88 protein-coding genes and 6 tRNA genes (1 of these 94 cut by a window edge) are annotated in these 88,753 nt (G+C 72.6%); 47 read left to right on the forward strand and 47 right to left on the reverse strand.

The features are described 5' to 3' along the window. A protein-coding gene (locus tag ACIBBA_RS05860) for a BTAD domain-containing putative transcriptional regulator (protein WP_396694160.1) crosses the window boundary here: on the forward strand, positions 1–1,202 show its final stretch. Its footprint begins 2,134 nt before the window's first position; only the last 1,202 of its 3,336 coding nucleotides appear in the window; its start codon lies beyond the left edge, outside the window; the stop codon is at positions 1,200–1,202. Between the two features lie 45 nt (positions 1,203–1,247). On the opposite strand, the gene ileS is transcribed toward ACIBBA_RS05860, so the two are convergent. After that, positions 1,248–4,370, reverse strand: a complete 3,123-nt coding sequence (gene ileS / locus ACIBBA_RS05865; protein ID WP_396694162.1) for an isoleucine--tRNA ligase — start codon at positions 4,368–4,370, stop codon at positions 1,248–1,250. A gap of 363 nt (positions 4,371–4,733) precedes the next feature. Here ileS and ACIBBA_RS05870 point away from each other — a divergent pair, with 363 nt between their 5' ends. The 3 genes from ACIBBA_RS05870 to ACIBBA_RS05880 all read left to right on the forward strand — a co-directional run bounded on the left by ACIBBA_RS05870 (position 4,734) and on the right by ACIBBA_RS05880 (position 6,680). Beyond that, a complete protein-coding gene (locus ACIBBA_RS05870) occupies positions 4,734–5,342 on the forward strand; it encodes an ArsR/SmtB family transcription factor (protein WP_396694164.1) in 609 nt (202 codons plus the stop codon). 1 nt (position 5,343) lies between these two features. Beyond that, positions 5,344–5,796, forward strand: coding sequence for a DUF6069 family protein (locus tag ACIBBA_RS05875; RefSeq protein WP_396694166.1), 453 nt, complete (start codon positions 5,344–5,346; stop codon positions 5,794–5,796). 125 nt (positions 5,797–5,921) lie between these two features. Then, positions 5,922–6,680 carry an SRPBCC domain-containing protein gene (locus ACIBBA_RS05880; protein WP_396694168.1) on the forward strand — a complete coding sequence of 253 codons (759 nt, stop codon included), beginning with the start codon at positions 5,922–5,924 and terminating at the stop codon, positions 6,678–6,680. A gap of 80 nt (positions 6,681–6,760) precedes the next feature. Here ACIBBA_RS05880 and ACIBBA_RS05885 read toward each other — a convergent pair whose 3' ends face one another. Further along, on the reverse strand, positions 6,761–7,693 hold the full coding sequence (locus ACIBBA_RS05885; protein ID WP_396694170.1) for a GlxA family transcriptional regulator: 933 nt from the start codon (positions 7,691–7,693) through the stop codon (positions 6,761–6,763). A gap of 81 nt (positions 7,694–7,774) precedes the next feature. On the opposite strand from ACIBBA_RS05885, the gene ACIBBA_RS05890 reads away from it, so the two are divergent. Further along, positions 7,775–8,185: a DUF6010 family protein gene (locus ACIBBA_RS05890; protein WP_396694172.1), complete on the forward strand. Its 411-nt coding sequence runs from the start codon at positions 7,775–7,777 to the stop codon at positions 8,183–8,185. 12 nt (positions 8,186–8,197) lie between these two features. Here the strand turns inward: ACIBBA_RS05890 and ACIBBA_RS05895 are convergent, their stop codons facing one another. From ACIBBA_RS05895 to ACIBBA_RS05915, 5 genes are all read right to left on the reverse strand, one after another. Beyond that, positions 8,198–8,872 (reverse strand): response regulator, encoded by a 675-nt coding sequence (locus ACIBBA_RS05895; protein ID WP_396694174.1) that lies wholly within the window; start codon positions 8,870–8,872, stop codon positions 8,198–8,200. Continuing rightward, entirely contained in the window at positions 8,860–10,152 is a 1,293-nt protein-coding gene (locus ACIBBA_RS05900) for a sensor domain-containing protein (protein WP_396694176.1), read from the reverse strand. Before ACIBBA_RS05900 ends, ACIBBA_RS05895 begins: the two co-directional genes overlap by 13 nt. Before the next feature lie 157 nt (positions 10,153–10,309). Then, positions 10,310–11,491 carry a low temperature requirement protein A gene (locus tag ACIBBA_RS05905; protein WP_396694178.1) on the reverse strand — a complete coding sequence of 394 codons (1,182 nt, stop codon included), beginning with the start codon at positions 11,489–11,491 and terminating at the stop codon, positions 10,310–10,312. Between the two features lie 198 nt (positions 11,492–11,689). Continuing rightward, positions 11,690–12,244, reverse strand: a complete 555-nt coding sequence (locus ACIBBA_RS05910) for a DUF5994 family protein (RefSeq protein ID WP_396694180.1) — start codon at positions 12,242–12,244, stop codon at positions 11,690–11,692. A 3-nt stretch (positions 12,245–12,247) separates the two neighbouring features. Beyond that, a complete protein-coding gene (locus tag ACIBBA_RS05915) occupies positions 12,248–12,553 on the reverse strand; it encodes a LapA family protein (RefSeq protein WP_357047837.1) in 306 nt (101 codons plus the stop codon). A 735-nt stretch (positions 12,554–13,288) separates the two neighbouring features. On the opposite strand from ACIBBA_RS05915, the gene ACIBBA_RS05920 reads away from it, so the two are divergent. The 6 genes from ACIBBA_RS05920 (at position 13,289) to ACIBBA_RS05945 (ending at position 19,287) form a co-directional block, all read left to right on the forward strand. Then, positions 13,289–13,462 carry a hypothetical protein gene (locus tag ACIBBA_RS05920; RefSeq protein ID WP_396694182.1) on the forward strand — a complete coding sequence of 58 codons (174 nt, stop codon included), beginning with the start codon at positions 13,289–13,291 and terminating at the stop codon, positions 13,460–13,462. Continuing rightward, positions 13,459–14,481, forward strand: a complete 1,023-nt coding sequence (locus tag ACIBBA_RS05925; RefSeq protein ID WP_396694184.1) for a glycosyltransferase family 4 protein — start codon at positions 13,459–13,461, stop codon at positions 14,479–14,481. The genes ACIBBA_RS05920 and ACIBBA_RS05925 overlap by 4 nt, the downstream gene beginning before the upstream one ends. Before the next feature lie 154 nt (positions 14,482–14,635). Next, positions 14,636–15,772: a glycosyltransferase gene (locus ACIBBA_RS05930; RefSeq protein WP_350867696.1), complete on the forward strand. Its 1,137-nt coding sequence runs from the start codon at positions 14,636–14,638 to the stop codon at positions 15,770–15,772. Continuing rightward, entirely contained in the window at positions 15,769–16,821 is a 1,053-nt protein-coding gene (locus ACIBBA_RS05935) for a glycosyltransferase (protein WP_350867694.1), read from the forward strand. The genes ACIBBA_RS05930 and ACIBBA_RS05935 overlap by 4 nt, the downstream gene beginning before the upstream one ends. Further along, a complete protein-coding gene (locus ACIBBA_RS05940; protein ID WP_396694185.1) occupies positions 16,818–18,311 on the forward strand; it encodes a glycoside hydrolase family 130 protein in 1,494 nt (497 codons plus the stop codon). The genes ACIBBA_RS05935 and ACIBBA_RS05940 overlap by 4 nt, the downstream gene beginning before the upstream one ends. A gap of 256 nt (positions 18,312–18,567) precedes the next feature. Then, a complete protein-coding gene (locus ACIBBA_RS05945; protein WP_396694332.1) occupies positions 18,568–19,287 on the forward strand; it encodes a SigB/SigF/SigG family RNA polymerase sigma factor in 720 nt (239 codons plus the stop codon). 69 nt (positions 19,288–19,356) lie between these two features. Here ACIBBA_RS05945 and ACIBBA_RS05950 read toward each other — a convergent pair whose 3' ends face one another. The 3 genes from ACIBBA_RS05950 to ACIBBA_RS05960 form a co-directional block, all read right to left on the reverse strand. Next, on the reverse strand, positions 19,357–19,857 hold the full coding sequence (locus tag ACIBBA_RS05950) for a DUF1772 domain-containing protein (protein ID WP_396694187.1): 501 nt from the start codon (positions 19,855–19,857) through the stop codon (positions 19,357–19,359). 217 nt (positions 19,858–20,074) lie between these two features. Then, a complete protein-coding gene (locus ACIBBA_RS05955) occupies positions 20,075–20,662 on the reverse strand; it encodes a hemerythrin domain-containing protein (protein WP_396694189.1) in 588 nt (195 codons plus the stop codon). Further along, complete coding sequence (locus ACIBBA_RS05960; RefSeq protein ID WP_396694191.1) at positions 20,655–21,872, reverse strand: hypothetical protein; 1,218 nt, start codon at positions 21,870–21,872, stop codon at positions 20,655–20,657. Before ACIBBA_RS05960 ends, ACIBBA_RS05955 begins: the two co-directional genes overlap by 8 nt. Before the next feature lie 385 nt (positions 21,873–22,257). Between ACIBBA_RS05960 and ACIBBA_RS05965 the strand changes: the two genes are divergently transcribed. Together ACIBBA_RS05965 and ACIBBA_RS05970 are read left to right on the forward strand one after the other, a co-directional pair. Further along, entirely contained in the window at positions 22,258–22,572 is a 315-nt protein-coding gene (locus tag ACIBBA_RS05965) for a hypothetical protein (RefSeq protein WP_396694193.1), read from the forward strand. Between the two features lie 187 nt (positions 22,573–22,759). Beyond that, a tRNA-Arg gene (locus tag ACIBBA_RS05970) sits at positions 22,760–22,832 on the forward strand. Positions 22,833–23,002: 170 nt separating this feature from the next. On the opposite strand, the gene ACIBBA_RS05975 is transcribed toward ACIBBA_RS05970, so the two are convergent. After that, complete coding sequence (locus ACIBBA_RS05975; RefSeq protein ID WP_396694195.1) at positions 23,003–23,716, reverse strand: VOC family protein; 714 nt, start codon at positions 23,714–23,716, stop codon at positions 23,003–23,005. 104 nt (positions 23,717–23,820) lie between these two features. Between ACIBBA_RS05975 and ACIBBA_RS05980 the strand changes: the two genes are divergently transcribed. Together ACIBBA_RS05980 and ACIBBA_RS05985 are read left to right on the forward strand one after the other, a co-directional pair. Continuing rightward, on the forward strand, positions 23,821–24,762 hold the full coding sequence (locus ACIBBA_RS05980; protein ID WP_396694197.1) for an ATP-binding cassette domain-containing protein: 942 nt from the start codon (positions 23,821–23,823) through the stop codon (positions 24,760–24,762). Continuing rightward, a complete protein-coding gene (locus ACIBBA_RS05985; RefSeq protein WP_396694199.1) occupies positions 24,759–25,520 on the forward strand; it encodes an ABC transporter permease in 762 nt (253 codons plus the stop codon). Before ACIBBA_RS05980 ends, ACIBBA_RS05985 begins: the two co-directional genes overlap by 4 nt. Here ACIBBA_RS05985 and ACIBBA_RS05990 read toward each other — a convergent pair. Next, the gene (locus ACIBBA_RS05990) at positions 25,504–28,647 is read right to left on the reverse strand and encodes a BTAD domain-containing putative transcriptional regulator (protein ID WP_396694201.1); all 3,144 of its coding nucleotides are present in this window, start codon (positions 28,645–28,647) and stop codon (positions 25,504–25,506) included. The genes ACIBBA_RS05985 and ACIBBA_RS05990 overlap by 17 nt on opposite strands. A gap of 54 nt (positions 28,648–28,701) precedes the next feature. Then, positions 28,702–28,986 carry a hypothetical protein gene (locus tag ACIBBA_RS05995; RefSeq protein ID WP_396694203.1) on the reverse strand — a complete coding sequence of 95 codons (285 nt, stop codon included), beginning with the start codon at positions 28,984–28,986 and terminating at the stop codon, positions 28,702–28,704. Positions 28,987–29,144: 158 nt separating this feature from the next. Between ACIBBA_RS05995 and ACIBBA_RS06000 the strand changes: the two genes are divergently transcribed. The 6 genes from ACIBBA_RS06000 (at position 29,145) to ACIBBA_RS06025 (ending at position 29,973) form a co-directional block, all read left to right on the forward strand. Then, on the forward strand, positions 29,145–29,276 hold the full coding sequence (locus tag ACIBBA_RS06000) for a hypothetical protein (RefSeq protein ID WP_396694205.1): 132 nt from the start codon (positions 29,145–29,147) through the stop codon (positions 29,274–29,276). A gap of 68 nt (positions 29,277–29,344) precedes the next feature. Continuing rightward, a tRNA-Trp gene (locus ACIBBA_RS06005) sits at positions 29,345–29,417 on the forward strand. A 107-nt stretch (positions 29,418–29,524) separates the two neighbouring features. Next, positions 29,525–29,599: transfer RNA gene (locus ACIBBA_RS06010), tRNA-Pro, on the forward strand. A 55-nt stretch (positions 29,600–29,654) separates the two neighbouring features. Next, positions 29,655–29,728, forward strand: a tRNA-Gln gene (locus ACIBBA_RS06015). Between the two features lie 83 nt (positions 29,729–29,811). Continuing rightward, positions 29,812–29,884, forward strand: a tRNA-Arg gene (locus ACIBBA_RS06020). Between the two features lie 22 nt (positions 29,885–29,906). After that, positions 29,907–29,973, forward strand: a tRNA-Cys gene (locus tag ACIBBA_RS06025). Positions 29,974–30,105: 132 nt separating this feature from the next. Here ACIBBA_RS06025 and ACIBBA_RS06030 read toward each other — a convergent pair. The 4 genes from ACIBBA_RS06030 to ACIBBA_RS06045 form a co-directional block, all read right to left on the reverse strand. Next, positions 30,106–30,639 (reverse strand): hypothetical protein, encoded by a 534-nt coding sequence (locus tag ACIBBA_RS06030; RefSeq protein ID WP_396694207.1) that lies wholly within the window; start codon positions 30,637–30,639, stop codon positions 30,106–30,108. A 150-nt stretch (positions 30,640–30,789) separates the two neighbouring features. Beyond that, positions 30,790–31,254, reverse strand: a complete 465-nt coding sequence (locus ACIBBA_RS06035; RefSeq protein ID WP_396694209.1) for a hypothetical protein — start codon at positions 31,252–31,254, stop codon at positions 30,790–30,792. Positions 31,255–31,434: 180 nt separating this feature from the next. Further along, complete coding sequence (locus ACIBBA_RS06040) at positions 31,435–32,097, reverse strand: class I SAM-dependent DNA methyltransferase (RefSeq protein ID WP_396694211.1); 663 nt, start codon at positions 32,095–32,097, stop codon at positions 31,435–31,437. Between the two features lie 175 nt (positions 32,098–32,272). Continuing rightward, the gene (locus ACIBBA_RS06045; protein ID WP_396694213.1) at positions 32,273–33,121 is read right to left on the reverse strand and encodes an SDR family oxidoreductase; all 849 of its coding nucleotides are present in this window, start codon (positions 33,119–33,121) and stop codon (positions 32,273–32,275) included. A 116-nt stretch (positions 33,122–33,237) separates the two neighbouring features. On the opposite strand from ACIBBA_RS06045, the gene ACIBBA_RS06050 reads away from it, so the two are divergent. After that, positions 33,238–33,597, forward strand: coding sequence for a winged helix-turn-helix transcriptional regulator (locus ACIBBA_RS06050; protein ID WP_396694215.1), 360 nt, complete (start codon positions 33,238–33,240; stop codon positions 33,595–33,597). Positions 33,598–33,784: 187 nt separating this feature from the next. After that, positions 33,785–34,666 carry a trypsin-like serine protease gene (locus ACIBBA_RS06055; RefSeq protein ID WP_396694217.1) on the forward strand — a complete coding sequence of 294 codons (882 nt, stop codon included), beginning with the start codon at positions 33,785–33,787 and terminating at the stop codon, positions 34,664–34,666. A 49-nt stretch (positions 34,667–34,715) separates the two neighbouring features. Here the strand turns inward: ACIBBA_RS06055 and ACIBBA_RS06060 are convergent, their stop codons facing one another. After that, positions 34,716–35,318: an ATP-dependent Clp protease proteolytic subunit gene (locus ACIBBA_RS06060; protein ID WP_350867660.1), complete on the reverse strand. Its 603-nt coding sequence runs from the start codon at positions 35,316–35,318 to the stop codon at positions 34,716–34,718. Positions 35,319–35,452: 134 nt separating this feature from the next. Continuing rightward, the gene (locus ACIBBA_RS06065) at positions 35,453–35,947 is read right to left on the reverse strand and encodes a helix-turn-helix domain-containing protein (RefSeq protein ID WP_396694220.1); all 495 of its coding nucleotides are present in this window, start codon (positions 35,945–35,947) and stop codon (positions 35,453–35,455) included. Between the two features lie 276 nt (positions 35,948–36,223). Here ACIBBA_RS06065 and ACIBBA_RS06070 point away from each other — a divergent pair, with 276 nt between their 5' ends. Next, positions 36,224–37,237 carry a potassium channel family protein gene (locus ACIBBA_RS06070; RefSeq protein ID WP_396694222.1) on the forward strand — a complete coding sequence of 338 codons (1,014 nt, stop codon included), beginning with the start codon at positions 36,224–36,226 and terminating at the stop codon, positions 37,235–37,237. Positions 37,238–37,279: 42 nt separating this feature from the next. Here ACIBBA_RS06070 and ACIBBA_RS06075 read toward each other — a convergent pair whose 3' ends face one another. Next, complete coding sequence (locus ACIBBA_RS06075) at positions 37,280–37,768, reverse strand: MarR family winged helix-turn-helix transcriptional regulator (RefSeq protein WP_396694224.1); 489 nt, start codon at positions 37,766–37,768, stop codon at positions 37,280–37,282. Between the two features lie 85 nt (positions 37,769–37,853). Here ACIBBA_RS06075 and ACIBBA_RS06080 point away from each other — a divergent pair, with 85 nt between their 5' ends. Then, positions 37,854–38,501 (forward strand): FMN-dependent NADH-azoreductase, encoded by a 648-nt coding sequence (locus ACIBBA_RS06080; RefSeq protein WP_396694226.1) that lies wholly within the window; start codon positions 37,854–37,856, stop codon positions 38,499–38,501. 79 nt (positions 38,502–38,580) lie between these two features. On the opposite strand, the gene ACIBBA_RS06085 is transcribed toward ACIBBA_RS06080, so the two are convergent. The 3 genes from ACIBBA_RS06085 to ACIBBA_RS06095 form a co-directional block, all read right to left on the reverse strand. After that, on the reverse strand, positions 38,581–39,615 hold the full coding sequence (locus tag ACIBBA_RS06085; protein WP_350867650.1) for a 2-oxoacid:ferredoxin oxidoreductase subunit beta: 1,035 nt from the start codon (positions 39,613–39,615) through the stop codon (positions 38,581–38,583). After that, positions 39,608–41,455, reverse strand: coding sequence for a 2-oxoacid:acceptor oxidoreductase subunit alpha (locus ACIBBA_RS06090; RefSeq protein ID WP_396694228.1), 1,848 nt, complete (start codon positions 41,453–41,455; stop codon positions 39,608–39,610). Before ACIBBA_RS06090 ends, ACIBBA_RS06085 begins: the two co-directional genes overlap by 8 nt. Positions 41,456–41,771: 316 nt before the next feature. Beyond that, on the reverse strand, positions 41,772–43,205 hold the full coding sequence (locus ACIBBA_RS06095; RefSeq protein ID WP_396694230.1) for a hypothetical protein: 1,434 nt from the start codon (positions 43,203–43,205) through the stop codon (positions 41,772–41,774). Between the two features lie 130 nt (positions 43,206–43,335). On the opposite strand from ACIBBA_RS06095, the gene ndhC reads away from it, so the two are divergent. Then, positions 43,336–43,713, forward strand: a complete 378-nt coding sequence (ndhC, locus tag ACIBBA_RS06100; protein ID WP_357047906.1) for an NADH-quinone oxidoreductase subunit A — start codon at positions 43,336–43,338, stop codon at positions 43,711–43,713. A gap of 105 nt (positions 43,714–43,818) precedes the next feature. Here the strand turns inward: ndhC and folP are convergent, their stop codons facing one another. Then, complete coding sequence (gene folP, locus ACIBBA_RS06105; protein ID WP_396694233.1) at positions 43,819–44,688, reverse strand: dihydropteroate synthase; 870 nt, start codon at positions 44,686–44,688, stop codon at positions 43,819–43,821. Between the two features lie 150 nt (positions 44,689–44,838). On the opposite strand from folP, the gene ACIBBA_RS06110 reads away from it, so the two are divergent. Together ACIBBA_RS06110 and ACIBBA_RS06115 are read left to right on the forward strand one after the other, a co-directional pair. After that, positions 44,839–45,384, forward strand: a complete 546-nt coding sequence (locus ACIBBA_RS06110; protein ID WP_350867641.1) for a DivIVA domain-containing protein — start codon at positions 44,839–44,841, stop codon at positions 45,382–45,384. Next, positions 45,381–45,878 (forward strand): SRPBCC family protein, encoded by a 498-nt coding sequence (locus tag ACIBBA_RS06115; protein ID WP_396694235.1) that lies wholly within the window; start codon positions 45,381–45,383, stop codon positions 45,876–45,878. Before ACIBBA_RS06110 ends, ACIBBA_RS06115 begins: the two co-directional genes overlap by 4 nt. 28 nt (positions 45,879–45,906) lie before the next feature. Here ACIBBA_RS06115 and ACIBBA_RS06120 read toward each other — a convergent pair whose 3' ends face one another. Further along, entirely contained in the window at positions 45,907–46,806 is a 900-nt protein-coding gene (locus tag ACIBBA_RS06120; RefSeq protein ID WP_396694237.1) for a sterol desaturase family protein, read from the reverse strand. Positions 46,807–46,951: 145 nt separating this feature from the next. Here ACIBBA_RS06120 and ACIBBA_RS06125 point away from each other — a divergent pair, with 145 nt between their 5' ends. Then, positions 46,952–47,533 (forward strand): DNA-3-methyladenine glycosylase I, encoded by a 582-nt coding sequence (locus tag ACIBBA_RS06125; protein WP_396694239.1) that lies wholly within the window; start codon positions 46,952–46,954, stop codon positions 47,531–47,533. A 13-nt stretch (positions 47,534–47,546) separates the two neighbouring features. Further along, entirely contained in the window at positions 47,547–48,167 is a 621-nt protein-coding gene (locus ACIBBA_RS06130) for a hypothetical protein (RefSeq protein WP_396694241.1), read from the forward strand. 34 nt (positions 48,168–48,201) lie between these two features. Here the strand turns inward: ACIBBA_RS06130 and ACIBBA_RS06135 are convergent, their stop codons facing one another. Next, positions 48,202–48,993 carry an enoyl-CoA hydratase-related protein gene (locus ACIBBA_RS06135; protein WP_396694243.1) on the reverse strand — a complete coding sequence of 264 codons (792 nt, stop codon included), beginning with the start codon at positions 48,991–48,993 and terminating at the stop codon, positions 48,202–48,204. 4 nt (positions 48,994–48,997) lie between these two features. Then, on the reverse strand, positions 48,998–49,816 hold the full coding sequence (locus ACIBBA_RS06140; protein ID WP_350867631.1) for a PaaX family transcriptional regulator C-terminal domain-containing protein: 819 nt from the start codon (positions 49,814–49,816) through the stop codon (positions 48,998–49,000). A 190-nt stretch (positions 49,817–50,006) separates the two neighbouring features. On the opposite strand from ACIBBA_RS06140, the gene ACIBBA_RS06145 reads away from it, so the two are divergent. Then, the gene (locus ACIBBA_RS06145) at positions 50,007–50,174 is read left to right on the forward strand and encodes a DUF3117 domain-containing protein (RefSeq protein WP_007455245.1); all 168 of its coding nucleotides are present in this window, start codon (positions 50,007–50,009) and stop codon (positions 50,172–50,174) included. Between the two features lie 149 nt (positions 50,175–50,323). Further along, on the forward strand, positions 50,324–51,796 hold the full coding sequence (locus ACIBBA_RS06150; RefSeq protein ID WP_396694246.1) for a leucyl aminopeptidase family protein: 1,473 nt from the start codon (positions 50,324–50,326) through the stop codon (positions 51,794–51,796). Positions 51,797–51,847: 51 nt separating this feature from the next. On the opposite strand, the gene ACIBBA_RS06155 is transcribed toward ACIBBA_RS06150, so the two are convergent. Beyond that, positions 51,848–52,420, reverse strand: a complete 573-nt coding sequence (locus ACIBBA_RS06155; RefSeq protein WP_350867627.1) for an O-methyltransferase — start codon at positions 52,418–52,420, stop codon at positions 51,848–51,850. Between the two features lie 318 nt (positions 52,421–52,738). On the opposite strand from ACIBBA_RS06155, the gene ACIBBA_RS06160 reads away from it, so the two are divergent. Continuing rightward, positions 52,739–54,058 carry a S1C family serine protease gene (locus ACIBBA_RS06160; protein WP_396694248.1) on the forward strand — a complete coding sequence of 440 codons (1,320 nt, stop codon included), beginning with the start codon at positions 52,739–52,741 and terminating at the stop codon, positions 54,056–54,058. Positions 54,059–54,134: 76 nt separating this feature from the next. Then, positions 54,135–54,557, forward strand: coding sequence for a preprotein translocase subunit TatB (locus ACIBBA_RS06165; protein WP_350867625.1), 423 nt, complete (start codon positions 54,135–54,137; stop codon positions 54,555–54,557). Positions 54,558–54,743: 186 nt separating this feature from the next. Here the strand turns inward: ACIBBA_RS06165 and ACIBBA_RS06170 are convergent, their stop codons facing one another. From ACIBBA_RS06170 to ACIBBA_RS06180, 3 genes are all read right to left on the reverse strand, one after another. Next, positions 54,744–55,892, reverse strand: a complete 1,149-nt coding sequence (locus tag ACIBBA_RS06170; protein WP_396694250.1) for an Mrp/NBP35 family ATP-binding protein — start codon at positions 55,890–55,892, stop codon at positions 54,744–54,746. A 191-nt stretch (positions 55,893–56,083) separates the two neighbouring features. Next, on the reverse strand, positions 56,084–56,713 hold the full coding sequence (locus ACIBBA_RS06175) for a DUF1003 domain-containing protein (RefSeq protein ID WP_357047942.1): 630 nt from the start codon (positions 56,711–56,713) through the stop codon (positions 56,084–56,086). Further along, positions 56,706–57,992, reverse strand: a complete 1,287-nt coding sequence (locus tag ACIBBA_RS06180) for a magnesium transporter MgtE N-terminal domain-containing protein (RefSeq protein ID WP_396694253.1) — start codon at positions 57,990–57,992, stop codon at positions 56,706–56,708. Before ACIBBA_RS06180 ends, ACIBBA_RS06175 begins: the two co-directional genes overlap by 8 nt. 33 nt (positions 57,993–58,025) lie before the next feature. On the opposite strand from ACIBBA_RS06180, the gene ACIBBA_RS06185 reads away from it, so the two are divergent. Beyond that, a complete protein-coding gene (locus ACIBBA_RS06185; RefSeq protein WP_396694255.1) occupies positions 58,026–58,895 on the forward strand; it encodes a PhzF family phenazine biosynthesis protein in 870 nt (289 codons plus the stop codon). Positions 58,896–58,953: 58 nt separating this feature from the next. Beyond that, positions 58,954–59,466 (forward strand): hypothetical protein, encoded by a 513-nt coding sequence (locus tag ACIBBA_RS06190; RefSeq protein WP_396694257.1) that lies wholly within the window; start codon positions 58,954–58,956, stop codon positions 59,464–59,466. Between the two features lie 41 nt (positions 59,467–59,507). Here ACIBBA_RS06190 and ACIBBA_RS06195 read toward each other — a convergent pair whose 3' ends face one another. After that, complete coding sequence (locus ACIBBA_RS06195) at positions 59,508–60,260, reverse strand: HAD family hydrolase (RefSeq protein ID WP_396694259.1); 753 nt, start codon at positions 60,258–60,260, stop codon at positions 59,508–59,510. Positions 60,261–60,399: 139 nt separating this feature from the next. Here ACIBBA_RS06195 and ACIBBA_RS06200 point away from each other — a divergent pair, with 139 nt between their 5' ends. After that, entirely contained in the window at positions 60,400–61,320 is a 921-nt protein-coding gene (locus ACIBBA_RS06200) for a DMT family transporter (RefSeq protein WP_396694334.1), read from the forward strand. A gap of 168 nt (positions 61,321–61,488) precedes the next feature. Continuing rightward, entirely contained in the window at positions 61,489–63,681 is a 2,193-nt protein-coding gene (locus ACIBBA_RS06205; RefSeq protein WP_396694261.1) for an APC family permease, read from the forward strand. A gap of 21 nt (positions 63,682–63,702) precedes the next feature. Here ACIBBA_RS06205 and ACIBBA_RS06210 read toward each other — a convergent pair whose 3' ends face one another. Next, positions 63,703–64,419 (reverse strand): GNAT family N-acetyltransferase, encoded by a 717-nt coding sequence (locus tag ACIBBA_RS06210; RefSeq protein WP_396694263.1) that lies wholly within the window; start codon positions 64,417–64,419, stop codon positions 63,703–63,705. A gap of 49 nt (positions 64,420–64,468) precedes the next feature. Further along, entirely contained in the window at positions 64,469–65,293 is an 825-nt protein-coding gene (locus ACIBBA_RS06215; protein ID WP_396694336.1) for an SDR family NAD(P)-dependent oxidoreductase, read from the reverse strand. Positions 65,294–65,432: 139 nt separating this feature from the next. Between ACIBBA_RS06215 and ACIBBA_RS06220 the strand changes: the two genes are divergently transcribed. Beyond that, on the forward strand, positions 65,433–66,389 hold the full coding sequence (locus tag ACIBBA_RS06220) for an HpcH/HpaI aldolase/citrate lyase family protein (protein WP_396694265.1): 957 nt from the start codon (positions 65,433–65,435) through the stop codon (positions 66,387–66,389). Between the two features lie 25 nt (positions 66,390–66,414). Here the strand turns inward: ACIBBA_RS06220 and ACIBBA_RS06225 are convergent, their stop codons facing one another. After that, positions 66,415–66,918, reverse strand: coding sequence for a DUF4190 domain-containing protein (locus ACIBBA_RS06225; protein ID WP_396694267.1), 504 nt, complete (start codon positions 66,916–66,918; stop codon positions 66,415–66,417). A 185-nt stretch (positions 66,919–67,103) separates the two neighbouring features. On the opposite strand from ACIBBA_RS06225, the gene ACIBBA_RS06230 reads away from it, so the two are divergent. Then, entirely contained in the window at positions 67,104–67,940 is an 837-nt protein-coding gene (locus ACIBBA_RS06230) for an SDR family NAD(P)-dependent oxidoreductase (protein ID WP_396694338.1), read from the forward strand. An 11-nt stretch (positions 67,941–67,951) separates the two neighbouring features. Here the strand turns inward: ACIBBA_RS06230 and ACIBBA_RS06235 are convergent, their stop codons facing one another. Next, positions 67,952–68,518: a DUF4190 domain-containing protein gene (locus ACIBBA_RS06235; protein WP_396694269.1), complete on the reverse strand. Its 567-nt coding sequence runs from the start codon at positions 68,516–68,518 to the stop codon at positions 67,952–67,954. Positions 68,519–68,697: 179 nt separating this feature from the next. On the opposite strand from ACIBBA_RS06235, the gene ACIBBA_RS06240 reads away from it, so the two are divergent. Beyond that, the gene (locus ACIBBA_RS06240; RefSeq protein ID WP_396694271.1) at positions 68,698–69,894 is read left to right on the forward strand and encodes an acyl-CoA dehydrogenase family protein; all 1,197 of its coding nucleotides are present in this window, start codon (positions 68,698–68,700) and stop codon (positions 69,892–69,894) included. 57 nt (positions 69,895–69,951) lie between these two features. Here the strand turns inward: ACIBBA_RS06240 and ACIBBA_RS06245 are convergent, their stop codons facing one another. Beyond that, positions 69,952–70,359 (reverse strand): CoA-binding protein, encoded by a 408-nt coding sequence (locus ACIBBA_RS06245; RefSeq protein WP_396694273.1) that lies wholly within the window; start codon positions 70,357–70,359, stop codon positions 69,952–69,954. A gap of 98 nt (positions 70,360–70,457) precedes the next feature. Next, positions 70,458–72,578, reverse strand: a complete 2,121-nt coding sequence (locus ACIBBA_RS06250; protein ID WP_396694275.1) for an intein-containing Rv2578c family radical SAM protein — start codon at positions 72,576–72,578, stop codon at positions 70,458–70,460. A gap of 104 nt (positions 72,579–72,682) precedes the next feature. On the opposite strand from ACIBBA_RS06250, the gene ACIBBA_RS06255 reads away from it, so the two are divergent. Next, complete coding sequence (locus ACIBBA_RS06255; RefSeq protein ID WP_396694277.1) at positions 72,683–73,063, forward strand: thiol-disulfide oxidoreductase DCC family protein; 381 nt, start codon at positions 72,683–72,685, stop codon at positions 73,061–73,063. A 13-nt stretch (positions 73,064–73,076) separates the two neighbouring features. Here the strand turns inward: ACIBBA_RS06255 and ACIBBA_RS06260 are convergent, their stop codons facing one another. The 6 genes from ACIBBA_RS06260 to ACIBBA_RS06285 all read right to left on the reverse strand — a co-directional run bounded on the left by ACIBBA_RS06260 (position 73,077) and on the right by ACIBBA_RS06285 (position 80,568). Next, a complete protein-coding gene (locus tag ACIBBA_RS06260) occupies positions 73,077–73,772 on the reverse strand; it encodes a cellulose binding domain-containing protein (protein ID WP_396694279.1) in 696 nt (231 codons plus the stop codon). A 105-nt stretch (positions 73,773–73,877) separates the two neighbouring features. Further along, complete coding sequence (locus ACIBBA_RS06265) at positions 73,878–74,258, reverse strand: DUF742 domain-containing protein (RefSeq protein ID WP_357048090.1); 381 nt, start codon at positions 74,256–74,258, stop codon at positions 73,878–73,880. After that, positions 74,236–74,682, reverse strand: a complete 447-nt coding sequence (locus ACIBBA_RS06270) for a roadblock/LC7 domain-containing protein (protein WP_350867592.1) — start codon at positions 74,680–74,682, stop codon at positions 74,236–74,238. The genes ACIBBA_RS06265 and ACIBBA_RS06270 overlap by 23 nt, the downstream gene beginning before the upstream one ends. Next, on the reverse strand, positions 74,679–76,721 hold the full coding sequence (locus ACIBBA_RS06275; protein ID WP_396694282.1) for a nitrate- and nitrite sensing domain-containing protein: 2,043 nt from the start codon (positions 76,719–76,721) through the stop codon (positions 74,679–74,681). The genes ACIBBA_RS06270 and ACIBBA_RS06275 overlap by 4 nt, the downstream gene beginning before the upstream one ends. Then, entirely contained in the window at positions 76,718–79,285 is a 2,568-nt protein-coding gene (locus ACIBBA_RS06280) for a LuxR C-terminal-related transcriptional regulator (RefSeq protein WP_396694284.1), read from the reverse strand. Before ACIBBA_RS06280 ends, ACIBBA_RS06275 begins: the two co-directional genes overlap by 4 nt. A gap of 5 nt (positions 79,286–79,290) precedes the next feature. Further along, a complete protein-coding gene (locus ACIBBA_RS06285) occupies positions 79,291–80,568 on the reverse strand; it encodes an Hsp70 family protein (RefSeq protein WP_396694286.1) in 1,278 nt (425 codons plus the stop codon). Between the two features lie 306 nt (positions 80,569–80,874). Between ACIBBA_RS06285 and ACIBBA_RS06290 the strand changes: the two genes are divergently transcribed. The 3 genes from ACIBBA_RS06290 to ACIBBA_RS06300 all read left to right on the forward strand — a co-directional run bounded on the left by ACIBBA_RS06290 (position 80,875) and on the right by ACIBBA_RS06300 (position 85,212). Continuing rightward, positions 80,875–81,768, forward strand: a complete 894-nt coding sequence (locus ACIBBA_RS06290; protein ID WP_396694288.1) for an IniB N-terminal domain-containing protein — start codon at positions 80,875–80,877, stop codon at positions 81,766–81,768. Positions 81,769–81,889: 121 nt separating this feature from the next. After that, a complete protein-coding gene (locus ACIBBA_RS06295; RefSeq protein WP_396694340.1) occupies positions 81,890–83,746 on the forward strand; it encodes a dynamin family protein in 1,857 nt (618 codons plus the stop codon). Continuing rightward, a complete protein-coding gene (locus tag ACIBBA_RS06300) occupies positions 83,743–85,212 on the forward strand; it encodes a GTP-binding protein (RefSeq protein ID WP_396694290.1) in 1,470 nt (489 codons plus the stop codon). The genes ACIBBA_RS06295 and ACIBBA_RS06300 overlap by 4 nt, the downstream gene beginning before the upstream one ends. Here ACIBBA_RS06300 and ACIBBA_RS06305 read toward each other — a convergent pair. From ACIBBA_RS06305 to trxA, 3 genes are all read right to left on the reverse strand, one after another. Then, complete coding sequence (locus ACIBBA_RS06305; RefSeq protein WP_396694292.1) at positions 85,123–86,037, reverse strand: MFS transporter permease; 915 nt, start codon at positions 86,035–86,037, stop codon at positions 85,123–85,125. The genes ACIBBA_RS06300 and ACIBBA_RS06305 overlap by 90 nt on opposite strands. Continuing rightward, entirely contained in the window at positions 86,034–86,474 is a 441-nt protein-coding gene (locus ACIBBA_RS06310; RefSeq protein WP_357048115.1) for a hypothetical protein, read from the reverse strand. The genes ACIBBA_RS06305 and ACIBBA_RS06310 overlap by 4 nt, the downstream gene beginning before the upstream one ends. 143 nt (positions 86,475–86,617) lie before the next feature. Next, positions 86,618–86,980 carry a thioredoxin gene (trxA, locus tag ACIBBA_RS06315; protein WP_350867576.1) on the reverse strand — a complete coding sequence of 121 codons (363 nt, stop codon included), beginning with the start codon at positions 86,978–86,980 and terminating at the stop codon, positions 86,618–86,620. A 552-nt stretch (positions 86,981–87,532) separates the two neighbouring features. Between trxA and ACIBBA_RS06320 the strand changes: the two genes are divergently transcribed. Next, complete coding sequence (locus ACIBBA_RS06320; protein ID WP_357048121.1) at positions 87,533–88,048, forward strand: MaoC family dehydratase; 516 nt, start codon at positions 87,533–87,535, stop codon at positions 88,046–88,048. An 83-nt stretch (positions 88,049–88,131) separates the two neighbouring features. Beyond that, entirely contained in the window at positions 88,132–88,662 is a 531-nt protein-coding gene (locus tag ACIBBA_RS06325) for a hypothetical protein (RefSeq protein ID WP_396694294.1), read from the forward strand. Positions 88,663–88,753 lie beyond the last annotated feature (91 nt).

Genomic DNA, 88,753 nt, shown 5'->3' on the forward strand with positions numbered 1-88,753 from the left:
GCGGTGACGTCCGGGCCAGGCTGACGGCGGTGATGGGGCTCGGCCGGGCGCTCGCCGTCACCGGGCACCTGGACCGCACCCGTCGCTATCGGGAGGAGGGAATCGACGCGGCCGAGCGGCTCGACGATCCGGCGCTCCTCGCGACCGTGCTCACCGCCTTCGACGTGCCGGCGATCTGGCCCCGCAACGACGACGAGGCGCTCTCCGGCCGCATCGTCCGGGCGGCCGAGCACGCGCTGACCGCGGTCGGCGAGGACGGCGCGGAGCTACGCAGCCGCCTGTTGAGCACGACGGCGCTGGAGTTGCGCGGCACCCGTACCGACCGGGGACGCCGCGCGGCGGTGGAGGCGGAGGCCCTGGCCCGGCGGCTGGGTGATCCGGCCCTGCTGGCGTTCGCCCTCAACGCCCGGTTCATGCACAGCTTCCCGCGCAGCGGACTCGCGGCCGAGCGCGCCCGGCTCGGGGCGGAGCTGGTCGACCTGGCCGCCGGGCACGAGCTGGTGACGTTCGAGGTGCTCGGGCATCTCGTGCTGATGCAGGCGCACGGGGCGCTCGCCGACCTCGGCGCCGCGGACGCCCACGCGGTCGCCGCCGATCGGCTCGCCGAGCGGCACGACCTGCCGCTGGTGGGCGTCTTCACCGGTTGGTACGCGGCCCTGCGTCTCGCCCTCGCCGGGCGATCGGCCGAGGCGGATGTCGCCTACCGGCGGGCGCACGCGCGCATGCCGGCCGGCGGGATGCCCGGCATGGAGCAGGGCCTGCTGCCGTTCGCCCTGCTGTCGCTGCGGCTCGCCGACACGCCGCCGACGGCGGTGCCGGAGGTCTCCGACGAAGAGGACTGGGGGCCGCACGCGCCGTGGGTCCGCCCGCTGACCCTGGCCGCCGCCGGCCACCGCGACGAGACGGTCGCCGCGCTGCGCGCTCTTCCGGAGTCACCGTACGACCTGCTCCGGGAGGCCCGCGCCTGCCTCATCGCCCGCGCCGCGCTCGCCGCCGGTGACCGGACCGCCATGGCGTACGCGTACGCCGAGCTGCTGCCCGCGGCCGGCGAGCTGGCCGGGGCGGGCAGCGGGGTGCTCAGCCTCGGCCCGGTGGCCCGGTACCTGGCCGACCTCGCCGCCGCGCTCGGTCGGGACGACGAGGCCGCCGCCCATCAGCGGTCGGCGCGGGCGGTCGCGGCGCGGGTCCGGGCGGCGGATTGACCTGTTCGCCGCCCCGGGCCGTGGTGGCCCGGGGCGGCACCGGAGTCAGGCCTTCCGGAGCCAGAAGGTCAGGCCGAGCGACTCGTCGGTGAACGGCTGGGCGTCCGGCCAGGACGCTTCGCCCTCCGCGCAGTCGGTCGCCAGCACCTCGTCGGTCACCAGGTCACGGTGCTCGGTGAGGGCGAGCGCGGTCTCCTCCCGCTCCGTCCGGTAGCGCAGCTCGATCCGGTCGGTCACCTCCAGGCCGCTGCTCTTGCGCGCCTCCTGGATCTGCCGGATCGCGTCCCGGGCCACCCCGGCCCGGCGCAGCTCCGGAGTCAGGTGCAGGTCCAGCGCCAGGGTCGCGCCCGCGTCGCTGGCCACCGCCCAGCCCTCCCGCGGCGTCTCCACCACGACCACCTCGTCCGGGCCGAGCGTCACCGGCTCGCCGTCGAGGAGGACCGTGGCCGAGCCGGTGTCGCGCAGCGAGTCCCGCAGCGCGGCGGCGTCGGCGGCCGCGATCGCCTTGGCCACCTGCTGCACCCCCTTGCCGAAGCGCTTGCCGAGGGTACGGAAGTTGGCCTTGGCGGTGGTGTCCACCAGCGAACCGCCCCCGCCGCCCACCGGCTCGACCGAGCCGACGTTCAGCTCGGCGGCGATCTCGGCCAGCAGCTCCGGCGACAGCTCCTCGAACCCGTTGGCGGAGGCCAGCGCTCGGGACAGCGGCTGGCGGACCTTCATCCCGGAGTCGGCCCGGGCGGCCCGGCCCAGCTCGACCAGCCGTCGGGCGAGCGCCATCTGCCGGGACAGGGCCGGGTCGATCAGCGACTCGTCGACCTCCGGGTACGCGGCCAGGTGCACCGACTCCGGCAGCGTCGGGGCGACCGGCACGACCATGTCCTGCCAGACCCGCTCGGTGACGAACGGGGTGAGCGGCGCCAGCAGCAGGGTGACGGTGGTCAGTGCCTCGTGCAGGGTGGCGAGCGCCGCGCGGTCGCCCCGCCAGAAGCGCCGCCGGCTGCGCCGGACGTACCAGTTCGACAGGTCGTCGATGAAGGTGGCGAGCAGCCGTCCCGCCTGGTGCGTGTCGAACGCGGCCATCGCGGCGTCGACCTGCTGGACCAGCGTGTTCAGCTCGGAGAGCACCCACCGGTCCAGCACCGGCCGGTCCGCCGGCGCCGGGTCGGCGGCCGACGGGGTCCAGTTGGCGGTACGGCCGTAGAGGGACTGGAAGGCGGCCGTGTTCCAGTAGGTCAGCAGGATCTTGCGGACCACCTCCTGGAGCGCGGTGTGCCCGACTCGTCGCGCCGACCAGGGCGAGCCGACGGCGGCCATGAACCAGCGCACCGCGTCCGCGCCGTGCTGGTCCATCAGCGGGATCGGTTCCAGGATGTTGCCCAGGTGCTTGGACATCTTGCGGCCGTCCTCGGCCAGGATGTGGCCGAGGCAGACCACGTTCTCGTACGACGACTTGTCGAAGACCAGCGTGCCGATGGCCATCAGCGTGTAGAACCAGCCGCGCGTCTGGTCGATGGCTTCGGAGATGAACTGGGCCGGGTAGCGCTCGGCGAAGAGCTCGGCGTTGCGGTGCGGGTAGCCGAACTGCGCGAACGGCATGGAGCCCGAGTCGTACCAGGCGTCGATGACGTCGGGCACCCGGCGGGCGGTCTGACCACAGTGGCAGCCGAAGGTGACGTCGTCGATGAACGGCCGGTGCGGGTCGAGGTTGCTCAGGTCGGAGCCGGTCAGCTCGCCCAGCTCCGCCAGCGAGCCGACGCAGGTCAGGTGCTCGTTCGCGCAGCGCCAGATGGGCAGGGGGGTGCCCCAGTAGCGACGGCGGGACAGCGCCCAGTCGACGTTGTTGTTGAGCCAGTCGCCGTAGCGGCCGTACTTGACCGTCGCGGGGTGCCAGGTGGTGCGCTCGTTCTCGCGCAGCAGCGCGTCCCGGACGGCGGTGGTCCGCACGTACCAGGACGGCTGGGCGTAGTAGATCAGCGCGGTGTGGCAGCGCCAGCAGTGCGGGTAGCTGTGCTCGTACGGCTGGTTGCGGAAGAGCAAGCCCCGCGCCTGCAGATCCTCGATCAGCGGCCGGTCGGCCTCCTTGAAGAAGAGCCCGCCGACCAGCGGTACCTCCGGGGAGAACCGGCCGTTGGACTGCACCGGGTTCACCATCGGCAGGCCGTACGCCCGGCTGTTGGCCAGGTCGTCCGCGCCGAAGGCGGGCGCCTGGTGGACCAGCCCGGTGCCGCTGTCCGTGGTCACGTACGACGCGAGGATCACGATGTGCGCGTCGGGGACCTCGACCAGGTCGAAGGGCGCCCGGTAGGTCCACCGCTCGAGTTCCTTGCCCGTGAACGACTCGCCGGTCAGCTCCCACCCGTCGCCGAGCGCGTACGCCAGCAGCGGCTCGGCCACCACGAGCTGCTCGTTGCCGTCGGTGGCCACCACGTACCGCACGTCGGGGTGCACCGCGACCGCGACGTTCGACGGCAGGGTCCACGGGGTGGTGGTCCAGACCAGCAGCGCGGCCCGGTCGGCCAGCGGGCCGGAGGTGAGCGGGAAGCGGACGAAGACCGACGGGTCGACGACCGTCTCGTAGCCCTGGGCGACCTCGTGGTCGGAGAGGCCGGTCTCGTCGCGCGGGCACCACGGCGCGACTCGGAAGTCCTCGACCAGCAGGCCCTTGTCGAAGATCTGCTTCAACGACCACCAGACGGACTCGATGTACTCCGGGTCCATGGTCCGGTAGGCGTCGTCCATGTCGACCCAGTAGCCCATGCGCTCGGTGAGCTCGGCGAACGCGTCGGTGTGCCGGGTGACCGATTCGCGGCAGCGGGCGTTGAACTCCGCGATGCCGAACTTCTCGATGTCCTGCTTGCCGGAGAAGCCGAGCTCACGCTCGACGGCCAGCTCCACGGGGAGACCGTGGCAGTCCCAGCCGGCCTTGCGGGCGACGTGGAACCCCTTCATGGTCTTGTAGCGCGGGAAGACGTCCTTGAACACCCGGGCCTCGATGTGGTGGGCGCCGGGCATGCCGTTGGCGGTCGGCGGTCCCTCGTAGAAGACCCACTGCGGGCGGCCCTCGGACTGCTCGAGGCTGCGCGCGAAGATGCTGTTGGCGTGCCAGAAGTGCAGGACCTCGTGATCGAGCTCGGGCAGATCGACCTGGGTCGGTACGCTGCGGTACATCGTTCCTCCGTCGGCGCGTGTGGTGAAGCTCCGCCGGAGGGACGAGGCCGTGGGCCCCGCGGTACCACCCTCCTTGGCCGATAACGGCCCTCTCGTTCAGGTGTGGTCGGGTCTACTCGGCCTGGCGGCCTTTCTTCCGACGGCTCCGGGGTGATCTTCCCGCCACGCACACCCCCGGGCTTCCACCATCTCCGGGTCGCTTCTGGCTGCGTGCGGCGGTACTCGTCCCCATCTGCGCCTTCCGCACGCATCCTATCCCAGCCGATCTGAGCACGACCACGGCGTTATGGAGGGGCGATCTCGGGAGCCACCGACAACTTATTTTGTCTTGACAAAAAAATCTGTCGGTGGGAGAGTTAAGCCATGTTCGACATCGCAGTGATCGAGAACCCGGCGGCGGCCGAGGCGTCGCTGGACCCGATGCGGGCCCGGCTGCTGGCCGAGCTCGCCGAACCGGCCTCGGCGACGACGCTTGCCGCCCGCGTCGGCCTGCCGCGGCAGAAGGTCAACTACCACCTCCGGGCGCTCGAGCAGCACGGCCTGATCGAGCTGGTCGAGGAGCGTCGCAAGGGCAACGTCACCGAGCGGGTCATGCGCGCCACCGCGGCGTCCTACGTGATCTCGCCCGCGGCCCTGGCCGCCGTGCGACCCAACCCCACGCCGGCCCCGGACCGGCTCTCCGCGCGGTGGCTGCTCGCGATCGCGGCCCGCCTCGTGCAGGACGTCGGCACGCTGATCACCGGCGCCGACCGGGCGAAGAAGCGGGTGGCGACCTTCGCCCTCGACGGCACCGTCCGGTTCGCCTCGGCGAGCGACCGGGCCGCGTTCGCCGAGGAGCTGGCCGCCGCGGTCACCGCCCTGGTCGGCAAATACCACGACGAGAACGCCCCCGGCGGTCGTGAGCACCGCGTGGTGCTCGCCCTGCACCCCACCGTCAATCCCACCACCGGCACCGAATCCGAGGAGTCCTGACATGTCCGCCATGACCAGCCCGACCACTGTCCGGACCATCGGCACCGCCGACGCCACCACCCGGCGCCGCCGCCAGCGCGCCCTGGGCGTGGGCGTCGCGGTGGCCGCGAACAGCCTGCTCTACCTGGTCGCCCGTACGGCCGGCACGGACTTCACCCTCACCGACCCGGGGGCGACCCGGCCGCACCCGCTGATCCTGCCGGAGATCGCGGTCTTCAGCCTGGTCTTCGCGCTGCTCGGCTGGGGTTCTCTCGCGCTGATCGAGCGGTTCTCCCGGCACGCCCGGGTGATCTGGAGCGTGCTCGCCGGTGTGGTGCTGCTGGCCTCCTTCCTCCCGGTCTTCATCGAACAGGCCACAACAGACACCCGGGTCATGCTCTGCGTACTGCACGTCGTGGTGGCCGCAGCGCTGTTGCCGATGCTCCGTCAGCCGGCCGGTGCCGCCGCCCGCTGACCCGCGTTCGACCGGACACGCCCACTGCATGTACCTCTCGCCGGCGTCGCTACGCGCGCCGCCAGCGACCGAACCGACCCGACGACGACTCGTGAACGACCGAACATTGACGAAGGGCTCAGATCATGGGACACCACTTCCAGCTCCACAAGGACATCGCGCTGGCCGCCACCCCCGAGCAGGTGTGGGAGGCGATCGCCACCGGACCTGGCATCGACTCCTGGTTCATGGGTCGCAGTCAGGTGGAGCCGCGCGAGGGCGGGCGGACCAGCCTGACCATGGCCGGCCACGTCGACGAGGCGACGGTCGCCGCCTGGGAGCCCGGGAAGCGGTTCGCGTACCGCACCGAGCCCGGGCCGGACGGCAGCTTCATGGCCATCGAATACCTCATCGAGGGCCGTGAGCAGGGCGGCACGGTGCTGCGGCTGGTCCAGAGCGGCGTGCTCGGCGACAACTGGGAGACCGAGTACGAGGCGATGCAGACCGGCTGGGACATGTACCTGGGCAGCCTGGCCGCCTACCTCGCCCACTTCCCCGGCCGGGCCGGCACCCCGGTCACCGCCTTCCGTCCGGAGGCCGGCCGCCCGGAGCAGGTGTGGGCGGCGGTGGCCGACGCCTTCGGCATCGCCGGCCCGATCACCGAGGGCGCCAAGGCCCGGCTCACGATCGACGGCCTGCCGCCGATCGAGGGGGTCGTCGATGTCGCCGGCCTCCCGACCTACGTCGGAGTCCGCACCGACGACGCGCTCTACCGGTTCCTGCACTCGGGCGCCGACCGGGGCAACGTCCTGGTGCTCGGCCACCACATCTTCACCGCCGACGCGGACTCGTCCCGGACCGAGCAGGCCTGGCAGAACTGGGTGAACACGCTTCCGATCGGCTGAAGGGTCGAGCCCCGGCCCGCACCGGAGAGCGACCGTGTCCCGCCACCACGGCGCGAGCGGTCGCTCTCCGGTCTGCGACGTCAGCCGCCGCGGTACGCGCCGCGGTACGTGCGCGGGCTGACCCCGACGACCTGCCGGAAGCACTCGCGGAAGGCGGTCGGCGAGGTGAACCCGACCAACTCGCCGACCCGCTCGACCGGCGTGCCGGTCTCTTCCAGAAGTTGCTGGGCCCGGCGGACCCGCTGCCGGCTGAGCCACTGCATCGGGGTCGCGCCGGTCTGCTGGCGGAAGTGGCGGCTGAGCGACCGGGTGCTCATCGAGGCTCGGGCGGCGAGTTCGGCCAGCGTCAGCGGGGCGTGCAGGTTGTCGGTCAACCAGGTGAGCAGTGGCTGCAGCGAGGTGCCGTCCGGCGCGGGCGGTTCGTGGCTGATGAACTGCGCCTGGCCGCCGGCCCGTTCCAGCGGCATGACGCAGCTGCGCGCCGTCGCGGCGGCCACCGAGACGCCGTGGTCGCGGCGCACGATGTGCAGACAGAGGTCGAGCCCCGCGGCCGCGCCGGCCGAGGTCAGCACCGACCCCTCGTCGACGAAGAGCACGTCCGGATCGATGGCCACCCGGGGATGGCGGCGGGCCAGCTCGGTGGCGGCGGCCCAGTGCGTCGTGGCGCGCCGCCCGTCGAGCAGCCCGGCGTCTGCCAGGACGAACGCCCCGGTGCAGATCGACACCAGCCGCCCGCGGGTGGCGCGAAGCGTGTCGATGACGACCCGCGGCACCGGTTGGTCGAGATCGGCGAGCCCCGGGACGACGACCGTGTCCGCCCCGGTCACCGCGCTCAACCCGTCCCGCGCCCGGATGCTGATCGGCCCACACGACACCTCGTCGGCGGCCGCGCACACCGACACCTGGTACGCCGGGCGGCCGTCGGCCGACCGGGCGCGACCGAAAACCTCCAACGGTACGGAGAGGTCGAAGGGCACGACGCCGTCGTAGGCGAGGATCGCGACACGATGCACCCGCACAGTGTGGCGCGATCCCGTCGATGACGGTCCAGCCAGCCACTGCCAGCCGGTCTGCGCCGCACCTAGGTTCGGCGCATGGCTGTTCTCGTCGCGGTGCTCATCGGTGTCCTGTACGTCTGCCTGAACTCGCTGATCCCCGAGCCGCAGCGGCGCAGGGTCAACGCCGTCATGGTGGGCGGGGCAGGGGCGGCGTACCTCAGCGGCGGCGGTCTCGGGGCCTGGGAGCTGGCGTTCACCGCGGTGCTGACCTACGTCGCGTACCGCGGGTTGGAGTCGTGGACGTTCATCGGGATCGGCTGGCTGCTGCACACCGCCTGGGACCTCGCCCACCACCTCAGCGGCGACCCGATCCTTCCGTTCGCGTCCGGGTCGTCGTTCGGCTGCATGATCTGCGATCCGGTCATCGCCCTCTGGTGCCTGACCGGCGGCCACTCGGTGACCGACGCGCTGCGGGCCCGGTTCGCCCGCGCCCGGTCCACCGGCTGACGGGCTCGCCGGTCACGGGTCGACGGAGGTCGGCTGGGTGCGCAGGTAGGTGAGCACCGCCAGCACCCGGCGATTGGTGTCGTCGCTGGGCAGCAGGCCGAGCTTCATCAGGATGTTGCCCACGTGCTTGTTGATCGCCGCCTCGGTGATGTGCAACGCCGCGGCGATCGACGCGTTCGAGCGGCCCTCCGCGACCAGCGCCAGCACCTCCCGCTCCCGGGCGGAGAGGGCGGCCAGCGGGTCGCGCGGCCGGTGCAGCAGCCGTCGTACCACGTCGGGATCGATGACCGTGCCACCGTCCACGACGGTACGGAGGTGCCCGACGAACTCGGTCACCTCGGCGACCCGATCCTTGAGCAGGTAGCCGACCCGCCGACCGTCCCCGCTGCCCAGCAGCGCGGCGGCGTACTCCGCCTGCACGTGCTGGCTGAGCACCACCACCGCGAGTTCCGGCCGCTCGGCGCGGAGGGCGACCGCGGCCCGCAGGCCGTCGTCGCTGCCGTCCGGCGGCATCCGGATGTCGGTCACCACGAGGTCGGGCTGGTGCGTTCGGACCGCGTCCCGCAGCGCCGGCACCGAGCCGACGGCGGCGAGCACGTCGAAGTCGAATCGTCGCAGGAGGCTGACCAGGCCCTCGCGCAGCAGGACTTCGTCCTCGGCGAGCACGACCCGGGTCACGGGCGGCACGGCAGCTCCACCCGCACCAGGGTAGGCCCGCCGGGCGGGCTGGCGAGCAGCAGTCGCCCGCCGGCCGCGGCCACCCGGTCGGCGAGACCGGTCAGGCCGGTGCCGCGGGCCGGGTCGGCGCCGCCGCGGCCGTCGTCGGAGACCTCCACCACGAGCTGCCCGCCGGGCAGGGTGAGCCGTACCTCGGCCCGGGTCGCCTCGGCGTGCCGGGCCACGTTGCCGAGGCACTCGGACACCACGTAGTAGGCGGTGGTCTCGACGATCTCGGGCAGCGGCCGGTCCAGGTCGGCGTGCACGGTGACCGGGATGGTGGCCTCGTCGGCCAGTTCCCGGACCGCGCCGGCCAGGCCGAGGTCGGTGAGGCTCTGCGGGCGGATGCCGTGCACGATCTGTCGGAGCAGCCCCATCAGGCCCTTGGCCTGGTCGTGCGCCACGGCGAGCGGCCGGGCGGCGGGGGAGTCCTCGGGTACGTCCAGCCGGGCCAGGCCGAGTTGCAGGGTGAGGCTGGTCAGCCGGGGCTGCGCGCCGTCGTGCACGTCACGCTCGATGCGCCGGCGCTCGGCCTCGTACGCGTCGACCAGCCGGGCCCGCGACCGGGTGACCTCGCGCAGCTCCGACGCGTCGACGGGCCAGCCCAGCAGCCATCGCGCCACGGCGGCCTGCGCGGCGGCGAGAACTCCCAGCGCGTACCAGAGCACCGGCAGCAGCAGGACGCCCACGATCGCGTACGGAACGGCTTCGCCCGGTGAGTCGACGGTGCTCCACACCACGATGACGTTGTCCGCGTCACCGGCCAGCCACGGGCTGGCGATCAGCGTGACGTCGAGCAGCGCGAGCAGGGCGACCACCCAGTACGCCAGCGGCACCACGCTGCCGAGCCAGGCCGCGTACGCGACCTCACGCCACGCGTTGGCCGTGGTGTAGCGGGCGCGCAGACCCCGCCAGCGCCGCTCGGGCAGCGGGCGGGGGTCGACCAGGCCGAGTCGCCACCGCTCGACGGCGGCGACCGCGACGCTCACGATCGGGGCCAGCGCGACCAGGGCCAGCCCGCCGGCGAGCAGGAACAGGGCGAGCGGCAGGGAGATCGGGCGGTCGTGCTGGCGTACCGCGTTGAGGGCCGCCACCAGGGGTGCGCCGACCACGAGTAGCCCGAGGGAGAGCAGACCGGCGATCGGGACGGTGGTCACCAGGTAGGCCAACGTCCGCCACGGCCAACTGGAGATCAGGTAGCCGCGGCGGCGTAGCGCCTCGGCCAGGTGCGGAGGCTGAGCCGATGTCATGGCATCGACGCTAATCGGGGCTGGACCTGCGACCCAGCCGGCTGGATCCACTTCGTGGGTAGCGCCAGCCCCACCCGGATGCGGGGCGTGCCCGGCCCGCGGTAACCGGCCTCGCCGGCCCATTGCCCACCCTGAGCAGACGCCCGCCGGCCGCCAGCTACATGGAGGGCGCCGGTGGCTCGGGTGGGTTTCCGTAGGCACGGATGCCGTCTGCGACGGCGACTCCCGCCAGTACGAGGGTGGCGGTGATGCCGGCGACCAGCGAGGGCACCAGCACCAGGGCGGGCGCCGCGACGACCAGCACGAACAGTGCGACCAGGCGGGACGGCGACACGCGGCTGAACACCTCGTATTCGAATCGGGCTCGTCCGGCCAGGAACAGCGCGGGTCCGCCGAGAATGATGCCGGCCAACCAGGGCGTGGTGTGCTCGGAGGGATGGGCGATGACAATCTCGAAACCGGCGGCGGCGGCGACCACGCCGGCCACCATGAGCAGGTGGGTGTAGGGGGCGGACCGGACGAATCCGCCCGGGTCCCGGGAGGACTCGATGGCCGCCTTCAGCAGGGCCCCGGCGCGGTGGACGTAGATCTGCCACAACAGCACGGTGGCGAGGAACGCGACCACGAGCGCCGCGGTGCTGCCGGCCGTCACGTCGGCATCGGCGTAGGTGAGGGTGGTGACGAGGACGAGATCGCCGAGGGCGAGAGTGAAGAACTGCTGGTAACGCTCCGCCAGATGGTCGGCCGCCACCCGGTACTGGGACATGGGTATCCGACCGAGTTTCGGCGTGGGGTACCGGAGCCAGGCCGACCCGTAGTCGACCGCGAGCGCGGCGGCCCACAGCAGACCGCGCGCCAGACCCGTCACCATGCCGCCGGCGAGCCACGGTACGGCGGAGACCACGAACCAGAAGATGAACCTGCTGGCATGTAGTTGCGCCATGCGGCCGTGCAGCGCGGCGGCGAGGAAGATGCCGCGTCCCACGTGGATCGCCACGTATGCGCCCGCGAAGACCAGGGCGCGGTCGGCGAAGGCTCCGGGCAGCGAGCCGGCCATCAGGATGGTCCCGATCATGACCCAGAGCGTCATGATGAAGATCGGAGGCCGCTGCGCGTGGTAGAAGTCGGTCGCCAACGCGGTGATGGACCAGACCCACCAGATCGCCATCAGCAGCACCACGGCCTGGAAGACCCCGACCCAGTCGAGACTCCGGGCCAGGGTTCGTGACGTCAGGGCGAGTGCGGCGACGAACACGAGATCGAGGAACAGTTCCAGCAGGGTTGCCCGCTGGGGTCCCTCACCCTCACGCGTCAGCCCTACTGCTTGGTCGGTCGTCATCGGTTGCCCGCCTACTGACTCCAGGGTCTTGAGGGCATCGAGGAGCGGCCTGCGAAGGAAAGCCGGGCGAGTCTGGTGCTCCCAGGATGGCCATGACGAATATTAATGGAGTAATGGGGCATTCGGCCGAAAAGGCGTGGTTTATCCAAGAAATGGCCCTGGTCATCCCTTTGACGTTTCCTCTGCCGGCCGTCCCGGTTACTCGCGCATGGGGCTGACCCGAGAATCCCGGCCCCTGACTCCGTTGCCACCGCCCTCGTTGTCCCACTCCGCGTACGAATCTGTGCTGGCCGTCGACGCCCGGGCGGGTACCACCCGGACGGCGGCCAGGATGTCGGGCGCGCGCCTGAGGTTGGCCGGGTCGGCGGCGATCGCCATCGCCCGCTCCGCTGCCGCCGCCGGGGTGCTGGGCGGTACCACGAGCAGGTCGATCTGGGTGTCCCGGTCGGTGGTGGCGACCAGCACGGCGGGGTCGAGGGAGTCGAACCAGCCGAACCGGACCACGTCCGACCCGACGGTCAACCGGCGGAATCGGTCGTCCCAGGTGCGGAGGTTGAGCACGACGTTCCGGATCCGGCCATGGCGTTCGGTCAGTGCGACGAGCAGGCCGGGGAGTTCGGCGGCCGGATCCCAGGAGCGCGGCCACCACCCGCCGTCGAGCACCGTCCGTCCCCGAGCGGTGGCGAGTACGAGCCGAGGTGCGATGGGCGTCGAAGCGGGAATCATGGCGTCCGGGTGCCGGGTGACGGACACGGCTCAGCCTTCCTGGTGGGACAGCGGCGAGGCCGGGGGGAGCCCGGTCGTTGGCGGGGAGGTCGGTTCGGGCTCGTAAGGCCCCGCCGCCCGCTTCGCGGGACGGCGGTGGCGCATCCTCAGCTGGACGATCCGGGCCGTGCCGGGGAGGGCGACGAGCAGGACCCCGGCGACCGCGGCCAGTAGCAGCGCCACACCGATCGGCAGGGCGACGTGGGCGCCGAGGAACGTCACCTCGGCGCGCTGCCCGTTCTGCAGCACGAAGATCAGCAGCAGCAGGAGCACGACGGCGAACACCACGGCGACCACCCACAGATCCCCGATTCGCGAGCGCTTCAGCGCGGGTCGAAGGGGAGCCGGGCGAGCGTCGGCGGGACCGTCGTGTCCGTTGACGGTGGAGAGTCGGACGTTCCTGTTTCGGGGTGCGGTCATCACGAACCGCCGCCTTCCGATGGGTGCCCGGCGTACCTGGCTGCCGGCGTGGGCCAGCGCGGGCGGGGGTGAAGGCGGGCCGGCGACGGACCGTCGCGGCCCGGCGTGCAGGCGCGGGGGAGGTGCCGGCCGTCGGCGCGACGGGAAGTCGGCGACCTGGCCGATGGATGTACGGCGGTGGGTGACGCGGTGACCCCGATCGGTGCGGTGCGTCCGCCGGCAGCGGAGCGTCAGTCACCAGGGGTCCCGAGCGACAATGCCAGCGTACGCCTCCGCTGCGGATACCGCTGTGCAGGCAGTTTCCGGGTGGCCACTGCATGCGGTGATGGTGCAGATCCACGCTGTGCGGCGTACGGTGGGCATGTCGCCCGGGCCCGCGGTGGCCGCCAGGTGCCGCCGCCACCAGCCCGCAGGGGCGTTCAACGACCGTCATCCCATCGCCACAGCATGATCGTCGTGCTGGCTGATCGCCGACCAGGCTCCGGCCACTGGATCCACCGGTCACGGCACGTCCAGGTTCGCCCCGACGGCGGGTGATGGGATCCGACCGGCGCGTCCACACCCCCGTCCGTGAGCGTGACCGTTCCGGACGGCTTCACTAGGGAGCACCCGATGAGGATCGCCAGGCACAGGATCGCCACCGCCCTTCGCGAACGGGGCCAGCAGGCCAGGGCCGACTGGGTCGAGCGGGAACTGCCGGAGCAGGTGGACCCGGCCAAGCACGCCGGGCTGCTCGCCACCCTGCGTCTCGACCTGGCCGACCTCGCCGACGCGCCATCCCCGTGAAAGTGGCGCTGCTCGGACCGGTCGCCTGGCGGACACCCCCGTACCACTACGGCCCCTGGGAACAGGTGACGGGCCTGCTCGCCGAAGGGCTGGTCGCTCGCGGCGTGGACGTGACACTCTTCGCGACGCTCGACTCCGCCACCTCCGCCACCCTCGACGGTGTCTGCCCCCGGGGGTACGCCGACGACCCCGCCATGGACGGCCGGGTGTGGGAGGCCATGCATGTCTCCCACGCGTTGACCCGCGCCGGGGACTTCGACCTGGTGCACAACCACCTCGACTGGTTGCCGCTGGCCTTCGCCGAACACTGCCCCGCGCCGCTGCTCACCACCGTGCACGGCTTCTCCGGCGCGGGGATCCTCCCCGCCTACGCTCGGGCCCGCTCGTCCTACGTGTCGATCTCTGACGCCGACCGGGCCCCGGGGCTGGACTACGTCGCCACGGTGCACCACGGCGTCGACCTCACCGGGCTGCCGTTCACCAGCGATGCCGGCCCCGGGCTGGCCGCGTTCGGCCGGATCCACCCCGACAAAGGCACTCACACCGCCATCGAGATCGCCCGCCTCACCGGCCGGCCGCTCACCATCTGCGGCATCGTCCAGGACGAGCGGTACTTCGCCGAACAGGTGGCCCCGCACATCGACGGCGACCAGGTCACCTTCCTCGGGTCGGTGGGCCCCCGACGGCGCGCGGAGGTCCTGGGCGCCAGCACCGCCCTGCTGCACCCGATCGCCTTCGACGAGCCGTTCGGGCTGTCGGTGGTGGAGTCGATGGCGTGCGGCACACCGGTCGTCGCCTTTGCCCGCGGGTCCATGCCGGAGGTGGTCGACGACGGGGTGACGGGATATCTCGTGCACACCGTCGAGCAGGCCGTCGACGCCGTCACTCGGGTCACCGGCCTCGACCGGAGCGGCTGCCGGGAACGGGCCCGGCAGCGCTTCGGCGCGGACCGGATGGTCGGCGACTACCTCGCCGTCTACGACGAACTCACCCGCCGGTCGCGACGCGGGACCCGCTGACCGCCCGAGGAAGCATGCCCGACGAGGGCCCGCAGCCGCGGTGACCCAGCCTCGAACCCGTTCCGCCGGCGACACACGCTCGCCGGCGTACGCCGAATCGCGTGAGGCCGCCCCCGTACCCGGTGGCGTCCGACAACCGGAGGGCACGACACCCATGCTCAGCTACGGTTTCCTCAGCACCCACCCACCGACCCGGTGCGGACTGGCCACTTTCAACTCCGCACTGGCCACTCACCTGACCGCCGACGGTACGCCCGGTGGCGTCGTGCGAGTCACCGACGGAAGCGACGACCAGCGGCCCCGCCCCGGCGTCGTGCACACCTGGTCGGCGCGCGCCCCGGCCGGCTGGCGGGATGCCGCCGCCGCGCTGAACGCCTTCGACGTGGCCATCGTCCAGCACGAGTACGGCATCTACCCCGGTGCCGACGGCCAGGACGTCCTGCCGTTGCTGCGCCGGCTCGCCGTGCCCAGCATCGTCGTCCTGCACACCGTGCTCCGGCAGCCCTCCGCCCGGCAGAAGTCCCTGCTGGAGCAGATCGTCGCCGCTGCCGGCGCGGTCGTCACGATGACTGACACGGCCCGCGACCGGCTGATCGTCGGCTACGCCGTGAACCCGGGCAAGGTCACGGTCATCCCGCACGGCGCGGCCGAGCACACCGGCGTGCCGGCTGACCGCCGTACCCGCCCGCACCTGTTGACCTGGGGTCTGCTCGGCCCCGGCAAGGGGATCGAGTGGTCGATGCGGGCCCTCGCGCGGTTGCAGGACCTCGACCCGACACCCACCTACACCGTCGCGGGCCGGACCCACCCCAGGGTGATCGAGCAACACGGCGAGGCGTACCGGGCGGGTCTGCACCAGCTCGGCGCCCAGCTGGGCGTGGCGCACGCCGTGGACTACCAGAACGTCTACCACGACGAGCATGAGCTCGGCGCGTTGATCCGCTCCGCCGACGTGGTCGTGCTGCCCTACGACTCCCGGGAGCAGGTCACCTCCGGCGTGCTCATCGAAGCGGTGGCCGCCGGGGTGCCCGTCGTGGCCACGGCGTTCCCACACGCCGTCGAGCTACTCACCGGCGGCCCTGGTCTGGTCGTACCCCATCAGGATCCGGCGGCGCTGGCCGCGGCGATCCGGCGGATCCTGACCGAACCGGGCCTGGCCGTCCGGCTGGCCGGCCGGATCCGGCCGCTGGCCGAGCAGCTGCGGTGGCCGACGGTGGCCGCCCGCTACGGCACTCTCGCCGAGCGGCTCATCGCCGCCCGCCCGCCCGCGGTCAGTGTGGCGTCGGCGTGACCGCGACCACCGGCCGCCCGGCCGCACCGTTCGGCGCTCGCGGGCTCGCCGTTCCCGCACCCAGCTTCACGCACCTGACCCGGTTGAGCGACGACACCGGCCTCTTCGAACACGCCCGGCACGCCATCGCCCGCCGCGAGCACGGCTACTGCACCGACGACGTCGCCCGCGGCCTGGTCGTCACCAGCCGCGAGCGGGAGCCGACCGAGGCGGTGCTCCGACTCGCGGAGCGCTACCTCGCCTTCCTGACCCACGCGCAGGATGCCGGCGGCGCCTTCCACAACCGGCTCGGTCACGACCGGCGCTGGACCGACGAGCCCGGGGTCGGTGACTGGTGGGGTCGGGCGCTGTGGGGGCTGGGCACCGCCGCCGCCCGCAGTCCCGCCGGCTGGATCCGGGAGGAGGCGCTGGTCGCCTTCAGCAGGGGTGCCACGCGGCGCTCCCGGGCACCGCACGCTATGGCGTTCGCCGGGCTCGGCGCCGCCGAGGTGCTGCGCCGCCACCCAGGGCATGCCGCCGCGGCCGCGCTGCTGGCGGACGCGGCCGGCACGGTCGGCGGACCCGGATCGGACCCGCGGTGGCCCTGGCCCCGGCAGCAGCTGACCTACGCCAACGCGGCCCTCGCCGAGGTGGTCATCACCGCCAGCCAGCTGCGCCACGGCGGCCCGCCGCTCGACGACGGGCTGCGAATGCTGGCCTGGCTGCGGGACGTCCAACTCCGCGACGGACGGCTGTCGGTGATACCCGCCGGTGGGTGGCGGCGCGGCGCGGAGCGACTGCGCCACGACCAACAGCCGATCGAGGTCGCCGCCTTCGCCGACGCCTGCGCCACGGCCGCCGCGGTCACCGGAGACCGGGACTGGGACACCGGGGTACACCAGGCGGTCGGGTGGTTCCTCGGCGACAACGACGTCGGCACGTCGATGTGGGATCCGGAGACTGGCGGCGGCTACGACGGGCTGACCGCGCACGGACCCAACCTCAACCAGGGCGCCGAATCCACCCTCGCGCTGATCTCCACTCTGCAGCACGCGGCGCGGTGGTCGTGACCGGACCACCGGCCCTCCGGCAGGCGCTCACCCTCACCCCTGATCCACGCCGGGTCATCGTCAAGCTCTTCGTCCCTGGTGAGGACGCCGCCCTGGTACGCACTCGTGCCGGGGCACTGATAGATCGCGTGGCGCACCTCGACGACGAGGAAGCCGCCCGGCTGCTGCGGGACACCATCGACCGCTTCGGCGGTCGGCACCGGGACCTGGACCGCACCTTCCACCACCACTACGACCTCGTCCGTCACCGGGTCGCCCGAGCCCGGGACCTTTCACCCACCACCCGGCAGCTGGTCGGCGCCTACTTCAGCCACGAGTACGCGGTCGAGGCCGCGGCGCTGTGCAACCCGTCGACGGTGGCCCATCCCGACCAGAGCGCCCTCGGCGCCGGGCAGTTGCGCGTCGCGGTCAGCCTGCGCCAGATCGGCGAGGGTCACCTGTCGTCCATCGGGTTCGCCACCGCAGTCCTCGGACCCGGGCGAAGGATCACCGTCGCCGACCGGTCCGGCCCCTTGGTCGTGGGACAGCGGGTCGGCGTACGGCACCGGCGGGACCTGCTCGCCGCCGGCTTGGCCGAGGGCGACTGCGACAACGAGGTCACCGCCACCGTGCTGGACGCCCTGCCCGAACGGTACGACGAGGCCACCTTCGAGCGGGTGCTCGGCGACCTGCCGCCGGATCTGCTCTCCCGCAGCACCGGGTTGCGCACGCTCGAACAACTGCGCCGTACCAACGCCGGCAGCTACGCCACGAGCTTCCCCGCCGACACCGCACTGCATCAGCGGGTGCTCTGGCCGGCAACACCGGCGGAGAGCAACGGCATGGAGGACGCGCGGTTCGTCCGGTTCACCGACGATTCCGGACCGGTGTACCGGGCCACCTACACCGCGTACGACGGCCGGAACATCGCCACCCGCGGGCTGGCCAGCGCCGACCTGCGGCGCTTCGAGATAACTCCGATGCGCGGGCCGGGCGTACGCAACAAAGGCGTTGCGCTCTTTCCCCGCCCCGTCGGCGGCCGTCACCTGGCTCTCTGCCGCGCAGACGGCGAAACCATCGGTCTGACCTGCCTGGACGGTGCGAGCCGGTGGCAGCCCCCGGTGTCGCTGCACGCTCCGCGCGACAGTTGGGAGCTGATCCAGGTCGGCAACTGCGGATCCCCCATCGAGACCGACGCGGGCTGGCTCGTGCTCACCCATGGTGTCGGCCCGATGCGTCGGTACGCCATCGGCGCGCTCCTGCTCGACCTGCATCGACCGGAGCAGGTCATCGCCGAGCTCCCCGGCGCTCTGCTGTCGCCCGACGAGACCGACCGGGACGGGTACGTGCCCAACGTCGTCTACTCCTGTGGTGGGCTCGTGCACGACGGTGAGCTGTGGCTGCCGTACGGGGCCAGCGACGCCCGGGTCGGTTTCGCCACCGTTCCCGTCGCCGCGCTCATCGCGGCGATGGCGGAATCCGCACCGCCGTCCGCCCGCCCGGGCCGATGATCTTCCACCACTCGGCCCTAAGCCGTTCACGACGGGATGGTCGCGATGACCTGCGCCGTATCAGCCTTTCGGCTAGCTATCTGGTGGCCGTTGGTCTAGTGTCTGGTCCAACGATCGGTGCAGCAGCCGCGAAGCGCCGTCGGGAGCAGCGGAGGAACCAGCGATGACCATCACCACTGAGCGACCCGCCCCGGCGAGCACCCGCGCCGACAACATCACCTCCCCCGACTCCCCGGCGACCCAGCTGCTCAACGCCATGGGCGCGCTGCCCGCCGGCCACCCGTCCCGGCCCGCGCTGCGCGACAAGGCGATCGAGGCCTGGCTTTCCCTCGCCAACCACCTGGCCCGCCGCTACAGCGGTCGAGGCGAGCCCAGCGACGACCTGACGCAGACCGCCGCGATCGGTCTGATCAAGGCGATCGACAAGTTCGACCCGTCCCGTGGTGTCGACTTCGCCGGCTACGCGATCCCCACCATCGTGGGTGAGCTCAAGCGGCACTTCCGCGACCGCACCTGGGACATCCGGGTGCCCCGTCGCCTCCAGGAGCTGCGCCTGCAGATCTCCGACGCCAACAGCACGCTGCTGCAGACGCTCGGCCGCTCGCCGACGGTCGCCGACATCGCCGCTCACCTCCAGATCACCGAGGAAGAGGTGCTGGAGGGCCTGGAGGGTGCCCGGGCCTACAACGCCGTCTCGCTCTCCACCCCCACCGGTGACGGTGAGCGGGCCACCGAGCTGGGCGACATGCTCGGCGGCGAAGACGCCGAGTACGCCCTCGCCGAGCTGCGGGTGTCCCTCGGCCCCGCGCTGGCCACCCTCGACGAGCGCGAGCAGAAGATCCTCATCCTGCGCTTCTACGGCAACCTGACCCAGAGCGAGATCGCGACGCAGGTCGGCGTCTCGCAGATGCACGTCTCCCGGCTGCTGGCCCGCGCCCTGGTCAAGCTTCGCGGCCAGCTCACCGACGCCCGCTGACGCGGGCCAGTGGGCCCGGCGGCTGCCGGCAAGGTGCTCGCGCGGACCGGCCGCGCGTCGGTTGCCGGCTCAACCGGCGGCATTGCCGCGGACCATCAGCGCCCAGGTGAGGCAGCCGAATGCGGCCGTGTTCGTGAGCGCGCGGACGATGTTCCAGGTGACCCAGCTGGCCTCGAATCGCTCGCGTACGGCCGCGAGATCGGCGATGCGGCCGGGCTCGCCGGCTGCCGCGAGCGCGTCGTTGAGCGGGACGTTGACGGCGATGGTGACGATCACCGTCAGCAGGTAGAGGGCGAGCCCGCCGATGATCCACGGCAGGGCCGGTCGTCCTTCGCCCCGCCAGGCCAGGACGGCCGACAGGGCGGCGAACACCACCGCGCCCAGGAAGCTCAGCATGAACCAGCCGTTGACGATCGTCGTGTTGATCCGCTGCATCGCCTCCACGAAGGTCCGGTCGTCGGCGCCCTTCAGCGCGGGCATGATCGCGTACGCGAAGGCCGCGAACAGCCCGGCCATCAGCCCGGTGGTGATGGTGGCGGCGATCAGCGCCGCATGCTGTGCGAGCCTCATCGGTCCCGCCTCCGGTAGCCGCCGGCGGCGAGAACCAGGACCGTGCGCTGCTCTCGCGATGTCGTCATACGGATCATTCAAGAGCCGATACGGCAGACTCTCCATAGCCGAAGCTCGCAGCTTGATGTTCGATCGTCTACACGGACGCGAGGTGGTGGCGTCCCGAACCGGGAAGCCACCACCTCGCGCGTCAGGCCAAGCCGCCGGACCTCCGGTGTCAGCCTTTACCGGCGGACGGGCTGCGCAGCGCATCCCGGACCCGGTCGATGACCGCCAGAGCCGGGCCGGCGGCCAGGTTCCCCTTCGCGGACTGTGCGCTGGGGTGCGGCCGGGTCGGGGCGGTCGCCTCGGCGGCGCGGACCGCGGTGGCGAGGCTGCGCAACCGGCCAGCCGGCACGTGCTGACGCAGCTGGGGGAATTCGTACCGTTCCTCGTAGCGGGCGTGGGTGAGCACCGCGTCGCGTAGCAGGATGATGCCGGTGTCGAAGCCGTCGGCGTCCACACCGCCGGCGATCAGCGCCTGCAGCGTCTCCTTGGCCTGACGTTCCTCGGCCAGCCGGTCGTCGACCATCGCGTCACCGCCACCCCCGGGCAGGGTACGGCTCAGCGGATGGATGACCTCCTCCTCGGCGGTCTCGTGGGCGGCGAGCAGCTTGACCAGGTCGTCGAAGGCGTCCCGGCGGGTGTCGCCGGTGCCGCCGATGACGAGCAGGAACAGCTGCTCGATCCGTGCGTGCTGGGCGAGCAGCAGGTCGACCACGTCCTCCTCGGGGCCCGGCGTGTTCGAGGCGCCGGCGTCAGGCATGGCTACCTCCCTCGCGGGCACGCAGCTCCGCCACCGGGTGCGGCCCCTCGGTCTCGAGGCGGTACTCGTCGCCGAACCGCTCCCGGTGCAGTTCGATGACCTGCTCGCTGGGGGGCTGCTGGCCGTCGTGCAGCTGCTGCTGCATCCACTCGAAACGCTCGTGCGCCTCCCGTACGTAGCCCTCGCCGAGCTTGTTGAGGTCCATCTGGGTGGCCAGCAGGTGGCGCAGGTACTCCTTGTTGGGCTCGAAGGTCAGCGGCTCGGGCAGGCCCGTGCTGCCGACGATCTCCTCGGGCTCCCGGCCGTCGTGCCGGCGCAGGAGGTCCGCGGCCTGTTGCAGGTGGGCCAGCTCCATCTGCAGGTGCAGCTCCCAGACCGCCTTGATCCGGGGGTCGCTCTCCTGCTGCAGGAAGGAGTAGTAGAGCCAGCATTCGTTGTACTCGTGGGTGAGCAGCCGCTCCCACCAGGTCTCACCCGGGTCCACCAGGGACTCGTAGTGCGTGACGTGCTCCTGCTCGATCAGGCTGATCTCCTGGTAGAGCTGCCGTGCGATCGGCTCCATGTACTGCGGGCCGACGTTCATGTAGTAGAACATCACCTGCTGCTCGGCCGAGAGGATCGTCAACGCGTGCAGCTTCGACCGCGGGTCGACGCTGTTGCGGTCGTACGGGGTGCGCACCTCGTCGAACGGGTGCCGGTGTTCACGTACGGTGGGCCGCCCCGGCATGACCTCGGTCAGCCCGTTGACGACCTTCTCCGCCTTGCGTCGCTCCACCATCTCGTACAGGTTGGCGTAGCGGTAGAGGTGATCGAAGTCCTCCAGGACACCGAACTCGTACGCCTGCTTCAAATAGGGGTCGGGTTCGTGGCGAGCCACCCAGGCGGTCAGGTCCACCGCCACCTGCTCGTAGCCCAGCGTCGTCTCCAGCACACTGGCCACCCCCGGCAGCAGCCAGTTCACCACCCGCTGCTGCTGGTTCTCCACGTACCGGACGTACGCGAGTTGGCGACGGACTTCCTGGTCGGGGCAGTTGCGGGCGAACTGGTGCTGGAAGTTGATCGCCTCGACCTCGATACCGTTCATCGTGATGATCCGGCAGCGGGTGTAGGGGTCGACCGCTTCCGGGTCGATGGGTTCCACGTTCAGTTCGCGCCAGTTGCGGATCTGGCTCTCCAGGGGGATCCCCTTGTGATCCAGTGGATTGAACATCCTCGCTCCGTTCGCTTCGTGCGACGTTGCCCGCACCGTCGGGGTGTCGGCGCGGGTGACCCCACCGGGGAGCTTGCGGACAGGGGCCAGACCGAGAAAGGCCCCCGGGTGTGGGTCCCCGGTGAGCCGCCCACCGTGGACGAGCCGCGGTGGCGGCGAAGGCCGATGTCTTGACCCGTTCTGCTCCTACCCTCGGCGAGGGCTCCTACACCGCGGCGTTCCGGTTCGCTGAGTCGCTGTCGGATGAGCCGCGGGGTGCGCCGACACGGGCGGGCCGAGCCAGCGGAGTTTCTCGCCATCGTGGTGTTAGGACTGTGTGATCAGGGGTAGTTGTCCGCCGGCAAGCAAACCGGCAAGCTCGATATACGCAGAGACAGGACGACATATGACTACCTCCGCTGACACCAAGAGCCGCACCGGGCGTGGCGACCTGACCGAGGCCCGGCACGACCGGTTCCACGCGGACGAGACGAAGCCGTCGTGGAAGACCACGGAGTTGTTCGTCTACCTGGCCGCGGTGATCGGCGTGCTGATCGCCTCCCAGACGGTCGGTGACGGTGCGGCCAACAACGGTGCCGACTACTTCGCCGCTGACAAGGCGTGGTGGTACATCACCCTGCTCACCATCGGGTACCTGGTCAGCCGCGGCCTGGCGAAGTCCGGCAGCCGCAGCCGCGACAACGACCCGCGTACCCACTGATCGCTGCGTCCTGAGGCCCGCCGGTCGGCCGACCCCTTGCGGGTCGGCGCCCGGCGGGCCTCGACGTGTCCGGGCGGAGCCGGACGGTGGTCGCGCGCCTCGGCGGCCTCGGTCGGTGGGGGCAGGGCCGCGGGGCCGCTCCCTGCCACCCCCGGTCACCTCGCAGGTCGCTAGACTTGGCCCTCGCGCCCCCGTAGCTCAGGGGATAGAGCAACGGTTTCCTAAACCGTGTGTCGCAGGTTCGAATCCTGCCGGGGGCACCTCGATGATCAGCCAGAACGCTACCTGAGCAGGGAATACTCACCGGGCTCGACTAGTGCGCGTGTGTAGCTGCAGGCCACTGAAGGCCGCCGATTGTCGCAGGCCGCGGAGTATGCACGGAACGATCTTGCACGTGCCTCGCCGGGTCAGCCGGTCGGCGAGGATTGCCCTAGCAGACCAGGCAGAACGGGTGGCCGGCCGGGTCGGTGAAGACCCTGAACCGCTCGCCGCCGGCATCTGTACGGGACGCGCCCAACTCCAGTGCCCGGGCCTCGCCGGCGTCGAGGTCGTCGACAACGAGGTCGAGGTGGGCCTGCTGCGGGTAGACCGGGTCCGGCCAGCGGGGCGGGTTGTAGTCGCTGATCCGCTGAAACATCACGTTCCTGCCGCCAGCGGAGATGAGCGCGCCCTCGGGGCCGTCGTAGGTGACGTTCATGCCGGTGAGGTCGGCGTAGAAGCGGGCCAGGGCTGACGCGTCGGCAACATCGAAGGTCACCGCAAACAGGGTCATCACCGGGCCGATGCCGTCGGCCTGGCACAGGTCGAACGGGTGACCGGCCGGGTCAGCCAGCGTGATCCAGGTCGGCCCGTCGGCCAGTCGCGTCGCGCCAAGGGCCACCGCCCGCCTGGCCGCCGTCTCGGGATCGTCGATTTGCAGGTCGAGGTGGATCTGCTGCGGGTGCTCCTGCCCGGGCCACCGTGGCGCGAGGTGGTCCGGTGCGCGCTGGAACTCGACCTCCTGCCCGTCCGGAGTACGGATGCCGAACCGGTCGGAATCGTTCCGGACGATGTCCCAACCGGTCAGCTCGGCGTAGAACGAACCGACCTTCTCGATGTCCGCCGCGTCGAATATGGCGAGGTCCAGGCGAGCTGTCACGGTCATGACCGCATCCTGCCTCAGCCCTGCGACAAGGTGGCAGACCGCGTCAGTGGTCGTGTCAGAGGCGTGTCAGGCCGGTGACAGGGCGGGCGCCGATCGTTGCCGGCATGAGGAATTCAGCGATCGAGGTTTCCGGGCTGCGAAAGGCCTTCGGAGACAAGGTCGTGCTCGACGGCATCGATCTGGATGTTCAGGCGGGCACGATCTTCTCCCTACTCGGCCCGAACGGCGCGGGTAAGACGACGACGGTGAACGTGCTGAGCACGTTGATGAAGGCCGACGGTGGGACGGTGCGCATCGCCGGCCATGATGTCGCCACCGAGGCCAAGGCGGTGCGCGCGACGATCGGGGTCACCGGTCAGTTCGTGGCGCTGGATGAGCTGCTGACCGGGCAGGAGAACCTGCAGTTGATGGTGGATCTCCACCGGGTGGGCTCCGCGGGCAGGCGGGTCGTCACCGAACTGCTGGAGCGGTTCGACCTGGCGGAGTCGGCGCAGAAGCCGGTGTCGACGTACTCCGGGGGTATGCGCCGGAAGCTGGACCTGGCCATGACGCTCGTCGGCAACCCCCGGATCATCTTCCTGGACGAGCCGACGACGGGCCTGGACCCGCGCAGCCGCCGCACGATGTGGGACATCGTCCGCGAGCTGGTGGCCGACGGGGTGACGATCTTCCTCACCACCCAGTACCTGGAGGAAGCCGATCAGCTCGCCGACCGGATCGCGGTGCTGGATCAGGGCCGGCTGGTCGCGCAGGGCACCTCCGCCGAGCTCAAGCGCCAGATCCCCGGCGGTCACGTCCGGCTCCGCTTCGCCGACCTCGGCGCACTCGATGCGGCTGCCCGGTTCTTCACCGGCTCCACCCGCGACGACGAGAGCCTGACCCTGCGGGTTCCCGGCGACGGTGGGACGGACTCGTTGCGGGCACTGCTGAACCAGCTGGACGAGCATGCGATCCAGCCCGAGGAGTTCTCCGTGCACACGCCGGACCTCGATGACGTCTTCCTCGCCCTTACCGGTCGCTCGAGCACGGAGGCCATGGCCAAATGAGTACCACTGGATCAGCGCTCGGCGATTCGGCGATCATGCTGCGCCGCAACTTCAAACACACCGTCCGGAATCCTGTCGCGGTATTCAACGCGGTGCTGTTTCCGGTCGTCATCATGGTGATGTTCGTCTACGTGCTCGGTGACGCTTTCAGCGTCGGCGTCGATTATGTCGACTACGCGACGCCGGGCATGATCCTCCTGGCGGTCTGTTACGGGCTGGGAGCCACCGCGACGGCCGTGAACTCGGACATGACGAAGGGGGTCATCAAGCGGTTCAAGGTCATGGATGTCTCTCGCGGGGCGGTGCTCACCGGCCACGTCGTCGCCAGCATGCTCAACAATCTGATTGCGATCGCGGCCATCATCGGGACGGCCTTCCTGCTGGGATTCCGTTCGTCCGGGAGTCTCCTCGACTGGCTCAGCGCGATCGGTCTCGTCGTGCTGCTCGCCTTCTCGATCGGCTGGTTCACCGTCGCACTGGGGTTGGCCGCGAAGACTCCGGAAACGGCGGGTCTGGGCACCGTACCGCTGATCATGCTGCCGTTCTTCAGCAGCGCGATCGTGCCGGCGGACAAGATGGGCCCTGGCATCCGGCAGTTCGCGGAATATCAGCCCTTCACGCCGATCATCGAAGCATTGCGTGGGTTGCTTGCCGGCACCCCGTCAGCCGGCGACACGATCGCCGCGATCGCCTGGTGCGTCGGGATCGGTGTCCTCGGGTACCTGTGGGCGACCGCCACCTTCAAGAAGCGAGCGTGACCTCGACCAGCTGACGCCAGCCTGTCAGCGTGCCATCCCGTGCCGCCTCGGCGAACCGCGTGTCGCCGAGGCGGCGCCGCGCTGTCTGCTCGATCCGGGCCACGTCCGGGTGCGAACGGTCCTGCAATCCGCGTACGGCGGCACTGGCCGCGAGCAGCCGCGCGGCCTGTTCGTACTCGTCGCGGCGCAGGGCCAGGTCCGCGACCCCGACGAGCACCTGCGCGATCAGGGGTGCGTGCCCCGCCTCGGACGCCGCCTGCCAGGCCGCCGCGCGGTGCGTACGGGACTCGCCGGGATCGTCGGCAAGGTAGCCGAGCAGGTCCTGGGTCACCGCGCGCATGTTCGCCCACTCCGCTTCGTCGCCGAGCAGGGTGATCGCGAGACCGAGTTGCCGGTACGCCTCCTCGGAGTCGCCGTCCCAACGAGCGAGTTCCGCCTTCGCGAGGGCCAGCTCGGCCAGGGCATCCGGCCACGTGACCGGTTCCGCGCAGCGTTGCGCCTCGGCCATCGCAGCCGCACTGGCATCCTTGTCGCCCAACAGCCAGTACAGCTGGGCCTGTCGCGCCCGCCGGCGGATCACATCCTCGATGGCGCCGACCTGGGTGACGACCTCGATCGCCTGCTCGTAGTACTCGCACGCACCCGTGAACTCGCCCCGCATGGCGACCCGCTCGGCCAGCTCGGTCAGCGCGAACGAGATCCCGAACCGCTCGCCGAGGGCCCGGAACTCGGCGAGCGCCATCTCAAGATAGGCGTCCGCATCCCGCCCCTCCTGGCCGAGCATGATCCGCATCTTGCCGAGGTGTAGCCGGGCCAGTGCGCGTGCCCAGGGCTCCTCGTCGTCCAGCAACGACTCGAACGCGGGCAGGAACGCGTCCGGTGCCTGCAACATGCGTTCCAGCGGTACGACGAACTTCAACAACGGGTGGGTCCGCTGACCATGCCGGCTGAGCTGGTACGCCTTGTGGATCCACTCCGCCGCCCGGTGTTCGTCGCCCTGCCCGGAGCTGACGTACATGCTCATCAGCGCGTACACCGTGGCCCGGACCTCATCGGTCACCTCGCCGGGCGTCTCCGTCGCCGCGGTGATCAGCTCGATGCCTTCGGCCTTGTGCCCGCTGAACCACCAGTACCAGCCGGCGCCCGTGGCGAGCCGCATCGCCGCCTGCGCCTCGCCGGCCCCGAGCGCGCCACGCATCGCCGAACCGATGTTGTCGTGTTCGGCCTGGAGCGTGGCGAGCCACTGCAACTGCTCGGCGCGGCGCAGATGCGGCTCCGCGGTCTCGGCGAGTTCGGTGAAGTAGACGAGATGCGCCCGGCGGGCCAGGTCCGATTCCCCGGCCTCCCTGAGCCGGTTCGCGGCGTACTCCCTGATCGTGCCGAGCATCCGGTAGCGCGGTGCGCTGTCACCCTCGGCAAGCAGCAGCGACTTCTCGGCCAGCGAGGTGAGCAACTCGAGCATCTCTTCCGGCTGCACCCCGTCGCCGGCGCAGACATGCTCGGCCGCTTCCAGGCTCGCGCCGCCGGTGAACACCGAGAGCCGGCGCAGGACCACCCGTTCGGCGTCGGTGAGCAGCTCCCAGCTCCAGTCGACCACCGCCCGCAAGGTCCGGTGCCGCGGCAACGCGGTCCGGCTACCGCCGGTCAACAGCCGGAACCGGTCGTCGAGCCGGTGGGCGAGCTGGTCGAGGGACATGGTGCGCAACCGGGCGGCGGCCAGTTCGATCGCCAGCGGCATCCCGTCCAGCGCCCGGCAGACGCGCGCCATCGTCGACAACGTGGCGGCGTCGAGCGCGAGGTCCTTGCGCACCGCGCCCGCCCGGTCCCGCAGCAACTGAACGGCCGGAGACGACTTGATCTCGCCGGGGTCGGCGTCCACCTCCGGCGACGCCAGCGGCTCGACCAGCCACAACGCCTCGCCGGTGATGCCGAGCGGTTCCCTGCTCGTCGCCAGGATCCGCAGCCGCTGGCATTCGCCGAGCACCCGGTGGGCGAACGCCGCCGCGGACTCGATCACGTGCTCACAGTTGTCCAGGATCAGCAGCGCCTCCCGCTCGCCGATCGCGGCGACGAGCCGGTCAGTCAGATCCGCGTCCGGTGCCCCGCCGAGCAGAGCATCACGGAGGCCGAGCCCGGCGATCGTCGGTTGTGCCACGTCGCCGTCGGCGCCGATCGCGGCGAGTTCCACCAGCCAGGCCCCGTCCGGCAGGTCGCCGACCAGCGTGCGGGCGGTCTCCGTGGCCAGCCTGGTCTTCCCCGAGCCGCCCGGCCCGACCAGTGTCGTGAGCCGGTGTCCGGCGACGAGCGCGCGGACCGCGGCGACGTCGGCATCCTTGCCGACGAAGCTGGTCAGCTCGGCACGCAGGTTGGTCTTCCGCTCATCCTCCCGGCGTCCCCCGTCGCCGCGCAGCAGCGCGACGTGCAACGCGGACAACTCCGGTGAGGGGTCGACGCCCAGCGCGTCGGCCAGGGCCTCTCTCGTGCGCTGGTAGACCAGCAGGGCCTCGCTGCCGCGACCGGCCGCCACCAGGGCACGCATCAGCGCGGCGACGAGCCGCTCCCGCACCGGATGCGCGGCGACCAGGTTGGTCAGTTCGCTGACCAGCCCCGCACCGTCGCCGAGGCCGATCTCCGCGTCGAACCGATCCTCCAGAGCGGTCAGGCGTAGCCCGTCGAGCCGGGTGACCGCCGCGTCGAACGCCGGACTGTCCGGCAGACCGACGTCCTGCATGGCGGCGCCGCGCCACAGGGCGAGGGCTTCGCGCAGCAGCCGTACCCGTTGAGGACCGTCGCCGTCGCGGACCTGACTCGCGGTGACGAGGCGTTCGAACCGCACCGCGTCGACGTCGTCGGGCGCCACCGCCAACCGGTAGCCGTCGGTCTGACCCTCGACCGATCCCTCCGGCAGCACCTTTCGCAGCCGCGAAACCAAGCGGTGCAGGGCATTAGTCGCGTCGGCGGGCGGCTGTTCACCCCAGATCCAGTCGACGAGCGTTGCCTTCGGGACCACGCGACCCGGTTCGAGCGCGAGGGCGACCAGCAGCCCGCGCAGCCGGGCGCCCGGCACGTCGGCGAAGGCGCCGCCGTCCGTGCGCACCTCGAACGATCCGAGCATCCCGATCTGCACGCAGCAGATCCTGCCATGGGGCTTCAGCACGCCGGAAAATGCCGACTTCGGTGTTCAGTCGTCCTTGCTCCGGCGAGCCTGGCGCTCCTGCACGAAGTAGTCGCCGAGGTCGTCGAGGAGACGCTCGCGGGCAGCCTCCAGGCGCTCCCCGTAATCCGGCATGAAGATCTCCACGAGCTTCGTCTCCAGGGTGCCGCTGATCCGATGCAGCGCCGACCAGACCGCGACGTCCTCGTCGGCGACCGCGTCGAACCGCTGCGTACCGATCACCTTGTCGAGCCAGTCCGACAGCACGAGAGCCTGATCCCTGGACAGCTCGATCGTGAACTCCTCGGCCACCGGGCAAGGCTAGCCGCCCCCGAATAGGGCGCTCGTCCTGGTGTCCGCTCGCCACGTCGCCAAAGGAAGATGACTCAGAAAAACCGATTGCCGGCCGTCGACGTGGCCCCTACTTTTGATCAGGCAAGGTCATCCCGACGAACTCGAGGAGTTCACCCGTGTTGCAGCACTTCTGCACCGAAATGGCGCGGCTTCTGCCGCGCGCCGGTGTCGTGCTGCCCTCGATCGGGCGAGCCCACGACCTTTGCGCGAGTGAGCAGAACTGGATGCCGGGGCGGCAGCGCGAATAGCGCATTCTCAGACGTGAAGCCGCCCACCCGCCAGGGAACGGGCGGCTTTTTCGTCAGCGACAACTGCACAGGGCGTAGCTCAACTGGTAGAGCACCGGTCTCCAAAACCGGAGGTCGCAGGTTCGATTCCTGTCGCCCCTGCTCTTCGTCCCGGCCGTGGCCGGTGACGTAGCACATTTTCAATTCCATAGTGGATGGCATGAGACCCCGGCCGACGTCGACATATGGGCCGGCCGGGGTAATACCCTCCGGGACGAGGGAGACGGCAACCCACTCGCTTTGGGAGCGAGGGAAACGGGGTTCGACTCCCCGGTCCCGGACCACGGGGCGGACCTCACGGTGGGGTCCCACCCGGCCGGCGAGACCTCGTCGGCCCCTTGCGGGCTGGTGCAACTCGGCAGCACGTCCGTCTCTGAACTGGAAGGTTGGAGGTTCGAATCCTCCGCCCGCAGCGGCTCGCAGTTCATGCCCGACTGGCCCAGCGGTAGAGGCGCTCGGTTCAGCCAGGAGTGGACGCCGGGTTGTCGATCCGTATGCCCCCGTAGCTCAGCGGACAGAGCGCCTGGCTACGAACCAGGAAGCCGCAGGTTCGATCCCTGCCGGGGGCACCTACGCAGTCGCTGAGGACCTGGTCGTGTGCCCGAGTGGTCAGGGAGCGGTCCGCAAAACCGCCGGGGTTCGATTCCCCGCACGGCCTCGATGTGTGCCATCCACTGGGTGAGGCGCAGGCGGGGAATGGGCCCAGCTGCCGCTCATGACGGCGGCCTGCTCGGTTCGACTCCGAGGCCTGCGACCAGTGCGGCCGGCCGGGCTATGCCCCTGGTCGGGCTCAGTGGCAGCTCTTGCGGGCCACGCGTACGAAGGCGTCTCGCGAGACCACCTTCGTGGTGTCGTGGTCGACGGGTGCCAGCATCTGGTCGGGACCGATCCGGGCGAAGTCCGCGGTGCTGAAGTCCACGGGGATGGCGTCCCGGCCGCTCGACCCGGAGAGACTGTATGTGGCGTCGGGCTTCAGTTCGGTGAGCGGTTCCCTCCGCGCCGCGGTGCCCGACGCCGGCGGAGAGGCCTCACGGGTCCCGGCGGTCTCCCAACCCTCCGGCGGCTGACCGAGAAGCGGGACCTCCACCACCTCGGTGGTCGACTGCCCAATGATCCGCCAGCTGGTCAGCGAGCGATCCGTCGTGTGGTCCTCACTGGTTTCGTACACGCTCATCTGGGAGAACGAGCCGTCGCACGGGACGAGAACACCGATCGGCCTGCCATCCAGGACGGCGAGGGCCACGACCGGTTCGTCGGGTGGAGTGCAGGCGGCCAGGAGCCCGAGCAGCGGAAGCTGCATCATCGCGGCGGTCTGTCTGCGCACGCGCTCATTCTTTCGATGCGACATCACGCGCCGGTCGCACGACGATCACGATCGGTTGATGGGTGGCGAGCCGGCGCCCACACCGACCGGCGAACCGGCGCCCATCACCGACCGGCGGGCACGGCGGCCCGCCGGTCGACGGTCAGGGAATCAGTTGCCGCAGGCGGTGTCGAGTGCTTCGATCGGCTGCTTCAGCGCGGGCTCCTCGACCTCCACCGGCTTCTTGTCGGCCAGTCGCTGCTCGATCGCGACGGCCAGGTTCTCGAAGGCGGTGCGTACGGTCGGGTCGGCGGCCTGGGGCGCCTGGGCGCGCAGGCCGGTGACGATCGTGGTGTAGTGCCCGCGGATCAGCCGGTCCTGCTCGGCCTTGCTGACCGGCTTGTCGATCTGCGCGATGGCGTCGTCGGCCATCCCGACGAAGCCGGTCTTGACCACCTCGGTGGCGGCCTTGCAGACCGTCTGGCTGTTGGCGGCGACGTCGACCGTGGGGCTGGCCGCCGCGCTGGTCGGCCCGCCGGCCGTGGGCTCGCTGGTCTTCTCGCACCCGGCGGCGAGTCCGGTCAGCGCCGTCAGAGCGGCGAGGGTACCGAGGGTGCGCAGGCGCGTGCTGGACATGGTCATGGCGTACTCCCCGTGTGTCGTGCGTGATCGCGGCCCGCCGGGGCCGTTCGGGCCCGGTCGATCGGACCGTTCGATCCGCCACTGTAGAGGGCCGACGCTGACCCCGCGATCAGGATTCCCCGCCCGGTGCCCGGCTCCGGATCCAGGCGGCCGGCGCAGGCGAGGCCCGCGCCGTCAGGGCCCGGGCTTGCGGGCCAGCAGGTACGCCTGCGGCGTCTTCTCCGTGCCGCCGTCGTACGGCTCGGGCTCGCGGACGAGCTGAGCCCGCAGCGTGAAGCCGGCGTCGGTCAGCAGCGCCGCGACCTGCTCCGGACGGCGCCGGCGGAAGGTCAGCGACAGCGGCTGGCCGAACCCCTCGGTGCGGATCACCGGTTCGTCGCCGACCTGGAAGACCATGGCCAGGTGGCCGCCCGGCGCGAGGGCCCGGTGGAAGCCGGCGAAGGTCTCCGGCAACAGCTCGTCGGGGACGTGGATGATCGAGTACCAGGCCGTGATGCCGGCGAGACCGTTCTCGGGCAGGTCGAGCGCGGTCATCGAGCCCTCGTCGAAGCGCAAGTCGGGATGGTCGCGGCGGGCCACCGCCAGCATCCCGGGTGAGAGGTCGATGCCGAACGCCGCCAACCCGAGCCCGCTGAGGTAGCCGGTCACCGCGCCGGTCCCGCAGCCGACGTCGGCGACCGGACCACCACCGGTCCGCTGCACCAGTTCGGCGAAGGCGGTGAGGACGGCGCGGTCCCACGGCTTGCTGGTCAGTTCGTCGCGGAACTGGGCGGCGAACGCGGTGGCCACGGCGTCGTAGGACGTCCGGGTCTCACGGAGGAAGTCCGGTTCGATCATTCCGGGCAGGCTACGCCGGGCCGCCCGGGGCCGAGGGCCGGCCGTCCGCCTTCGTAACGGGCGCGGAACGCCCACTGGCGGCTCGGTCCGTACGCGGGACGGCACGGCCGGCTCGGCGGGCATCCGGAACGACGCCGCCCCGCTCGCGACGGCGAGCGGGGCGGCGAGGGAACGCTCAGAGCGCGGCGCGGATCGCCTCGGCCAGGGTGACCGGCGGCCGGCCGAGCAGCCGGGCCAGGTCGTCGCCCTCGACCTCCAGCTCGCCCAGGGCGAGCCCACGGTCGCCGTCGGCGAGGACGGCGGCGAAGTCGGCGGGTACGCCGGCGCCGACCAGCATCTCGATGTACTTCTCCTCCGGAAGGTCGGTGTAGCTCACCTCGCGGCCGGTCTGCCGGGACAGCTCCTCGGCCAGCTCGGTCAGGGTGAACGGGGCACCACCCAGCTCGTACGCCCGGTTGGCGTGGCCCTCGGTGGTGACCACGGTGGCGGCGGCCTCGGCGTAGTCGGCCCGGGCGGCCGCGCTGACCCGACCGTCGCCGGCCGCGCCGGCGATGCCGTACTGCAGGTAGGTGGGGATCTGCGGCAGGTAGTTCTCGAAGTACCAGCTGTTGCGCAGGAAGACGTACGGCAGGCCGGAGGCGACGATCTCCTGCTCGACGCCGCGGTGCTCGGTGGCGAGGACCAGGCTGGAGGTGTCCGCCTTGGTGATGCTGGTGTAGGCGATCAGGTTGACGCCGGCCTGCTTGGCGGCGGCTGCCACGTTGCGGGCCTGCTCCACCCGGCGGCCGAGCTCGGTGCCGGAGACGAAGACCACCTTGTCGGCGCCGGCGAAGGCCGCGCGCAGCGAGGCGGGGTCGTTGTAGTCGGCCTGCCGCACGGTCACCCCGCGCTCGGCGAGGTCGGCGAGCCGGGTGGTGTCCCGGCCGAGCGCCACGATCTCGTCGGCGGGTACGCCCCGGCTGAGCAGCGATTCCACGGTGAGCCGGCCGAGGTGACCGGTGGCGCCGGTGACGACGATGGACATGCGAACTCCCTCTCGAAGTGGGTCGGACCTCAGCTGCAACGGGAAGCTCGGCGGGTCACTTCCCGTTGGAGAGTAGGCACCTTGAAGTGCGTAACTCGCCATGGGAGAGTAAAGGCGTGGAACCGGACCTCTACGACCGCAAGTGCGGCAGTCGGCAGGTGCTCGACCGGATCGGCGACCGGTGGAGCGTCCTGGTGGTGCTCGTCCTCGCCGACGGCACGAAGCGCTACGGCGACCTGGCCAAGCGCATCGACGGGGTGAGCCAGAAGATGCTCACCCAGACGTTGCGCGCGTTGGAGCGCGACGGGTTGGTCACCCGCGAGGTGCACGCCGCCGTGCCGCCCCGGGTCGACTACGCCCTCACCGACCTGGGGCGCAGCCTGCTCGACCTGCTCTCCGGGCTCCAGGCGTGGGCCACCACCCACCTCGGCGAGGTCGAGGCGGCCCGCGTCCGCTACGACGCCCGCACCGTGTAACGAGAATTGGCGCGAAGACGCTGCGCCGCGAGCGCAGGCGCCCGATTCCCGACGCTAATAGGCTCCGCCGTATCGAGAATCGCCACATCGTGGCAATCCACGGCCGGGTGTCGGACGCGAGTGAGGGGGCGTGTCCGCCCTCCCCGGTTGGTGCTCACCGATGTCTCGCGAACCAGCGGAGGATCCTTTGCGCCGTACCGCACTGCTCGCCACACTGACCACCGCTGCCCTTGCCGCAGCCATCGCGGCCGCCACACCGGCGTCGGCGATCAACACCTACAACGCCCAGCCCGCGCCGGAGCGCACCGAGGTCGGCGCCCTGCTGGTCCAGTGGGACCGCGACGCCGACCCGGCCACGCCCGACGTCGTCGACTGGTACTGCTCGGGCACCATGATCGACCGCGATGTCTTCCTGACCGCGGCGCACTGCACCACTGACTGGGCGCCCGGCGCCCGGTTCTACGTCTCGCTCGAGCAGGACGTCGAGGGCGCGCTCGCCGAGGCCAGGGCGGCCGGGCTCAGCCCGGAGCAGGTCGCCGCGACGGTCGGGGTCGAGGGTACCGAGCACAACAGCCCCGACTATCCGGGCAACTCCGCCGACGCGCACGACATCGCGGTGGTCACCTTCGACACCGCGCAGGCGGCCGAGCTGGACCGGCGGTACGACTTCACCCCGGCCACCCTGCCCACCGCCGGGCAGCTCGACGCGCTCGGCAGCCGCACGCTCGAGGCGGCCCGCTGGGAGGTCATGGGCTACGGCACCGCGGAGGCCCAGCGCGAGCCGGGTGGGCACGTCCACCCCGGCGGCGGCGTGCGGATGAAGGCCGAGCTCGGCTTCAACTCGCTCAACAAGACCTGGGTCCGCCTGGCGATGAACGAGAGCCGGGGCTACGGCGGCGCCTGCTACGGCGACTCCGGCGGCCCGAACTTCGTCACCGTCGACGGGCAGCGGGTCCTCGCCGCCACCACCATCACCGGTGACGGCCCCTGCTACGCCACCAACGTGGTCTACCGGCTGGACGCGCCGACCGCGCGTGACTTCCTGGCCGACTTCGTCGACCTGCCCTGATCGGGGTGCGACGGCGGCCGGCGGGACCATCGCCGGCCGCCGTCGCGGCTCAGCCCACCGGCAACTGCTCGGACTGGCTGATCACCTGATCGATCAGCCCGTACTCCCGGGCCTGCTCGGCGGTGAACCAGCGGTCCCGGTCCCAGTCGCGCTGGATCTCCGCCAGCGTCCGCCCGCTGTGCTGGGCGATCAACTCCTGCATGGTCCGCTTCACGTGCAGCATGTTCTCGGCCTGGATGGTGATGTCCGCGGCCGTGCCACCCATCCCGCCCGACGGCTGATGCATCATGATCCGCGAATGCGGCAGGGAGTATCTCTTGCCGGCCGCGCCGGCGCAGAGCAGGAACTGCCCCATCGAGCCGGCGAAGCCGAGTGCCAGGGTCGCCACGTCGTTGCGGACGTAGCGCATGGTGTCGTAGACCGCCATGCCCGCGGTCACCGAGCCGCCCGGCGAGTTGATGTAGAGAAAGATGTCCCGTTCGGGATCCTCGGCGGCGAGCAGCAGGATCTGCGCGCAGATCTGATTCGCCGAGGCGTCGGTCACCTCGGTGCCGAGGAAGACGATCCGTTCCTTCAGCAGCCGCTCGAACACCTGGTCGCCGAAGGACGGCTGCCCGCCGTCCAGCATCCGCACGCCGCCATAGCCGATCATCACGTCCGCCTTCCACCGTGCCGGCGGGCGGCGGAACCGCCCGGGATACCGGCCTCTCCAGCGTGCGCGCGGTGGTGGCGCAGGCCCAGCGATTCTGCCGGCGGCGAATCTGCCGCCGGCAGAACCGGCCAGGCCTAGACGGCGGTCAGCCGCCGTCGGCCCGTCCGGGCCTGCCCGCAGCGGAGCAGGTCGGCGGTACGCGGACCGGGGCGCCCGGCCGGCGCCGGCCCGAACCCGCCGACGCGCAGCGTGGGACCACCGGCCCGAGGGCCGCGGTGCAGCATCGCCCCGGGGGTACGCGGACCGAGCCGGACGGTCGGCCCCTGCTCGCCCCGGGCGGCCGGGACGCGCTCCAGCTGGGCCAGCCCGACGCGGGGCGTGGCGGGGATCCGCGGCTCGACCTGGCGCAGGTCGTCCCGGGCCTCCTCGAGCAGTTCGGAGAGGTGGATGCCGAGCGCCCGGCAGATCGCCGCGAGCACCTCGGAGGAGGCCTCCTTGCGACCGCGCTCGACCTCGGACAGGTAGGGCACGGAGACCCCGGCGACCTCGGCCACCTCGCGTAGCGTGCGGCCCTGGCGCAGCCGCAGCCGACGCAGCACCCCACCGATCACCCGTCGCAGCAACGACATGCCGGCCTCACTCTCACGGTCGTCGTCCCGGGGACACCCCCATCATGCCCGCTGTCACCGGTCCGGGCCGCCCCGGAGCGCTGACCGCACCGCCCCGGACCGCTGACCGGGCGGCCTTTGGCCACGGCGAGTCGGGTCCGGGACGCCGCGAGCCGGCGCCTCATCCGGCCTTCCGGTCGGCGGGCTGGTTGCCCGGGTTGCGACCCGGGCGTGCGGATCACGACGCAACCGCTATGTTGTGGGCGTGCAGGCGACGGCGGCGGAGCAGGTTCGACGGTGATCCATTTTCCCGCGCAGCGTCGGGGTCCGCTCAGCGCGCTCAGCCTGCGGCTGGCGGCCGCGCTCGGCCTGGTCTTCGCCACCGTGGCGGTGGTCTATCTCGACCGGGGCGGCTACCGCGACGTCAACGAGGACGGCATCACCCTGCTCGACTGCTTCTACTACACGGTGGTGACCCTCTCGACCACCGGCTACGGGGACATCACCCCGTTCAGTCCGAGCGCTCGGTTGATCAACGTCCTGTTCATCACGCCCGCCCGGGTGCTCTTCCTGATCATCCTGGTCGGCACCACCCTGGAAGTCCTGACCGAGCAGTACCGGACCGGCCGTCGGCTGACCCGGTGGAGGAAAACCGTGAAGGACCACGTCATCATCTGCGGCTACGGCACCAAGGGCCGCAGCGCGGTCTCCGCCCTGCTGGAGAACGGGCTCGACAAGTCGCGGATCATCGTCGTCGAGCGCAACGGCGCGGCGCTGCGGCAGGCCACCTCGGCCGGGCTGGTCGCGATCGAGGGCTCGGCCACCCGTTCGGCGACGCTGAACGAGGCGCACGTCCGCACGGCCAAGGCCGTGATCATCGCGACCGACAGCGACGACGCGTCGGTCCTGGTGGCGTTGACCGTACGGCAGCTCACCGCGGGCCAGGTGCGGATCATCGCGGCCGCGCGGGAGGCCGAGAACGCCCCGCTGCTCAAGCAGAGCGGCGCGCACCACGTGATCGTCTCCTCGGCCACCGCCGGCCGCCTGCTGGGACTCTCCACCTCCGCCCCACCGCTGATCGACGTCGTCGAGGACCTGCTCACCCCCGGGCAGGGGATGGCGCTGGCCATGCGGTCGGCCGAGCGCGACGAGGTGGGCCGTTCGCCCCGCGAGCTGGACTCGCTGGTCATCGCCCTGGTGCGCCGGGGCAAGGTGGTCACCCTGGCCGACCGGGCCGGCGCGGTCATCGAGACCGGGGACATGCTGGTGCACGTCCGGGACGACCGGCCGCGGTCGACGGCCACCGTCTGATCGCCAATCCGGCCCGCCAACCGGGGCCGCCGGAGCGACCGCTCAGCAGACCGCGTCCCCGTTCGGGTCGAGCGCGGTCACCTCGGCGCAGGTCACTTCTCTCCCACTGATCGCCCGGCGGAGCAGGTCGTAGAGCGTCTCGCGCTCGGCCGGCTCCAGCGCGCCGAGGACGTCGTCCTCGGCGACGACGAGGGCGCACTCGGCTTCGCGCAGGCGTTTCGCGCCGGCCTCGGTGAGGCTCACCACGTGCCGGCGGCGGTCCTCGAGTGAGCGCCGCCGCTCGACCAGGCCCGTCGCTTCCAGGTCGTTGAGCAGCCCGACGACATTCGTGCTGTCGATCTGCAGGGAGCTGGCGAGCCCCTGCTGGCTGATGCCGTCGGCGTCCCGCAGCACGGTGAGCGCGACCAGGTGCCGGGGTCGCAGGCCCAGCGGCGCCAGCACCGACTCCGACCTGAGCCGCATCCGCCGGGCCAGGTAGTCGAGCAGCGCGCCAGAGCGGCGTTCCGACTGCTCAACAGGCCCCGGGGACATGTGACTCAGTTTACCCCCTGCCGCAGAACGTCGGTCTGCTATAAATAGTTGGTGTCACACAAACGATCTGTGGAGGGCTAGTTAGATGCCACACCTGTTGCACATCGACTCGAGCATCCGGGGCGAGCACTCGGTCAGCCGACAGCTCACCGCTCGCGCCGCTGCCGTCTGGCGTGCCGCCCACCCGGACGGCACCGTGACCTACCGGGACCTCGGCAAGCAGCCGCTGCCGCACCTGGACGAGGCGGGCGGCCTGGCCCGGATGGTGCCGCCCGACCAGCACACCCCGGAGCAGCGCGCCTCCTGGCAGCTGACCGAGCACCTGGTCGACGAGGTCAAGCGGGCCGACACCGTGCTGCTGGGTCTGCCGCTCTACAACTACGGCGCACCGAGCAGCGTGAAGACCTGGGTCGACCACCTGATCGCACCGGGCATCGCGTACGACCCGGCGACCGGCGCCGGCCTGCTCGGCGACCGCGAGTTCATCGTGTTGGCCAGCCGGGGCGGCGGCTACAGCGCGGGCACCCCGCGCGAGGGCTGGGACCACGCCGAGCCGTGGCTCCCGCACGGCATCTCCCAGACCGGGCTGGAGCCGCGCTTCATCGCCGCCGAGCTGACCCTCGCCCCGGTGGTTCCGGCGATGGCCGAGCTGGTCGGCCTGCACGAGGAGAGCCTCGCGGCGGCCCAGCGGGCCATTGACGAGCTCTGGACGTCGGCCCCGGCCGCGGTCTGACCGACGCCGCTTCCCCGGTACGACGAGAGGGGGCCGTTCCCCGACGGGAACGGCCCCCTCTGCGGTCGGCGGGTGCGGGTCACATGATGGTCCAGGTGTCCCCGCTGCCCAGCAGGGCGGAGAGCTGCTGCTCGGGGGTCTCGGTGACCTCGGCCCGGGCGGCGGCGAGCTGGTCCTGCACCGTGCTGTCGTAGGACGGCCGATCCACCGAGCGGAACACGCCGATCGGGGTGTTGCGCAGGTCGAGACCGGGCAGCCGGGAGAGCGCGAAGGCGTACGCCGGGTCGCTGACCGTCGCGTCGTGCACGACGATCTCGTCGGGGCTGGTGTTCGCCGTCTCGCGGACCTCCAGGCCGAACCCGCCCGGCGGGTGGACGACGCAGAACTGGCCGTCCTTGCCGAAGGTGATCGGCTGCCCGTGCTCCAGCCGGATCAGGAAGTCGTCCCGGGTGCCCGGATCCTTCAGCTGGTCGAAGGCGCCGTCGTTGAAGATGTTGCAGTTCTGGTAGATCTCCACGAACGCCGAGCCCTGGTGCTCGGCGGCGGCCCGGAGCACCGACTGGAGGTGCTTGCGGTCGGAGTCGATGGTGCGCCCCACGAAGGTCGCCTCGGCGCCGAGCGCCAGCGAGAGCGGGTTGAAGGGCGAGTCGGCCGAGCCGACCGGCGTCGACTTGGTGATCTTGCCGAGCTCCGAGGTGGGGGAGTACTGCCCCTTGGTCAGCCCGTAGATCCGGTTGTTGAAGAGCAGGATCTTGAGGTTGACGTTGCGGCGCAGCGCGTGGATCAGGTGGTTGCCGCCGATCGAGAGGGCGTCACCGTCACCGGTCACCACCCAGACCGAGAGGTCCGGCCGGGTGACCGAGAGGCCGGTGGCGATCGCCGGGGCCCGGCCGTGGATCGAGTGCATCCCGTAGGTGTTCATGTAGTACGGGAAGCGCGACGAGCAGCCGATCCCGGAGACGAAGACCGTCCGCTCGCGGGGGATGTTCAGCTCCGGCATGAACTGCTGGATGGCGGCCAGGATCGCGTAGTCACCGCAGCCGGGGCACCAGCGCACCTCCTGGTCGGACTTGAAGTCCTTGGCGGTGAGCTTGAGGGCGACGGGCTCAGACATTCTTCAGGACCTCTTCCAGCATCGTCTCCAGCTCGGCGGCCGTGAACGGCAGGCCGCGGACCTGGTTGTAGCCGATCGCGTCGACCAGGTACTTCGCCCGGATCACGTGGGCGAGCTGGCCGAGGTTCATCTCGGGGATGACCACGCGGTCGTAGGAGCGCAGCACCGTGCCGAGGTTCGCCGGCATCGGGGCGAGGTGGCGCAGGTGCGCCTGGGCGATGGAGAGCCCACGCTGGCGCAGGCCGCGGCAGGCGGCGCCGATCGGCCCGTACGTCGAGCCCCAGCCGAGCACCAGCACCCGGGCGTCGCCGTCCGGGTCCTCGACCTCGACGTCCGGCACCGGGATGGTCTCGATCCGGGCCGCCCGGGTACGCACCATGAAGTCGTGGTTCGCCGGGTCGTACGAGATGTCGCCGGTCTTGTCGGCCTTCTCCAGACCGCCGATCCGGTGCTCCAGCCCCGGGGTGCCCGGGATGGCCCACGGTCGGGCCAGGGTCTCCGGGTCGCGCAGGTAGGGCAGGAAGGTCGTGCCGTCCTCGCCGTTGGGCGTGGTGGCGAACTCGACCCGCAGGTCGGGCAGGGACTCCACGTCGGGCAGCAGCCACGGCTCGGAGCCGTTGGCGACGTAGTTGTCCGACAGCAGGATCACCGGGGTGCGGTAGGTGAGCGCGATCCGGGCGGCCTCCAGCGCGGCGTGGAAGCAGTCGGACGGCGACTTCGGGGCGATCACCGCCACCGGGGCCTCGCCGTGCCGGCCGTAGAGCGCCATGTTGAGGTCGGCCTGCTCGGTCTTGGTCGGCATGCCCGTCGACGGCCCGGCCCGCTGCACGTCGACGATGACCAGCGGCAGCTCCAGCGCAACGGCCAGGGAGATCGTCTCGCTCTTCAGCGCCACGCCCGGGCCGCTGGTGGTGGTGACGCCGAGCGACCCGCCGTAGGCGGCGCCCAGCGCCGCGCCGACCGCGGCGATCTCGTCCTCGGCCTGCATGGTGAGCACGCCCAACTTCTTGTGCTTGCTCAGCTCGTGCAGGATGTCCGAGGCCGGCGTGATCGGGTAGGCGCCGAGGAACACCGGCAGCCCGGAGCGGACCCCGGCGGCGACCAGGCCGAGCGAGAGCGCGGCGTTGCCGGTGATGTTGCGGTAGGTGCCGGGCTGCATCTTCGCCGGCTTGACCTCGTAGCGGACCGCGAAGTCCTCGGTGGTCTCGCCGAAGTTCCAGCCGGCCCGGAAGGCGGCGATGTTCGCGGCGACCAGCTCCGGCCGGGCGGCGAACTTGCGCTCCAGGAACCGCAGCGTCGACTCGTAGGGCCGGGAGTACATCCAGGAGAGCAGGCCGAGCGCGAACATGTTCTTGGCCCGCTCGGCGTCCTTCTTGGACACCTCCTGAGCGGCGAGGGCGCCGATCGTCATCGAGGTGAGCGCGACCGGGTGCACGACGTAGCCGGCGAGCGAGTCGTCGTCGAGCGGGCTGACCTGGTAGCCCACCTTGGCCAGGTTGCGCTTGGTGAACTCGTCGGTGTTGACGATGATGTCCGCGCCCCGGGGCAGGTCGGCCAGGTTGGCCTTGAGCGCGGCCGGGTTCATCGCCACCAGCACGTTCGGCGCGTCACCCGGGGTGAGGATGTCGTAGTCGGCGAAGTGCACCTGGAAGCTGGAGACGCCGGGCAGCGTCCCGGCGGGGGCGCGGATCTCGGCGGGGAAGTTGGGCAGTGTCGAGATGTCGTTGCCGAGCTGGGCCGTCTCCGAGGTGAATCGGTCGCCGGTCAGTTGCATGCCGTCACCGGAGTCGCCGGCGAACCGGATGACCACCCGGTCGAGTTGACGGATCTGCTTGGTCACGCCTGCACCTCGCTTCGCTGCGCGCGGTTGCGCGGGCGGCTCGACATGATGGTGACCCCGCCTTGCCCGGCCACGTGACCTCCTTGACGCACCGCTGCACCGCGCCGGCCGTGACTGGCCCGGCCCGCTGTGGTTTCTCCCCTGAGAGCCTACGTCGGATCGACCCATGACCTTCCCAGGAGGTTCGCCGACTGGGACCGAATCGGGGGGCGAAATTCACCTTTTAGTGGTGATTGGCACCTCGCGCCGTAATCGAGATCACCGTCCGCCGATGCTCCGGCCCGGAATGTGCCCGCCGACCCGAGGCCTCCGCCGCTCACTCCTGGGTCGCGGGCGACCGCCCCGGGTCGGTCACCGGCTCGGCGAGCCGGCGGCGCAGCGACGTGGTGGCCAGCCAGAGCGCCAGCACGACCAGCAGGGCGGAGACCACGATGAGGATGACCGCGGTGCGCTGCACAGAGCTGGCCCCGTCGCCGCCCGTGCCGGCGTCGCCGGCGCCCAGCACGCCCTGTGAACCGGTCGGCGCGGGCACGGCGGCCACCGGGGTGGCCAGCGCCGCCGCCGCGGTGATCCGGAAGCTCATCTGCACCTGCCGGGTCCGGCCGCTGCGGGGGTCGAGCTGACCGACCACCGCACCCGAGAGCGGGGCCTCCCGCTGGGCGTCCGGTGTCGCCTCGACCGGGAGGCGCAGCTCGGCGCGCCCGCCGGCGGGTATCGCGCCGACGTCGCAGCGGGTCCGGGTCGGGTCGACCGCGACGCAGCCGGCCGGTGGCGCCGGCACGGTTACCCCGGCCGGGAGGACCACGTCGACCCGCCCGGCGGCGTCGACCTTGCCGGTGTTGCCGAGCCGCACGCCGAGCTCGCTCGCCGCCCCGCTGATGTCGAAGGCCACCTCGTCGGCGTGCAGCGCGATGCCCGGCACCGGCGGGCCCGGCGGGAACAGCACCGCGAACCCCTCGTTGTCGCTCACCGCGCCGGTCACCCCGGGGGCGCTGGCGGTGACCGCCACCGAGCCGCTCAGCGGCATCCGTCGCCAGGCGGTGCCGGAGATCCGGACCCGCACCAGGGTGCTGAACCGGGCTCCCGCCGCGGCCGTCCACTCACCGCAGCGGTACGCGCCACCGCCGCTGGCCGCGCAGCCCTCGGTGCCGGCGTCGGTCAGCCCGGCGGGCAGCGTGTAGGAGAGTCGGATCCGCTCGGCGGTGGTGCCGGTGTTGGTCACCGTGACCCGCAGCGTGGTGTTCGTGCTGGCCGCGTTCCAGTAGCCGCTGCTCAGGGTGATGTCCCCGGTGGTGATCCGGATCCCGAGCGGGTGCTGGGCCGGTGCGCCGCCGGGCGCCGGCGGTCGGACCGGTGGCACCGGTGGGACCGGCGGCACGGGCGGGCGGCTGGACGTGCCGGCGCCCGGCGTCGGCCCGGTGGCCGGCGGCGACGTCTCCGGGGCGCCGGTGGTCGGAGCAGGTTCGGTGGTCGCCGGCGGCGTCGTCTCGGCGGGCGGCTCGATGGTCGGCGGCGGCGTGGTCGGGTCCGGGGCGGTCTCGGTCGGCTCCGCCGTCGGGGTCTCGTCGCCCGGATCCTCCGCCGGATCGGTGGCCGACGCGACCGGGCTGGCCTCCGGGACGGCTGCCGTGGCCCAGCCCGGCACGACCGCGATCGCGGTCAGCAGGCCGAGCGTGAGCGACATCGCCAGCAGGGGCGCGCTACGTCGGGCACGCGCCCGTCGCCCGGGGGGTACGTCCACGCTGGCCATCTGTCCTCCGGTCCGACGGGTCAGGGTCCAATATTCGGTAACGCTTGCCCCGCGGCACTAGTCCCAGCCGGAAACAAATCCGTAACGTGTTCGGTACGTGCCCGCGGACCGGACGGTAGGCTGCCGAATCGTGACCGGTTACCTGGGCTCGTACGCGACGCTCGGGCTGTTGCTGCTCGCCAGCGTCCTCTTCTTCGTTACGGCGTTCTCGGCCAATCGGATGTTACGTCCTGGCCGTCCGGCTGATCCACCCGGCAAACGGACCAGCTATGAATGCGGGCTTGACCCGGTCGGCGGCGACTGGGCGCAGATGCAGATCCGCTACTACGTCTACGCCTACCTCTACGTGCTCTTCGCGGTCGAGGCGGTGTTCCTGTTCCCCTGGGCGGTGGTCTTCGACCGGCCCGGGTTCGGCCTGGTCACGGTCGTCGAGATGGCGATCTTCGTGGCGGTGCTGGCGCTGGGCATCCTGTACGCCTGGCGTAGGAACATCCTGCGCTGGACCTGACCGCCCCGGCCACCGGCGATCGTGTCGGCCCGGCCGTCCGTTCGCGCCGCCCCGGCCGGTCAGTCATGTCCGGTCCACGCCTGATCGGCGGGCGGCCGACGCGGATCAGGCGAGGCCGCGCCGGGTGACCGCCGGCGGACGGTCGCCCAGGATCGCGGCCACCATGTCGAGCACCCGGCGGGTGGGGCCGACCTGGTGGGCGCGGAACACCCGGGCGCCCAGCCAGGCGGAGACCGCAGTCGCCGCGAGCGTCCCCTCCAGCCGCTCGGCGACCGGCAGGTCCAACGTCTCGCCGATGAAGTCCTTGTTGGAGAGCGCCACCAGCAGCGGCCATCCGGTGGCGGTGAGTTCGCCCAGCCGCCGGGTGATTTCCAGAGAGTGACGGGTGTTCTTGCCGAAGTCGTGCGCCGGGTCGATCAGGATGCCGTCCCGGCGTACGCCCAGGGCGACCGCGCGCTCGGCGAGACCGGTGACCGTAGCGACCACGTCGGCCACCACGTCGTCGAAGGCCGCCCGGTGCGGCCGGGTGCGCGGGGCCAGACCGCCGGCGTGCGAGCAGACCAGGCCGGCCCCGGTCTTCGCGGCGACCCCGGCCAGCGCGGGATCGGCACCGGACCAGGTGTCGTTCAGCAGGTCGGCCCCGGCGGCCACCGCCTCCACCGCGACCTCCGCCCGCCAGGTGTCGATGGAGATCACCACCTCCGGGAAGGCGGCCCGGACCGCGGCGATCGTGTCGACCGTGCGCCGGATCTCCTCGGCCACGTCGACGTCGTCACCCGGGCCGGCCTTGACCCCGCCGATGTCGATGATCTCGGCGCCGTCGGCGACGGCCCGCTCCACCGCCCGCAGCGCGCTGTCGGCGGCGAAGGTGGCGCCCCGGTCGAAGAACGAGTCCGGCGTGCGGTTGACGATCGCCATCACCACCAGCTCGCCGGAGGCGAAGGTCCGCCCACCGAGCCGAAGCTCCCCGGCCATCGCGCCTCCCTGAAGATCCACCTGGTCGGCCGCCGCACCGTCGGCCGGTCCCGACGCTAGCCGGTCGATCCGCGTCCCACCCGTGCGGTACACCCGCCCGGCGTGGGTGGCGGGCTCGCTCCGGCCCGGTCGACATGCCACGATCTGTGCATGGGTCAGCTTCTGCTCATGGTGGTCGTGGCGTTGACCGTCGCGGCGGTGGTGTTCGGGGTGACGGTGCTGGTCACCGGTCGGGATCCGGGGCTGATGCCGGCCGAGCCGGACGGCCGGGCCGTGCCGCTGCCGGGCAACCGTCCGCTGCGGGAGTCGGACGTGGGTGAGGCGCGGTTCGACACCGCGCTGCGTGGGTACCGGATGATCCAGGTCGATCAGGCGATGCGCCGGGCCGCCTACGACATCGGCTACAAGTCGGAGCTGATCGGCGTGCTGGAAGCGGAGGTGGCCGCGTTGCGCGAGGGACGCACGGCGGACGCCGACGCGCTGCGCCGGGCGCGCGAGCAGGCCGCGGGCGTCGGGGCGGCCAACGGAGTGGTCTCCGTGCCGGGTGCGACCCCCGCCCCGGCAGCCGACGGGCCGGCGGTCGGGCCGGTCACCGTGACCGCGGCGGAGCACGACCCGAATGCCCAGGCGAACGACACGGAGGCGAAGCGCGGGGCGGGGCGGCCCGGCCCGGCGGTGCCGTCGGAGTCGGCGTGACCGAACCGGACGGCGGAGACGGCCTGCGCGAGGCGGCCCAGCCGGGCGCCGGCGAGGTGACCGCCACGGTGATCGTCGACGCTCCGGCGGAACGGGTCTTCGCCGCGCTGCTCGCCTGGGAGCGCCAGTCGGACTGGATCCCGTTCACCCGGGTGCGGGTGGTGGAGGGCGACGGTCGCGAGGGCAGCCTGGTGGAGGCGGTGACCGCGCTGGGGCCGGCCGAGGTGCGCGACGAGATGCGGGTGGTCCGGGTCGACGAGCCCTACGAGATCGGGGTGGTGCACTGCGGCCGGCTGCTGCGCGGCCCGGGCGTGCTGCGCTGCACTCCGCTGGCACGCAACCGCACCCAGGTGGTGTGGCACGAGTGGTTCCACCTGCCGGGTGGGCCGGCCGGCCGGGTTGCCTGGCCGGTGGTCTGGCCCGGCTCCAAGTACGGCCTGACCCGGGCGCTGCGGAAGTTCGGCCGCCTGGTCGAGCTGGGCCTGCTGCCCTGACCGTTCCCGGGCCGAGGCGGGTTGCGGCCTACGGTGTCGCCGCGCCGCCGGCCGGTGCCGGTTGCGGCGCGCCGGTGGCCGGCCGGGATGTCTCGGCGGTGGCGGGTCGCCAGCCGGGTGACCGGAACAGGTGCCCGGCCCGGCTGCGCCAACTGGCCGCGGCCCGCAGGTCACGGGCGATCGACACGTACTCGTGGAAGGCCACCCGGACGGGGTTGTGGGTGCCGATGTTCTTGGTCAGGCCGTAGACGCAGCGCTCCCGCTCCGGGGCGAACGTGCCGAAGAGCCGGTCCCAGACGATCAGGATGCCGCCGAAGTTGCGGTCCAGGTAGCCGCCCTGCGAGGCGTGGTGCACCCGGTGGTGCGACGGGGTGTTGAACACCGCCTCGTACCAGCGCGGCAGCTTGTCGATCCGTTCGGTGTGGATCCAGAACTGGTAGAGCAGGTTGAGCGAGCCGCAGAAGGCGACCACGGCCGGGTGCACCCCGGCCAGGATCATCGGGATGTAGAAGACCCAGCTGGTCAGACCGGTCCACGGCTGGCGCAGCGCGGTGGAGAGGTTGAACCGCTGCGACGAGTGGTGCACCACGTGCGAGGCCCAGAGGATCCGGATCACGTGATGGCCGCGGTGCGACCAGTAGTAGCAGAAGTCCTGGGCCAGCAGGATCAGCGGCCAGCTCCACCACACCTCGGCGATCCGCAGCGGGGTGAGCGCGTAGAGCAGCGCGTACGCGGCGGCGATCGGGATCTTCCAGAGCAGGTCGGTGAAGACGCTGCCCAGCCCCATCGTCAGGCTGGTGGCGGTGTCCGCGCCGCCGTAGCCGATCTCGTCGTCGTCGCGGTGCAGCAGGTAGGAGATCCGTTCCAGCACGACCAGCAGCAGGAACGCCGGGATCGACCAGGCGATGACGTCCGGGAACTCCTTCATGGGTCGCCTCCCGTGCTCGGTGCCCTCGACGCGGCCGCGCCCCAACGGCCGGTGGCCGCACCCCTACCGGTCGGTAACCTGCACGATAGGCAGCCTCGCGCCCGCTGGCAATGGGGTGTCGGAGGTTTGCCCTAGCGTGTAGGCCGTGACTGACCTGGTGATCGGCGCCGACGGGCTGCCGCGCTGCGCCTGGGGGTCGAGCACCCCTGACTACGCCGTCTACCACGACACCGAGTGGGGGCAGCCGCTGCACGGCGACGACGCGCTCTACGAGCGGATGACGCTGGAGGCGTTCCAGTCCGGCCTGTCCTGGCTGACCATCCTGCGCAAGCGTCCGGCGTTCCGGCTGGCCTTCGACGAGTTCCGCATCCCGACCGTCGCCGGCTACGGCGAGGCCGAGGTGAACCGGCTGCTCGCCGACGCCGGCATCGTGCGCAACCGAGCCAAGATCGAGGCCGCGATCGCGAACGCCCGGGCCGCCCTCGAACTGCCCGAGGGGCTCTCCACGCTGCTCTGGTCGTTCGCTCCGGCGCCCCGGCCGGCCCGCCCGGCGTCGTTCGCCGAGCTGTCGGCGATCACCCCGGAGTCGACCGCGATGGCCAAGGCGCTCAAGAAGCGCGGCTTCCGGTTCGTGGGCCCGACCACGGCCTACGCGCTGATGCAGGCCACCGGGATGGTCGACGACCACCTCGCCGGCTGTCACGTCAAGCCCACCGGCACGGCGTGATGAGATTGGCTGCATGACGACCGACACCGCGCACCGGGCGGACGGGCCGGGCCGGGCCGCGAGCACCGGTGCCTGGGCCGTGCTGCTGCCCGCCGCCCGCTATGACGCCGAGCGGCTCGTGCACCACGACACCCTCGAGCTGACCGGCCTGGACGAGATCGGCCGGCCCCGCCCCGGGGACGAGGTCGCGGTGCTGGCCGACGAGCCGCTGCGGCTGGTGGCGCTGGGCCGGGTCGCCGCGTCGACCGGCGCACGGCCCGAAGACCCGGACGACCCGCAGTCCGACCGGGAGGCGGCGCTGGTGGTGACGTACACCCGGCGGGCCTTCGACGAGCCGGTGCCGGCCGAGCGGCTCGCGCTCGACGGGCCGGTCACCGCCCTCGACCCGGCGGCCTACCGGGCGCTGGCCGACCGGCTCGGTCCGCCGTCGGCGCGACGCACCTGGCTGGTCAGCCTCGACCTGCCGATCGAGGCCGACACCCCGGCCGAGGCGGTCCGGCTGTTCTGGTCGTACGTGCAGGAGCTCGGCCCGCGCGAACTGCCCGCCTTCGTCTCGCCGGCCGGCGACGAGCTGGCCATGCAGGCGTTCGTGCTCGGCGCGGAGGCAAACCAGGATCCGGAGGAGGACGACTGACCGAGCCGCCCGCTCGGGGCGGGCGGGCGGCGGCTCAGCGCCCCTCGAAGACCGGCTTCTGCTTGCCGACGAAGGCGAGGGTGGCCGCGCGGTGATCGGTCGTGGCGCCGCAGATCGTCTGTGCCTGGGCCTCGGCGGCCAGGGCGTCGGCGAGGGTGCCGGCGTCGGCGATGGAGAGCTGCCGCTTGATCGCCCCGTAGGCGACGGTGGGGCCGGCGGCGAGCCGTGCGGCCAGCTCCTGCGCGGCCGGCAGCACCTGCTCGTCGTCGTCCACCAGGCGGTTCAGCAGCCCGAGCCGACAGGCCTCCTCGGCACGGACCGGCTCGGCGAGCATCAGCAGCTCCACCGCCTTGGCGTGGCCGACCAGCCGGGGCAGCGTCCACGAGGCGCCGGTGTCGGCGGCGAGCCCGACCTTGGCGAACGCCATCAGGAAGTTGGTGGTCGGGCCGCCGATCCGGATGTCGGCCAGGAAGGCCAGCGAGGCGCCGGCGCCGGCCGCCATCCCGCGCACCGCGGCCACCACCGGCTTCGGCAGGTTGGCCAGCCGGGCGGCGATCGGGTTGTAGTGCGCCCGGACGGTGGCGAGCGGGTCGCCGCTGGTGGACTCCAGGGTCGCCACGTGCTCGCGCAGATCCTGTCCGGCGCTGAACGACCCGCCCGACCCGGCGAGCACCACGGCCCGGCAGGTCCGGTCGGTCTCCAGCTCGGCCAGGGTGTCCCGGAGCGCCTCCTTGAGCGCCACGTCGAGCGCGTTCATCGCCTTCGGGCGGTTCAGCGTCAGCGTGACGACGGCGTCGGAACGGTCGACGAGCAGCGGTTCGGTCACGTGTCTAACGACCCTTCTGTCGGACGATGCGGTTGCCGGCGTCGAGACACTGCTCGACGTACCGGTCGGCGGCCGGCCGCAGCCGGGCCGCGTGCCGGTCGAAGAAGCTCGCCGCGGCGGTGCCGGGCCAGCGCTCCGGGAGCAGCGCCGGGGGTAGCTGCGGGTCCCGGAACAGGAAGGTACGCCACGCGTGCACCAGCCGGAACCGGGCGGCGTACGCCTCTTCGTCCCCGCTGCGCACCGTCACCCCGGAGAGCAGCGGGCGTTGCTCGGCGACGAACCGCTCGTAGGCCCGGCCAATTTCGGCCAGGTCCCAGGCACGGCGGACCACCCCCATCGCGCCCGGCGTGCCGGCGGCGTGCGCCGCGGTGAACCGCTCGTAGCGCACGCCCGCCTCACTGAGCAGCAGGTCCACGTCCTCACCCGGCCGGGTCGCCACCCAGTTGCACTCGTCGAGCGTGCCGTAGCCGAGGAAGGTGAGGTTCGCGGCGAGCCGCTGGCGTTCCCGCCGCGAGGTCGGCGCCTCCAGCACGAGCAGATCGAAGCGGCCGTCCCAGCCGACCCGGCCGGTCCGGTAGATCCGGGCGGCCGCCTCGTCGAGTCTCCGGGCGGCTTTCGGTGTGATCGAATACCCCGGTCCGGACGCCAGCCGGAGCGGGTCGAGCCAGCCCTGGCGGACCATCCGGGAGACCGCCGTCCGCACGGCCGGCGGGGCGATACCGAGCGGCGCCAGCAGCTTGACCAGGGCGGCGACCGGCGCCCGGCCACCCCTCGGTCTGAGGTAGTCGCCGTACAGGTCGAAGAGTGCCGACCGTGCCTGCATGACCGCACATTGTGACAGGCCTTCTCAAGATAAGCTAGATGCTGTTACATCAATGCTGCTTCGGTTTGGGTCCGGCGGTGTTCATCAGGGAAAATCGTTGGTCGACGCCCCGCGGCGGTTGCGGGTGGGTCGTGAAGAAGTGGCTGTGGGGCAACCCACCGACCCTGGTGTAGGTCTGAGGGGAGACAACATGGCGGCGATGAAGCCGCGGACGGGCGACGGTCCGCTGGAAGTCACCAAGGAGGGGCGGGGCATCGTCATGCGGGTCCCGCTGGAGGGCGGTGGCCGGCTCGTCGTCGAGATGACTCCGGACGAGGCCAACGCGCTCGGTGACGCGCTGAAGGCGGCCGCCGGCTGATCGAGGAGCGGCCTGGGCGGCAGCTGCCGCCCGGACGGTTCGTCATACCCTGAGCCACCGGCCCGGCCGGTGGCTCAGGGCTTACCGGCGCGGAGCGCCGTGGGGGCGATCCCCGCTCCGCGATCCCTTTCCTGGAGGTACGGTCCCGCGTGCTCGCCATCCGTCTGGTCGCCGAGCCTTCCCGGCTCGACACCCTCGTCCTGCCCCTTCGACCGGCCGGGACGGAGGCGGGCGGCGACGCCCCGACCGTGTCGGTCCCGACCGCGGTGACGCTGCCCGACGGCGTCGCCGACGAGGCCGCCACACTGGCCCCCGCCGCCCGGCTCACCGGCCGGGCCGGTGAGGTCCGGACCCAGTTCCGCCCGGGGCGGACCCCCGGCGTGCTGGTCCTGGTGGGCATCGGCGACGGCGACGAGGGCGACTGGCGACGGGCCGGTGCCGCGTTGGCCCGCGCCACCGCCGATGAGACGCACATCACCATCGCGCTGCCGGCCGACGCGTCCCCGGCCGCGGTCCGAGGGCTCTACGAGGGGCTGCTGCTGGCCTCCTACCGCTTCCGGCTGACCGACGCCGGCGACGCGCCCGCGCTCGCCGGAGTCGACCTGCTGGTCGGCGACCCGGACGCCTACCTGGCCGTGGTCGAGACGGCCCGGACCACCGCCCGAATGACCCGGCTGGCCCGCGATCTGACCAACACGCCCTCGTCGGTGAAGAACCCGGAGTGGTTCGCCGGGCAGGTCGCCGAGGTGGCCGGCGGGACGCCGGACCTGCACCTGCGGGTACGCGAACCGGCCGAGCTGGCGGCCGAGGGCTTCGGCGGCATCCTCGCTGTCGGCGGCGGCTCGGCCAGCGGGCCGCGCCTGGTCGAACTGGACTGGCACCCAGCCGGCGCGAGCACCCACGTGGTGCTGGTCGGCAAGGGCATCACCTTCGACACCGGCGGCATCTCGATCAAGCCGGTGCCGGCGATGAAGCTGATGCGCAAGGACATGGGCGGCGCCGCCGCGGTGGTCGCCGCCACCCTCGGGGCTGCCGCGCTGCGGCTGCCCATCCGGATCACCGCGCTCGCCCCGCTGGCCGAGAACATGGTCAGCGGCTCGGCGTTCCGCCCCGGCGACGTCATCCGGCACTACGGCGGGGTGACCAGCGAGTCCACCAACTCCGACGCCGAGGGGCGGCTGGTGCTCGCCGACGCGCTCGCCTACGCCGTGGCGCAGCTCAAGCCGGACCTGCTGGTCGACCTGGCCACGCTGACCGGCGCGAACGCCGTGGCGCTGGGCAAGCGCACCGGCGCCCTCTACAGCGAGAACGACCAACTCGCCGCCGACCTGCTCGCGGCCGGCGAGGCGGCCGGCGAGTCGGCCTGGCGGATGCCGCTACCGGCGGACTACGTCGAGTTCCTGGGCAGCGAGGTGGCTGACCTGTACAGCGCGCCGGAGCCGGCCAAGTCGGTCACCTCCGCCCTCTTCCTGCGCGAGTTCACCGGTGACCTGCGCGACCGCTGGCTGCACGTGGACATGTCCGCGCCGTCCTGGGCGGACGCCGACGACGCGGAGCTGACCCGGGGCGCGACCGGCTGGGGCGTACGGTTCCTGATGCGCTGGCTGGCCACCCTGAGCTGACCCGCCCGACGGCGGGCGACCCCGGCGGGCGAAGCCCTCGCCGGGGTCGGCTCAGCACTTGACGGCGGCGAGCAGCCCGTGGCCGACCGGCAGCAGCGCCGGGATCCAGTGCTCCGACTCTCGGACCGCCTTGATGGTCTCCCGGACGGTCACCGTCTCCGCGTCGCGGGCGGCCGGGTCACCGATCCGGCCACCGGCGAGCATGCCGTTGAGCGCGAGCACCCCGCCGGGGCGCAGCAACCGCAGCGCGGCCTCGACGCAGGCGTGGAAGCCGGTCGCCTCGGCGTCGACGAAGACCAGGTCGTACGCGCCGTCCGCGAGCCGGGGCAGCACGTCGAGCGCCCGGCCGGTGATGATCCGGGTCCGGCCGGAGACGAAGCCCGCCTCGGCGAAGATCCGCCGGGCGATCCGCTGGTGTTCGACCTCGACGTCGATCGTGGTGAGTACACCGTCCGCCCGCATGCCGCGGAGCAGCCAGACCCCGCTGACCCCGGTCCCGGTGCCGATCTCCACCACCGCGCGGGCGTTGCCGGCGGCGGCGAGCAGCCGCAGCGCGGCGCCCGCACCGGGAGTCACGGCGTCCAGGCCCACCTCGCGGGCGAGGCTGCGGGCGGTGCGCAGCACGAGGTCCTCGGCAACGTACGACTCGGCGAACTGCTGGGCCGGGCTCGTCGAACTGCCAGAACCGGCGACCGTGGCGATGGGGCACCTCCGGGCGGCGAATGGTGCAGGGGGCGGGTTGGGCGCTATGAGCCTAGAGGCGGCGGGTCCACGGCGCAGCCGCGCATCCGGCCCCTGGCGATCACGGGGCGGCAACCGCTGACCCCATCCCGGACATCCGTGCAATCCTGGAAGCGGTGTCCCGCCAGTCGGGGCCGGGCGGGTGTTCCCGTCGGGCCACGGAGCGCGCGGGATCCGGGGGACGGACTGGGAGGCACCGACGTGACCGACGGCTGGGACTGGCGCCGGCCCGGTGATGCTCCGGCTCCGGCGGCGGGACCGCCGGGGTCGGGTGTCCCACCGGGGTCGGCCGCGCCGCGCAGCGCCCCGGAGGGCACCGCATCGCCGTGGTGGTCCGACGCCCTGGTCGACCCGTGGCGGGACCCGGCCGCGCCGGCCGCAGTGGTCGTACCGGCGGTGACCGACAGCTCGACAGCGCCCGAGGCGGTCAGCGATCCGGATGCGCCGGGTCGGCCGGCACTTCGCCAACTGCTGCTCATCCCGCTGGTGACCGCGCTGCTCGCCGGCACCCTCGGTGGCGCGCTCGGCTACGCGTTCGCGGTCCGCGGCGGCGCCGCCGGCACGGTGCTCGGCGCCGACCCGGCCCAGGCGCCCGCGCTGGCCCAGCGTAAGCCGGAGTCACTGGCCGGGGTCGCCGAACGGGTCCTGCCCAGCGTGGTGACCGTCCGGGTGAGCAGCCTCGCCGGGACGAGCGAGGGTTCCGGCTTCGTGGTGAGCGCCGACGGGCACGTGATCACCAACGACCACGTGGTGGCCGGCGGCACCGGCAAGGCCTCGGTGGTCTTCAACGACGGCAGCACCGCGCCGGCCCAGATCGTCGGTCAGGATCCGGAGTCGGACATCGCGGTGATCAAGGTGGATCGCAGCGGGTTGCGGCCGGTCGAGTTCGGCGACTCCGACGCGCTCGCCGTCGGCGACCCGGTGCTGGCGATCGGCTCGCCGCTGTCGCTGGCCAACACGGTCACCGCCGGCATCGTGAGCGCCCTGGACCGGACGATGCAGGCCGGTGAGCCGGGTGGCCCGGTGCGCTACTACGCGGCCATCCAGACCGACGCGGCGGTCAACCACGGCAACTCCGGCGGCCCACTGGTGGACGGGGCCGGTCGGGTGGTGGGGGTGAACTCCACGATCAAGTCCCTGGTCTCCGACGGGCAGGAGGCGGGCAACATCGGCCTCGCCTTCGCCATCCCGATCAACCAGGCCAAGCGGGTGACCCAGGACATCATCGGCACCGGCAAGGCCCGGCGGACCGTGATCGGCGCCCAGGTCGGCGGCCCGGGGGCGGGCATCGCCGGCGGCGGCGTACGGCTCGCGGCGGTCGAGCCGTCCGGGCCCGCCGACGGGGCCGGGCTCCGGGCCGGTGACGTGGTCCTGCGGCTGAACGGCCGGCCGATGACCGAGCCGACCGACCTGATCGCCCTGGTTCGTAAGTTCGCGCCCGGTTCGGTGGTCACCGTCGAGTACCGCCGGGGCTCCGATCGGCAGAACGCCTCGGTCACGCTCGCCGCGGATGCCAAGTGAGGACCCTGTCACCCCCTCCCCGGTTCCTCTCCGACGTGCGTAGTCTTGCTGCTGACCCCGAGAGGAGGCCCGCGGGATGCTCGACAACCTGAACTGGTGGGAGATCGGTGCGCTGCTGCTCCTGGCGCTGCTGATCTTCGGTGACCGGCTGCCCGCGGTCATCACCGACGGGCTGCGGATGGTGCGCAACCTGCGCAACATGGCCCGCAACGCCACCACCGACCTGAGTCGGGAGCTCGGCACCGACATCCAGCTCGAGGATCTGCACCCGAAGGCGTTCATCCGTAAGCACCTGCTCAGCGAAGAGGACGAGCAGGCGATCCGGAAGCCGTTGCAGGGCGTCTACGACAACCTCCGGGCGGACGTCACCGGCGTGCACAACGACCTGAAGGACGTGGCGAACGCCGCCGACGTGCGGTCCACCGGCACCCGGTCGTCGACGGCCACCGGCGGCGCCCCCGCGCCCGCCCCCCGAGCCAGCTACGACGACGCCACCTGAGCCGTTCCCGGCCCCGCCCCGCTCTTCCCGATCGACTCCGTATAGCCGAAACGGGGGTGTCCCGCTACCGGGACACCCCCGTTTTCGGGGAAACGCCCCGCTACCGGGACACCCCCGTTTTCGGGGAAACGCCCCGCTACCGGGACACCCCCGTTTTCGGGGAAACGACAGCCTGGGCCGGTCGGATCAGCGGCCGGCGGGCTTGAGGCCGAGCGGCTTGCCCAGCAGCGACTCGCGCCGGACGGCGAGCCGGTCGGCCACCGAGCCGAGCGCCACCGCGGCCGGCGACTCCGGCTCGGCCAGCACGATCGGGGTGCCCGCGTCGCCGGCCTCGCGTACCCGGGTGTCCAGCGGGATCTGCCCGAGCAGCGGCACCTGGGCGCCGATGGTCCGGCTCAGCGACTCGGCGACGGACTGACCACCGCCGGCGCCGAAGATCTCCATCCGGGAGCCGTCCGGCAGCTCCAGCCAGGACATGTTCTCGATCACGCCGACGATCCGCTGGTGGGTCTGCAACGCGATCGCGCCGGCCCGCTCCGCCACCTCCGCGGCGGCGGCCTGCGGGGTGGTCACCACGAGGATCTCCGAGTTGGGCAGCAGCTGGGCCAGCGAGATGGCCACGTCGCCGGTGCCCGGCGGCAGGTCGAGCAGGAGCACGTCCAGGTCGCCCCAGTAGACGTCCGCGAGGAACTGCTGCAGCGCCCGGTGCAGCATCGGGCCGCGCCACACCACGGCGGCGTTGCCGGAGGTGAACATGCCGATCGAGATGACCTTCACCCCGTGCGACTGCGGCGGCATGATCATGTCTTCGACCCGGGTCGGGCGGCCGTCCGCGCCGAGCATCCGGGGTACCGAGTGGCCGTAGATGTCGGCGTCGACCACGCCGACGGAGAGCCCGCGGGCGGCCAGCGCGGTGGCCAGGTTCACCGTCACGCTGGACTTGCCGACGCCGCCCTTGCCGCTGGCCACCGCGTACACCCGGGTGCGGGAGCCGGGCTGGGCGAACGGGATGACCGGCTCCGCGGACGCGCCGCCACCGCGCAGTTTCGCCTGCAACGACTGGCGCTGCTCCGGGCTCATCACCCCGAACTCGATCTGCACGCCGGTCACGCCGGGCACCGCGGCGACCGCGGCGGTGATGTCGGAGCGCAGCTTGTCCTTCAGCGGGCAGCCGGCGACGGTGAGCAGCAGCTCGACCCGTACCACGCCGTCCGGGCCGACCACGGCGGACTGGACCATGCCCAGCTCGGTGATGGGCCGGCGGATCTCCGGGTCGTTGACGGTGGCCAGGGCGGCCTGGATCGCGTCCTCGACGGTGCTGACGGGTGCTGACATGCCCGCAATGCTACGTCGAGGGTGATCCGCCCCCGCGCTCAGCAGGGGGCGGTGTGAGCGAGTCGATGGCGATGCCAGTCCTCATCCGGGGGCTGGACGGCCAACCGACGAAGTGGGACGATCGAGACGAACGCCGCTCGCCTGGCCCCTTGAGGCGCGCGGCGTTCAAAACGTTGCGGCGCCCGTCGCGCTCAGCCCTCCGGAGTCCGCGGCGTCGCCGGGTCCGGCCGGCGGTCCCGGGCGAAGTCACCGTCGAGGTCGTCGCGCGGCTCATCCAGCCCCTCGCCGCCGGCCGACCGGGCCTGCTTCTCCTGCTGGCGTCGATCGAGCCGTTGCCGGCGCTGCGCCGCCTCGTCCAACTCCTCGGCCAGCCGGGCCAGTTCGGAGCGGAGGAAGTCACGGGTGGCGACCTCACCCATCGCGTTCCGCAGCGCGGCGATCTCCCGGGCCAGATACTCGGTGTCCGCCTTCTGCGCGGTCGCCCGCCGTCGGTCCTCCTCCAGCGCCACCCGGTCCCGGTCCGCCTGCCGGTTCTGCGCCAGCAGGATCAGCGGGGCCGCGTAGCTGGCCTGCAACGACAGCACCAGGGTGAGGAACGTGAAGGTGTACGGGTCGAAGCGCAGGTTCGCCGGGGCCAGCGTGTTCCAGCCGAACCAGATGGCGATCACCGCCGTCATGTAGACGATGAAGTTCGCCGTGCCCATGCTGCGGGCGATCCCCTCCGACCAGCGGCCGAACGCCTCCGGGTCGAACCGGGGCAGCTTGACGCCTCTGGGCTCGCGCGGCTGATCCAGCCGCCCCGCCCGCCGCTGCTCAGTCATCCGCGCCGTCCAACGTCGGCTCGGCGGGGCTCTGGGTTCCGATCGCGTCCCGGTCGCGCCAGTCCCTGGGCAGCGAGTGGTCCAGCACGTCGTCCACCGTCACCGCGCCGACCAGCCGGTTGCTGCGGTCGATCACCGGCATGGCGACCAGGTCGTAGGTGGCCATCCGGCGGGTGATCTCCGGGAGCGGGGTGGTCGGCCGCAGCGGGTCGATGTCGTTGACGACGACCCCGCCGAGCATGTCGGCCGGTGGCTCGCGGAGCAGCCGTTGGAAGTGCACCATGCCCAGGTAGCGCCCGGTCGGCGTGGTCAGCGGCGCCCGGGTGACGAAGACCTGCGCGGCCACGGCGGGGGAGAGCTGCGGCTCGCGGATCCGCGCCAGCGCCTCGGCGACGGTGGCGTCCGGCGGCAGGATCACCGGCTCGGAGGTCATCACGCTGCCGGCGGTGCCCGGGGTGTACTTCAGCAGCTGGCGTACCGGGTCGGCCTCGTCCGGGGTCATCAGGTCCAGCAGCACGTCCTGCTCCGGCGGCGGCAACTCGTTGAGCAGGTCCGCGGCGTCGTCCGGGTCCATCTCCTCCAGCACGTCGGCGGCCCGTTCCCGGTCCAGCGCGGCGAGGATCTCCACCTGGTCGTGCTCGGGCAGCTCGCTGAGCACGTCCGCCAGCCGCTCGTCGTCCAACGCCGCGGCGACCTCGTTGCGCCGGGCGTCCGGCAGGTCCTGCAACGCGTTGGCCAGGTCGGCCGGGCGCATGTCCTCCAGCACGGCGAGCAGGTTGGCCGTGCCCCGGTCGTCGGCGATGCCACTGAGCCCGCGTACCCGGTCCCAGTCGACCTGGTGCAGGTGTCCCCGCCGGGTGAGCCGGCCGGTCTGCTCGCGCACCGCGACCCGGCTGAGCGACCACTCGCCGCCCCGGCTGCACTCCATCGCCACGTCCACCACCGTGCCGGCCTGACCGCCCGGGTCGAGCTGCACCCGCCGGTCGAGCAGTTCCTGGAGCACCAGCAGCTCGTTCGGCCGCTTCTCGAAGCGGCGCAGGTTGAGGGTGCCGCTGCCGAGGACCACCGCGTCGGCGTCGATCGAGGTGATCCGGTTGATGGAGAGGAAGATCCGCCGACGCAGCGGCATCTCGGCGACCAGGCCCACCACCTCGGGCGGTCGCTGGGTCGGCCGGAGCCGGGCCACGGCGTCACGGACCCGGCCCACCTGGTCACCGTTGGGGTCGAAGACAGCGACGCCGGCGAGCCGGGCGATGTAGACCCGGGTCGGGGTACTCACGGGCACCAGCCTAAGCGCCTAGTGTTTGTCAGCATGTCGACCTTGGCGTACGAGATCGTGGACGTCTTCACCGACCGCCCCTTCGCCGGCAACCCGCTGGCCGTGGTGTTCGGCGCGGAAGCCCTGGCAACCGAGCAGATGCAGGCGCTCGCGCTGGAGTTCAACCTCTCCGAGACGGTGTTCGTGCTGCCTCCCACCCAGGTCGGCGCCACCTACCGGGCGCGGATCTTCACCCCGGCGGCGGAGTTGCCCTTCGCCGGTCACCCGAGCGTCGGCGCCGCGGTGGTCGCGAGCCGCCGCGGCCTCTTCGGTGTGGGGCAGGTCACCCAGGAGTGCGGCGCGGGCGTGCTCCCGCTGGAGGTCACCGCGACCGGGGCGACGCTGACCGGCGGCGGTCCGACGCTCGGGCCCGAGCTGGACCCGGAGCCGCTGCTGGAGATCGTCAGCCTCGGCTCGGCCGACCACGCCGGCCCGTCGCCCCGGGTCGCCGGCTGCGGGCTGGAGTTCCCGTACCTCCCGGTCCGTCCGGACGCGGTGGCCCGGGCCCGGGTCGACGTGGCTGCGGCGCAGCGGTACGGGGTGGAGCACGTCAGCGTCTTCTCCTGGGACGCCGCCGGCCAAACCGCGCACGCCCGGGTCTTCGTGCCCGGCCTCGGTGTGCCGGAGGACCCGGCCACCGGCTCGGCGGCGCTGGGCCTCGGCGTCTGGCTGGTGGCCAGCGGCCTGCTCCCCGGCGACGGCCGATCCTCGTACGCCGTCCGCCAGGGCATCGAGATCAACCGCCCCTCCTCGCTCGCCTGCACGGTGACCGCGGTGAACGGCGCGGCGGTGGGCGCCACCGTGGGCGGGCAGGTCGTCCCGGTGGCCCGCGGCGAGATCATGGTGCCGCCGTTCCTCGGCTGAGTGGTCGTCCCGGCCCGCCAGGCTGACGGGACCGGCCCCGGTGGGGGAGGATGCCGCTGTGACGGACGAGGACGGGCGGAGCAGCACGCCCCTGGTCGACGAGGTGATCAAGAAGGCCGCGGTGGCCTGGGTGAGCGTCTCCGGCGGGCCGGCGGTGGCGCTCTGGTGCGCCACGCTGGAGGGCACGCTCGTCGTCATCAGCGGCCCTGGCGAGCAGGCCGCGCCCGGGTTGGCCGACGCCACGCAGGCGCAGGTCACCATGCGCGGTGACCACGGCGGCCGGATCGTGACCTGGCCGGCCCGGGTCAGCCGGGTGCGACCGGGCGGCGCTGAGTGGGAGACCCTCGCGCCGCTGGTCGCGGCGAAGCGGTTGAACGCCTCCGGGCCGACCGTCGAGCTGGTACGGCGCTGGGCGGACGACGGCTGCGCGCTGAACCGGCTCACCCCGGCCGGCGAGCCGCTCTCCGGCGAGGCCCTGCCCACCGGTTCGCTGGCCGAGCCGCCCCGGGAGACCCCGGCGGTCCGGGCGGCCCGTCGACCGTTCCGGCTGCACCGGGTCCGCCGCCGCTGATCCCCGGCCGTCCGACCGCACCCGCAGGCCGGTCCGCCGGCTCAGCCGCCCACCGGAGCCGTGTCCGGCCGGGCCGCGACCTCGGGTGCGGCTTCGTCGGCCGGGACGGTCGCCAGCCTGACCAGGTCGACCACCTCGTGCAGCGCGCCGAGCACCGGGCCGCGCCAGTCCAGGTCGGCGTTGAACACCATGTGCTCGACGAGGTCCGGCTCGGCCAGCCGGGCCGCGGTCATCCCGGCCCGCTCCGCCCCGGTCAGCTCCTGGCTACCGCCGTCGCCGACGTAGAGGCAGTCCTGCGGGGCCAACCCCAGCCGCCGGCACGCCGCCAGGTAGAGCGCCGGGTCCGGCTTGCACCGTCCCACCTGCACCGAGAAGACCCGCACGTCGAGCAGCGGGGCGATCGCCAACTGCGGAAGGAAGGCCGGCAGCTCGTGGGTGCAGTCGCTGATCACACCGGTACGCAGGCCGAGGTGGCGCAGTGCGGCCAGCGTCGACACCGCGTCGGGGCGCAGCTGGGTGTCCGCGCGTACCGCCCGGTGCCGGGAGGCCACGGCCGCGCGCACCGCGGAGTCCGACGGGCGTACGCCGGCCTGCGCGCAGACCCAGCGCAGGGTCGCCTCGGCGTTGCCGAGCTGCCCGGTGGCCCGCTGGTAGAAGGTCCGGTCGAGCACCTCGGCGAGCACGTCGCTGGTGCAGCCCAGCAGCTCAGCGGTGCCGTGATGAGCCGCGCCACGCTGGACCGACGTGGTCAGCGTGCCGAAGAAGTCGAAGAGCACCGCCTGGAACCTGGGCATGGGGGAGCGCCTCCGGGCGTAGGGGTGTCGCCGGCGCGGACCGCATGATCGTAACGGAGTGCTGACGTTCCGTGGCTACCGGGGCATGTGAGGATTGCTCCCCGTGTCCCCATCCCCGCACCGCCCGCCGCTCGACCCGATGACCACCGGGGCCGTCGCTCTCGCCGTGGTCGCCGTCTCGTCGTCCGCGCCGCTGGTCGCGTTCGCGGCCGCGCCGGCGCTGGCCATCGCGTTCTGGCGCAACCTGCTCTCGGTCGCCGTGCTCGGTCCGTTCTCGGCGACCCGGCGCCGCGCCGAATTCCGGGCGCTGACCGTGGGCGCGGGCCGGCGGGAGGGCTGGTACTGCGTGCTCTCCGGCGTCGCGCTGGCCGCCCACTTCGCCACCTGGATGCCGAGCGCCCAACTCACCTCGGTCGCCGCCGCCACCGCCCTCGGCGCCACCCAGCCGGTCTGGCAGGGGCTGATCGCCCGGGGCCAGGGTCGCCGACTGCCGGTGGTGGTCTGGGCGGGGATCGGGGTCGCGGTCGCCGGCGCCGCGCTCGCCACCGGCGCCGACGTCGCGGTCTCCGGGCGGGCGTTCGCCGGCGATCTGCTCGCGGTGACCGGCGGGATGTTCGCCGCGATCTACACCGCCTTCGGGGAACGGGCCCGGGCCAGCATCAGCACCACCACCTACACCACCATCTGCTACGGGGTCTGCGCGCTGATCCTGCTGGTGGTCTGCCTGGTCGGCGGGGTGCGCCTGGTCGGCTTCGACGGCCACACCTGGCTGGCCATCGTCGCCCTGGTGGCGGGCGCCCAACTGCTCGGGCATTCGATGTTCAACTACGCGCTGCACCGGATCTCCGCCACCACGGTGAGCGTGCTGATCCTGCTGGAGGCGCCGGGCGCCGCCCTGATCGGCTGGGTCTGGCTGGGCCAGCTGCCCCGCCCGCTCGCCCTGCCCGGGCTGGCGCTGCTGCTCGCCGGGGTGACCGTGGTGATCGTGGGCGGCGCGCGTGCCGGTCGCCGTACCGAGCCGGTCCCCATTCCCGCCGACGGCGCTCCGCTGCCCGACTGACCCGCCCAGGCGGGCCACCTGCCCCACGGCGTCCCGCTGCCCGACTGACCCCCGGGGCCGCCCGGCCGCCCTTCGCGGGCACCTTCTCGGCGAAGAGTCGCGATTCCGCCGCCGACGGGGCCGCTTTCGGTGACAGTGCGGAGGGAGCCGGGCGACGAAAGAGCGGTGATGGGGCGGCGGAACAGCGGGGGTGACGAGGAGCGGACGCCGGGGATGGCGGTGACCCCGTCGGCCGAGTTCCCGCCACTGAGCGAGGACGAGCTGGGCGCGCTGCGCCGGATCGGCGAGCAGTGGCGGGACGTCCGGGCCGCCGCCGACCTGCCGATCGACCCCGCGCTCCGCCGGCACCCCACCGAGCCCGCCGCCGGCCGGTTCGGCCGACTCGCCCCGATCGAGATGTTCCAGGTCGGCGATCCCGGCGAGCTGGTCGCGACCGAGCCGGCCAACGTACCCGGCACCCGCGCCGGCCGGGAGCTGACCCGGATCCGGCGGGCGATCTTCGGGCCGCCGCTGAGCAGCGCCGCGGTGCTCTACGAGCGGATGCGCAAGCTGGTCGCCCTGCCGGTGCTCTCGTCCGACCTGCTCAGCTCGGTGGCGTACGGGCCGGAGGCGATGCTGGCCGTGCTGGTGCTGGCCGGCGCCGGCGCGTTGGGGCTGTCCCTGCCGCTGACCGCCGTGCTGGCCCTGCTCATGGTCGCCGTCGGCCTCTCCTACCGGCAGACCGTGGTCGCCTACCCGCACGGCGCCGGCTCCTACGTGGTGGCCACCGACAACCTCGGTGCCCGGCCGGGGCTCGCCGCCGCGGCCGGCCTGATGGTGGACTACGTGCTCACCGTCGCGGTCTCGGTGGCGGCGGGGGTGCACGCGGTGACGTCGGCGCTGCCCGGGATGAGTCGGTTCACCGTGCCGCTCGGGGTGCTGATCATCACCGTGCTGCTCGCCGGGAACCTGCGCGGCGTACGGGCCGCCGGCAACCTCTTCGTCTGGCCCACGTACGCCTTCGTCGTCGCGTTGCTGCTGCTGCTCGTGGTCGGCTACGTCCGGGCGGCCGAACGGGGATTCGCCCCCGTCGCACCCCCGCCGGTGCCGGCGGCCGAAGGGCTGGGCGTGCTGCTGGTGCTGCGGGCCTTCGCCTCCGGCGCGGTGTCGATGACCGGTATCGAGGCGGTGTCGAACGCGGTGCCGGCGTTCAAGCCGCCGGAGTGGCGCAACGCCCGCACCACCCTCAGCTGGATGATCGCCATGCTGGTGCTCTTCTTCGTCGGGCTGACCGTGCTGATCCACCTCAGCGGGCTGGTACCCACCACGCAGGCGACGCTGCTGTCCCAGCTGGCCCGGGTCACCTTCCCGACCGGTCCCTGGTTCGGCCTGGTGCAGGCCGCCACCGCCCTGATCCTGCTGCTGGCCGCCAACACCGCGTTCGCAGGCTTTCCGCGGCTGCTGTTCTTCATGGCCCGGGCCGGCCACGCGCCGCGACGGTTCCTGCACATGGGCGACCGGCTGGCGTTCAGCGACGGTCTGATCGCGCTCGCGGTCGCGGCGGGGCTGGTCTTCGTCGCGTTCCGCGGCCACACCGAGGCGCTGATCCCGCTCTACGCGGTCGGGGTGTTCCTCGCCTTCACCCTCTCCCAGACGGGCATGGTGGTGCACTGGCGTCGACGGCGTGACGGGGGTTGGCGCCGTCGGGCGGTGGTGAACGCCGTCGGGGCGACCCTCTCCGGACTGGTGCTGGTGACCGCCGCGCTGACCAAGTTCACCGAGGGCGCCTGGGTGGTGGTGATCGCCGTGCCGCTGCTCGTGCTGCTGTCGCTGGCCATCCACCGGCACTACCGGACGCTGGACCGGTCGCTGGCGCTGGCGCCGTCACCGAACGGCAAGCGGGCGCTGACCCCCGCGCCGCTGCCCGGTGCGGTCGAACCGGGCGCGCCGGCCGAGGCGCAGGAACTTCCGCAACAGGTACGGCACCTGGTGGTGGTGCCGGTCGCCCGGCTGAACCGGGCCTCGCTGCGGGCCCTGGCGTACGCGGCCTCGCTCGGTCAGCCGACCCTGGCCGTGCACATCGCCCCGGAGGACGCCGAGTCCGACCGGTTCCGTGAGCAGTGGCGGGCCTGGGGCGACCACGTGCGGCTGGAGACGATCGTCTCGCCGTACCGGGCGGTGATCGGGCCGCTCGCGCACTACCTGGAGGCGCTGCACGTCTCCCGGCCCGACGTGCTGCTCACCGTGATCGTGCCCGAGGTGGTGCTGCGCAGCCGCTGGCACCGCCCGCTGCACAACCGGGTCGAGCAGCGGCTGCGCCGGGCCCTGCGTCCGCTGCCCGGCGTGGTGGTGACCAACCTGCCGGTGCACCTGAGCGAATGACCGCTGTGCCCGTGGGAGCGCTCAGACGTCCTGGACCGTCAGCACCCGGGTGACCGGCGCGGCGTCGCCGAGCGTGGCCCGCAACGCGAGGCGTTCCGGGTCGCCCATGAAGCTCTGCTGCCCGGCCCGGCCGGCGAACCGGATCACGTGCACCTCGGTCCGCCCGTCGTCGGTGCGCAGCCGCCGCTCCAGCCGCCCACCGTGCCGGTCCAACAGGGCGAGCACCGCGTCCTCGTACCGTTGCCCGGTCTCGGCGTCGGGCAGCTCGACCAGCGCGACCAGCCGCACGGTGTCGGCCGGGTCGGTGACCAGCGACTTCCAGAAGTGGTGGTCGACGTGGCCGCCGGGGATGCCGTCCCGGATCCCGGTGTCGGTGTAGCCGTGCCGCCGGTAGAAGGCCGGCGCCTGGAACGAGAACGACGACACCGAGATCTCGGTGCAGCCCCGACGCCGGGCCTCCTCCTCGGCCGCCCGCAGCAGCCGGCCGCCCCACCCTTCGTGCCGGCGCTCCGCCCGGACCCAGACCGTGTTGATCCCGGCCCGACCGCCCCAGGTCCAGCCGGTCAGGCCGGCGACCAGCTCCCCGTCGGCGTCGGTGACCCGCACCGAGAGCCCGGCCTCGTCGTCCGCGCCGGTGGCGGCGTTGTTGAAGGCGGTCAGCTCCCGGTCCATCCGGGCGGCCAGTTCGGCGTCCTCGCCGGACACCCGCAGCGTCGGTGTGTCGTTCCCCGTCGTCATGGCGCGGAGTATGCCAGCGGACGGAGCGCCGAGGACAGCGTGGAACTCGTCAGGCGTCGACGCCGACGGCCTTGGCGCTGGCCGTCCAGAGCCGGGCGGCGAGCTGCGGGTCGGCCGCCTTGCGCAGCGGCCGGCGCAGTCGGCGGTCGTAGTAGTAACCGCCGTTCACCAGCCGGGCCGGGTCCGAGTTGGCGAGCCAGATCAACGTCTGCGCGCCCTTCTCCGGGCTGCGCAACGGCAGCACCCGCATCCCGAAGGCGACCAACCGGCTGTCGTTGGCGAACCGGGTGCGCACGACGCCCGGGTGGAACGAGTGCGCGGGGATCTCCGGCCAGCGCCGGGCCGCCTCGGCGGCGAAGAGGATGTTCGCCTGTTTGCTGGTGCCGTACGCGGTCATCGGCCGGTAGCGGCGCAGCGTGGCGTTCAGGTCGTCCGGGTCGAGCACCCCGCTGCGGTGCGCGCCGGAGGCGGTGACCAGGGTCCGACCGATCCGGTCCTTCAGCAGGTTGCTGAGCAGGAACGGAGCCAGGTGGTTGGCCTGGATGGAGAGCTCGAAACCGTCGACGGTGGTGATCGGCTGCAACACGATCGCGCCCGCGTTGTTGATCAGCACGTCGATGTGGTCGTAAGCGGCCCGCAGTCGCTCCGCCAGCCGGCGCACGTCGTCCAGCACCGCGAAGTCGGCCCGGAACAGCTCCGGCCGCTCACCCGCCGCCTCGCGGACCCGATCCCCGGCGGCCTGCAACCGGGCCGGGTCCCGACCGACCAGTACCACCTGGTCACCCCGGCACGCCAGGTCCACGGCGGTGGCGAGCCCGATGCCCGAGCTGGCCCCGGTCACCACCACCAGCCGACGCCCAGTGAGATCTTCCACAGGTCCATTCACCCCGGTCATGGCGCGAGGTTACCGTGTGGTCACAAACACCTTTGGGATCGTTAAGGCCGTCGGTGTCCCCGCCGGCCCGTCGTCAGGTGCGCCGGCGTGCCCGCCGGACGCTGGAAGGAGCGCATCCATGGCCGCTGTCGGTCGCCCCCGCCGGTCCTGCCTCGCGGTACCCGGTTCCAGCGTCAAGATGCTCGGCAAGGCCCAGGGCCTCCCCGCCGACCAGGTCTTCCTCGACCTGGAGGACGCGGTCGCGCCGCTGGCCAAGCCGGACGCCCGCAAGAACATCGTGGCCGCCCTCAACGAGGGTGACTGGGCCGGCAAGACCCGGGTGGTCCGGGTCAACGACCTGACCACGCCGTGGACCTACCGGGACGTCATCGACGTGGTCGAGGGGGCCGGCGCCAACCTCGACTGCGTCATGCTGCCCAAGGTGCAGAGCGCCGCCCAGGTGCAGTGGCTCGACCTGACCCTCACCCAGTTGGAGCGGACCCTCGGCCTGGAGGTCGGCCGGATCGGCATCGAGGCGCAGATCGAGAACGCCGCCGGACTGGTCAACGTGGACGAGATCGCCGCCGCCTCGCCGCGGGTGGAGACCATCATCTTCGGCCCGGCCGACTTCATGGCCTCGATCAACATGAAGTCGCTGGTGGTCGGCGCGCTGATCCCCGACTACCCCGGCGATCCCTACCACTACATCCTGATGCGGATCCTGATGGCCGCCCGGATGCACGACAAGCAGGCCATCGACGGCCCGTTCCTGCAGATCCGGGACACCGACGCGTTCCGCGAGGTGGCGAAGCGCTCCGCCGCGCTCGGCTTCGACGGCAAGTGGGTGCTGCACCCCGGTCAGATCGACGCGGCGAACGAGGTCTACTCGCCGGCCCAGGCCGACTACGACCACGCCGAGCTGATCCTCGACGCGTACGAGCACTACACGTCGGAGGCGGGCGGCCGGCTCGGCGCAGTGATGCTCGGCGACGAGATGATCGACGAGGCGTCCCGGAAGATGGCCCTGGTGATCGCGGCCAAGGGCCGGGCCGCCGGAATGAGCCGGACCTCGTCCTTCACCCCGCCGGCGGAGTGAGCCCCGCCGGCGGGGTGAAAACGGGTCAGTAGCTGGTGTTGTCGCTCTGGGTGATGGCGAAGATGATCGCCGCCGCGTAGAAGAGAATCACCAGCACCAGCAGGGCGGTGAGGATCCAGCCCACGATGATGGCCGCCTTCGCCATCCCCTCGCCGCCCTCGCCGGTGACCCGGATCTGCTTCTGCGCCATGTGCCCGAGGATCGCGCCGATCGGCGCGGTGATGCACGAGGTCAACCCGATCAGGGAGAGCACCAGGGCCGCGATGGCCAGCCCGTTGGTCTTCTGCGGCGGGGCGTAGCCGTAGCCCGGATGACCGGGCGCCGGATAACCCGGCAGGGCGTACGCAGTGGTGGGCGCGGGCTGCTGCCCGGCGCCGTACGGGTCGACCGGAGCGTACGGATCGACCGGGCCGGGCTGGGTGGGCACCGGCTGGCCGCCGATCGGCAGGGTCGGGTCGGCCGGCGGGCCAGACGGCTGGCCCGACCACGCCGGATCGTGCCAGCCGCCGGGCGGTGGGGGATAGGTCATGTGCTCTCTCCGTCGCGTGGGGTGCGCCGTCAGGGTAGCCAGCACCACGCAAACCCGATGCCCCTGCTTCCGGGTGCCGCGTTGCCCGCGCCGGCCCGAACGGGCAGGATCCAGGCATGGCAATCGACGCGCGCGCCGCGGACCGTTCCGGCAGCCGACCGAGACGGGATGCCAGCCGCCCGGGCCTGGGCCGGCGTAGCCGCGCGAACGCGCCGGCGGGCCAGCACGGCCAGGACGAGCCGGCCGCGCTCCCCGAGCCGGTGACCATGCGGCTCGACGGCCGGGTCGCGCTCGTCACCGGGGCGGGCAGCGCGGACGGGATCGGCTACGCGACCGCGCGGCGGCTCGCCGACCTGGGTGCCCGGGTGGCCATCGTCTCGACCACTCGGCGGATCCACGAGCGGGCGGGCGAGCTGGGGGTCACCGGCTTCGTCGCCGACCTGACCGACGAGTCCGAGGTGGGCGCGCTGGCCGACGCGGTCGCCGACCAGCTCGGCGACGTCGAGGTGCTGGTCAATAACGCCGGCCTGGCCAGCCGGGCCAGCCCGGAGGTGCTCCGCCCGGTCGCCCAGCTCAGCTACGACGAGTGGCGCGGCGAGATCGACCGCAACCTGACCACGGCGTTCCTGTGCAGCCGGGCGTTCATCAGCGGGATGGCCGAGCGCGGCTGGGGGCGGATCGTCAACCTGTCCGCCACCGCCGGCCCGGTCAACGCGCTGCCCACCGAGGCCGCGTACGCCGCGGCGAAGGCGGGCGTGATCGGCCTGACCAGGGCGTTGGCCATGGAGATGATCGCCGACGGGGTGACCGTGAACGCGGTCGCGCCGGGCACCATCTACACCGCGGCGTCCACCATGGCCGAGATCAAGCAGGGCCTGGGCACACCGGTCGGCAGGCCGGGCACGCCCGACGAGGTGGCCGCGGCGATCGCCTTCCTCTGTTCGCCGGCCGCGTCCTACATCACCGGGCAGATGCTGGTGGTCGACGGGGGTAACAGCGTCCGCGAGGCCCAGTTCCGCTGACGCGGAGCGGGTCAGTAGCCGCCGCTGTCGCCGCTGTAGCCGGTGAAGGCCAGCAGGGCGATCCAGCCGCAACAGGCCAGCAACCCCAGCCCGGTGAAGACGTAGCCCAGGATCAGCCCCCAGGTGGCGAGCTGTTCGCCCTCCTCGCCGCTGGTGCGCAACTGCCGTTTGGCCAGGTGGCCGAGGACGGCGCCGGCGGGCGGGAAGACGAACGCGAAGACCAGCGACAGGATGGCGAGCACGTTGGTGCCGCGCCCGGGTCCGCCCGGCGGCGGACCGTACTGGCCGTAGGGCACCTGCGGGGCGTACGACGGCTGCTGCCCCCACTGCGGGCCGGGCGGGTAGCCGCTGGCCTGGCCGAACGGCGGCTGGTCCGGGGCGGGCGACTGGTCGGCGGGCGGGCCGTACGGCGAGCCCTCCGGCGGCGGCCCGTACGGCGACCCCTCCGGCGGCCGCCCGAACGGCGACCCGTCGGACGGCGGCGCGTAGGGCGAGCGCTCCGGCGGCGGCTCGTACGGCGACGGAGGCTGCTCGGGGCGGGACGGCTCGGACGGTTCGGACGGCGGCGGATTGGTCACGGTCTCCTCCTCCTGCCGGCGCCGCCGGTCGGGGCCCTCTTGCCGGACGCTACCCGCAGCGGTGAACCTTTTCACAGCGGTTGTGGGGACTGGTCACCTTGGCCTCGCCGCCGCGGCGACCGATACTGACCCAGCGTTCAGTTACCCAGGAGTAATGCGCCGATCCCCCGGAGGCTGAGATGGCTCGACTCGCCCAGACACCCGGCCTGACCGATGTGCAGCGGTCGATCCTGGAGACCGTCCGGGAGTTCGCCGACAAAGAGATAATCCCGCACGCCCAGCGGCTGGAGCACGCCGACGAGTACCCGACCGACATCCTCGACGGGATGCGCGAGATGGGCCTCTTCGGCCTCACCATCGACGAGGAGTACGGCGGGCTTGGCGAGTCCCTGCTGACCTACGCACTGGTGGTCGAGCAGCTCTCCCGGGGCTGGATGTCGATCTCCGGCATCGTCAACACCCACTTCATCGTGGCGTACCTGATCTCCCAGCACGGCTCGGCCGAGCAGAAGAGGCGGCTGCTGCCGAAGATGGCCACCGGCGAGGTGCGCGGCGCGTTCTCCATGTCCGAGCCTGAGTGCGGCTCCGACGTCTCGGCGATCAAGTCGAAGGCGGTCCGCGACGGCGACAGCTACGTGCTCAACGGCCAGAAGATGTGGCTGACCAACGGCGCGTACTCCTCGGTGGTCGCCACCCTGGTCAAGACCGAGACCGGCGCCGACTCGGTCTACGGCAACATGAGCACCTTCCTGCTCGAGAAGGAGCCCGGCTTCGGCGAGACCGCCCCCGGCCTCACCATCCCCGGCAAGATCGACAAGATGGGCTACAAGGGCGTCGAGACCACCGAGATGGTGCTCGACGGGGTGACCGTCCCCGACTCCGCCGTCCTCGGCGGCGCGGAGCAGGTCGGCCGCGGCTTCTACCAGATGATGGACGGCATCGAGGTCGGCCGGGTCAACGTCGCCGCCCGGGCCTGCGGCATCTCGCTGCGCGCCTTCGAACTCGCCGTCGCGTACGCCCAGCAGCGCCGCACCTTCGGCCAGCCCCTCGCCAAGCACCAGGCCATCGCATTCAAGCTCGCCGAGATGGGTACGAAGATCGAGGCGGCGCACGCCCTGATGGTCAACGCCGCTCGGCTCAAGGACGCCGGCCAGCGCAACGACGTCGAGGCCGGAATGGCCAAGCTGCTCGCCTCCGAGTACTGCGCCGAGGTGGTGCAGGAGGCGTTCCGCATCCACGGCGGCTACGGCTACTCCAAGGAGTACGAGATCGAGCGGCTGATGCGGGAGGCGCCGTTCCTGCTGATCGGCGAGGGCACCTCGGAGATCCAGAAGACCATCATCTCCCGCGGCCTGCTCAAGGAGTACAAGCTCTGACCGCGGCCTGAACGACCGCCGGGCGTGGGCCTACCGGGCCCGGCGCTCTCGCCGTCGTCAGCCCAGGCGGGTCAGGCCGGCCGCGGCCCGTTCCACGATCAGGCAGCGGTCCTCGACGTAGTCGATGCCCGCCTCCTCGGCGATCCGCCGCGCCTCGGGCGAGACGATGCCGAGCTGCAACCACACCGCCGGGGCGCCGATAGCCACCGCCTGGCGGACCACCTCGACCGCGTCCGCGGCCGGGCGGAAGACGTCCACCAGGTCGACCGGGTGCGGGATGTCGGCCAGCGACCGGTAGACCGGCTCACCGAAGAGCTCGTCGGCGGTCGGGTTGACCGGGATGATCCGCCAGCCGTACCGCTGCATCTGCGACGGCACGGTGTGCGCGGCCTTGAGCGGGTCGCGGGACGCGCCGACGACGGCGATCACGGCGGAATCGGCGAGGATCTGCTGAGCGGTACGCACCTGGCGACTGTAACTCCGCCGCGGCGCTCCCGACCGCGCGGGCGGGCGACGGAGACGCTGTCGGGGCTGGGCGGCGTGAGTGCGCCGACCCGGTTCGGTCAGAGCAGGGACAGCTGCTCGGCGGCCGGGGGCGGCGGCGATTTCGTCAGGCGGCGGTGCCCCCCGCGCTCGCCGGGCCCACCACCCTGGCCGGACTCACCGGGCTCCGCCTGCTCGGCGGGTTCGCTGCGGTAAAGGCCGTGCCGGCGGGCCGCCATCCGCACCCGTGCGGTCAGCTCGCGCTGGTAGGCCTGCGGGGCGTAGGCGCCGGCGCGGTAGAGCTCGCGATAGCGCGGGACCAGGTGCGGAAACTCCCGGGCCAGCCAGTGCGCGTACCACTCGCGAGCGCCGGGGCGCAGGTGCAGGGCGATCGGGGTCACGCTGGTCGCGCCGGCCGCCGCGATCGCCGCCACGGTGGCGTCGATCGACTCGCCGCTGTCGCTCAGCCCGGGCAGGATCGGCGCCATCAGCACGCCGACGGGGAGCCCCGCGTCGCTCAGCGCCCGGACGGCGTCCAACCGCCGGCGCGGGCTCGGGGTGCCCGGCTCGACGGCGCGCCAGAGCCGCTCGTCGACGAAGCCCACCGAGTAGGAGACGCCGACCCGGGTGACCTCGGCGGCCTGGCGCAGCAGCGGCAGGTCGCGCAGGATCAGCGTGCCCTTGGTGAGGATCGAGAACGGGTTGGCGAAGTCGCGCAGCGCCGCGATGATCTGCGGCATGAGCTGGTAGCGCCCCTCGGCTCGCTGGTAGCAGTCGACGTTGGTGCCCATCGCGACGTGCGCGCCCCGCCAGCGCGGCGCGGCCAGCTCGCGGCGGACCAGCTCGCCCGCGTTGACCTTGACGATCACCTTGCTGTCGAAGTCCGCCCCGGCATCGAGGTCGAGATAAGTGTGAGTATTTCTCGCGAAGCAGTTGTGGCTGACCACGCCGTTGGCGATGAAATCGCCGGTGCCGGTGGTGATGTCCCAGAGCGGCAAGTCCAAACCCAGCGGCTCGATCGCGGTCACTCGCAGGTCTGCCTGACACTTCAGCGCCATCCCGTCGATGGACCGCTTCCGAGTGATAGCCGGGTCGGTCAGGTGGAAGAAGCGAAGGCGCTCGGCGATGCCGCCGGTCAGCCGGACGTTTCGCACGCGATTCGTCAGAGCGAGGTCCTCGAGAACGGCACTGAAGCCGAAGTGGGCCAGCGATTGCCGTATGTGATCGAGAATCTCGTCATCGCTGTTGCTGATCCGGAATACGCCCCGGCTGCAGCTACCTTCCGCGTCGAAGATGCCGGCTAGGAACCCGCGACGCCAGTCTTCGCTGGGATCCGCAGGCCACCGGACCAGCTCGGTGATCGCTTCGATGTGGCGCTGGCGGGACGTCCGGATAGCCGACATTGCGCGCCGGCGGGCGCTCGCCGCGGCAAAGGAGAAGCGCGAGGTCTCGATGCCGGCGATTGCCAGGTACCGTTCGGCCCGGCCTAGCGCCTCCTCATCCACCAAGGCAAGGCGGAACCGGTGAACCGAGCCGGTGGCGTAGTGGTAGCTGCCCAGGTTGGCGTCGCCCCGAATCATGCCGCAGAGATAGCCCTGGCGATAGTCGGACGACTCCTTCGGCCCGTCAGTGAAGCGACCGGTGCCGATCAGCCGGTTGTTGATGGTCAGGTAGGGACGTCGTGCCGGGCCCTGCATCGCCCCGGTGACGTACTTCCAGCCGCGCTCGGAGAGGAAGCGGTGGTCACCGCTCGCCACCAGCGTGGTCCCGTCCGCCAGCGTGACGCGGTAGGCCGGCTTAACCGTGGACCATTTGGCCAGCACCGTGGTGGCGACGTAGCGGCGATAGGCCCCGCGGCGTTCCGTGCCGTAGATCCGGTCACCGATTTCCAGGTCGCGCAGCTGCCTCGTCCGCCCGTCGGCCATCAGGATCGGGGTGTCACCTGAGAGGCAATACACACACGCATGGCTGCAGCCACGGTAGGGGTTGATCGTCCACTCGAACGGGACGCGGGAGGTGCCCGGCACCCGGTTGATGATCGACTTGGCCCGCACCTCGTAGAAGGTCATCCCGGCGAAGGCGGGGGTGTCGAAGGTGCGGACGGTTGCGCCGGGCAGCGCCAGCGGCAGGGGTGGCGTCGCTGGCGCTGCCCGCTCGGGAACTCCCTCGACCGGGGGAGCGGTGAGGTTGTCCCAGCGCATGGCCACTATTCGAACACACGTACGAGCGTGGCGCAAGCGGGCGCGCCGGGTGTTCCTCCCCACCTCGTCGATGCCGCGCCGGCCCTCGGGTGGAGGATGGAGGCATGGAGAGGTCGACGTTCGTCTACGACGGGGACTGCGCGTTCTGTACCCGCTGCGCCGAGTTCATCGAGCGGCGCATCCCCACCTCCGCCCGGGTGGTGCCCTGGCAGTTCGCCGACCTGGCCGCCCTGGGGCTGACCGAGGCCGAGTGCGAGCAGGCCGTGCAGTGGGTGGGCGTCGACGGCGTACGCGCCGCCGGGCCGGAAGCCATCGCCCGGCTGCTGGGCGACAGCGGGCCGTTCTGGCGGGTGGCCGGGGCCGGCCTGCGGTTCCCGCCGGTACGCGCCGCCGCCTGGCCCGCGTACCGCTGGGTGGCCCGCAACCGGCACCGGTTGCCCGGCGGCACCGCGGCCTGTGCGGTGCCGGCCGCGCGGCGGGACTGACCCCCGCCGCGACTCAGTCCGGCAGGCCGGCGCAGGCCGCGCCGTCGATGGTGCACGCGGTGGGCGCGGCGCTGATCGGAGCGCCGGCCACCCGGAACGTCACCCGGGTCGAGCCGCGCCCCGGCACCTGACCGGCGGCGCCGTCCGGCACGAAGATCCACTTCGCGCCGTCGCGGCTGGCTCGGGCGCCGCTCACCGCGGTGACGTCGAGCGACTCGCGGGGCAGCGTGACCACCAGCGTCCACTTCGGTGCCGCGGCCGGGCCCGGGTTCTGGATGGTCACCGTGGCGCCGTAGCTGAGCAACGCGCTCTCCCCGATGGCGAAGTCGGCCCGCAGCGGTACGGCAGCCGGGGCGGACGTGGTTGCCGGGCCGGCGGTGGTGGGCGGCGCAGCGGAGGTCGGGGTCGCGGTGGCGGACGGCCGGGTGGGCGACGGGCGGGCGGACGCCGGCGGCAGGGCCTCCGCGCCGGGCGTGCCCGGCTCGGGGACGTTCGGCACGTAGGGATTCGGTGGCGGGTCGAGGGCCACCGGGGCCAGCCGTTCCGGGGTCCGCAGCACCAGGACTACGGGGACCGCCGTGGCCACCAGCACCGCCAGCGAGGCGAGGATGGCGATCTGGGCGAACCGGGACCCCTCACCCCGCCCGGTGACCGCGTACCGGATGGCGTTCGCGACGTCCATGATCCGGTCGAGCAGGATGATCGCCACGGTCCGTCGTGGTTGCGGCGGTGATGCCGGCACTACCTCGTTCCCCTTTCAGATTTTCCACCGGTGGCCGCCGAGGCGGCACCGGTATCGCGGTCGGCCAGCTGCTCACAGCGCGCGTAGACCGGCGAGCAACTCCCTGAGCAGGTCCTCGGACGGCAGTTCGGAGAGGGTCGGCGGCTCGTGCGTCTCGATGAGACCGGCGGCGAGCAGGTCGCCGAGGAGCACCCGGACGGTGCCCACCGGAAGGTCCAGATCCGCGCCGATCTCGGCCACCGAGAGCGGTCGCCGGCACATCTCGACGATCGCCGCCTGTTCCGGAAAGAGCTGCGCGGTCGGCGGCGCCGGGCCCCGGGACACGACCAGCGTGATCAGGTCGAACCGACCCTTGTCGGGCGCGCTACGCCCACCCGTCATGGTGTACGGGCGGACCACCGGCCCAGCGTCGTCGTCGTACCACGCCTCCTCACCGCCCCCGGTCGGCTGCACCGATCTCCCCGCCCGTCACTGTCGAAGCCGGTTCGAGGTACACCGGCAGGTGCCGCTCGGCCTGGCCCACGAAGAGCGCCACCTCGTACGCCATGTCGCCGACCTCCGCGTCTCCACCGATCCGGACGGTCAGGATCGCGCCGTTGCGGGTGGTGGCGACGAAGAGGAACGCCCGTGCCATCTGTACCACGACCTGGCGCAGCGCGCCGCCGACGCAGACCCGGGTGGCCGCCGTGCCGAGCGCCTCCATGCCGGCGACCAGGCTGGAGAGCTGGTTCGCCAGCCGGTCGTCGACCTCGCGGCTGGCCCCGAGCAGCAGCCCGTCCGGCGAGAGCACCACCGCGAACTCGGCCCCGTGCACCCGATCGACCAGATCGTTCAGGGCGTCGGTCAGGCTGTCGGCAGTGACCACTGATTGCGTCATGAGCGTCCTCTCGCTGCTCTGGAGACCGGTATCTCGACCGTGTCGGAGCCGGCCGTTCCCGGCCCGGGCCGCACCGGCCCGGGGTGTCGGCTCCGCACCGGCAGGTCGCCGGCTCCGGATCCGGCTGGTGACCGCGTCGGCGGTACGGGCTGGGGGCCGGCCGGCCCGGTCGCCGCCCCGTCGGGCCCGGCCGGCGTGACCAGGGTGGCCGGGAGCAGGACGACCGCTGCCGTTCCGCCGCGGGGACCGGGGTGCAGCGAGACCCTGGCACCGCAGCGGGCGGCGAGCAGGGCAGCAGCGTACAGCCCGTTGCGGCCGGCGGGTGGCCCCGTCGGGGGCGGTTCGGCCAGCAGGTGGTTCGCTGCGGCGAGGGCGGCCGGGTCGAGGCCGGGCCCGTCGTCGGTGACCACCAGGGCGCGGCCTTCCGGGCGGTCCTCGCCGGCCAGCCGCACGGTGGTGCTGGCCGGCGAGAACGTCAGCGCGTTCTCGACCAGCTCGGCGAGCAGGTGGGTGACGTCGGTGACCGCGGGGCCGGCGAGGGACCCCGGCCAGTGCGGGGCGACCAGCACCCGCTGGTAGTCGGCGACCTCGGCGACCGCGCCCCGCGCCACGTCCAGCAGGGGCACCGGCCGGCGCCAGCGCCGGGCCGGCCGCGCGCCGGCGAGGCTGACGAGTTTCTCGACGTTGCGCCGGAGCCGGGTGGCGAGGTGGTCGAGCCGGAACAGGTCGGCGGTCTCTTCCGCGCTGTGCTCGCGCCGCTCCATCGCGTCGAGCAGGGTGAGCTGCTCGCGCAGGAGCGCCTGGTTGCGCTGGGTGAGGCGGAGGAACAGCTCCCGGGTGGCCGTCGCCGAGGTGCGCTCGTCCCGTCCGGGTCCGGCCTCCGTCGTGGCCTGCGGCGCTGCCATCACCGCGGCCGGCGACACCGGGCGGGTGCCGCGCTCCGGTCCGGCGTCCTCCCACTGGTGGGGGTGGAGCGCGGGGGTCGGCGGGGTCGCCGCGGGGCGGCCGGGCTCGCCGGTCAGCCGGCGGACGGTGCGGGCGCCGGCGACGAGCGCGGCGAGCACCGCGATGAGTCCGAGCCCCAGCACCGCGCCGGTGCGGGCGACCACCAGGGCGGCGCCGGGCGTGGCCCGCTCGACGCTGCCCAGGGCCGCGGACCGGACCAGGTCGTGCAGTCCGGCCAGGGCGGGGTCGGCGGCGGCCTGCCACTCCTCCGCGGTCAGCGGGGGAGGGCCGTCGTCGGCGCGCAGCAGACGGTCCTCCTGCGAGAGCAGTACCGCGAACCGGGGGCCCTCCAGCAGGGCCCGGTAGCCGTTCCGGTCCGCCGTCGGCAGTCCGGTCACCGCCTCGGCGCCGGCGTACCGCTGGCTGCTGACCAGTTCGGTGAGCCGCCGCCGGTCGTCGGCGCTGATCCGGCCGCTGGTCAGGACGGCGGTGAGCAGGGTGTCCTCGCGGGCGAGCAGTTCCCGCGAGCGGGCGAGCGCGACGACCGCACGGGTCTCCGCGGCCAGCGCGCTCTCCCGCGCGCCCCACTCGGGGCCGTAGATCGCGAAAGCGCTGTCGATAAGCCGGTCGTACCCGGCGACCGACTCGGCCCGGCCGGCGTCCACCTCGCCCCGCAGACCAGCCAGCCCGTCGAGCTGACGGAGCAGTTCGTCGGCCCGGTCGCGTACCGCACCGGCGGTGAGCAGCCGGAGGTCGCCGCCGGCGGCGGTGTCGCGCAGCGTGGCCACGGCCCGGTCGGTGTCCTCGCGTACCCGGGCCAGCGCGGTTCGCGCCCGGGGGGCGCCGGCGACGGTGCCGGCGGTAAGTCGCCGCTCGGTCTGCAGGCCCAGGATCAGCCGGTCGGTGGGCTGGCCGAGCGTCTCCGCCAGGGCCCGGATCCGAAGCAGGTCGGCCGCGTCCCGCCCGGTCAGGTACGCGGCGTACGACCAGAGCGCGATCAGCACGACCGCCACGGCGAGGAACTGCCGCCGGATCCCGTTCGGGTTCATCGTGGTCCCACCTCCGCTCACCGGGCCGCTCCCGTCCGCGCTCATCGGGCCGACCGTTCGGGCCAGGGCTGCCCGGCGGCGACGCCGGACCGGTCGGCCACGATGGTGCGCAGCAGGGCCAGCAGCTCGGCCCGGTTGGCGCAGTTGAGTCGGGAGCGCATGCGCGCCACGTGGTGTTCGACGGTCTTCGCCGAGATGAAGAGCCGGTCGCCGATCTCCCGGTAGGTGAGCCCGGCCAGCACCAGCTCGGCCACCTCCCGTTCCCGGTCGCTGAGGCGTTGCCCGGCCGGGGTGGTGAGGGCGTCCGCGACCTGCCCATCGGTGCCGGTGGGTCGCTGCTCGCCCTTGGTCCCGGCCGATCGGCCCTGCAACGTCCGGGCGCAGTCCAGCAGGGTGGTCATCGCCCGCCGGTCGGAGGTCCGGATCGCGGCCTGTCCGGCGAGGCGGGCGCCGTCCCAGCAGAGCCCCGCGTCGTGCAGTCCGCGGGCGGCGGCCTCCACCCGGGCCGCGTCGACCACGCCGCGTAGCACGTCGACCCAGCTGGTGGCGGCCGCGGCGACCACGGTCGCGTAGCGGCTGTGCGGTGCGGCGGCGGTCAGCGCGGCCACGTGGTCGTCGGCGACGGCGGGCTCCTCGGTGAGGATGGCGGCGTGCAGGCCGCTCCAGTGCAGTGGCGCGCTCCACAGTGGTGGGTCGCCGAGTCGGGCCAGCAGTGATCGGGCTTCGCGCAGGTACGGCGCCAGCCGGTCCAGGTCGCCGAGTCGCGCGCCGGCGATGGCCAGTTCGCCGAGTGGCAGCAGGGTGAAGAGGTCCACCGGGTGCCGGACCACCGCCTCCAGCGCGTGCCCCCAGCCGCGCTGGAGCGCGCCGAGGTCACTGTTGCGCCGGGCGATGGCCAGCTCCAGTGCGGTGGCGAAGAGCAGGTCGCGCGATTCGAGCGGTCGGCCGGCGGCGGTGACCGTGCCGAGGCGTTCGGTCGCGACGGCCGTCTGACCCCGGACCATCAGGATCCACGCTTGCAGCAGCCGGTGCCGGCGGGCCATCAGCGGGCCGCCGATGCCGCTGGCCAGCGCCCGGTCGAGCACCCGGTCGGCGATGTCGAGCTCGCCGCAGTGCACCGCGGTCAGCGCGGCGAGCGCGGCCGGGCTGTCCGGCAGCAGCACCGCCCGACCGTCCGGCTCCAGCAGGGCCGTCGCCTGCACCAGGGTGGAGAGGGCCGCGGTGGGTACGCCGTCGATGCTGTCCCGGACCCCGGCGGCCATCAGCCGGGCGGCGCTGGCGTGCAGGGTGGGCGGCCCGTCCCGGTCCTCGCCGGTGGCGGCCGTCGATCCGGCCGGATCGCCGCTGGCCAGCGCGCCGACGGTGGCGAACGCGGCGGCCGGGGCGGCGCCCGACCACCGGTAGAGCTCCACGCTCCGGCTGACCTGGCCACGGTGCGCGAGCGCCGTCGCGGCGACGACCGCGGCCTCGGCCCGGTCGGTCGGCGCGGCCGAGGCGAGCAGCCGGTCGGCGAGCCGGAGCGCGGCGTCGAGGTCACCGGCGAGCGCGGCGGCGACGGCCTGCCGCGCGCCGACCGGGCGTCCGGCGGCCGCGGCGGCGGCGAAGAGTTCCGCCGCGAGGGCCGGCTCGGTGGTGAGCGCCTCCTCGGCGGCTGCCTCCAGCGTTCCGCCGGGGCAATCGCCGGCCACCCCGGCCGCGAGCAGGGCGCGGACCAGCGGCAGCACCGGGCCGCCCCGGGCCAGCTGCACCTCGCTGAGCCGGCGCCAGACCGCGGTGCGTTCGGTGGCCGGGCTGAGGGCGGTCACCGCCCGCCGGACCAGCGGCGCGAGCCGGCCGTCCGCGCCGAGCAGGCCCGCCGCCCGGGTCGCCGCGACGATGCCGTCCACCTCGGCCGGCTCGCGGCCGAGCAGCGTGCCGAGCAGCTCCACCGGCAGTGGTACGCCGGCGGCGACGGCCAGCAGCAGCCGCCGGACGTCGGTGGCGAGGTCGTCCAGGTCCGGCCCGAACTCGAGGACGGCCTGCCGTGGTGGTTCGGCCGGTACGCCGGGGCCGAGTTCCCGCCCGCGCAGCCCGCGGACCAGGCGCTCGACGTCGCGGGGCACGCCGGCGGTCTGGCCGTGCACGAAGTCGACGAGTTCGGCGCGCCGGCCCAGTTCGGGCGCGGTGGCGAGGTAGGCGGCGGTCTGGTCGCGGGCGAACGGGGTGAGCAGGACGACCTGCCCGTCCCGCCGCAGCGTGTCGGCCAGCTCGACCAGCGCGCCCGGCCGCGGCCACGGCCGGTAGCCGACGGCCAGCCGGTGCCGCCGCCCGGCCGCGAGGCGGCGCAGGGCGCGGAGCCGACCGTCGTCGAGCAGGTGGGCGTCGTCGACCACCAGCACGCTGTCGGGGTCGATCTCCTCGGGCAGCTCCGGGACGTCCTCCCGGACGGTGACCCCGGCCCGGCGGTAGACCCGGGCCAGTTCCTGGAGGTACGCGCTGCGGCCGTGCCCTCCCGGGCCGGTCACGGCCAGCGCCAGTGGCGCCGCCGGATCCGTGGCCACCGCGTCGAGCAGGGCCTTCGGTGCGCGGTCCAGCACCAGTCCGCTTCCGGCGGCAGTGCTCATGATCATGGTGGTCATCCTTCGCGTCCCCGGGTCCGGGCCAGCGCCAGCCGGGACGGGCTCGGCAGATCCAGCGGGGCGATCCGGACCGGGGGACGGGGTGGGGGTTCACTGTGGACAGCCGAGCGGCCGTGGTCGGGGCGGCGCGGTGAGGGGATGGCTGGTGCGGCGTCCCGACGGGCCTCGGCGGTGGGGCGGGGCGGTCGGTCCGGTTCGGCCGGCCGCGGGCGGGGCGACACCACCTGGCAGGCGGCCAGCGCCGCGCCGGTGGCAGCGGTCAGTTGTGGGTCGGGTTCCACCTCGACCGGCACCGGAAATGCGGCGGCGAGCAGTTCGCCGACCAGCGGAATACGGGTGGAGCCGCCGGTCAGCAGGACGGCGTCGAGTTCGGCGGGCCGCAGCCCGGCCGAGTTCACGGTCCGGAGCAGCAGGTCCACGGTGGCCTGTACGGCCGGGCGGATCATCTCCTCGAACTGCACCCGACTCACCGGCACCCGGGCCGGCCCGGCGGGCAGGTTCAGCAGCACGTCGGTCCCGGTGTCGACGGTCAGCGCGCGTTTGGCCCGGTCGCATTCGGGCCGCAGGGCGCGCAGGGTGGCGTGCGTCTCCCGGCGGCCGGCGGTGGCGAGTTCCCGGGCGAGCACGGTGCGGACGTGCTCGGCCAGCGCCTCGTCGAAGTCGGCGCCACCGATCCAGTCCAGCCCCTGGGGGAAGCCGAAGGTCTCGTACCGGCCGCGCGCGTTGCGGCGGACCAGCGCCGCCTCGAAGCTGTTGCCGCCCAGGGCGTAGACCGCGGCGGCACTGCCGGCGAAGCCCCGTGCCGCATGGCTCTCGGCGACGGTGACGGTACGCGGCAGCAGCGTCACGTGGGACAGTCCCAGCTCCCAGAGCGCGGCGTGCAGCAGATCGCGCCGGTGCCGTCCCCACCCCGCGGGGTGGCTGAGCACGACCGCCTCGGCGGGCGCGCCCTCCCGGTCGTGGACCCGTTCGACCACCCAGGTGGCCAGCACGGCGGTCAGCATCTGCGGCGGGCACGCCTCGCCGGCGAGCAGCAGCGGCACGTCGTCGCCGACCCGGTGCACGAAGCCACGCGCGGTACGGCTGCCGTCGTCGGTGCCCGACTCGCCGACCACGAGAGTCCCGTCCTCGCCCAGGTGCAGCACGGACGGCACGGTCGTCGAGGCGGCGTCCAGCGCCACCACCTCGGGGCGGGCCCAGTTGGCCCCCCGTCGCCGGGCCACGGTGGCCACGGTGGTGGTGCTCCCGATGTCTATCCCCAGGACGTACGGCATCCGCCTATTTCTTCCTTCACCGCGAGTCGGCCGGTCGAGGGCCACGGGTTTCCCACCCCGTGCACGCCCACCCCCGGCGAATCCCCGTGGGCTCCTACGTTCGTACCAGAGATCTCTCCTGCATCGAGACCCTAAATCTGACCGGCCCGGTTCCCCCAGTCCCCCTAACGTACGAGGGGGTCGACGCCCTAACCGAGCGGGGCGGGTTGCGGGATCATCCCCGATGCCCGGTGCCGGTCCGTGCCCATAGCGTCGCTTTCGACGAGCGGCGGTCGACGACGCCCACATCCGAGGAGAAACCGGCACATGGACCAGACCCTGCACGACTTCGTGCTCAACCTGCTCACCGACGCCGACGCCCGGTCGGCCTTCGACCTCGACCCGGAGGGCGCGCTGCAGGCCGCGGGGCTCACCGACATCACCGCCGCCGACGTGCAGGACGTGGTTCCGCTGGTGGTCGACTACGCCCCGGTGAACGGACTCGCGCCGGTGGCTCCGGTGGTCGGCCAGCTCGGTGCCGACCCGCTGGTGACCGACGCGACCGACGTCGTCGGCCAGTTGCAGAGCGTGGCGCAGCAGATCACCGTCAGCAGCAGCTACTCCGGTGTGGACGTCAAGGCCGGTGTGCTCGGCGCCATCGCCGTCGACCCGACGGCGGTCGCCGCGGGCGCGATGGTGCTGCCCGGGATCGGCCTCGGCGTCGGGCCCGGTGGCCTCGCCACCGACCTGACCGGGGTGCACGACGTCGCGAACACCCTCGACGCCGACGTGGTGGGCGCGGTGGACACCGTGGCCGACCCGGTGATCGGGGATGTCACCAGCACGGTCGGCAGCCCGGAGACGGTGCTCGACTCGACCGACCACGGCCTGCTGGGTACGCCGGACGGTCTGCTCGGCGGCACCCTCTCCGGCACCACGGGCCAGGTCGGCGGCTTGGTCGACTCGCTCGGCGTCGACGACACCCTGGGCGGGCTGGGCCTCACCGGCGGCGACAGCGGCGGGGTCGGGCCGGTCGACGTGCCGTCCACGGTGGGCGGCGTGACGCATCAGGTGGATGGCGTCCTCTCCGGCGTCACCGGCACGGTGGGCAGCGTGACCGGTGGCGTCACCGACGGTGTGACCGGCGACGCCGGGGTCCACGGGGACGGTTCCGCGTCTCACGGCGGCGGGCTGCTGGGCATCACCGACGGTCTGCTCTGACCGACGCCCGGTCGGAGCAGGGGAAGGCCGGGTCGCCCATTGTGGCGGCCCGGCCACTCCCCGTTTCCGGGATCCTCACCCTCTTGATAATTGATCCGAAACCAGCACACTTGGTGCGGTGATGGCGGGGATCTGGCTGGACGTGCTCGACGGGATCGCCCGCACGTGCCGGGAACACGGGCGCGGCGACCTGCTGCAGGCGGTCCGGCACAAGCGTGCCCAACTGCTCGACCCGACCCTGCGCGTGCTGGTCGTGGGCGAGCCCAACCAGGGCAAGAGCCAGCTGGTCAACGCGATCGTCAACGCGCCGGTCTGCCCGGTCGGCGACGGTCGCACCACGGTGTTGCCGACGGTGGTGCAGCACGCCGAGGAACCCTCGGTGGCGGTGGTTCAGGCACCCCCTCCCACCCCCGACCGGACCGGCGGCGGCACCCTCCCCGGGGCGGTCGAGCGGACCCCGGTGCCGCTGGACCGGATCGCGGCCGGCGTGGCCGGGACGCTCGGCCGCCGGCCGGGCGGCGGGCCGGCGTACGTCGAGATCGGACTGCCGCGCGCGCTGCTCGCCGGCGGACTCGTGCTGGTGGACACCCCCGGCAGCGACGAGGTGGCCGCGCTCGGTGGCGCCGGCTCTGTCGCCGGCCTGAGCCGGGCGGACGCCGTGCTGGTGGTCTCCGACTCGACCCGGGAACTCTCGGTGGCCGAGCTGAACCTGCTGCTGCACGTCACCCGGTCGCACCCGAACGTGGTGGTCGTGCAGACCAAGATCGACCTGGTGCCGGACTGGCGTGTGGTCGCCGAACGCAACCGGCGGCACCTGGCCGAGGCGGGCGTGCCGGCGGCGCTGATCCCGGTGTCGGCGGCGCTGCGGTTGCGTGCGGCCACCGCGGACGACCGCGGGCTCAACGCCGAGTCGGGTTTCCCGGCGCTGATCGGGCGGCTCCAGCGGGACCTGGCCGGCAAGGCCGACGTGCTGGCCCGGGCCGCGGTCGGCCTGACCGCCCGGACGGTGGTGGAGCAGCTGGCCGCGCCGCTGCGCGCCGAGCTGGAGAGCCAGCGGGCCGAGGAGCAGTCCGGGCCGATGTCCCGGCTGCACGCGGCCCAGCGCGAGGTGGACGAGCTGCGCCGGTGCTCCACCCGCTGGCAGAACACGCTCAACGACGAGATGGCCGACCTGCTCTCCGACATCGAGTACGACCTGCGTGACCGCACCCGGCAGATCCTGCGGACGGTCGACGAGGCCTTCGACACCGCCGACCCGCTGGTCGCCTGGGAGACCTTCCAGGAGTGGTTGAGCCGCAGCCTGGTCGAGGCGGCGGAGGCCAACCACGAGTGGCTGGCGCAGCGCTGCGACCACGCCGCCCGGCGGGTGGCCGGCAACTTCGCCCGATACGGCTACGACGTGCTGCCACCCTGGTCGATGACGGTGCCGGAGGATCTGGTCGATCGGCTGCCGGACATCGAGCGGCCGAGCATCGACCGGTTCACCGCCACCCAGAAGGTGATCACCGGCATGAAGGGGTCGTACGGCGGCCTGCTGATGTTCGGCCTGGCGCTGACGCTGGCCGGTATGCCGATGATCAATCCGGTCTCGATCGGCGCGGGCGCGCTCTTCGGTGGCAAGAGCATCCGGGACGAGAGCCGCCAGCTGCTCCGCCGGCGGCAGGCGACGGTGAAGACGGCGATCCAGCGGCACGTCGACGACTTCTTCGTCCGCATGACCAAGGACTGCCGGGACGCCGCCCGCCAGGTGCAGCGGATGCTGCGGGACCACTTCACCGCGCTCACCGACGAGTTGCAGGAGGCCATCGTCCAGTCGCTGCGGAGCGCCAAGCAGGCCGCCGACACCGACGCGGCCGTGCGTGACCAGCGTCAGCGCGAGATCAAGCTGAAGATGACCCGGTTGGCCGCGCTCTACGAACAGGCCCAGCAGTTGACCGGCGCCCGGCCGGCCCCGGCCCCGCTGGAGCCCCGGTCATGACCCTCGGCCTGCGCCTGGACGAGGCGGTGTGGGGGCTGCTGCACCAGGCGTTGCAGCTCTATCGGGACGATCCCCGGGCCACCGGTCACCTGCGTCGTCAGCTGGCCCGGCTGGAGCAGCCACTGCGGGTCGCCATCGCCGGCCCGTGGCGCGCCGGCAAGTCGACGCTGCTGAACGCGCTGATGGGCGAGGAGGTGGCCCCGGTCGTCGGGGCCGACGGCAGTGCCGTCTTCACCTGGTACGAGGACGGCCCGCAACCGCGGGCGACCGGATACTCGGCCAGCCATCCGCCGCAGGAGCTGGCGATGGCCAAGTCGGCGACCGGGATGCGGGTCGACCTGGTCGGCTGGCGGGCCGGAGAACTGCGCGACATCGTGGTGCGCTGGCCCACCCGGGCGCTGCGGCAGGTGACCCTGATCGACACGCCGGCGGTCGGTCAGCCCGGCGAGCACGGCCGCTCACCGGTGATGGACCGGGTGCTGCGCGACGCGGACGCGGTCATCTACCTGACGCGGGACGGGCGCGGCACCGACCTGCGGGTGCTGGAGTCCGGCCGGGAGAGCGCGGTCGGGCAGGCCGCCCCGGTGAACGTGATCATGCTGCTGTCCCGGGCCGACGAGACCGGCGGGGGCAAGATCGATGCGCTGCTCACCGCGCGGCAGCTCGCCCGACGGCACTACCGCGACCCGCGGGTGAACGCCCTCAGTGTCGCGGTGGTGCCGTGCAGCGGGTTGATCGGGCTGGCCGGTCGGGTGCTCAGTGAGTCCGACTTCGCGGCCCTCGCCCAGTTGGCCGCGGTGCCCCGCCCGGAGCTGGAGGCGCACCTGCTCTCCGCGGACCGCTTCCTCCGCGGCGCGCTGCCGGTGCCGCTGGACGCGGAGCTACGCGCCGGCCTGCTGGACCGGCTCGGCCTGTTCGGCGTCCGGCTGGCCGCCACGCTGGTGCGGACCGGTTGTGACAGCCGGGCCACCCTCTCGGCCGAACTGATCCGCCGCAGCGGCCTGGCCGAGCTGCGCGAGTCGGTGACCCGCTTCTTCGTCGACCGGCGGGACACGCTCAAGTCGCGCTCGGCCCTGGCGGCGGTCGAGGCGCTGGCCCGGGCCGAGCCCGGCCCGGGCACCGGGGAGCTGCTCAGCAGCGTGGAACAGATCCTCGCCGGGGCGCACGAGTTCCAGGAGCTGCGCATGCTGGCGGCGCTACGGGACGCGCGGCTCGGCTTCGACGCCGAGATCGCCGCGGAGGCGCGGCGGCTGGTGGGTGGCGACGGCGTAGGGCTGGCCGCCCGGCTCGGTGTCGAGCACGACGCCAGTGTGCAGCGGCTCTGGGAGGTCGCCGCCGACGCGCAGTGGCGCTGGCGGGACCGGGCCGAGGACCCTCTACTCCGCTTGGCCCAGCGGCGCGGGGCGCAGGTGGTGGTCCGCAGTTGTGAGGGGATGCTCGCCGAGTTGGCCGACGGGGGCCGGTGAGCCGCGGCGCCGGAGCCGGCGCAGCCACTCGACCGGGCGGACCCGCTCCAGCGGCAGGAAGCTGGTCATCGCGGCCAGGTGCGGGGCGAACGAGATGGTGATGGTCGCCATGGTGACCGCGTGGAACGAGTAGAAGAAGCCGACCATGGCGTGCCGCCACCGCTCGGGCAGCAGGAAGACCAGTGGGCTGGCCAGCTCGAACGCGACGATTCCGAACTGGGCGACGATCAGCAGGTAGGGCACCTGGGCGATCAGGTCGGCGAACTCGGTGCCGCGCCGGATGATCGCCCGGGCCAGCACCGAACCGGTCAGCCAGTCCAGGCCGCCGAAACGTAGCTTCGCCCAGGCGGCCAGGAAGTAGGTGCACACCACGGCGATCTGGGTGACCCGCAGCGCCCAACCGCCGGCCTCGCTCCGGGTGGCGTCGCCGTGCCGGGCCCTTCCGGCGGTCGGGAGCACGGCCAGCGCGACGAGCAGGCCGAAGCGGTCGTGGTCGACCTTGCCGTAGCTCATCGCGATGATCATCCACTCGAGGTACAGCGCGCAGACCGACCAGCCGAGGAGCCGAGGCGCCCGCCCGGTCGCGGCGAGCAGCGAGAGCAGCAGCAGGGCCCAGAAGATCACCGCGACCAGCGCCGGGGTCGGCGTCGGCAGCGGCAGGAGGCGGCCGATCAGCAGCGGCTGGTAGAGGTCGCCGGGCACGCTCACCCGGGTGCGTACCCACGGGGTGAAGAACACCAGATCGGCGGCGACGAAGAGGTAGATCAGGGTCCGGAAGGCGGCGATCCGGCCGCGCGGGACCGGCTCGGTCAACCAGCGGCTCATCGCGGAGCCTGCCAGCGGACCACCGTCTCGTCGGTGTGCCGGCCGGTGGGGCGGCCGCCCTCGATGCCGAACCAGCGGATCACGATGCGGACCTCGACCAGCTCGGGGGCGGCCGGGTGCCGCTCGGCGTACGCGTCGGCGACCTCGGCCAGCAGCGCGGGCTCGGCGGCGTACCGGCCCTGCTGGCCCTCGATCTCGGCTCGGCGGATGCCGGTCGCGTCCTGACCGAGACTCACCACCGCACCGGTGGCGTCCACCCCCTCGACCCGGGTGTCCGGGGCCGGCGCGTTCGGCGGGTTGGAGGTGGCGTACATCCGGAAGGGGCCGAACGGGAAGTCGTCGTCGCTGCCCCACACCGTGCCGGCGAGCAGTACGGCCAGGCCGAGCGCGGTGACGCCGAGCCGGGCGGCCCGTCCGCGGGTTGTCAACGTTTCCATCGGATCGTGACGATACGGGAAACATTGCGGGGCCCGGGTCCCTCTGACGGCCATACCTGACCTGCCTGCCCGGCCCGGCCGAGACGACGACGGCCGGGCCCCGGATCGGGGGCCCGGCCGTCAGTGCCGTGCGGGTCGCCGGCTCAGTGCTTGTGCTCGGCCAGCTGCTTGCGGACGTCATCCATGTCGAGCGCCTCGACCTGCTCGATCAGGTTCTCCAGCGCCGACTCGGGAAGGGCGCCGGGCTGCGCGAAGACGATGACGCCGTCGCGGATCGCCATGATGGTCGGGATGGACCGGATGTCGAACTTGGCGCCGAGCTCCTGCTGCGCCTCGGTGTCGACCTTGCCGAAGACGATGCCCGGGTGCTTCTCCGAGGAGCGCTCGTAGACCGGGGCAAATCGCTTGCACGGACCACACCAGTCGGCCCAGAAGTCGACCAGCACGATGCCGTCGTCGCCGGTCACCTCGTCGAAGTTCGCCGTGGTCAGCTCAACGGTAGCCATTTGCACTCTCTCCGATCACCGCGGATTACCTACGTCCCGTAGAACCAGGGCTGACCGTGTCGCATTCCCGCCCAAGCGCAGGCGAAACCTGTGACGTGGCGGGCACTCGGCCACGATGAGTCATCGACCCGTGTCTGTCCGGGCTCGCCCTGCGGAACGCAAGTGCACGTCGCACTTGCGTGACGAGCCGTGATGGGAGCGTTTCCAGCATGATCCACAGTATTGACCGGAACGAATCGGTAACTTGATGCCTGACAAGGGGCTATCCGGCCTGCGAAGATCGCTCCCCAAGCCGCCGACGGTAACTGTGCGTAGTGTTACAAAAGTATAAATGTGACCTCTGTCTCTGTCGGTGCCGGACGGGCGTACGGCAGAATCTTTCTCATCAGAGCGTGGGCGGCGGGTGCCGGGGAGGGCCCCGCCGCTCATTGCGTCTCCCCCCAGATGTGGCCGGTGTGACTTTCCCGCACGGCCCGCGCCCCGGGGATCGCCTTAACCCTCGATAAGGCATGCTGTGCCGAACTCCATCGCCGCCCGTCGAAGGGGACCAGGATGCAGTTCGGCCGCTACTACGAGGAGTTCGAGGTCGGCGCGGTCTACCGGCACTGGCCGGGCAAGACCGTCACCGAGTACGACGACCACCTCTTCTGCCTGCTCACCATGAACCACCATCCGCTGCACATGGACGCCCACTACGCGGAGTCCGCCAGCCAGTTCAAGCGCAACGTGGTGGTCGGCAACTACATCTACTCCCTGCTGCTGGGCATGTCCGTGCCCGACGTGAGCGGCAAGGCGATCGCCAACCTCGAGGTCGAGTCGCTCCGGCACGTCGCACCGACCTTCCACGGCGACACCATCTACGGCGAGACCACCGTGCTGGACAAGCGGGAGTCGAACTCCAAGCCGGACCGGGGCGTGGTGTCGGTGGAGACCCGCGGCTACAACCAGGACGGCACCATGGTCTGCGTCTTCCGCCGCCGGGTCATGGTCCCGAAGCGGGAGTACGCGGCCAGCACGGTTCCCGAGGGAGTCGACCCGGAGCGGCCGAGCTTTCCCGAGCCGCGCTGACGCGCCGGGGCCCGCGACAGCGTCCAGCCCTCTTCCCGCCGTGTTCCGGTGGGAAGAGGGCTCTTTTCGCGATCCGGGGCAATATGCTGGCGCCGGAGGTCCCCATGAGCCACTCCGTCGCAGGAGAGCCGCCCTCTGCCGGCCCCCGCGCCGCACCGCTGACCACCGCCGGCTACTCCGCCGACGAGTGGGATCTGCTCACCGACCTGCCCGGCCGGGTGATCGTCGCCGCCACCGCGTCCGGTCCCGGTCGACCCCCGCGCGGGGTCGCTGACGGACTGGCCGGCCTGGACGCGGTGGCCGCCGGCCGATCCTTCGACAGCGACCTGATCCGCGCGGTGGTCTCCGCGATCTACGCCCGACACGACAGCGCCACGACCTCCGGCGACCGGGCCGCCGACCTGGTGGACCTGCTCGCGGCCTGTCGGGCGGTGGTACGGGTGCTCGACCGGCGGGCCGACCCGGCCGACTCGGCGGCGTACCGCCAGTGGGTGCAGTCGGTGGCGGCGCGGGTCTGCCGTGCGGTGCCGGCGGGAGCCGCGCGGATCGCCGTCACGGCCCCGGCCGACCGGCGCTTCCTCGACCGGCTGGGTGACGCCCTCGGGCTGCGCTGACTGTGAGGCTGGCCGGGTCGGTCCGCAGATGATGGGCTGATGGTCGGCGGCAGCGGACGTGACTCTTGCTCTGACTGGCTTCGTGCCTTTG

The organism is Micromonospora sp. NPDC051006, assembly GCF_044456245.1.
Classification (GTDB): domain Bacteria; phylum Actinomycetota; class Actinomycetes; order Mycobacteriales; family Micromonosporaceae; genus Micromonospora.

Excerpts from the sequence above, each read along its gene's own strand:
- ACIBBA_RS06205 (WP_396694261.1), top strand. The coding sequence starts at position 61,489 with ATGGGGCGGCGGAACAGCGGGGGTGACGAGGAGCGGACGCCGGGGATG.
- ACIBBA_RS06170 (WP_396694250.1), bottom strand. The coding sequence starts at position 55,892 with ATGTCAGCACCCGTCAGCACCGTCGAGGACGCGATCCAGGCCGCCCTG.
- ACIBBA_RS06075 (WP_396694224.1), bottom strand. The coding sequence starts at position 37,768 with ATGTCCCCGGGGCCTGTTGAGCAGTCGGAACGCCGCTCTGGCGCGCTG.
- ACIBBA_RS05960 (WP_396694191.1), bottom strand. The coding sequence starts at position 21,872 with ATGTTCAATCCACTGGATCACAAGGGGATCCCCCTGGAGAGCCAGATC.
- ACIBBA_RS06240 (WP_396694271.1), top strand. The coding sequence starts at position 68,698 with ATGGCTCGACTCGCCCAGACACCCGGCCTGACCGATGTGCAGCGGTCG.
- ACIBBA_RS06200 (WP_396694334.1), top strand. The coding sequence starts at position 60,400 with ATGACCACCGGGGCCGTCGCTCTCGCCGTGGTCGCCGTCTCGTCGTCC.
- ACIBBA_RS06140 (WP_350867631.1), bottom strand. The coding sequence starts at position 49,816 with ATGCAGGCACGGTCGGCACTCTTCGACCTGTACGGCGACTACCTCAGA.
- ACIBBA_RS06305 (WP_396694292.1), bottom strand. The coding sequence starts at position 86,037 with ATGAGCCGCTGGTTGACCGAGCCGGTCCCGCGCGGCCGGATCGCCGCC.
- ACIBBA_RS06085 (WP_350867650.1), bottom strand. The coding sequence starts at position 39,615 with ATGTCTGAGCCCGTCGCCCTCAAGCTCACCGCCAAGGACTTCAAGTCC.
- ACIBBA_RS05875 (WP_396694166.1), top strand. The coding sequence starts at position 5,344 with ATGTCCGCCATGACCAGCCCGACCACTGTCCGGACCATCGGCACCGCC.
- ACIBBA_RS06145 (WP_007455245.1), top strand. The coding sequence starts at position 50,007 with ATGGCGGCGATGAAGCCGCGGACGGGCGACGGTCCGCTGGAAGTCACC.
- ACIBBA_RS05930 (WP_350867696.1), top strand. The coding sequence starts at position 14,636 with ATGCTCAGCTACGGTTTCCTCAGCACCCACCCACCGACCCGGTGCGGA.
- ACIBBA_RS05955 (WP_396694189.1), bottom strand. The coding sequence starts at position 20,662 with ATGCCTGACGCCGGCGCCTCGAACACGCCGGGCCCCGAGGAGGACGTG.
- ACIBBA_RS06195 (WP_396694259.1), bottom strand. The coding sequence starts at position 60,260 with ATGCCCAGGTTCCAGGCGGTGCTCTTCGACTTCTTCGGCACGCTGACC.
- ACIBBA_RS06255 (WP_396694277.1), top strand. The coding sequence starts at position 72,683 with ATGGAGAGGTCGACGTTCGTCTACGACGGGGACTGCGCGTTCTGTACC.
- ACIBBA_RS06045 (WP_396694213.1), bottom strand. The coding sequence starts at position 33,121 with ATGTCCATCGTCGTCACCGGCGCCACCGGTCACCTCGGCCGGCTCACC.
- ACIBBA_RS06060 (WP_350867660.1), bottom strand. The coding sequence starts at position 35,318 with ATGATCGGCTATGGCGGCGTGCGGATGCTGGACGGCGGGCAGCCGTCC.
- ACIBBA_RS06325 (WP_396694294.1), top strand. The coding sequence starts at position 88,132 with ATGCTGGCGCCGGAGGTCCCCATGAGCCACTCCGTCGCAGGAGAGCCG.
- ACIBBA_RS05905 (WP_396694178.1), bottom strand. The coding sequence starts at position 11,491 with ATGACGACCGACCAAGCAGTAGGGCTGACGCGTGAGGGTGAGGGACCC.
- ACIBBA_RS06035 (WP_396694209.1), bottom strand. The coding sequence starts at position 31,254 with ATGTCCAGCACGCGCCTGCGCACCCTCGGTACCCTCGCCGCTCTGACG.
- ileS (WP_396694162.1), bottom strand. The coding sequence starts at position 4,370 with ATGTACCGCAGCGTACCGACCCAGGTCGATCTGCCCGAGCTCGATCAC.
- ACIBBA_RS06175 (WP_357047942.1), bottom strand. The coding sequence starts at position 56,713 with ATGACTGAGCAGCGGCGGGCGGGGCGGCTGGATCAGCCGCGCGAGCCC.
- ACIBBA_RS06110 (WP_350867641.1), top strand. The coding sequence starts at position 44,839 with ATGGGTCAGCTTCTGCTCATGGTGGTCGTGGCGTTGACCGTCGCGGCG.
- trxA (WP_350867576.1), bottom strand. The coding sequence starts at position 86,980 with ATGGCTACCGTTGAGCTGACCACGGCGAACTTCGACGAGGTGACCGGC.
- ACIBBA_RS06285 (WP_396694286.1), bottom strand. The coding sequence starts at position 80,568 with ATGCCGTACGTCCTGGGGATAGACATCGGGAGCACCACCACCGTGGCC.
- ACIBBA_RS05950 (WP_396694187.1), bottom strand. The coding sequence starts at position 19,857 with ATGAGGCTCGCACAGCATGCGGCGCTGATCGCCGCCACCATCACCACC.
- folP (WP_396694233.1), bottom strand. The coding sequence starts at position 44,688 with ATGGCCGGGGAGCTTCGGCTCGGTGGGCGGACCTTCGCCTCCGGCGAG.
- ACIBBA_RS05980 (WP_396694197.1), top strand. The coding sequence starts at position 23,821 with ATGAGGAATTCAGCGATCGAGGTTTCCGGGCTGCGAAAGGCCTTCGGA.
- ACIBBA_RS06290 (WP_396694288.1), top strand. The coding sequence starts at position 80,875 with ATGGACCAGACCCTGCACGACTTCGTGCTCAACCTGCTCACCGACGCC.
- ACIBBA_RS05890 (WP_396694172.1), top strand. The coding sequence starts at position 7,775 with ATGGCTGTTCTCGTCGCGGTGCTCATCGGTGTCCTGTACGTCTGCCTG.
- ACIBBA_RS06320 (WP_357048121.1), top strand. The coding sequence starts at position 87,533 with ATGCAGTTCGGCCGCTACTACGAGGAGTTCGAGGTCGGCGCGGTCTAC.
- ACIBBA_RS06220 (WP_396694265.1), top strand. The coding sequence starts at position 65,433 with ATGGCCGCTGTCGGTCGCCCCCGCCGGTCCTGCCTCGCGGTACCCGGT.
- ACIBBA_RS06225 (WP_396694267.1), bottom strand. The coding sequence starts at position 66,918 with ATGACCTATCCCCCACCGCCCGGCGGCTGGCACGATCCGGCGTGGTCG.
- ACIBBA_RS06120 (WP_396694237.1), bottom strand. The coding sequence starts at position 46,806 with ATGAAGGAGTTCCCGGACGTCATCGCCTGGTCGATCCCGGCGTTCCTG.
- ACIBBA_RS06130 (WP_396694241.1), top strand. The coding sequence starts at position 47,547 with ATGACGACCGACACCGCGCACCGGGCGGACGGGCCGGGCCGGGCCGCG.
- ACIBBA_RS06310 (WP_357048115.1), bottom strand. The coding sequence starts at position 86,474 with ATGGAAACGTTGACAACCCGCGGACGGGCCGCCCGGCTCGGCGTCACC.
- ACIBBA_RS05945 (WP_396694332.1), top strand. The coding sequence starts at position 18,568 with ATGGGCGCGCTGCCCGCCGGCCACCCGTCCCGGCCCGCGCTGCGCGAC.
- ACIBBA_RS05965 (WP_396694193.1), top strand. The coding sequence starts at position 22,258 with ATGACTACCTCCGCTGACACCAAGAGCCGCACCGGGCGTGGCGACCTG.
- ACIBBA_RS06270 (WP_350867592.1), bottom strand. The coding sequence starts at position 74,682 with ATGACGCAATCAGTGGTCACTGCCGACAGCCTGACCGACGCCCTGAAC.
- ACIBBA_RS06095 (WP_396694230.1), bottom strand. The coding sequence starts at position 43,205 with ATGGCCAGCGTGGACGTACCCCCCGGGCGACGGGCGCGTGCCCGACGT.
- ACIBBA_RS05975 (WP_396694195.1), bottom strand. The coding sequence starts at position 23,716 with ATGACCGTGACAGCTCGCCTGGACCTCGCCATATTCGACGCGGCGGAC.
- ACIBBA_RS05870 (WP_396694164.1), top strand. The coding sequence starts at position 4,734 with ATGTTCGACATCGCAGTGATCGAGAACCCGGCGGCGGCCGAGGCGTCG.
- ACIBBA_RS05880 (WP_396694168.1), top strand. The coding sequence starts at position 5,922 with ATGGGACACCACTTCCAGCTCCACAAGGACATCGCGCTGGCCGCCACC.
- ACIBBA_RS06300 (WP_396694290.1), top strand. The coding sequence starts at position 83,743 with ATGACCCTCGGCCTGCGCCTGGACGAGGCGGTGTGGGGGCTGCTGCAC.
- ACIBBA_RS06275 (WP_396694282.1), bottom strand. The coding sequence starts at position 76,721 with ATGAGCGCGGACGGGAGCGGCCCGGTGAGCGGAGGTGGGACCACGATG.
- ACIBBA_RS06080 (WP_396694226.1), top strand. The coding sequence starts at position 37,854 with ATGCCACACCTGTTGCACATCGACTCGAGCATCCGGGGCGAGCACTCG.
- ACIBBA_RS06185 (WP_396694255.1), top strand. The coding sequence starts at position 58,026 with ATGTCGACCTTGGCGTACGAGATCGTGGACGTCTTCACCGACCGCCCC.
- ACIBBA_RS06165 (WP_350867625.1), top strand. The coding sequence starts at position 54,135 with ATGCTCGACAACCTGAACTGGTGGGAGATCGGTGCGCTGCTGCTCCTG.
- ACIBBA_RS06250 (WP_396694275.1), bottom strand. The coding sequence starts at position 72,578 with ATGCGCTGGGACAACCTCACCGCTCCCCCGGTCGAGGGAGTTCCCGAG.
- ACIBBA_RS06210 (WP_396694263.1), bottom strand. The coding sequence starts at position 64,419 with ATGACGACGGGGAACGACACACCGACGCTGCGGGTGTCCGGCGAGGAC.
- ACIBBA_RS06295 (WP_396694340.1), top strand. The coding sequence starts at position 81,890 with ATGGCGGGGATCTGGCTGGACGTGCTCGACGGGATCGCCCGCACGTGC.
- ACIBBA_RS06280 (WP_396694284.1), bottom strand. The coding sequence starts at position 79,285 with ATGATCATGAGCACTGCCGCCGGAAGCGGACTGGTGCTGGACCGCGCA.
- ACIBBA_RS06065 (WP_396694220.1), bottom strand. The coding sequence starts at position 35,947 with ATGTCGTTGCTGCGACGGGTGATCGGTGGGGTGCTGCGTCGGCTGCGG.
- ACIBBA_RS06040 (WP_396694211.1), bottom strand. The coding sequence starts at position 32,097 with ATGATCGAACCGGACTTCCTCCGTGAGACCCGGACGTCCTACGACGCC.
- ACIBBA_RS05985 (WP_396694199.1), top strand. The coding sequence starts at position 24,759 with ATGAGTACCACTGGATCAGCGCTCGGCGATTCGGCGATCATGCTGCGC.
- ACIBBA_RS05900 (WP_396694176.1), bottom strand. The coding sequence starts at position 10,152 with ATGACATCGGCTCAGCCTCCGCACCTGGCCGAGGCGCTACGCCGCCGC.
- ACIBBA_RS05920 (WP_396694182.1), top strand. The coding sequence starts at position 13,289 with ATGAGGATCGCCAGGCACAGGATCGCCACCGCCCTTCGCGAACGGGGC.